General features: G+C 35.7%; 112 protein-coding genes and 1 pseudogene (2 of these 113 running past the window's edge). 75 read left to right on the top strand and 38 right to left on the bottom strand.

All coding sequences use genetic code 11. From position 1 onward, the window contains the following. From CHSO_RS14915 to CHSO_RS14860, 12 genes are all read left to right on the top strand, one after another. On the top strand, positions 1 to 1,689 hold the 3' portion of the coding sequence (locus CHSO_RS14915) for a TraG family conjugative transposon ATPase (RefSeq protein ID WP_045497556.1). 816 nt of this gene lie to the left of the window's left edge; only the last 1,689 of its 2,505 coding nucleotides appear in the window; the start codon falls outside the window, past its left edge; the stop codon is at positions 1,687 to 1,689. Positions 1,690 to 1,717: 28 nt separating this feature from the next. Next, on the top strand, positions 1,718 to 2,350 hold the full coding sequence (locus CHSO_RS14910; protein ID WP_045497553.1) for a DUF4141 domain-containing protein: 633 nt from the start codon (positions 1,718 to 1,720) through the stop codon (positions 2,348 to 2,350). Positions 2,351 to 2,352: 2 nt separating this feature from the next. Next, entirely contained in the window at positions 2,353 to 3,348 is a 996-nt protein-coding gene (traJ, locus tag CHSO_RS14905) for a conjugative transposon protein TraJ (RefSeq protein ID WP_045497550.1), read from the top strand. A 20-nt stretch (positions 3,349 to 3,368) separates the two neighbouring features. Further along, a complete protein-coding gene (gene traK, locus CHSO_RS14900) occupies positions 3,369 to 3,992 on the top strand; it encodes a conjugative transposon protein TraK (protein WP_045497547.1) in 624 nt (207 codons plus the stop codon). 10 nt (positions 3,993 to 4,002) lie between these two features. Next, positions 4,003 to 4,431: a hypothetical protein gene (locus CHSO_RS14895; RefSeq protein ID WP_045497544.1), complete on the top strand. Its 429-nt coding sequence runs from the start codon at positions 4,003 to 4,005 to the stop codon at positions 4,429 to 4,431. Between the two features lie 18 nt (positions 4,432 to 4,449). Then, positions 4,450 to 4,734 carry a hypothetical protein gene (locus tag CHSO_RS14890; RefSeq protein WP_045497540.1) on the top strand — a complete coding sequence of 95 codons (285 nt, stop codon included), beginning with the start codon at positions 4,450 to 4,452 and terminating at the stop codon, positions 4,732 to 4,734. Continuing rightward, positions 4,724 to 6,058 carry a conjugative transposon protein TraM gene (gene traM, locus CHSO_RS14885; protein ID WP_045497537.1) on the top strand — a complete coding sequence of 445 codons (1,335 nt, stop codon included), beginning with the start codon at positions 4,724 to 4,726 and terminating at the stop codon, positions 6,056 to 6,058. The genes CHSO_RS14890 and traM overlap by 11 nt, the downstream gene beginning before the upstream one ends. A 24-nt stretch (positions 6,059 to 6,082) precedes the next feature. Further along, a complete protein-coding gene (traN, locus tag CHSO_RS14880; protein WP_045497534.1) occupies positions 6,083 to 6,976 on the top strand; it encodes a conjugative transposon protein TraN in 894 nt (297 codons plus the stop codon). A gap of 26 nt (positions 6,977 to 7,002) precedes the next feature. After that, complete coding sequence (locus tag CHSO_RS14875; RefSeq protein ID WP_045497531.1) at positions 7,003 to 7,563, top strand: conjugal transfer protein TraO; 561 nt, start codon at positions 7,003 to 7,005, stop codon at positions 7,561 to 7,563. A 12-nt stretch (positions 7,564 to 7,575) separates the two neighbouring features. Continuing rightward, entirely contained in the window at positions 7,576 to 8,025 is a 450-nt protein-coding gene (locus CHSO_RS14870; protein WP_045502625.1) for a DUF3872 domain-containing protein, read from the top strand. 126 nt (positions 8,026 to 8,151) lie between these two features. After that, positions 8,152 to 8,424 (top strand): hypothetical protein, encoded by a 273-nt coding sequence (locus CHSO_RS14865; protein WP_045497528.1) that lies wholly within the window; start codon positions 8,152 to 8,154, stop codon positions 8,422 to 8,424. 26 nt (positions 8,425 to 8,450) lie between these two features. Next, the gene (locus CHSO_RS14860) at positions 8,451 to 9,251 is read left to right on the top strand and encodes a TIGR02391 family protein (protein ID WP_045497525.1); all 801 of its coding nucleotides are present in this window, start codon (positions 8,451 to 8,453) and stop codon (positions 9,249 to 9,251) included. Between the two features lie 35 nt (positions 9,252 to 9,286). Here the strand turns inward: CHSO_RS14860 and CHSO_RS14855 are convergent, their stop codons facing one another. The 3 genes from CHSO_RS14855 to CHSO_RS14845 form a co-directional block, all read right to left on the bottom strand. Continuing rightward, positions 9,287 to 9,640, bottom strand: a complete 354-nt coding sequence (locus CHSO_RS14855; RefSeq protein WP_052480606.1) for a toxin-antitoxin system YwqK family antitoxin — start codon at positions 9,638 to 9,640, stop codon at positions 9,287 to 9,289. A gap of 59 nt (positions 9,641 to 9,699) precedes the next feature. After that, on the bottom strand, positions 9,700 to 10,266 hold the full coding sequence (locus tag CHSO_RS14850) for a dihydrofolate reductase family protein (RefSeq protein ID WP_045497523.1): 567 nt from the start codon (positions 10,264 to 10,266) through the stop codon (positions 9,700 to 9,702). 183 nt (positions 10,267 to 10,449) lie between these two features. Continuing rightward, positions 10,450 to 11,484, bottom strand: a complete 1,035-nt coding sequence (locus tag CHSO_RS14845) for a hypothetical protein (RefSeq protein ID WP_045497521.1) — start codon at positions 11,482 to 11,484, stop codon at positions 10,450 to 10,452. Positions 11,485 to 11,697: 213 nt separating this feature from the next. On the opposite strand from CHSO_RS14845, the gene CHSO_RS14840 reads away from it, so the two are divergent. The 3 genes from CHSO_RS14840 to CHSO_RS14830 all read left to right on the top strand — a co-directional run bounded on the left by CHSO_RS14840 (position 11,698) and on the right by CHSO_RS14830 (position 12,948). Then, a complete protein-coding gene (locus tag CHSO_RS14840; RefSeq protein ID WP_045497519.1) occupies positions 11,698 to 12,009 on the top strand; it encodes a helix-turn-helix domain-containing protein in 312 nt (103 codons plus the stop codon). After that, positions 11,990 to 12,274, top strand: coding sequence for a helix-turn-helix domain-containing protein (locus CHSO_RS14835; RefSeq protein WP_045497517.1), 285 nt, complete (start codon positions 11,990 to 11,992; stop codon positions 12,272 to 12,274). Before CHSO_RS14840 ends, CHSO_RS14835 begins: the two co-directional genes overlap by 20 nt. 164 nt (positions 12,275 to 12,438) lie before the next feature. After that, a complete protein-coding gene (locus CHSO_RS14830; protein WP_232509076.1) occupies positions 12,439 to 12,948 on the top strand; it encodes a DNA-binding response regulator in 510 nt (169 codons plus the stop codon). Between the two features lie 18 nt (positions 12,949 to 12,966). Here CHSO_RS14830 and CHSO_RS14825 read toward each other — a convergent pair whose 3' ends face one another. The 5 genes from CHSO_RS14825 to CHSO_RS14800 form a co-directional block, all read right to left on the bottom strand. Then, positions 12,967 to 13,959 carry a hypothetical protein gene (locus CHSO_RS14825; protein WP_045497514.1) on the bottom strand — a complete coding sequence of 331 codons (993 nt, stop codon included), beginning with the start codon at positions 13,957 to 13,959 and terminating at the stop codon, positions 12,967 to 12,969. A gap of 340 nt (positions 13,960 to 14,299) precedes the next feature. After that, positions 14,300 to 14,785 (bottom strand): hypothetical protein, encoded by a 486-nt coding sequence (locus CHSO_RS14815; protein WP_045497508.1) that lies wholly within the window; start codon positions 14,783 to 14,785, stop codon positions 14,300 to 14,302. Between the two features lie 53 nt (positions 14,786 to 14,838). Then, positions 14,839 to 15,912, bottom strand: coding sequence for a DUF932 domain-containing protein (locus CHSO_RS14810; protein WP_045497505.1), 1,074 nt, complete (start codon positions 15,910 to 15,912; stop codon positions 14,839 to 14,841). 44 nt (positions 15,913 to 15,956) lie between these two features. Next, the gene (locus tag CHSO_RS14805; protein ID WP_045497503.1) at positions 15,957 to 16,349 is read right to left on the bottom strand and encodes a single-stranded DNA-binding protein; all 393 of its coding nucleotides are present in this window, start codon (positions 16,347 to 16,349) and stop codon (positions 15,957 to 15,959) included. 563 nt (positions 16,350 to 16,912) lie between these two features. Further along, positions 16,913 to 18,163 carry a site-specific integrase gene (locus tag CHSO_RS14800; RefSeq protein WP_045497500.1) on the bottom strand — a complete coding sequence of 417 codons (1,251 nt, stop codon included), beginning with the start codon at positions 18,161 to 18,163 and terminating at the stop codon, positions 16,913 to 16,915. Positions 18,164 to 18,660: 497 nt separating this feature from the next. On the opposite strand from CHSO_RS14800, the gene CHSO_RS14795 reads away from it, so the two are divergent. The 6 genes from CHSO_RS14795 to CHSO_RS14765 all read left to right on the top strand — a co-directional run bounded on the left by CHSO_RS14795 (position 18,661) and on the right by CHSO_RS14765 (position 23,431). After that, positions 18,661 to 19,539, top strand: coding sequence for a PH domain-containing protein (locus tag CHSO_RS14795; RefSeq protein WP_084221083.1), 879 nt, complete (start codon positions 18,661 to 18,663; stop codon positions 19,537 to 19,539). A 145-nt stretch (positions 19,540 to 19,684) separates the two neighbouring features. Then, entirely contained in the window at positions 19,685 to 20,572 is an 888-nt protein-coding gene (locus CHSO_RS26290) for a PH domain-containing protein (RefSeq protein WP_084221082.1), read from the top strand. 11 nt (positions 20,573 to 20,583) lie between these two features. Next, positions 20,584 to 21,450: an SHOCT domain-containing protein gene (locus CHSO_RS26135; RefSeq protein ID WP_084221081.1), complete on the top strand. Its 867-nt coding sequence runs from the start codon at positions 20,584 to 20,586 to the stop codon at positions 21,448 to 21,450. A gap of 22 nt (positions 21,451 to 21,472) precedes the next feature. Beyond that, complete coding sequence (locus tag CHSO_RS14780; protein ID WP_045497489.1) at positions 21,473 to 22,108, top strand: GNAT family N-acetyltransferase; 636 nt, start codon at positions 21,473 to 21,475, stop codon at positions 22,106 to 22,108. A gap of 58 nt (positions 22,109 to 22,166) precedes the next feature. Further along, positions 22,167 to 22,697 carry a PH domain-containing protein gene (locus CHSO_RS14775; RefSeq protein ID WP_045497478.1) on the top strand — a complete coding sequence of 177 codons (531 nt, stop codon included), beginning with the start codon at positions 22,167 to 22,169 and terminating at the stop codon, positions 22,695 to 22,697. After that, on the top strand, positions 22,694 to 23,431 hold the full coding sequence (locus CHSO_RS14765; protein WP_144428930.1) for a hypothetical protein: 738 nt from the start codon (positions 22,694 to 22,696) through the stop codon (positions 23,429 to 23,431). The genes CHSO_RS14775 and CHSO_RS14765 overlap by 4 nt, the downstream gene beginning before the upstream one ends. A gap of 97 nt (positions 23,432 to 23,528) precedes the next feature. Here the strand turns inward: CHSO_RS14765 and CHSO_RS14760 are convergent, their stop codons facing one another. The 3 genes from CHSO_RS14760 to CHSO_RS14750 form a co-directional block, all read right to left on the bottom strand. Further along, positions 23,529 to 23,765: a YtxH domain-containing protein gene (locus CHSO_RS14760; protein ID WP_045497469.1), complete on the bottom strand. Its 237-nt coding sequence runs from the start codon at positions 23,763 to 23,765 to the stop codon at positions 23,529 to 23,531. A 101-nt stretch (positions 23,766 to 23,866) separates the two neighbouring features. Then, the gene (locus CHSO_RS14755; RefSeq protein WP_045497458.1) at positions 23,867 to 24,709 is read right to left on the bottom strand and encodes an isoaspartyl peptidase/L-asparaginase; all 843 of its coding nucleotides are present in this window, start codon (positions 24,707 to 24,709) and stop codon (positions 23,867 to 23,869) included. Between the two features lie 342 nt (positions 24,710 to 25,051). Next, a complete protein-coding gene (locus tag CHSO_RS14750) occupies positions 25,052 to 25,942 on the bottom strand; it encodes a cyanophycinase (RefSeq protein ID WP_045497456.1) in 891 nt (296 codons plus the stop codon). 197 nt (positions 25,943 to 26,139) lie between these two features. Here CHSO_RS14750 and cphA point away from each other — a divergent pair, with 197 nt between their 5' ends. Continuing rightward, positions 26,140 to 28,770, top strand: a complete 2,631-nt coding sequence (gene cphA, locus CHSO_RS14745; RefSeq protein ID WP_045497453.1) for a cyanophycin synthetase — start codon at positions 26,140 to 26,142, stop codon at positions 28,768 to 28,770. Positions 28,771 to 28,805: 35 nt separating this feature from the next. On the opposite strand, the gene CHSO_RS14740 is transcribed toward cphA, so the two are convergent. From CHSO_RS14740 to CHSO_RS14700, 9 genes are all read right to left on the bottom strand, one after another. Next, positions 28,806 to 29,267, bottom strand: coding sequence for a hypothetical protein (locus CHSO_RS14740; RefSeq protein WP_045497450.1), 462 nt, complete (start codon positions 29,265 to 29,267; stop codon positions 28,806 to 28,808). Positions 29,268 to 29,290: 23 nt separating this feature from the next. Continuing rightward, complete coding sequence (locus CHSO_RS14735) at positions 29,291 to 30,469, bottom strand: hypothetical protein (protein ID WP_045497447.1); 1,179 nt, start codon at positions 30,467 to 30,469, stop codon at positions 29,291 to 29,293. A gap of 247 nt (positions 30,470 to 30,716) precedes the next feature. Continuing rightward, complete coding sequence (locus CHSO_RS14730; protein ID WP_045497444.1) at positions 30,717 to 31,550, bottom strand: type 1 glutamine amidotransferase; 834 nt, start codon at positions 31,548 to 31,550, stop codon at positions 30,717 to 30,719. Between the two features lie 33 nt (positions 31,551 to 31,583). Further along, on the bottom strand, positions 31,584 to 32,705 hold the full coding sequence (locus tag CHSO_RS14725; protein WP_045497441.1) for a carboxylate-amine ligase: 1,122 nt from the start codon (positions 32,703 to 32,705) through the stop codon (positions 31,584 to 31,586). A gap of 30 nt (positions 32,706 to 32,735) precedes the next feature. After that, positions 32,736 to 33,689, bottom strand: a complete 954-nt coding sequence (locus CHSO_RS14720) for a RimK family alpha-L-glutamate ligase (RefSeq protein WP_045497438.1) — start codon at positions 33,687 to 33,689, stop codon at positions 32,736 to 32,738. A gap of 165 nt (positions 33,690 to 33,854) precedes the next feature. Beyond that, positions 33,855 to 34,568, bottom strand: a complete 714-nt coding sequence (locus CHSO_RS14715; RefSeq protein WP_045497436.1) for an alpha/beta hydrolase-fold protein — start codon at positions 34,566 to 34,568, stop codon at positions 33,855 to 33,857. 30 nt (positions 34,569 to 34,598) lie between these two features. Next, positions 34,599 to 35,813, bottom strand: coding sequence for an acetyl-CoA carboxylase biotin carboxylase subunit family protein (locus tag CHSO_RS14710; RefSeq protein WP_045497434.1), 1,215 nt, complete (start codon positions 35,811 to 35,813; stop codon positions 34,599 to 34,601). Between the two features lie 140 nt (positions 35,814 to 35,953). Next, positions 35,954 to 37,369, bottom strand: a complete 1,416-nt coding sequence (locus CHSO_RS14705) for a M17 family metallopeptidase (RefSeq protein WP_045497431.1) — start codon at positions 37,367 to 37,369, stop codon at positions 35,954 to 35,956. 5 nt (positions 37,370 to 37,374) lie between these two features. Beyond that, positions 37,375 to 38,496 carry an alpha/beta hydrolase-fold protein gene (locus tag CHSO_RS14700; RefSeq protein WP_045497428.1) on the bottom strand — a complete coding sequence of 374 codons (1,122 nt, stop codon included), beginning with the start codon at positions 38,494 to 38,496 and terminating at the stop codon, positions 37,375 to 37,377. A gap of 203 nt (positions 38,497 to 38,699) precedes the next feature. On the opposite strand from CHSO_RS14700, the gene glgB reads away from it, so the two are divergent. The 8 genes from glgB to apaG all read left to right on the top strand — a co-directional run bounded on the left by glgB (position 38,700) and on the right by apaG (position 49,846). Beyond that, the gene (gene glgB / locus CHSO_RS14695) at positions 38,700 to 40,646 is read left to right on the top strand and encodes a 1,4-alpha-glucan branching protein GlgB (protein ID WP_045497425.1); all 1,947 of its coding nucleotides are present in this window, start codon (positions 38,700 to 38,702) and stop codon (positions 40,644 to 40,646) included. Positions 40,647 to 40,648: 2 nt separating this feature from the next. Then, the gene (locus CHSO_RS14690) at positions 40,649 to 42,055 is read left to right on the top strand and encodes a glycogen synthase (RefSeq protein WP_045497416.1); all 1,407 of its coding nucleotides are present in this window, start codon (positions 40,649 to 40,651) and stop codon (positions 42,053 to 42,055) included. 1 nt (position 42,056) lies between these two features. Further along, entirely contained in the window at positions 42,057 to 42,416 is a 360-nt protein-coding gene (locus CHSO_RS14685; RefSeq protein ID WP_045497414.1) for a hypothetical protein, read from the top strand. Positions 42,417 to 42,598: 182 nt separating this feature from the next. Next, the gene (locus CHSO_RS14680; RefSeq protein WP_045497411.1) at positions 42,599 to 43,867 is read left to right on the top strand and encodes a glucose-1-phosphate adenylyltransferase; all 1,269 of its coding nucleotides are present in this window, start codon (positions 42,599 to 42,601) and stop codon (positions 43,865 to 43,867) included. A 237-nt stretch (positions 43,868 to 44,104) separates the two neighbouring features. Next, positions 44,105 to 45,145 carry an SRPBCC domain-containing protein gene (locus tag CHSO_RS14675; RefSeq protein WP_045497408.1) on the top strand — a complete coding sequence of 347 codons (1,041 nt, stop codon included), beginning with the start codon at positions 44,105 to 44,107 and terminating at the stop codon, positions 45,143 to 45,145. 125 nt (positions 45,146 to 45,270) lie between these two features. Further along, the gene (locus CHSO_RS14670; protein ID WP_045497405.1) at positions 45,271 to 48,084 is read left to right on the top strand and encodes a 2-oxoglutarate dehydrogenase E1 component; all 2,814 of its coding nucleotides are present in this window, start codon (positions 45,271 to 45,273) and stop codon (positions 48,082 to 48,084) included. Positions 48,085 to 48,122: 38 nt separating this feature from the next. Then, on the top strand, positions 48,123 to 49,376 hold the full coding sequence (gene odhB, locus CHSO_RS14665; protein ID WP_045497402.1) for a 2-oxoglutarate dehydrogenase complex dihydrolipoyllysine-residue succinyltransferase: 1,254 nt from the start codon (positions 48,123 to 48,125) through the stop codon (positions 49,374 to 49,376). An 80-nt stretch (positions 49,377 to 49,456) separates the two neighbouring features. Then, complete coding sequence (gene apaG, locus CHSO_RS14660) at positions 49,457 to 49,846, top strand: Co2+/Mg2+ efflux protein ApaG (protein ID WP_045497399.1); 390 nt, start codon at positions 49,457 to 49,459, stop codon at positions 49,844 to 49,846. A 285-nt stretch (positions 49,847 to 50,131) separates the two neighbouring features. Here apaG and CHSO_RS14655 read toward each other — a convergent pair whose 3' ends face one another. From CHSO_RS14655 to CHSO_RS14645, 3 genes are all read right to left on the bottom strand, one after another. Then, positions 50,132 to 50,686 carry a 3'-5' exonuclease gene (locus CHSO_RS14655; RefSeq protein ID WP_045497397.1) on the bottom strand — a complete coding sequence of 185 codons (555 nt, stop codon included), beginning with the start codon at positions 50,684 to 50,686 and terminating at the stop codon, positions 50,132 to 50,134. A gap of 119 nt (positions 50,687 to 50,805) precedes the next feature. Continuing rightward, a complete protein-coding gene (locus CHSO_RS14650) occupies positions 50,806 to 51,789 on the bottom strand; it encodes a glycosyltransferase family 2 protein (RefSeq protein ID WP_045502616.1) in 984 nt (327 codons plus the stop codon). Positions 51,790 to 51,795: 6 nt separating this feature from the next. Continuing rightward, positions 51,796 to 52,680, bottom strand: a complete 885-nt coding sequence (locus tag CHSO_RS14645) for a lysophospholipid acyltransferase family protein (protein WP_045497394.1) — start codon at positions 52,678 to 52,680, stop codon at positions 51,796 to 51,798. A gap of 80 nt (positions 52,681 to 52,760) precedes the next feature. Here CHSO_RS14645 and CHSO_RS14640 point away from each other — a divergent pair, with 80 nt between their 5' ends. Then, entirely contained in the window at positions 52,761 to 53,330 is a 570-nt protein-coding gene (locus tag CHSO_RS14640; protein ID WP_045497391.1) for a thioredoxin family protein, read from the top strand. A gap of 116 nt (positions 53,331 to 53,446) precedes the next feature. On the opposite strand, the gene CHSO_RS14635 is transcribed toward CHSO_RS14640, so the two are convergent. The 4 genes from CHSO_RS14635 to CHSO_RS14620 form a co-directional block, all read right to left on the bottom strand. Next, positions 53,447 to 54,808: an aldehyde dehydrogenase gene (locus CHSO_RS14635; RefSeq protein WP_045497388.1), complete on the bottom strand. Its 1,362-nt coding sequence runs from the start codon at positions 54,806 to 54,808 to the stop codon at positions 53,447 to 53,449. Between the two features lie 423 nt (positions 54,809 to 55,231). Continuing rightward, positions 55,232 to 56,794, bottom strand: coding sequence for a hypothetical protein (locus tag CHSO_RS14630; RefSeq protein ID WP_045497386.1), 1,563 nt, complete (start codon positions 56,792 to 56,794; stop codon positions 55,232 to 55,234). Positions 56,795 to 57,084: 290 nt separating this feature from the next. Continuing rightward, entirely contained in the window at positions 57,085 to 58,131 is a 1,047-nt protein-coding gene (locus tag CHSO_RS14625; protein ID WP_045497384.1) for an HlyD family secretion protein, read from the bottom strand. A gap of 5 nt (positions 58,132 to 58,136) precedes the next feature. Continuing rightward, positions 58,137 to 59,393, bottom strand: a complete 1,257-nt coding sequence (locus CHSO_RS14620) for a TolC family protein (RefSeq protein WP_045497381.1) — start codon at positions 59,391 to 59,393, stop codon at positions 58,137 to 58,139. A gap of 214 nt (positions 59,394 to 59,607) precedes the next feature. Here CHSO_RS14620 and CHSO_RS14615 point away from each other — a divergent pair, with 214 nt between their 5' ends. After that, entirely contained in the window at positions 59,608 to 60,411 is an 804-nt protein-coding gene (locus tag CHSO_RS14615) for a helix-turn-helix domain-containing protein (RefSeq protein ID WP_045497380.1), read from the top strand. Positions 60,412 to 60,692: 281 nt separating this feature from the next. Here the strand turns inward: CHSO_RS14615 and rplI are convergent, their stop codons facing one another. The 3 genes from rplI to rpsF form a co-directional block, all read right to left on the bottom strand. After that, a complete protein-coding gene (gene rplI, locus CHSO_RS14610) occupies positions 60,693 to 61,196 on the bottom strand; it encodes a 50S ribosomal protein L9 (RefSeq protein WP_045497378.1) in 504 nt (167 codons plus the stop codon). Between the two features lie 111 nt (positions 61,197 to 61,307). Continuing rightward, a complete protein-coding gene (gene rpsR / locus CHSO_RS14605; RefSeq protein WP_034706728.1) occupies positions 61,308 to 61,610 on the bottom strand; it encodes a 30S ribosomal protein S18 in 303 nt (100 codons plus the stop codon). A 33-nt stretch (positions 61,611 to 61,643) separates the two neighbouring features. Then, positions 61,644 to 61,985 carry a 30S ribosomal protein S6 gene (rpsF, locus tag CHSO_RS14600; protein WP_045497373.1) on the bottom strand — a complete coding sequence of 114 codons (342 nt, stop codon included), beginning with the start codon at positions 61,983 to 61,985 and terminating at the stop codon, positions 61,644 to 61,646. A gap of 154 nt (positions 61,986 to 62,139) precedes the next feature. Between rpsF and CHSO_RS14595 the strand changes: the two genes are divergently transcribed. After that, positions 62,140 to 62,742, top strand: a complete 603-nt coding sequence (locus tag CHSO_RS14595) for a hypothetical protein (protein ID WP_144428928.1) — start codon at positions 62,140 to 62,142, stop codon at positions 62,740 to 62,742. Positions 62,743 to 62,770: 28 nt separating this feature from the next. Here CHSO_RS14595 and CHSO_RS14590 read toward each other — a convergent pair whose 3' ends face one another. The 5 genes from CHSO_RS14590 to CHSO_RS14570 all read right to left on the bottom strand — a co-directional run bounded on the left by CHSO_RS14590 (position 62,771) and on the right by CHSO_RS14570 (position 68,697). Continuing rightward, on the bottom strand, positions 62,771 to 64,120 hold the full coding sequence (locus CHSO_RS14590; protein WP_045497367.1) for a chloride channel protein: 1,350 nt from the start codon (positions 64,118 to 64,120) through the stop codon (positions 62,771 to 62,773). Positions 64,121 to 64,163: 43 nt separating this feature from the next. Further along, complete coding sequence (locus CHSO_RS14585; RefSeq protein WP_045497364.1) at positions 64,164 to 64,790, bottom strand: hypothetical protein; 627 nt, start codon at positions 64,788 to 64,790, stop codon at positions 64,164 to 64,166. 111 nt (positions 64,791 to 64,901) lie between these two features. After that, positions 64,902 to 66,332, bottom strand: coding sequence for a serine hydrolase (locus CHSO_RS14580; protein WP_045497361.1), 1,431 nt, complete (start codon positions 66,330 to 66,332; stop codon positions 64,902 to 64,904). 169 nt (positions 66,333 to 66,501) lie between these two features. Continuing rightward, positions 66,502 to 67,806 (bottom strand): dihydrolipoamide acetyltransferase family protein, encoded by a 1,305-nt coding sequence (locus tag CHSO_RS14575; protein ID WP_045497358.1) that lies wholly within the window; start codon positions 67,804 to 67,806, stop codon positions 66,502 to 66,504. Between the two features lie 63 nt (positions 67,807 to 67,869). Then, positions 67,870 to 68,697, bottom strand: coding sequence for an S-adenosyl-l-methionine hydroxide adenosyltransferase family protein (locus CHSO_RS14570; protein WP_045497356.1), 828 nt, complete (start codon positions 68,695 to 68,697; stop codon positions 67,870 to 67,872). Between the two features lie 132 nt (positions 68,698 to 68,829). On the opposite strand from CHSO_RS14570, the gene CHSO_RS14565 reads away from it, so the two are divergent. The 6 genes from CHSO_RS14565 (at position 68,830) to CHSO_RS14540 (ending at position 73,733) form a co-directional block, all read left to right on the top strand. Continuing rightward, positions 68,830 to 69,789, top strand: coding sequence for a PhoH family protein (locus CHSO_RS14565; protein WP_045497354.1), 960 nt, complete (start codon positions 68,830 to 68,832; stop codon positions 69,787 to 69,789). Between the two features lie 116 nt (positions 69,790 to 69,905). Further along, a complete protein-coding gene (locus CHSO_RS14560; RefSeq protein ID WP_045497351.1) occupies positions 69,906 to 70,583 on the top strand; it encodes a porin family protein in 678 nt (225 codons plus the stop codon). A gap of 146 nt (positions 70,584 to 70,729) precedes the next feature. After that, the gene (locus CHSO_RS14555; RefSeq protein WP_045497348.1) at positions 70,730 to 71,227 is read left to right on the top strand and encodes a hypothetical protein; all 498 of its coding nucleotides are present in this window, start codon (positions 70,730 to 70,732) and stop codon (positions 71,225 to 71,227) included. A 453-nt stretch (positions 71,228 to 71,680) separates the two neighbouring features. After that, positions 71,681 to 72,331, top strand: coding sequence for an outer membrane beta-barrel protein (locus CHSO_RS14550; protein ID WP_045497345.1), 651 nt, complete (start codon positions 71,681 to 71,683; stop codon positions 72,329 to 72,331). A gap of 74 nt (positions 72,332 to 72,405) precedes the next feature. Further along, complete coding sequence (locus CHSO_RS14545) at positions 72,406 to 73,056, top strand: porin family protein (protein ID WP_045497342.1); 651 nt, start codon at positions 72,406 to 72,408, stop codon at positions 73,054 to 73,056. Positions 73,057 to 73,073: 17 nt separating this feature from the next. Next, complete coding sequence (locus tag CHSO_RS14540; protein ID WP_045497339.1) at positions 73,074 to 73,733, top strand: OmpW family outer membrane protein; 660 nt, start codon at positions 73,074 to 73,076, stop codon at positions 73,731 to 73,733. Between the two features lie 77 nt (positions 73,734 to 73,810). On the opposite strand, the gene ffh is transcribed toward CHSO_RS14540, so the two are convergent. Then, the gene (gene ffh / locus CHSO_RS14535; RefSeq protein ID WP_045497337.1) at positions 73,811 to 75,172 is read right to left on the bottom strand and encodes a signal recognition particle protein; all 1,362 of its coding nucleotides are present in this window, start codon (positions 75,170 to 75,172) and stop codon (positions 73,811 to 73,813) included. Positions 75,173 to 75,937: 765 nt separating this feature from the next. On the opposite strand from ffh, the gene atpB reads away from it, so the two are divergent. The 29 genes and pseudogenes from atpB to CHSO_RS14385 all read left to right on the top strand — a co-directional run bounded on the left by atpB (position 75,938) and on the right by CHSO_RS14385 (position 103,543). Further along, positions 75,938 to 77,065 carry a F0F1 ATP synthase subunit A gene (gene atpB / locus CHSO_RS14525; RefSeq protein ID WP_045497331.1) on the top strand — a complete coding sequence of 376 codons (1,128 nt, stop codon included), beginning with the start codon at positions 75,938 to 75,940 and terminating at the stop codon, positions 77,063 to 77,065. Positions 77,066 to 77,116: 51 nt separating this feature from the next. Then, entirely contained in the window at positions 77,117 to 77,335 is a 219-nt protein-coding gene (locus tag CHSO_RS14520) for an ATP synthase F0 subunit C (protein WP_007844726.1), read from the top strand. Positions 77,336 to 77,439: 104 nt separating this feature from the next. Next, a complete protein-coding gene (locus tag CHSO_RS14515; RefSeq protein WP_045497327.1) occupies positions 77,440 to 77,934 on the top strand; it encodes a F0F1 ATP synthase subunit B in 495 nt (164 codons plus the stop codon). Positions 77,935 to 77,936: 2 nt separating this feature from the next. Continuing rightward, a complete protein-coding gene (gene atpH / locus CHSO_RS14510; RefSeq protein WP_045497324.1) occupies positions 77,937 to 78,476 on the top strand; it encodes an ATP synthase F1 subunit delta in 540 nt (179 codons plus the stop codon). A gap of 16 nt (positions 78,477 to 78,492) precedes the next feature. Then, positions 78,493 to 80,070: a F0F1 ATP synthase subunit alpha gene (gene atpA / locus CHSO_RS14505; RefSeq protein ID WP_045497321.1), complete on the top strand. Its 1,578-nt coding sequence runs from the start codon at positions 78,493 to 78,495 to the stop codon at positions 80,068 to 80,070. Between the two features lie 77 nt (positions 80,071 to 80,147). Continuing rightward, complete coding sequence (atpG, locus tag CHSO_RS14500; protein ID WP_045497318.1) at positions 80,148 to 81,011, top strand: ATP synthase F1 subunit gamma; 864 nt, start codon at positions 80,148 to 80,150, stop codon at positions 81,009 to 81,011. A 269-nt stretch (positions 81,012 to 81,280) separates the two neighbouring features. Beyond that, on the top strand, positions 81,281 to 82,639 hold the full coding sequence (locus tag CHSO_RS14495) for a hemolysin family protein (protein WP_045497315.1): 1,359 nt from the start codon (positions 81,281 to 81,283) through the stop codon (positions 82,637 to 82,639). 11 nt (positions 82,640 to 82,650) lie between these two features. After that, positions 82,651 to 82,956, top strand: a complete 306-nt coding sequence (locus CHSO_RS14490; protein ID WP_045497312.1) for an ATP-dependent Clp protease adaptor ClpS — start codon at positions 82,651 to 82,653, stop codon at positions 82,954 to 82,956. 521 nt (positions 82,957 to 83,477) lie between these two features. Next, positions 83,478 to 84,092, top strand: coding sequence for a uridine kinase (udk, locus tag CHSO_RS14485; protein ID WP_045497309.1), 615 nt, complete (start codon positions 83,478 to 83,480; stop codon positions 84,090 to 84,092). Positions 84,093 to 84,096: 4 nt separating this feature from the next. After that, complete coding sequence (locus CHSO_RS14480; protein WP_045497306.1) at positions 84,097 to 84,453, top strand: FtsB family cell division protein; 357 nt, start codon at positions 84,097 to 84,099, stop codon at positions 84,451 to 84,453. A 69-nt stretch (positions 84,454 to 84,522) separates the two neighbouring features. Next, positions 84,523 to 85,686, top strand: a complete 1,164-nt coding sequence (locus tag CHSO_RS14475; RefSeq protein ID WP_045497303.1) for a methylmalonyl-CoA mutase family protein — start codon at positions 84,523 to 84,525, stop codon at positions 85,684 to 85,686. Between the two features lie 77 nt (positions 85,687 to 85,763). Beyond that, positions 85,764 to 86,147: pseudogene (locus tag CHSO_RS14470) on the top strand (GxxExxY protein). Positions 86,148 to 86,181: 34 nt separating this feature from the next. Continuing rightward, the gene (locus CHSO_RS14465) at positions 86,182 to 87,330 is read left to right on the top strand and encodes a class I SAM-dependent methyltransferase (protein WP_084220998.1); all 1,149 of its coding nucleotides are present in this window, start codon (positions 86,182 to 86,184) and stop codon (positions 87,328 to 87,330) included. Between the two features lie 137 nt (positions 87,331 to 87,467). Beyond that, positions 87,468 to 87,737, top strand: a complete 270-nt coding sequence (locus tag CHSO_RS14460) for a hypothetical protein (RefSeq protein ID WP_045497300.1) — start codon at positions 87,468 to 87,470, stop codon at positions 87,735 to 87,737. A 170-nt stretch (positions 87,738 to 87,907) separates the two neighbouring features. Next, on the top strand, positions 87,908 to 89,287 hold the full coding sequence (locus tag CHSO_RS14455) for a dipeptidase (RefSeq protein WP_045497297.1): 1,380 nt from the start codon (positions 87,908 to 87,910) through the stop codon (positions 89,285 to 89,287). A gap of 269 nt (positions 89,288 to 89,556) precedes the next feature. Continuing rightward, on the top strand, positions 89,557 to 90,375 hold the full coding sequence (locus CHSO_RS14450) for a T9SS-dependent choice-of-anchor J family protein (RefSeq protein WP_045497286.1): 819 nt from the start codon (positions 89,557 to 89,559) through the stop codon (positions 90,373 to 90,375). Between the two features lie 183 nt (positions 90,376 to 90,558). Next, positions 90,559 to 91,476: a T9SS type A sorting domain-containing protein gene (locus CHSO_RS14445; protein ID WP_045497283.1), complete on the top strand. Its 918-nt coding sequence runs from the start codon at positions 90,559 to 90,561 to the stop codon at positions 91,474 to 91,476. Positions 91,477 to 91,555: 79 nt separating this feature from the next. Continuing rightward, positions 91,556 to 92,263: an SDR family oxidoreductase gene (locus CHSO_RS14440; protein WP_045497281.1), complete on the top strand. Its 708-nt coding sequence runs from the start codon at positions 91,556 to 91,558 to the stop codon at positions 92,261 to 92,263. A gap of 149 nt (positions 92,264 to 92,412) precedes the next feature. Further along, positions 92,413 to 93,159, top strand: coding sequence for an electron transfer flavoprotein subunit beta/FixA family protein (locus tag CHSO_RS14435; RefSeq protein ID WP_045497278.1), 747 nt, complete (start codon positions 92,413 to 92,415; stop codon positions 93,157 to 93,159). A 41-nt stretch (positions 93,160 to 93,200) separates the two neighbouring features. Further along, positions 93,201 to 94,148 (top strand): electron transfer flavoprotein subunit alpha/FixB family protein, encoded by a 948-nt coding sequence (locus tag CHSO_RS14430; protein WP_045497275.1) that lies wholly within the window; start codon positions 93,201 to 93,203, stop codon positions 94,146 to 94,148. A gap of 179 nt (positions 94,149 to 94,327) precedes the next feature. Then, entirely contained in the window at positions 94,328 to 94,927 is a 600-nt protein-coding gene (locus CHSO_RS14425) for a bifunctional nuclease family protein (RefSeq protein ID WP_045497273.1), read from the top strand. A gap of 23 nt (positions 94,928 to 94,950) precedes the next feature. Beyond that, entirely contained in the window at positions 94,951 to 96,231 is a 1,281-nt protein-coding gene (locus tag CHSO_RS14420) for an MFS transporter (RefSeq protein ID WP_045497271.1), read from the top strand. Positions 96,232 to 96,528: 297 nt separating this feature from the next. Further along, the gene (locus CHSO_RS14415; RefSeq protein WP_045497269.1) at positions 96,529 to 96,933 is read left to right on the top strand and encodes a hypothetical protein; all 405 of its coding nucleotides are present in this window, start codon (positions 96,529 to 96,531) and stop codon (positions 96,931 to 96,933) included. A 1-nt stretch (position 96,934) separates the two neighbouring features. Beyond that, entirely contained in the window at positions 96,935 to 97,345 is a 411-nt protein-coding gene (locus CHSO_RS14410; protein WP_144428927.1) for a hypothetical protein, read from the top strand. A gap of 57 nt (positions 97,346 to 97,402) precedes the next feature. Next, positions 97,403 to 98,581: an acetyl-CoA C-acyltransferase gene (locus CHSO_RS14405; RefSeq protein WP_045497262.1), complete on the top strand. Its 1,179-nt coding sequence runs from the start codon at positions 97,403 to 97,405 to the stop codon at positions 98,579 to 98,581. Positions 98,582 to 98,687: 106 nt separating this feature from the next. After that, positions 98,688 to 100,178 (top strand): MFS transporter, encoded by a 1,491-nt coding sequence (locus tag CHSO_RS14400; RefSeq protein ID WP_045497259.1) that lies wholly within the window; start codon positions 98,688 to 98,690, stop codon positions 100,176 to 100,178. Between the two features lie 263 nt (positions 100,179 to 100,441). Next, on the top strand, positions 100,442 to 101,368 hold the full coding sequence (locus tag CHSO_RS14395; protein WP_045497256.1) for a mevalonate kinase: 927 nt from the start codon (positions 100,442 to 100,444) through the stop codon (positions 101,366 to 101,368). 11 nt (positions 101,369 to 101,379) lie between these two features. Then, the gene (locus CHSO_RS14390; protein ID WP_045497253.1) at positions 101,380 to 102,309 is read left to right on the top strand and encodes a UbiA family prenyltransferase; all 930 of its coding nucleotides are present in this window, start codon (positions 101,380 to 101,382) and stop codon (positions 102,307 to 102,309) included. A gap of 64 nt (positions 102,310 to 102,373) precedes the next feature. Continuing rightward, positions 102,374 to 103,543 carry a proline dehydrogenase family protein gene (locus CHSO_RS14385; protein WP_045497250.1) on the top strand — a complete coding sequence of 390 codons (1,170 nt, stop codon included), beginning with the start codon at positions 102,374 to 102,376 and terminating at the stop codon, positions 103,541 to 103,543. A gap of 943 nt (positions 103,544 to 104,486) precedes the next feature. Here the strand turns inward: CHSO_RS14385 and CHSO_RS14380 are convergent. Then, complete coding sequence (locus CHSO_RS14380) at positions 104,487 to 105,023, bottom strand: helix-turn-helix domain-containing protein (protein WP_045497248.1); 537 nt, start codon at positions 105,021 to 105,023, stop codon at positions 104,487 to 104,489. 971 nt (positions 105,024 to 105,994) lie between these two features. Here CHSO_RS14380 and CHSO_RS14375 point away from each other — a divergent pair. Beyond that, positions 105,995 to 107,104: a M14 family zinc carboxypeptidase gene (locus CHSO_RS14375; protein ID WP_045497246.1), complete on the top strand. Its 1,110-nt coding sequence runs from the start codon at positions 105,995 to 105,997 to the stop codon at positions 107,102 to 107,104. A 192-nt stretch (positions 107,105 to 107,296) separates the two neighbouring features. On the opposite strand, the gene CHSO_RS14370 is transcribed toward CHSO_RS14375, so the two are convergent. Then, positions 107,297 to 107,812: a DUF4920 domain-containing protein gene (locus CHSO_RS14370; RefSeq protein WP_084220997.1), complete on the bottom strand. Its 516-nt coding sequence runs from the start codon at positions 107,810 to 107,812 to the stop codon at positions 107,297 to 107,299. 142 nt (positions 107,813 to 107,954) lie between these two features. On the opposite strand from CHSO_RS14370, the gene CHSO_RS14365 reads away from it, so the two are divergent. The 6 genes from CHSO_RS14365 to uvrA form a co-directional block, all read left to right on the top strand. After that, positions 107,955 to 109,367 carry an APC family permease gene (locus CHSO_RS14365; RefSeq protein ID WP_045497244.1) on the top strand — a complete coding sequence of 471 codons (1,413 nt, stop codon included), beginning with the start codon at positions 107,955 to 107,957 and terminating at the stop codon, positions 109,365 to 109,367. Positions 109,368 to 109,538: 171 nt separating this feature from the next. Then, a complete protein-coding gene (locus CHSO_RS14360; protein ID WP_045497241.1) occupies positions 109,539 to 109,979 on the top strand; it encodes a GPW/gp25 family protein in 441 nt (146 codons plus the stop codon). A gap of 23 nt (positions 109,980 to 110,002) precedes the next feature. After that, positions 110,003 to 111,886, top strand: a complete 1,884-nt coding sequence (locus tag CHSO_RS14355; RefSeq protein ID WP_045497238.1) for a type VI secretion system baseplate subunit TssF — start codon at positions 110,003 to 110,005, stop codon at positions 111,884 to 111,886. A 23-nt stretch (positions 111,887 to 111,909) separates the two neighbouring features. Then, on the top strand, positions 111,910 to 112,839 hold the full coding sequence (locus tag CHSO_RS14350; RefSeq protein WP_045497235.1) for a DUF3829 domain-containing protein: 930 nt from the start codon (positions 111,910 to 111,912) through the stop codon (positions 112,837 to 112,839). Between the two features lie 118 nt (positions 112,840 to 112,957). Continuing rightward, positions 112,958 to 113,848 (top strand): class A beta-lactamase, subclass A2, encoded by an 891-nt coding sequence (gene bla / locus CHSO_RS14345; protein WP_045497232.1) that lies wholly within the window; start codon positions 112,958 to 112,960, stop codon positions 113,846 to 113,848. Positions 113,849 to 114,173: 325 nt separating this feature from the next. Further along, a protein-coding gene (uvrA, locus tag CHSO_RS14340) for an excinuclease ABC subunit UvrA (RefSeq protein ID WP_045497229.1) crosses the window boundary here: on the top strand, positions 114,174 to 115,343 show its 5' portion. Its footprint extends 1,662 nt past the window's final position; the window shows 1,170 of its 2,832 coding nt (coding positions 1-1,170); the start codon lies at positions 114,174 to 114,176; its stop codon lies off the right edge, out of view.

The following is a 115,343-nucleotide window of genomic DNA, read 5'->3' as shown; positions in this document are numbered from 1 at the left end:
TTTTTAGACAACAGCGAAGACAACCTGCAAAAGTTTGAGAAATCCGCAAGGAATATGCACTCATTGGCAAGGTACAGCCGTGCCAACCAAATCAACAAAGAGTGGATAGAAAAGTACCTGAATGAAGCCCATAGCTTCGGATTGTCCTCCATCCGTGCACACTTCAATATTATGGCGTGGTCGGAAGACCCTTCGGAACTGAAACAGCTAAAAAACGATTGCGGTAGTGCATTGGCACTAATGGAATGTAAGCCTCGTCATAACACCACGGACGTAGCCACTTTGTATTGGGCAGGAATGCCAGGAAATGCTGGCGACTTCCCGAGTGAGGAAAGTTTTTACACGTTTATTGAACCCGCTTTGTGCTTCTTTGCGGAAGAAACCAACTACCACAATTCACCTTCACCATTCGGGATAAAAATGGCTGACAGGCTTACAGGAAAACCTATCCATTTGGATATTTCCGACCTGCCGATGAAACGAGGTATTATCACGAACCGGAACAAGTTTATCTTGGGGCCATCAGGTTCGGGAAAATCATTCTTCACTAACCACATGGTACGTCAATATTACGAACAGGGCGCACACGTATTGTTGGTAGATACGGGTAATTCTTATCAGGGCTTATGTGAACTCATCAAAGGAAAAACCAAAGGCGAAGACGGTGTTTACTTTACTTATACTGAAGATAACCCAATTGCCTTTAACCCTTTCTATACCGATGATGGAGTGTTCGATATTGAGAAGCGTGAAAGTGTCAAAACTCTGATACTTACCCTATGGAAAAGAGATGATGAGCCGCCAACCCGTTCAGAAGAAGTAGCATTATCGAATGCCGTATCGGGATACATCGAGTGCATCAAACAAGAAGATGTTTTTCCGTCATTCAACGGTTTTTATGAGTACGTAAAAGGTGACTACCGTAAGGTATTGGAAGGAAAACAGGTAAGAGAAAAAGACTTTGACATTGCTAATTTCCTAAACGTACTCGAACCTTATTACAAGGGTGGCGAATATGATTACCTGTTGAACTCTAATAAGCAATTAGATCTCTTATCCAGACGCTTTATCGTGTTTGAGATTGATGCGATTAAAGACCACAAAATCCTCTTTCCCATAGTGACCATCATCATTATGGAAGTTTTCATCAATAAGATGCGAAGGCTCAAAGGTATTCGCAAACTCATCTTAATTGAAGAGGCTTGGAAAGCGATTGCCAAAGAGGGAATGGCAGAATACATCAAGTATTTATTTAAGACCGTCCGCAAATTCTTCGGAGAAGCTATTGTCGTAACGCAAGAGGTGGATGACATTATCCAATCCCCCATTGTAAAGGAAAGTATCATCAATAACTCTGACTGTAAAATCCTCTTAGACCAACGTAAGTATATGAACAAGTTCGATGACATACAGTCGATGTTAGGACTTACGGACAAAGAAAAAGGACAGGTACTTTCTATCAATATGAACAATGATGCAAGCCGACTTTACAAAGAGGTTTGGATTGGTTTAGGTGGTACACATTCGGCAGTCTATGCCACCGAAGTTAGTTTGGAGGAATACCTCGCTTACACGACCGAAGAAACCGAAAAAATGGAAGTGATGCAGCTTGCTGCTGAACTGGACGGCAACGTAGAACTCGCCATCAAGCATATCGCAATGCAAAGGCGTGACAAAGTAAATCAATAGTCATTAACAATTTAAAATTTCAAGAACAATGAAAAAAGTAATGTATCTGGTGTGTACGGCATTAATGCTCGCCGTTGCACCGTCAGCAAAAGCCCAGTTTGTGGTTACTGATCCTGCAAACCTGGCTTCAGGAATTATCAACTCTGCGAACGAAATCATACAGACTTCTTCGACCGTGAGCAATGTGATAAAGAACTTCAACGAAGTGAAGAAAGTGTACGACCAAGGCAAGGAATATTATGACAAGCTGAAAGCTATCAACAACCTTGTGAAAGATGCCCGTAAGGTACAACAAACAGTATTGCTTGTAGGCGATGTGTCCGAAATGTACGTGCAGAATTTTGGCAAGATGATGAACGACCCAAATTTCACACCGCAAGAATTGGTCGCTATCGGCAATGGTTATTCGGCACTGCTTAATGAAAGTACCGAACTGCTGAAAGAATTGAAGCAGATTATAACCTCTTCAAGCCTTTCGCTGAATGACAAGGAGCGTATGGATATTATTGACCGTGTGTACAAAGAGGTAAAGGATTACCACAGCCTTGTACGCTACTACACCAATAAGAACATTTCTGTAAGCTATCTGAGAGCGAAAAAGAAAAATGATGCCAAAAGAGTGCTTGAACTCTATGGAACTGCTAACCAAAAATACTGGTAAAAATGGAATGGGATAATCTTCACGAACTCCTGCGTTCGCTTTATGACGATATGATGCCGCTTGCAGGCGATATGGCGGCAGTGGCTAAGGGATTAGCGGGATTGGGGGCGTTGTTCTATGTGGCATTAAAGGTTTGGCAGGCTTTAAGCCGTGCCGAACCTATTGATATGTTCCCGTTGCTGCGCCCGTTTGCTTTGGGACTTTGTATAATGTTCTTCCCAACTATTGTTTTGGGAACCATCAATGCAGTACTAAGCCCGGTTGTAACTGGAACCCACGCCATACTCGAAGATCAGGTACTTGACCTGAACAAGCTGCAACAGCAGAAAGACCAATTGGAATACGAAGCAATGGTCAGAAATCCTGAAACTTCCTATATGGTATCAGACGAAGAGTTTGATAAGAAACTGGACGAATTGGGTTGGTCGCCATCTGATGTTGGTACAATGGCGGGTATGTATATGGACAGACAAGCCTACAAGATTGAAAAGGCGATAAAGGACTGGTTTCGCAATTTGCTGGAAATACTCTTTCAGGCGGCGGCTTTGGTTATTGATACCATACGGACGTTTTTTCTAATCGTCTTGTCCATACTCGGGCCAATAGCCTTTGCGATAAGTGTATGGGATGGTTTTCAAGCTACGCTCACGCAATGGCTCACGAGGTACATTAGCGTATATCTGTGGCTTCCTGTTTCGGATTTATTCAGCTCCATGCTGGCAAGAATACAATCCCTCATATTGGAAAGGGATATAGCAATGTTAGCTGACCCAACCTTTATCCCTGATACTTCCAATACAGTGTATATCATCTTTATGATCATCGGTATCGTGGGTTACTTCACTATTCCAACGGTAACTGGCTGGATTATTCAGGCAGGCGGTGCAGGAAACTTTACTCGTAACGTAAACCAAGCGGCAATGAAAACCGGAAACATTGCTGGAGCAGGTGCAGGTTCAACGGTTGGAAATATTGGCGGTAAGCTGATGAATAAATAAACAATTAATCATTAAAGAAAATGGAATTTAAAACGCTAAGAAATATAGAAAACAGCTTTCGGCAGATACGTTTGTATGCCATTGTGTTTGCTGTTCTCTGCATTGGCGTGGTGGGATATGCCGTATGGCAGTCCTACCACTTTGCAGAAGAACAACGCCAAAAAATCTATGTATTAGATAATGGCAAATCTCTAATGCTTGCCCTGTCGCAGGATGCAAGCATCAATCGTCCCGTAGAAGCAAGGGAACACGTTAGACGTTTCCACGAGCTTTTCTTCACGCTTGCACCTGATAAGAATGCTATCGAAAGCAATATGAGCAGAGCATTTAACCTTGCGGATAAAAGTGCTTTCGATTATTACAAAGACTTATCGGAAAAGGGGTATTACAGCAGGATTATTTCGGGTAACGTACAACAACGCATAGAGGTAGATAGTGTTGTCTGCAAATTCGATACTTATCCGTATGCAGTGCGTACCTACGCTAAACAGTTTATCATCCGTTCGAGCAACGTAACCAAACGCAACCTTATTACTTCCTGCTATCTCGTGAACTCCGTTCGTTCAGACAACAATCCGCAAGGCTTCAATATCGAAAAATTTGCGGTTATGGAAAACAGGGACATCGAAGTCATCGAACGCTAAAATCAATCTTATGGAAGCATTATCAGATTTAAACACATTCACAAAAATCCTGACTGATAAAGGATATAGTGGATATTTTCATACGCAAGGTGCGTATGCCGGAAAGCTGAAAGACAGTATCAGCGAGTACCTCGAAAGCTGCCAAAAAGGTGCAGACAGTTTACCTAAACAAGATTTATTGTTGACAGGCTACCTACAATGGTCGGGCGATGACAAGCCCTATATAGAATGTAGTATGTGGGTAAAGTATTTGAATGGTAAATACTCGCTTAGCCGAATGGAAATAGCCAAGAAAGACAGCTTTGGGCAATTGCTCAAAAAAACGGAACTGGCAAACCTGTCTGTAATAACCGCACCTAAATTAACAGAAGCGGTTGCATTAGTCAATGATGAGCCGAAGCAAAAGGTGGGTAAAAGCCCTAAACGTTTCAAGTTATAACACAGAAATAGTAAGGTTATGAAAAAATTAAGAGCAAATATGGATAGGTATTTTGATAAGCTCGAAGAACGTTGGCAGGCATTACCAGTTCGTAAACAGCATCAATACATGCTGTACTTTTTTGTAGGATATCTCTTGCTGACTGCTGGGGTTATTGGCAAAGTAGTGTACGATACAGGTAAGTCCGATGATGAAATCAACATCAGACATATCAAAAACCCTATCCTTAAAGAAAATGAAAGTCCTGCAAGACTTCAGGACACAGTATCAACAATTTTAAAAAGTAGGATTTATGAAAGATAATGAGAACAAAAAATCGGTTGTTCGGGTAACTGAGGGAAACCCGAAAGAAACCGCTGATGTGCTGCAGAACGGCACACAGAATAATAAGGAAAAGCTCAAAAAGCCCTTAATTTTTGGCTTAATGGCGATTGTCTTCGTGGGTTGTATGTACCTTATATTTAAACCATCCGAAGAAAAAAAGACAATCGAAAACGTCGGGTTAAACGATGCAGTACCAGAAGCTACGGGTGCAGGAATGCCTGCCGATAAAGGCAAGGCTTACGAGCAGGAAATGCTCGAACGCAAAGAGCAAGAAAAGCGCAATGCTCTTGCAACGCTTTCCGACTACTGGAATATTGAAGACAAGAAAGATCCGACCGATGAGCAGTTTCCTAAAGATGAGGAAAACAACAGTTTTGGTAGCAGAAATTCAGGAAGCAACGGCAATCCTGCATTGAACAGTTACCATAATGCACAAAGTACATTGGGTTCATTTTATCAGAATGATAATTCAGAAACAATGGAACTCCGCAAGCAAATTGACGAGATGAAAGAAAAGCTGGCAGAAAAAGATGTACCACCTGTAGCTACCGTTGACGACCAACTCAAATTAATGGAGAAATCTTATGAGATGGTGGCTAAGTATCTTCCGCAAAATGCCAATACCGGAAATGTTGCTCACACCAACGGTGCAACGCCTGCTGCTTCGGGTGCTAATCAAAAGGAGCAATTTGTATCGTTCACACCAACAAGAAAGAACATTGTATCAGCCTTGTACCGTGAACCGTCGGACAGTGCATTTGCAGCCGATTGGAGTCAAACAAAGAACCGTGGTTTTTATACGGCAGGTACTACAGAACAGGCAATACAGCCTAAAAACAGTATCAAAGCCTGTGTACACGAAGCCCAAACGGTAGTTGGTGAAACAGGTGTGCGTTTACGACTGTTAGAACCTGCTAAAACACCTCAGCGTACCATTCCAAAAGGAACGATTGTAACGGCAAATGCCAAATTTCAGAACGGCAGGTTACAGTTAAAAATAAGCTCGGTAGAACTGGAGGGTAATATCATTCCGGTAGATATTACCATTTATGATTTGGATGGACAGCAAGGTTTGTTTGTTCCATACTCACCTGAAAGAAATGCGGTTACAGACATTGTAGCCAATATGGGGAATGCCACGGGATCGAGCTTCAGTATGAGTTCTACTCCTGGACAGCAGATCACTTCTGACCTCAGTAAAAGTGCGGTGCAAGGTATTTCAGGTTATTTCGCCAAAAAGGTAAGAACGCCAAAGGTTACGCTGAAAGTAGGGCATCAGGTCTTCCTTGTATCTAAAAAATAATGTTGAACCCAAATAAATAAAACAATGAAAAATCATTTAAAAACCTTTTGGGCTATAGCCCTGATATTCGGCTTTGCCGTACAATCTTATGCACAAGATAGCATCAAAACACCGCTTACATTGGGCAAGATAGAACCTTACAAATTGGAAGTTACCTACGATAAAACTTCGCACCTGATTTTTCCGACTGCCATTCGTTACGTGGACTTGGGTAGTGAGTACCTGATTGCAGGGAAAGCCGAAGATGCGGAAAACGTTTTACGTGTAAAAGCATCGGTAAGGGATTTTGAGCCTGAAACCAATTTTTCTGTTATCACGAATGACGGACGCTTTTATAGCTTCAACGTGTATTACAGTTCCTATCCCGAAGCATTGAGCTACAATTTACAAACGATGCAGAAAGCGGTGGATAAAGCCAATGGAAACGAGGTGCTCTTTGAAGAACTGGGCAACAATTCTCCATCATTGGCAGGCTTGTTATTAGAAACCATTTACAAGAAAGACAAACGTGTTGTAAAGCATATCGGGGCTAAAAGTTTCGGCATCCAGTTTATCCTCAAGGGGGTTTACATACACAACGGCAAATACTATTTCCATACGGAATTGAGAAACCGTACCAATGTGCCTTTCGAGATTGATTTTATCAATTTTAAAATAGTGGATAAAAAAGTAGCCAAACGCACTGTAGTACAAGAACGCTCTTTAATTCCTTTGAGAACTTACAAACCATTGGACGGCATTGCTGGAAAATCGACAGAACAAAACGTATTCCTGTTAGACCAGTTTACCATTGCCGATGACAAGGTACTACTGATTGAAATTTTCGAGAAAAATGGTGGTAGGCATCAAACGCTGCAAATCGAAAATTCAGATTTAATCAAAGCCAGTTTGATTAACGATATGCACCTGAAATTTTAATAACCCTTTAAATCAGCAATAGAAAAATGAAAAAGTATATCTATACCGTGATGCTCGTTTTAATGGGTATCACTTCAAGCCAGGCACAACGAATGTTGCCTAAGCAAAAAGGATTAGAAATAAATGTTGGTGTATTATCCGATGATAAAATCGGGAATGATTATTACATCAGTGTAGCAATGACCGTAAACGGTAAGAACGGTAATTATCAGCTTTGGGCGTTAGAATATACCCACCAGTATCACGATTATAAAGACCTACGCATACCGCAAGAAATCTATTCCGCAGAGGGCGGTTACAGCTTCTTTTTGTTGGGTGACGCCCGAAGAAATGTCATGCTAAATTTAGGAATAACAGGTGTGCTAGGTTATGAAACCATCAATCGTGGCGAAGCAATGCTATATGACGGTGCGAAGATACTGAGCGAGGATAATTTTATTTACGGAGCAGGTGGTCGCCTCACTTTTGAAACGTATCTATCCAATCGTTTTGTATTAGTCCTGCAAGGGCGTACAAAAGTGCTTTTGGGTACGGATTTACAACAGTTCCGACCGTCGGCAGGTGTGGGATTAAGGTTTAACTTTTAAAACGTAAAAATGATGATAGCAATATTCAATAAATTCAGAACAGGGCTACTGCCATTCTATGTATTTCTGGCGATCCTCACAGCATCGGTTACTTTGGTATCTTGTAGCAAAGATGATGAACTTGAAATACAGAACAATTTTCCTTTCGAAGTCAATGTAATGCCAGTACCTAAAGATGTTGCCAATGGGCAGTCGGTAGAAATACGCATCACCATAAAGCGTACAGGTAATTACAACAATACACAGTATTTCCTCCGCTACTTCCAGTTTGACGGTCAGGGAACGTTGCAATACTACAATGAACCGCCGTATCTGCCGAATGATTTGTATTCGTTACCAACTGAGCAGTTCCGGTTGTATTACACCTCAACGTCCACCGTTTCACAATCCTTTGATGTTTGGATTTCGGACAGCTTCGGGAACGAAAAGAAGATAGTTTTTCAGTTTAACAGTAGTGATTAAAGAAATAGAAGTCCTGTCCAATGTGGCAGGACTTCTTATTTTACTCCGTCGGCATTTTGTGTTTTTGTAATGTAGTGAAACGATATTTTTCGTAAATTCAAACAGTGGAAATAAAGTGTTTTTATTATGGTTTCATCATTGGTTATTGGGATACTATTTTTGGTTTTAGGCTTGGGACTTCGTTACTGGATTAACCGGAGAAAGTTCTACAGACGAAGCCCTATGGGAGCTGAAGGCTTTTCCTCCTATGAAAAGTTGGTTGGTATTAAGTTTATTGAAAAGGTTGGTAAATGGATAGCTTATGCATTGATTATCTTTGGACTATTGTCATTATGGGTTTATTCCCGTGAGAAAAATGAAAAGGAAAAACAAAACGTAGAGATACAAAAACCAATATAAGTAGTTTAAAAAAGAAAAATTATAGAATGACAAAATCCTTTGATGACATAACCCTACGAAACATATCTGATATTATTTCAAATATGCTCACACATACCAAAATTACAGAACATTTATCTAGTGCTGGTATTTCTCAATCTCAATATGGCACAAACAAAACAGACAGACTATTTTATGCTTTAAAAGAAAGACAAGTACAAGACAGATGTGGAAATAATATATTGGCATTTGTCGTTAGGTTATTAAATCCAAAAAGATACAATTCCGAAGACGAATTTGAAAAAGATAGAACAACTATCAATGAAAAACTTGTTTACGAAGGGATAGAAATTGATATAAGTGGACAACCCCGAAAAGTTGACAAGGCTAAAACCATTTCAGAAGCTAAAGGTAGGTCACTTAAAATCAAAGAAAAAGTACACGGCATTGGAGTTCATTCAGAAATCTTACCTTACTGTGAAGCTGAATGGTTAAAGGAAAATTATTTTCACGCTATACTCGAAATTACAAAAAGTGTCGCAGAAAGGCTTAGACAAAAAAGTGGCTATACTTCAGACGGAGCTGATCTAGTTGATGATTGTTTTGCGTTGGGAAAAGAAAAAAAACCTATGCTTGCTTTTAATACTTTAAATAATCAAAGTGAGGAAAGTGAACATAAGGGCTTTGGAAACTTCTGTAAAGGATTTTTTTCTATGTACAGAAATCCAAAAGCGCACAATCCAAAAATATTTGAGGATACGCAACTCTCACAAATGACAGAAGTTTTGGTTGTAGCAACAATAATTCACAATAAACTTGATAACACTTATAGAACAGGACTTAAATAATAAATAAAATTTGATAGGGAGTGTAAAGTGAGAGACTAATATTTGTTGACTTTACCTTTTTTACCGTTAATAAATACTGTTTCATCCATTAGAGTTCCGTCCACTCGAAATCTCGTCCAAACTCCTGTTTTTATGTCGTTGTCAAGCGAACCTACTTGCAGAAGTTTTCCATTTTCACGATACCATTTCCATTCTCCTGTCATTTTCCCTTTTACATATTTACCAATAGCTTTTAATCGTCCATTTGCAAGAAAGTATCTCCATTCTCCGTTTTTTTCTCCGTCCTCAATATTACCTTCACTGGAAAGAGAACCATTCTTGAAATATTCCTGGTGAACCCCTTGTTTAAGTTTTCCGTCTTTGTCAAACTTACTATTGTCCATTTTCATATTTACAACTGTTTTGTTTACAATCTGAAATTTAATAATGTCTCATTACAATGTCCTTATCAGCGATTTGTTGTTTGCTCTCGCATCGGTTCATAATAAAATACAGTTGCACCTGAATTTAGCGATTTTATCTTAATAAGTTTCAACATAATTCTATCCGTGATTTGGTCAAAAAGCAATAGCCCTTTCCCTTCAATAATAGGGTGGATACAAATTTGTAATTCGTCAATAAGATTACTGTTTAAAAGCTGAGTAATCAAGCTCCTGCTTCCAATAAGAATGTTTTTGCCTGCTTGTTGCTTGAGTTCCAAAACTTCTTCATCAAGAGGTCTTTTTGCAAGTTCTGCACTTTTCCAATCGGTGTCTTTTAATTTGCTGGAAAAAATAAGTTTTTGAATTTTGTCTATTGAAATTGCAAAGTCGTCCATTGATTTTTTACCTGAAGGATTTTGCATTAGTGTTTGCCAAAACTGCATAAGTTGGTAAGTTGTCCGTCCATATAAAATTACTCCCGCATTATTTAATAGGTCAGAATAATGTTGGTGCAGTTCTTCGCTAGCAACTCCTGTCGTGTGGTCGCAAACACCATCAAGTGTCATATTGAATGCTGCAATTACTTTTCTCATATTTTCTTTTTTGACAGTATGTTTCGTCCGTTGCCCTATAATAATTACATCAGTCGGGGCTTTGTGTTTGGGTGGTTTAGAAGTGCAAAGCTGTCAATAAGCATTGAACTTGAATAAGCACAAGGCTTCAAGTTTGTACGTCACCCCACTGGCGTAAAACACATTTTATAGCCAGTACCTCTATTAATCATTCTCGTTAAACAAGTAAATCCCTTTATTTTTTTCCAAGTTGTCTTTTACGAACCATGATATTCTCATACTGTCTTTAACATATGTTGGCGCGTCACCTGGAACAGAATAACTACACAAGTCCCAGGTGTAATGTGGAAATATGTCCAAAAAATTCTTAATCGCTTTTTCTTTTTGCAATCGTCTAAATGGATTGCTAAATGCAAGATTAAAACCTTTCTCTAATGTCCACGACTTACTTACTTTTTTAGAATAATATTCGTTGTGTTTGAAATATTGATTTGTAAAAATTACTAAATCAACATTATTGTATTTACTTCTGTCCGCATAACTTTCAGGTGTAAAAAGTCCTTGGTCGGCAAATAAATAATAATGCCATTTTTGAATGTCTCTCTCATCGTCACAACCGACAAGCAAAATGTTTACTTCATTCTCATTCGGTGTTGGATTGAATTTTTCGTGTGCAAGTTCAAGAAACCCTTTTAGGTTATTGTCCATATTTTTAGCATCTAAATGAGGCTTGGTTTGCTCGCCCTTTTTTTCCATTCCTTCATCTAATGCCTTTGATATAACTTCTTTCGTTTCTTGTCGGTCGGGAATTCTGCCAATTGTTTCATACTTAAAAGCGTCCTGATTGTCAACTGTCTCTTTTGCTACAAAGTCAGAACATTTTACCTCGATATTGTATAAATAGGATTTGTCTGTAAACTGAACGTCAACGTCCTTGTCATTGTTAGGATTTATTTTAGCTTCAACTTTTAGATTTTCATTATGCTTTTCAGCAAAATATCTGACAGTTGCAGTTTCAACAGCATACTGAATAAATGTCTTTGGCAAAAATGCTTGTTGTTTGACAAGCATTTTTTCAACTAACCAAAACTTGAACTCCTTCTCAGTCATTACACTTTTTAAAATTGTTGCTGCTTCTAAAAACTCATCGTAATAATGGCTTTCGTCCTGTCGAGACTTAACAAGGTAATGGTCTGCTAAATTTAAAATTGTGTCAAGCTGTTTATTTATTTCTTCCATTGGTCTGTTTTTTTTAGTATTGGCTATAACTCTTAAATATACACATTACGAATATCCTTCAGTAACGTTTATCTTTTTCAAATTTACAGAATAATTCCTCTCGTAATTAAAATCATACGCCAAATGTCGCCTTTCAAAGCCAATGACTACATCATAAACTAAACCCCTTAAAGTCCGTCGTAAATTCAACTTCCACAGCAAAACAGAGCAAAAATGGAAGTTATCGCAATACAGAAATCCGCATTGGATGAAATGAAGAATGAGCTAAAGGAACTTTTGGAAATGACCGAAAGTACCACAAGAAAATACGTCCCGATTTTCAAAGAAGAAAAATGGCTCGATAATCAGGAAGTATGTTTGATGATGAATATTACCAAGCGGACTTTGCAGACCTATAAGGACAAAGGGCTATTGCCATATTCCAAACTAAACCGTAAGAATTATTATAAACGCTCGGATGTACAGACTTTGCTCGAAGCTGGACAACCGTACAATACTGTCGAAAATGGATTTATTCACGAATGACAATGAAGAAATCATTGCCCATCAGGAAATGATAACGGAGCTAAGAAACCGTATCGAAAGTATATTGAAGAACTATCGTCCTGTTATGAACGGAGAAATCTATTTGTCGGGGCAAGATGTATGTGACCTATTGCACATTAGCAAGCGTACTCTGCAACAATATAGAGATGATAAAATCCTGCCTTTTATTCAAATTGGCGGCAAAATCATTTTTAAACAGTCGGATATACTTTCTGCACTGGAACTGAATTACATATCTATATAATTCAAACTGTAAACTAACTTTTGCTCTGTATTGTCATTAAGTATTGGAACGACTTTAGTATATTTGTAACAACATATAGAAAAATCTTAAAGTGTTTTTGCTTTAAGTCCCACATTGAAAACTGGTAATTTTTAAGACTACGGGACAAATAAGGAAGAACGCTCATGCCAAAAGGCGTGGGCGCTCGCTTATTCGTAGTCGGGTATACCAGTGCCTCAATGTCGGTAAGTGTGGTTGCCTGCGCTTTGTTTTTTGCAGTCCTCCATAATTTAAAAAACGATGGTATGGATACTGAAAGAAAAACCCAGCACACTAGCATTGCATTTATCAACGATAAAAACCCGGTTATAGATGTTATTAGTAAAGATCTCCTAACTTTTGGATTTGAAATATTATTCAAATCAGAGAATATTGAAGATGGATTAGCTCATCTATGTTCTTTAAAATCGCCTCCCCAGTTTTGCATTATCGACCTTGATTTCTACGATAAAAGTGTATTAGCACAGCTTCTAGATTTAAAAAGCCAATTTCCAACATTAAAGCTGATTCCTCATAGTGATATTGATGAGGAAGAAACAGTAAATGCACTTTTGAAAATTGGTTTTGCAGCCTATTTACTTATTGGTAGCGATGCAGATGATTTTAGAAAAGCCATTGAAGTAGCGGTCATGTAACTCTTAGCAAGGATTTTACTAAACTTCATATATAATACTGGTTATTTTGTTATTATCTAAAGTAATCGTCATTTGTTCATATTTAAGATTGAATTTATTTCCTTTATCAACTGAAGGTGGAAAATATTTTATACCAATGGTGACATTGGGCAAATTAAAATTCCATGATGATCTAATTTTAAAATCTTTACCATATAGTTCTTGTTCTGAAGAACTAAGGTATTCTTTGAATTTTGAAATTCCTTCGACCTCAAAAATGGTTTTCCAATTCTTACGTTTCTCAAAAATTGTATGTTCGTCAAGATGTTTCAGAATATTACTTTCATCGGAGCTATTACAAGCTTTTATAAAATCACGGATAATTTTTCGAGGTAGCTTTTGAATTTCTCTAACTTCTTTCTTTTTGTTTTCAAGATAGATGCTAAAATCACTTTCTACAACTTCGGACATTTTACTATATCCCCATTGGAAAGCTTCTATATGAGATTTGTAAAGTTTATCTTTTAAAATCTCTGCCTTATTAGCCTCATTATTAGTTTTGAAATCATCTAACAATAAGAAACCTTTTTCATCAGTGGCTTTGTTGATGCCATCCACAATATTGATAAAGTAATATTGTTCTTTGTCTTCAAATAAAACTTTGATTTTAGGACTGAACTTTTCAGGTTTACTTGCAGAAGTTTTTACAAGATACTTTGTTTCATTTAATGGGTTTTCAATCCGTCTTCCCCAACCATCAGTGGATAATTCAGATTGGTATCGAATTATTTGAATTCTTATTTCTTTTCGCCCTTTTTCAAGATCTGTAGTAAATTCATATCCTGGGAAACTATCGAGAATTGCTGTATCCAGTTCCCATTCTTCATAATCACTCGTAAAATTTATTTGATAACTAAATTCATATTCCCGTATGTAAATCGGAAATTGAAATTTGTTTTCGACAATTTTTTGTTTTATTAAATCAATATCAGACTTTCTGTTTACTGTTATTGAAATTTCAGTTTCTATCATTACTTTGATTTAGCGATTTGGAATTATTGACAAATTTCAAATTTAATCAATTAGAAATTGTTTGATAGCTTACAAAAAAAACAAAAGTCAAAATTAACCAAGCGACGTTCTTTTGCTTCTTTTCTTTGGTCGCAGATGTGAAAAGAAAAGAAGTTCTTGCCAAAAGCAAAGAAAGGGATAGTGAATATCCCTCATAAAAATCGCAACCTGTTTGATAAAATGGCGAAGCATACATTTTAACCAAAGTGGTTGCGTCAATTTAAAATGCAAAAAGATGGTTCCGACCATCGGAAGGATCTGTCTTTTTGCTGCCAGCCCTATACTTTAGGGCTGGTAAATTTTAAAAAGAATTTATGTTTACAATTTTGCGTTCAAGTAGGGTTTCCAATATTTCGCTATCGCTTTCATGTTCTTCGCCCTCAAAATGATAGATGTCTGTTTCTTCGTCATAATGATATTGTTCAAAATCCTCGTCTTCCAAATAAATATCCATGAGTAGCTTGTTAGAAAATGTTGCCCTGCCATATACAAGATTGCTTATTTCCTCATAGTCCTGTACAAAATCCACTTGGTAGTATTCTGCTATCTTTTGGACAATTTCAATATTGGGTGACCATTTGGTTTCGTACTGAAAAATCCCTTCATCACCCTCGTTCCAATAGATATTGAAGAAATAACCGCCGTTGTCATTGGGAACAAATTCGGGTAATTGTCCTTGTTCTTCACTTTCTTCCTTATTTTTCATTGCTTGAAAAAGTTCCTGTATTCCTGTGATTGCTTCGGGATTTCCCTCGAAAACAATCGTATTACTGCACCAATTTGCCATAATGATTTGTTTTTAGTAGGCTACCACCGATTAAGGCGGTAGCCTGTTGTTATTTAATTAAGGTTTAGGATTTCCGTACCGTCCAAAGCAAATGCAGTACACAATTCAAATGCTTTCTGTGATTTGAGTTGGGCAGTCCCACCCAATACAATGCTCTGCAACTTGGCTTCATCGTTCTTGTAATTTCTTACGTTTTGATAGTAGCCTGTAACAGCGTTGTACGCTCCGAACAAAGTACCTTTGGTGGTATCCATTTGCTGGGTGTCACTTATCATAGCATAAGCAAAAGCATCTTCAACGGTATTTTTAAACAAAGTGGAAATTTCGTCTTCCGCACCTTTTTTGATAAGGTCAAGCGTTTCTTTGTTCGGGCAAAGTGCTAATTGGATTAGCTTTTTAACCTCTCGGTCTGATACTTTTACCTTTGTCCATTCGTTGAAAATGCCCTCCAATTGGTTGCTCAATGTATTTGCCAGTCCCATAATCTTGTGAGCATTCTCAATACGCTGTTTTGCCCCCGAAGTGTGTTTGATACGGACTACATTGGTCATACTGCGTAACGAAGCATTCAGCGTATTTTGGCATACGATGCGGATAGGTGTAAATGCGGCTGTGATACTTCCGCTACCATCGTGCGAGGTGGTTAAGAAAATGTATTTTTCTGTTACATCATCGCCATTACCTACACGTATATAATCGGGCAGTTTGGCTGTGATAAAAATGCGTTCTCCGTTGCCTAATGCTCCTGCGGTTTCATAGAAAATACCTTCGCCACCGCCTACAATAGCATCAAAGAAATTGAAGGCTTCACGGTTTTGTACAATGTGATAATCTTTACCCACTACGCCCAATACCGCATTGTTATCGGTGCGTATATTGGCGAAATAGTTAGGTACTTCCAATTCACTACTGCCTATCTCTATACCGTTAGGCGTTTCGATAATACCCGAACCTTTGGTAAATAGTGGGGACTTTACGACTTCGTAGTCTAAGCCTGCGTGCTTGATAGCTTCCTCACTTGTTGGGTATTGCTCCACAATTTGCCCTAAACCGTGCCACGCTTTTTGTTGTACGCTAAAGAATGAATAACGTCCTGTTCTCTCGTTGAAATTGATATTATGTGCCATTTTGATAAAATTTTGATGTTTGAAAAATGATTGAATACTCGTTGTTAGAATGGGAGGTCGTCTTCTGTTCCCTGTGCTGTAAACTTGTTGTTCTTGGCTTGTGCAGTAGCTTGTACGGTTTCGGCTTTCCTACTACCTCCGTGTAGTTTGATATTTGAAGTATGGAAATTCAGCCCTGCTCTTGGCTCTCCGTCTTTGCCTGTCCACGCCCTTGTGCTTACCCTGCCTGTGAGTTCTACCAAAGTACCTTTTGTGAGCAATCTTGCCACATTTGCAGTTAGCCAATAGGCACAATCGAAATAGGTTGTTTGCTCTATGCGTTCGCCTTGTTTGTTTTTGTAGCTGTCGTTGGTGGCTACTGAAAAGTTTACTACCTGTTTTTCGTTCGACAATGTGCGTACTTCCGCATCTTTTGTCAGTCTTCCGATGATGTTCATAATCGTCCTGTTTTAAAAGTTTTACATTTTGTTACGTTCGCTTTTCTCGTTCCTGCTTCCTGTTGTGGCTTGCTTCGTTTCGTAAATTTTTCCAAAAGAAAAACCGGAAAAAAGAAAGCAGATAATCCAAGCGGGCTATGCGGAAAAACCAAAAGGAAACGGAATAAGTCCCAGAGGGTGGCAAGGCAATACAAACAACTCGGCGAAGCCATCATTTTGCCTTGCCATTATGCCGTAGTCTTTTGGTTGGGCAGGTGCGGTGGCAGCCCGCTATAACTTAGCTGCCTTTTTACCGGTTGATTGTGGAAAATTATTCCCTAATAAACTTTATGGGATAAATAACCAGGCTATGAAAGCCTGTGATAGAGATTTGAAAAATGTAAGATCAAGGGATAGCAGGGTGGCTACTTTTTTCAAATTTCTATCTATTAAGTAGCATATAAGCTCTTTTACAGTATGGGTATTGTGTGGAGGAATGTAAATGTGCTTTGGCTACAAAAAATAAGGGCATAAAAAAAGCAGAACCGTTAAGTTCTGCTCTATTGTGAGGTAATAAAAATCAATCAGATTACCGCTAAAAATGCTTCTTCCATAGCCTGAAATTTTGGGGCAACTAAATCCATATCCTTACTAATTTTTTGGCTGGTGATTTTGGCATAAATCTGTGTGGTCGAAATATTTTTATGCCCCATCATTTTACTAAGGCTTTCAAGCGGTACACCCTCTGTCAAAAACATGGTTCCGAAAGTATGTCTTGCTGTATGAAATGTTACTTTTTGTTCTGTAACAATCTCTAATTCTTTAATAAGTTTATCTATATGACTATTGCAAATTTTGTTTGTGGGAACGGGAAAAAGAGCCTCATTTCGGGTAACACCTTTGTATTTTTCAATAATCCTTTTGGGTATTTCCATCAATCGTACATTTGAAGCAACATCAGATTTCTGTCTTCGACTTATAATCCATTCGTGACCATCAAAAAAGGATTGGATATTACTTATTTTAAGATTTTTAATATCTATATAGGATAAGCCAGTGAAGCAACTGAATACAAAAAGGTCTTTTACAAGTTCATACGTTTGTTTTGAGGGGGTATGCATCAAAAGGAATTCGACGTGTTCTTTAAGTAAATAACTGCGGTCATTTTCCTTCATAGAGATTTCATAATCTTCAAAAGGATTTTTCCTGATAAGACCGCTTTTTACGGCGATTTCTGCAACACGGTAAAGGGGCATCGTATATACCCAAACAGTATTATGGGAGCATTCTTTATCTATTCTAAGGAAGAAATCAAATTCTCTGATAAAATCACAGGTCAATTCCCGAAACGCCATATCATCACGATGATACCTACTTTTTATAAATTCTTCGACATGGTTATAGACAATCTTGTATTTATAGTACGTGCTGTCCGCTCGTTCTCCTTTTGCCACCATTTTTCCAAAGTCTTCATTGTTCTTTTTAAATACTTTCAGCAAAGAGTCTTCCATAACACCAACACCGAAGAAGGCAAGCTTTAACTTTTGTGCTGTAACAAATCCCTCGTGTTTGAGCATATCTTCATATAGAGTATCAATACGCCCCCGTATATTATCCAGTTTTTGGTTAACGCTCAAAGCAATGGCGCTCTTGCCCTCAACTCTTCCATATTTTAAATCCCAATTTTTGGGATTGATTTCTAACTTTGTTCCCAAAGTTTTAGCTATTCCATCAATCGTAATACGTGCCATAATTGGTGCATTACCATTCTTTTTTAGTTCGTTCTTTTTCAGGTAGAAAAGCAGTTTGAACGTGGACTTTTTTGTCTGTTCCATAACTCAAATGTTTAATGTTTAAAATTAAATTATATTGAGTTACAAGGGAATATGAAAAAGAATGCAAAACATTGAAATATAGTCAGTTAAAACATATAATCACCTTTGTTAATCGGTAACGAATTAGTAACCTAACATTGTATTTTCAAGTCTAAAACGTATCAGACATGGAGTTCCAAACTAAGACTACTCTTTTATAAAGCATTGTTTAGCAACGGTTTTAATCGTTTTGCTTATTTTTGCTTTTTACTAATCTTTTTAGTGGAAAAAAATCAGTTTCAACAAAAATTATAGAATTCATTTTTCAATCAGAATAGAAGTAAATTACGTGTTAAGATGGATTAATTTTAAGAGAGGAGGAAAAAAATACCTGAAAAACGAGAAGTTTTAAATATTTTTGAGGGTAAATATAGAATCAGAATTTGTAATTTGGGCTCAGAGAATAAAAAACAGACTCAAACTGTTTTAGTCCATATCATTTAAAAATTAAAAACCAGATGAATACTATTTGTGCATTATGTGGAACTCCGCTAACGTCTACCGACATGCTCGTTGGGAAAAATAAACTTGCAGATGGCGGTTACTTGTGTGCTGAATGTTTTAATAAAGCAATTACGATCAATAGAGACCTCACCAATAATCTACACCAGTTCTATTTTGCTGAAATAACAGGGATGTTCCTTAAAAGTAAAATTGATGCAAGTCAGAATCCGGGAAGTTCTCCTTACTCAGGAGCGAGTAATTATGAATATGATGCTCCCACCAGATTAGATGAAATAAAAGATCAGATTGTAGCCCTTAAAGCCAGATTGAGCGTTTTGGCCAATGAAGAAGTAAATGAACTGGATAAAGTTCTGGATCAAAATGAAAAATTGATGGCCATTGCAGAATGTATAAATCTTCATAATAACAGAGAAGGAATTATTTTTTCAACCCAATGGAGAGTGATTTTCATGGATAAAAAATTCCTGGGTGGCGTTGTGAAAAATGAATATACCCATAAAGATATTACTTCTCTGGATCAGGTTGAAAACCTTTTGTACTCCGTATTAAGAGTTAATACAAGAGGAGGTACTGTTGAGTTTAAACTGCATAATAAAAGTGATGGAAGATCATTCTGTGATATAGTAAACGGACAGATCAGAGAACCGGAAAGACCATCCCATCAACAAGCAGCACAGCCACAGTCATTCTTTCAAAATGCTCAGAACACGGCACCTCAAAGTATATCCAACCAAAGTGCATCTAATACACCAAAAAGTTCCTCAGAAGATATTTTCGAGCAACTGGAAAAACTTGGGAAACTAAGGCAGATGGGTGTTTTAAGTGAAGAAGAGTTCTCAATTCAGAAAGCGAAATTATTGGAAAGACTTTAAAAATGTAACAATATAGGCTACATTTTAATGATGATTTAAAATAAGTTAAATATAAACAGCTCATAATTGAGAATATAGGTTGATACAAAACAGAACGGTAGTTGTTATCTATTCTGATTAAAAAACTTTTAAACATAAAACTGGAATGAACACAAGTTGTGCTCTTTGTGGAATACCTTTAACACCTATGGATACCGTTTTGGGAGAGAATAAACTTTCAGATGGTGGAATCTTATGCAACAAATGCCTGAATAAAGCAACCGTTATGAATAAAGATTTGGTGAATAATCTTATCAATTATTGCTTAACAGAGATAAGGGATTTAGTATGGAGGGAAAGTATTGAGAAAGCTGAAGAAATTGAAGAAGAACCTGTAGTAGAGACTTCGGTATCCCGTACCACTATAACATTCTCTCATACGGTTCGGTTTTCCATTGATAAGGCAAAACCTAGGAGATCAGAAGAAATTAAAGAACAGATTCTTGCTTTAAACGCTATACTCAGTGCATCTGTGAACAATGAAGTGGATGAACTGGTGAATATTCTAAATACAGATGAAAAGCTTATTGCGATAGCAGATACAAAGTATTTACATAACAAGATGAACGGACTTCTGCTAGCAACACAGCATAGAGTGGTTTTTCTTAACAAAGGCTTTTTTGGAAATCTATATCAAAATGAATTTCAATATCAGGATATTAATTCTATTTTATATGACCCGGAAGAAAGTTCGAACCAGGTAAAAATGCTTATCAATGGATCTCAGGCTGATTTCATATTTAAAAATAAAAATAATGCCCAACTATTTTGTGAAGCGATAGAAGATTATGCAAACAGTTCCAAAAACCAATTAAAACCAAGCGCAACACATCCGGAACCAAAATCTCCTATATTTAAACCAGAGCCACCACAAAAAGAAGACCCTTCAACAGTTTTTGATAAGCTCGAAAAATTAGGAAGATTGAAAGAAAGCGGAATCTTAACCGATGAAGAATTTGCAGAGCAGAAGAAAAAACTTCTGAATAAATTATAAAAAAATAAAAAATGAATAATAGTTGTTCATTGTGTAGTACCGAATTAACCTCTATGGATAAGCTTCTGGGCGAAAATAAGCTTTCAGATGATGGTGTATTATGCAATAAATGTTTAGATAAAATAAGTTACATCAATCAGGAAGTACTGTATAATCTTAATCAGTTCAATATTGATGATATTCATCGTATCGTTCAGAATAAAGATACAGAACAAAACTCCCTTGCAGTAACAACGCAGGAAAACCTTCCTATGGCTGTAGCTGAAGAACCTCAACATATTTCTAAGGAAGAATTTAAAAGGAGAAAACAAAAGATAAAAGCTGAACTGGAAAAACTGAATGCCAACCTTTCCGTATTTACAAAAGGAGAGGTTAAAGAATTGCCTTCTCTGATTCCCGAAGATGAGAAGATTTTAGGCATTACAGATGCTCAGTTTGTCAATACACTGGCTGCAGGAATACTGGTGGCAACCTCTAAAAGAATGATCTCTATTTCAAAAGCAATGTTTGGAGCAGCTAAAATCAATGATTATTCTAATGAAATGATCAAGTCGGTAAGTTTTGTAACCAATCCGAGATCTCCAATCATTAAGCTACATCTTGACGAAAGAGTGGTAGAATTTGAGTGTTTTATGGATAAAGAAGATGCAGAAAAATTCTACGATATCATAAGACCTATCTATAATAATCCGGTACAACAACCTCAGCAACAAACAGATCCTGTAAATACCAGTACTAGTGCCAATATCAATACAAGTACAAACGTAACCCTCTCTCTTGAGATTCTTGAACAGCTGGAAAAACTTGGAAAACTGAGAGAAAACGGAATCCTGACAGATGCGGAATTTACGGCGCAAAAAAAGAAACTGCTGGGATAATTAAAATAAAACCTTTAAAATCATGAAGGATAAAACGGAAATCGTAAAAAACTGGCTTAGAGGATGGTGCTTATCAAGAGAAGTATCCTTTCCTGTTCAGTATAAATCTGGATTTAATGTATTCGTGGGGGATGAAAAACAAAAAGAACGATATATGTTTCCTGAACTTAACGAAGATTTTTTTCAGCTTGCCCGGTCAATTAATGAACCCTGGGTTCATCTGAAAGTAAGCACCTCTCCCGATCAGTTTATGGGAAGTATTCCTGAAAAATGGCAACTACAGGCCCAAGGATACCTGATGACCTGTTTTCGTCCTATGACTTTCCCGGAAATTAGTCTGGCAGAAGGATATCATTTGGAATTTTCAGAATACAATACAACTTTTGTGGTAAGAATTGTAGCAGAAAATGGTGAGCAGGCTTCCATTGGTCGTGTATCTTTGATAGATGATGTTGCCGTTTATGATAGGATTGTTACCGAAATAAACCATCAAAGGAAAGGACTGGCCTCTTTTTTATTGAAAGAGCTGGAGAAAATAGCTTTATCGAAAGGGTTTGCTAATAATATTTTAGTCGCTACAGAAGAAGGGAAGCTATTATATGAAAATTTAGGCTGGAAAGTGTATGCTTTGCATTCCTCTATTGTCATTCCTGCTTAAGGTGAATGTTTTTATTAAATTGAAAATAAATAGTAATGTAAGCTCATAAACTATAATAATGGGATCAAGACTTAAAGAAATAAAAGAAGAACTCGAAAAACTGGATATTAATCCTACCATTTTTGCCAGAAAAGAGATTCATGCTCTGCCAGATATTCTTTCAGTGGATGAAAGAATCGTTTACCTTGTGGAAGGCAGAAATAAGACAACACAACATCATATTATCTTAGTGGCTACCGACAGAAGGCTGATGTTTGTAGATAAAGAATTCATGTATGGATTAACGGTGGAGGATTATTCTTACACCAAAATAAGCTCAATACAATATGAAACAGCAATGATGCTGGCTTCTATAGATGTTCAGGTGTCTGATGATTTGGTTGAGATTGATGGAGTGGGAAAGTATGAAGCCAAACTCTTTTGCGAAAAAGTAAGAGATTTCATGTCCCGTCCTGAAGAATACACTAAACATACACCTGAGCCCAGTCATTTAGACCAGCTGGAGCAATTGGGAAGATTAAAAGAGAGCGGAATTTTAAGTGAAGAAGAATTCAATGAACAGAAGAAAAAAATTATAGACAAATTATGATAAAAGAAGTCGTTTTTAGAGCCTTAAACTGGAGGTGGTATTTTACCTCTTTAATTACATTATTTATAGGAATTTTTTGTTGGCTTCTGATCCTTATTTTACCAATTAGTAAGTTTACATGGAACTTTTTCTCGGTTACGCCATTTTTGGTGGCAGGTCTAAGTTTTATATTAGGAATTTCAAGACTGTTTAAAAAAGATGAGTTTAAAAATGGTCTTTGGCAATGTCTTTTAAGCTTTATTATGTTTACCATCATTGGTGTACTGTTTGCTTTTTACCCGCCTAAAAGTCCTTATAAACCATATAATAATGATATTAAAAACCCAAAGAATGCAAAGTTTTCAATGCCTTTGAAGCAGTTTGTAGATGAGAAAGAACTTGTAGAGGTTACCCAGCCTGATATTCTTATTTATGATTATTTGCAGCCGGGATCTTATAAATACGATGTTTTCCTGAATAAAACAGAAAAAGGTAAGGTCTATTTAAAAGTCTATGATTTTAATACCAACAGGATTCTTTCTGAAAATGAGATTAAAAAAGAATCGATGAGAAAGGTTTTTAACCCTAGTGATGAACTGAAAGAATTTTCAAGTGACAATGATGGTTTTACAGTGACAGAAGGAGATTGGGGTGATTACTATGGAAGCAGGGTTGAAGTTTGGTTCCAGCCGGATAATTCCAATGAACCTGAAAGAAAATTAATAGAAAAAAATTATATTATTCAGGGAAATTAAAGGACACTATTTTCTGATTGATAAAACAAAAAGTCATCGCAAACTACTACGATGACTTTTTCTATATATGAATGTTAAAAAAAACTACTGTCTGTTTTTAGTTTAAAGAATCTTCGGCCTTTGTTTTTACCTCATCTACTTTACTTTGAACTTGGGAAGCAACATCGTTGGCTTTAGTCTTAATATCATTTCCCCATTTGTTAAGATTATCTTTTGCTGTATTAAGTTTATCCTTTACGGCTTGTTGATCTTCAGGACTTGAATTCTTGTATTTCCAGTAAGCCAAAGCACCTAATCCTAGTAAAGCTAATAAGCCTTTTGTTTTGTTTCCCATGATTTCTATTTTTTAAAAGATATTAATATTAAAATTTGTTATTAATACATATGTAAAATACGTGCCAAAAAATTAGGCAGAATTATAAAATAATGTTAAAATTAAGAAAAGATATCGAAATTTTCACCGTCAAAACTGGCGAAAACCATAGTAGGATAGGAGTCCTGATGATAAATATTCCCGTCTTTATCAATAGCAATGGCACCTGCAAATCCGTCAATCGTTTTAAGTTCATCAAAAGTTTTGGTGAAAGCCGTTTCAAGGCTCATTCCATCTGTTACGCGGGTTACAATTTTTGTAGCAGTAGCATTGCTTACAATATCTTCTCCTACACCTGTACAGCTTACTGCACAAAAGGTGTTGGCATAATTTCCAGCCACTGTGGCAGAGTCTGAGATTCTTCCCGGGATTTCAAAACCCTTTCCTCCTGTAGAAGTGCCAACAGCCAGTTTTCCATTCTTATCGATGGCTACACAGCCTACCGTACCTTTACCTCCATTACCAAGTTTAGCTTCATATTCCTTTCTTCTCTGTGGGATTTCAGTGGAGAAGTTCTCAAATCCATGTTCGGTAGCATAATTTTTTGCCCCTTGTCCACCTAAAACCCGATCATCCTCTCCAATAAGATCTTTTGCAACAAAAATGGGATTTTTTACATCCTGAATATTGATAACACCACTTAATTTCTGAGTTTCACCATTCATAATAGCGGCGCTCATCCGGATGACACCATCACTCTGAATCTGCGAGCCTATTCCGGCATTGTACAAAGGATCATCTTCCAGCAAAGAAACGGCATAAGCCACCGAATCAAAAGCGGAATGAGTCTGAAGATAATGAAATGCCTTTTCAGCAATTGCTTTTAAAGAGTTTTGTTTTGCTGTTTTTACTTCATGGCTTTGGTCACTTTCCGAGAAAAAGCCTCCGTGAATGATGATTTTCATAGAATAAGAGTTGATGAATAATTTTTATGAAGGTAATTTATAGATAAAAGATAAAAGATAAAAGATAAAAGATAAAAGATCTTGTCGTTAAACAACTATTATTTATTATCCATTTACCCATCCGGATATCAACATCAATAGGGGCGGGTTATAATCCTGAGCATAAACTGAAGGTTTACGAACGAAGTTCACGAAGGAAGCCCGGCCGGTCAATAAACAAATAAATCATAACTCCATTGGCTTTAGCCCAAACTTATTGTATTGTCTGCTATGATCAAAGGGGTGAATTCAAAAACAAAAAAACGGAACCGAGGTTCCGTTTGTATAGTTGTATTTTTTGGTCTATTTATCTTGTGGAATAGGATTGAATTGTGAGTTTTCAATGGTAAGAGTTTTAGTTGTAAGATCATAATGATCGTTCATAGACATCACATGCACCGTTAGATTATCAATAGAAATAGGTTCTCCAAGATTAATATTAGTTAGGTTGGTATCTTTAATAAATCTTCCGTCTACCAGAATCACAAGTCCGGAACCTACAGCCGTCATCACATCATTATGAATGAAAAGTCCTGTATCTTCCCCAAGTCCGATTCCCAGAGTTCTTGGGTTATTCACTACTGCCTGGAAAAGACGTCCGATTCTGCCTCTTTGTACAAAATGCGTATCAATGATAACGTTATCGATTAAACCTAGCCCTTGTGTTGTTTTAATTTCCCCCTTCAATAGAGCCTCAGAACTGCTTCCCTGATAGATCATATTTTCAGAGGCAGCAGCAGCACCGGCGGAAGTTCCGGAATAGATAAAATCCTGTTCCTGGTATTTTAATAGAATGGTATCGTGAAATCTTGTTCCACCCAGAATAGATGTTAGCCTTAGCTGGTCTCCACCGGTAAACATCATCACGTCTGCAGCGTTTGCTCTTGCTACCATTGCATCAGAGTTAGCCTCTTCACGGTTGTGAATATCAAGAATATTTACATTTTTCGCCCCTAGGAATTCGAAGGCTTTTTTATATTCTGTACCTACGATCTGAGGAATTTGAGAGGCCGTTGTTACGATTTCAATAACAGAATCTTCCTTATGCTTTGATTCGCTGATGATCTTTCGCAAGATTCCACGTTCAAAAAAATTAAGATTCTTTTCAATATTCTGATCATAGTCGGTTTCTGCAAAGCTTCCTTTATTTACAGCTCCTCCGATAACTATTAATTTTCCTACAGGTTTAGTCATGGTACAAAATTAAAAAATAATTAACATACTTGGCGAAATTCGTGCCATCTTTGGTTGGTTTTTAATGTTTTAAAAATGTTAATTAAATGTAATTCTTTTTTGATAAATCTTCATGCTTGCTATGGTTTTGTTTAGGGTTTTATATTATATTTGATTGTAAAATAAGTTATTGTTAACTGTTAAAATGCCAATAGACTATGAAAATCGAAAAGATTCAGGCACTGCGTGGTCCTAACATCTGGAGTATCAGGAGAAAAAAGCTGATACAGATGAGGTTAGACCTTGAAGAAATGGAGAATTATCCTACCAATAAAATTGATGGATTCAGAGAAAGAATTGAGAAACTGATCCCGTCACTGATTACCCATAGGTGTTCAGAAGGAGTGGAAGGAGGCTTTTTCCATAGAGTGGAAACAGGAACCTGGATGGGGCATGTCATTGAGCATATTGCCTTGGAAATACAGACCTTAGCGGGGATGGATGTTGGCTTTGGAAGAACCCGGGAAACAAAAAGTCCGGGAGTGTATAATGTGGTATTCAATTATTTGGAAGAAAATGTAGGAATCTATGCTGCTGAAGAAGCGGTAAAGATCGCAGAAGCTTTAATTGAAGACAAAGATTATAATCTGAATGCCTGTATTCAGAAACTGAAAGAGATCAGAGAGCGTGTTCGTCTGGGACCATCTACCGGAAGTATTGTGGAAGAAGCTGTTTCCAGAAAAATACCATGGATCAGATTAGGAACAAATTCACTGGTACAGCTTGGATATGGGGTAAATCAACAACGTTTTCAAGCTACGATTACCGGAAAAACCAGCTCTATTGCTGTAGATATTGCCTGTAATAAAGAATTAACCAAAAGAATGCTTCACGATGCGGCTATTCCTGTACCTATAGGAGACCTGGTTGTTGATGAAGAGGATTTAGATAGGGTAATCAAAAAAATAGGGTACCCCATCGTTCTAAAACCTTTGGATGGAAATCATGGAAAAGGTTCTTCCATCAATGTTACTGATTGGGAAGCTGCCAAAATAGGATTGGAACATGCTCAGAAATACTCCAGAAAGGTAATTGTTGAAAAATATATTACAGGATATGATTTCAGAGTATTGGTGATTGATAATAAGATGGTTGCGGCAGCAAGAAGAGTTCCTGCTCACATCGTTGGAGATGGCGAACTAAATATTCAGCAGCTTATTGATAAAGAAAATAAAGATCCGCGAAGAGGGTATGGTCATGAGAATGTTCTTACCGAAATTGAAGTGGATAAGGATACTTTGGAACTGCTTGAAAAACTTCAGTATACGCTGGAAACAATTCCACAAAGAGGAGAAATAGTGTACCTGAAATCAACAGCCAATCTTTCTACAGGAGGTACATCGATAGATGTTACCGATATGGTACATCCGGAAAATATTACCATGGCAGAAAGAATTTCCAAAATTATAGGGCTGGATGTTTGCGGGATTGATATTATGGCGGAAAATCTTACACAACCCTTAAAAGAAAGTGGTGGAGCTATTATTGAGGTAAATGCAGCACCAGGATTTAGAATGCACCTTGCTCCAAGTGAAGGACTTCCAAGGAATGTTGCGGCACCTGTTGTAGATATGTTGTATCCACAAGGAAAACCTTTTACCATTCCAATTATTGCCGTAACAGGTACCAACGGAAAGACAACCACCACAAGATTGATTTCCCATATTGTAAAAAGCAATGGCTATAGAGTAGGCTTTACCACATCTGACGGGATTTATATTCAAAATACAATGCTGTCAAAAGGAGATACTACCGGACCGATTTCAGCAGAATTTATTTTAAAAGATCCTACGGTAGAATTTGCTGTTCTTGAAACGGCAAGAGGCGGAATTCTCCGTTCCGGATTAGGATTTTCACAATGTGATATCGGGGTTCTCACCAATATTGAGGAAGATCATTTGGGAATGAATGATATTCACAATTTAAAGGATCTTACCAAAGTAAAGCGCGTTGTATTAGACAGTGTCAAGAAAACCGGCTGGAGCGTTTTGAATGCAGACAATGAATATTCCATGAAAATTGTAAAAGATCTAGACTCTAATGTGGCTATTTTCAGTATGGATGAGAATAATCCTCATATTGTAAAGTTTGCAAAAGAGGGAAGAATTACCTGTGTTTATGAAGAAGGTTTTGTAACCATTAAAAAAGGAGACTGGAAGATCAGAATCGGTAAGGCGAAAGACTTCCCGATTACGATGGAAGGGAAAGCCAGATTCATGATCGAAAATGTATTGGCAGCCAGCTTGGCAAGTTATCTTTATGGATTTGGAATTGAGGATATTTCCAATTCACTGAGAACCTTTATTCCAAGTGCACAGCTTACTCCGGGAAGATTAAATGTCTTTAAGTTTAAAAATTTTAAAGTATTGATTGATTTCGCTCACAATCCGTCCGGATATGAAGCTATTGAAGATTATCTGAAAAATATTGAAGCTACAAAGAAAATAGGTATTATTTCCGGTGTTGGAGACAGAAGAGATAATGATATCAGGGAATGTGGAAAAATTGCAGGAAGAATGTTTGATCATATTATCATCCGTAATGAAAAACATCTTCGGGGAAGAACCGAGGAAGAGATCAACGGATTGATTATTGAAGGAATGCAGGCTTCAGGAAAAGATGTAAGCTACGAGATTATTCCTAAAGAAATAGAAGCGTTAAAACATGCGATGGGTATGGCAGAAGAAGGAACATTCATCACTGCTTTAAGTGATGTAATTTCTAATGCTATTGATCTTGTTCAGGAATATCAGGCAAGAGAATTGATGGAAGATGATAAAAATTTATAAAACAAAACCTCCGAAAAATCGGAGGTTTTGTTTTTTTATATATTTTCCCAAACTTTCTTTATGTTTCGCATTTTCACGAGATAGAAATATAAAGGAATAAGTTCCAGCCTAATTGTAAAATTAATTTTTGGTGAAGTAAAAGGGATTACTGCCATCATAATGATGCAAACAGCAATTCCTATAATAGCATCAACTATTGCAGCCTGTGGTGCCCATTTTTGCTCAAACCAGAGCCCGTAGGCAACAATACCTTTGAATAAAAACAACAATGAAATCAAAAGCCCAGTCATTGAATAAGGATGATCAGCATTTATTCCATATATTGATAAAGAAACATGAGTCATAAAAGAGCCTGCCATCAATAAAATAAGAGATACTGTACCACCAATTAAAAAGATCCATAAGAAAATTTTAATCCAAACGGGTAATAGATTTCGTCTTCGTGTTAAACTGTTATAGTTATCAAACTCATCAAAAGCTGTTGACTTTTCTTCCATGTATTATTAGTTTTATAAGTTATTTATCCAAAAAACGCATTAGAACTTCCAATCCAAATCGCATCTTTTTTATTGAAATCCACGTTTACCATTGCTGCTTTTGTCATTCTTCCCAGATTTTCCAGTAGAATAGGACGTTCATCATTTTCCCGCCAAATATACAACAAACGGATTTCTGCTTTAGAAAACTCTCCATTAATATCTTCAAAAATAGGTTCATAGCTTACCTTTTTCTGTAAGATATAGTTTTCTTTGTCTTCTATAGCATCCGTGATTTCTTTCGTTGGACTTAAATTGACACCACTTCCTGCAAATGAAAATAATGGCTTCAATACGAAGTTTTCAAGACTCTCATTTTCCGGAAACTCATGAAGAAAATAACTTTGAGGTACAAACTGATGTTTTAATAACGGCAAAAGGAATTTAGAAATTTTAAAGAACCAGTTCGGGTGGGTAATCCATTTTACATCTACTTCTTCACGGAAATCAAACTCTGTTGTAAGACCCGGAATTCTGTCGAGTTCATCAAATATGACACGATTGTAGATCCTTTTGATCTCAATGAGTTTTCCATTGTTTTCGTAATAAAGCTTTTTACCTTCCTTTTTTACCTTTGTTAAACACACTGTTTTAATACCCAGTAATTGCTCGGTTAAAGCAAAGTCAATAGCTGTTTTTTGTTTTTCAGGGAAAATTTCAAGAAGAATTACGTTTTCCGGATTTTCCTCACCCACTATCAAATCTTTTAAATACTGTTTAAAATCTTCGTGAGGCATAGTGTTTCGGATGTCCGAAAGGAAAGGATACACTTCACAGAATGTTTCTTCATAAATCTTTTGGAAGGCATATAGTGAAGGAAAGGCTTGAAGTTCAATTAATTGTGGTTCAATGTCTCCGCTTTCATTTTTACAGATTCCAAAATCAATGGTGAAAAAATGAGGCTGGTTTGTATCATTGGGGACTCTGCAGTTATCAGGAATTGCTTTCTGAAGGGTTTCAGCCGGAAGAGCCTTGATTTGGCTAATGATACTTTCACTCGCGTCAAGCAATTTAGCTTCAAATGCTTTGGTAAGGAAAATAGGGCTTTCTGAAATTCTGAAACCAGGTTCTATACCCCCTTTTTGTTTTAAAATTTCATTAAGTTGTATGTATTTTTCATCTGAAAACTCCTGATTGAACTGTTTTCTGTATTTTGGGATCATATTTTTTCTTTTGTGATGTTAAAAAAATCGAGCAGCAGCGCCCGATTTGATATTGTAAATGAATTTAACCACAAAAGTCACAAAAGCCTTTATTTTTTAAAATATAAAAGGATATATGATAAGTTCCATAAGATGAAAATCAAAGATTTTCAAAACACTTAAGTGTACTTTTAAAACAGTTAGTAGTAACTTAAAAACAACTTAAGTGTTAAAGCTTTTGTGACTTTTGTGGTTTATTTTTAATGAGTTAAGCCAAAGATTCAGCTTCCTTCAAAATGTTTTTTTTTGCGAACTGAAGAAATCTCGGAAGAATCTGGTTTCTGGTCAGGATGATTTTATCTTCATCATCTATTCTGTCCATGGTTTCAAGATACTTTTCCATTCCGAAATTTTCAATCATGGCTTCTCTGTTCTTATCATCTTTAAGATTCTCTATCAAAGCCTCAGGACTTGCTTCCGGATGAAACTGAGTTCCGAATATCTCATCAGAAAAACGAACCGCCATTACAGCTCTTTCCAGATTAATGTGTGGACGGAACTTTTCAATAGCCATAACAGTCATTCCCAATTCCTCGAAACGGTCATGATCCGGCTCAATAAACTGATAAGCTCTGGAATCTACTGCATAAAAAGGATTCTGAAGGTTTTTGAATAAAAATTCTTCTTTGCCTTCATCGGTTTTGTGTATCGGCATTACTCCAAAAGAATAGGATTTTCTTTTACAGATATTTCCTAATTTCCAGTGAATACTTGCCAATTGAAATGAATGGCAGATCAGGAAAAGATACTTTTTATCTTCGTTGTATTTATTATGTTCAAAAATGGAATCTAAAAAATGAGCAAACCTTTCTTCCCACTCAAAACCTTCGCGGTGTGGAGTACCTGGTCCGCCTGAAGAAATAAAAATATCAAAGTCTCCAATCTCCGGCATTTCATCTTTAAACCTCACATCAAACGTTTTGATGATTACATTTTCTTCAGAGTTCTGCTGAAATGTTTCAGAAATTTCTTTAATGTTTCTAAAGCCTTGATTGACATGGTTGTTGTTCATGTCCAGCAGAGCAATTCGAATATCTTTCATTACATCATATTTTTTGTAAAGTTACCAAAAATATTATGAAGCGGTTTCGCCATGTGTTATGCCGTACTCAGTTTCTGAGATCATATAATCTACAACCTTAGTAAGATCACCGGTTTCCTTAAAGATCTGAAGCTGTCTATCGGCACCCGTTCCGTTTTCAAGAATTTTCCAGGCATATTCAACCTCTTCTCGGCAGCCTAGATCATCTACCACATCATCAATAAATTCTAAAAGTTCTTTTAATAAAAGAGGATAGGGAACAGATTCTTCTTTTCCAAAATCAATCAGCTGAGCTTCAATTCCGCTTTTGGAAGCGCGCCATTTATTTTCGTTTAATAACAGCCTTCTATAGCTTCTGAAACTAAGGTTTTGTTGGTGAAGTTTATAAATTTTAGCCACTAAACTCTGCATAATGGCCGCAAGACATACCGTTTCATCAATTCTTAATGGCATATCGCAAATCCTGAACTCAATAGTAGGGTAGAATGGATGAACCCTTAAATCCCACCATATTTTTTTAGCATTGTCGATGGTTCCTGTTTTTACCAAGAGATCAACATAACTGTCAAATTCTGCTAATGAGTTGAAATAGCTTGGGATACCGGTTCTCGGAAATTTAACGAAAATTTCCTGTCTGTACGATTTAAAACCTGTATACCTTCCGATCCAGAAAGGAGAATTGGTAGAGAGTGCATAAACATGAGGCAGGAAATAACGCATTACATTCTGAATTCTTACGCCTTCTTCCCGGTTAGGAATTCCAATATGTACGTGAAGTCCGAAAATAAGGTTTTCACGGGCAACATCGCCCATATCATCTACAATTTTGATGTATCTTTCCCCTTGGGTGATACTATTGTCCGACCAATGTGAGAAAGGGTGGGTTCCGCCTCCGGAAACACGAAGCCCCTGTTCATGGGCTGTGTTGATAAGATGCCTTCTTAAATTGGTTAATTCTGCTCTGGCTTCCTGAATGTTCTGGCAGATTCCGGTTTCCATTTCAATCATGGATTCGTGCATTTCGTGTTTTAGATTTTCACTTAATACTGCTTTCCCGCCTTCAATGATTTTTGATACATGAGAAATCAAATCTCTGCTTTCAACATCAATGATCTGATATTCTTCTTCGATTCCAATAGTAAACTGATGATGCATTGTCTTGTGTTTTTTTATTCTTTTTCAATATTATTTTATGGAATCTTTCACAAAGGTTCCCCAAGTGATATTGGGTTTTCCAGGAACATATTCCTTGGCTTTTTCAATCGCCAGTTTAGCAGCATGCTCTATAATCCATGCAAAATTCTCTTCTCCCACTGAATTTCTGTCTGCATCCGGAGCAGGATTACAGAAATCGATAGCATAAGGAATTCCGTCTCTTACAGCAAATTCTACGGTATTGAAATCGTATCCTAATGCTTCATTCATTTTGATTGTATAATCATGAATGGTTTTCAATAATTTTTCAAGCTCTTTGCCTTGTGTCTGATGAGTAGTGGCATACCTCAGGTGATGCGGGTTTCTAGGCTCATACGGCATGATGTGAACATATTTTCTACCCAGGCAATATACCCTGTAATAATCATCGAAGACAATTTCCTCCTGAACCATCATCACCAGTTGTTCCGTTTCTCCAAGTTTGTTCCAAAGATCATCCGGATTTTCAACTCTGTAAACACTCTTCCAGCCACCACCATCGTGAGGTTTCATATAGGCCGGGAATCCAACATAATTAAAAATATATTCCCAGTCATGTGGAAATTTCAGGTTTCTGAATGAAGTTTCCGAAGTATCGGTTGGTCTTTCATGTGATGGAAGCAGTACGGTTTTCGGTAACGGAATTCCGAGCTTGCTCATCAGAGCATTGTTGAAAAATTTTTCGTCTGCACTCCACCAAAAGGGGTTATTGATAACGTAGGTGCCGTTAAGCGCAGCGTTTTTCAGATAGGCTCTGTAAAAGGGAACATCCTGCGAAATTCTGTCGATGATTACTGCATAACCATAATCTGCCCCTTGTTCTAATTTGTCAATAGTAACAGGTTCAGCCACGATATCTCCACCTCCCAATTCATTTACTTTGTCTATAAATGCCCAGGGAAATGTGTCTTCCATACCGAATAGAATTCCTACTTTTTTTGTCATAATTTTTGTTTTTAAATGGGTATATTTTATTTTTCAACAGAATCTGTGATTCTTCATATTTTTTAAAACTTAAGCGTTAAAACATTGATTCTCTTTTTAATTTAAAAATCTTTATTTTAAACACTTAAGCTATTTTATCAACTAATTTTTTTATTTGGATGTTTTTTAAGAAAAATAAGTTCCAATAAAGGTTGGGAAAACCATTCTCCACAATGGCCAGTCGTGACCAATCCATTTTCTTTCATCATACCAGAAATCAATGCCTTTTACCCTTAAGATTTCAGCCATTTCAATATTCTTGTCTTTACAGATATCCTGGTCAGAAGTACTCAACACAATATGCATATGTTTATATTTCCAGGATTCATCATTTCTTATAAATTCCCTTGGACAGTTGAAATATACGAGATCATCAGAATAGCCGTCCATAAAATTTCTTATGCTAAAAGCTCCAGACAGACAAAATAAATGAGAAACTACGTCCGGAAACCTAAAAGCAAAATTGGCTGCATGATAACCTCCAAAACTGGCTCCGGCTACTGCTACACGATGGGTTTTATGGAGCTTTTGGATGTAGGGAACGAATTCCAATATCAAAAACTGTACATAGCGCTCATAGTTTTTAATTCTCTGCTGCGGAGATATTTTCTCATCATAAAAACTCCAGCTGTCAATGGTCTGAATATTATAAAGCTTTACTTTTCCCTGTTCTATAAACCAATTGATACTTCCGTTAAGATGAAAATCATGGTTTTGGGTATATTGTCCTTGGGAGGTCGGAAACATAATGATAGGATGGCCGTAATGTCCGGTCACTTCTACTTTAAGGCTTGTTCCCAAAATGTTGGAATAGTAATCTGTATGTTCTATATGAGGCATGTAGACTTTTACTTTAATGGTTATATATAATTAACTGCTTAATTTGCTGATTTTAGGAGGAAGAATGTTAAGCATTTCTGCATTAATCTTTTCTGCGGCATCGTCTAGTCTTTCTTCTACTACAGCAGCATCAGTGGATTTGTAAACAATCCCCACATGGTAATCTATAGGAAGGAATTTTACTGCTTCCTCACATTCAAATTTGCTGTAATCAGGTTCTTTATCCTTGATAAGAGCAACAATAAGCCCTGAGTAATATCCTGTTGGAGCGGAAACGCTATAGTTTTTTTTCCTTAACAGAGCATCCTCAATCTTAGCCCATTCTCGCCAGATATTGATGCCGCTTGAGGCTTCCACCAAATCAGGAATGTGGGCACCGCCTACTCTTGAGGAAGTTTCAAGAAAATACCATTTTCCATCTTCTTTTCCGCGGATGAATTCTGTATGGGTAGCTCCGTTCAAAAGTCCGAAGTTGGAAAGTACTCTGGAATTGATCTCCTCCAATGCTTTGAATTCATCAGAATATCTTCCTAATGTTTTGGATCTGAAAACACCACCTTCATGAGAAACCTGCATTGGAGGAGCAAGATACTTTGATGCAGAGGTAAAGACAATTTCCTTATTGAAGGTAAGGCTGTCCACATGATACACATCTCCCGGTTTAAAGCTTTCCAGCAGGAAAAGATGACGTTCTTCACCAAGCACTTCTAATGCTTCATGAAGCTGTTCTTTGGCTAATATTTTTTTAATTCCTGATGCAGAGGCTTCTGAGCGTGGTTTCAGTACCCAAGGTGCAGGAACTTTTTCTACAAATTCATTCACGGTATCGTCATTGAAAACAGCTGTGAATTCCGGAACATTAATGCCTGAATCCTTAGCTTTTTGACGCATTGCCAGTTTATCTCTAAAATAACGGTGGGTAGTTTGTCCCATTCCTGGAATACGGAAGGTTTCCCGGATCAGGGCAGCCTTTTCTACGTCGTAGTCATCAAGAGCGACTACAGCGTCTACTTTTCTGGTTTTCATCAGGTGTGAAAATCCTTGGATCAGGTGTTCAAGATTCCACACAGATGGTTTAATCTCGGGCATATAAAATACCTCATCAATGGCATGCCAGGGCCAGTTTTTTTCTTTAAGATTTTCTGATGTTACTAAGATGATTTTATTACTGAGCCGCTTCATTTCGTCCATGAAATCATAGCCCTTGTAATAGCACGAAATACATACTATAATTTTCTCCTCCATATAATGTTTTTTAGTTTTTAGTGAATTATCAAAAATAAAAGCAATTCTTTATTATTTGATTAATATCAAAAATTGAAATATGATATACTTTTATAAATCACTAATCAAGTATACAGAGAATTTTTCTAATAAACTAATTTTTAGTGATAATTTTCGATTAAATCCGTGAGCAATTGAACCCCATAACCGGTAGCTGCTTTTTCTTTGGCATACCCTACATTTCCAAAAGCTACTCCAGCGATATCCAAATGGGCCCATCTAGGATGATTATCAATGAAATGCTCTAAGAATTTGGCGGCAATAATACAGTCGCCAATGGGTTTTAGAGACATGTTTTTTAAGTCGGCTACATCAGATTGTATATCGTCTTTCCAGATATCCCATAACGGTAGATTCCAGAGTCTTTGGTTGGTGTGATCTCCGGTTTTTATCAAAAGGTTTTTCAGCTCTTCATTATTGGAAAATAGGGCCCCGCAGGTATCTCCAAACATTCTTACTGAGCTTCCTGTCAAAGTAGCCAGATCAATCAGGAAATCTGTTTTGTAGTTTTTGGCTAAATAGGAAAGTCCGTCGGCAAGAATCAGTCTGCCTTCTGCATCAGTGTCCATCACTTCAATGGTTTTTCCGTTATAAGCAGTAATGACATCACTTGGAAGCAAAGCTTTTTCAGAAATAGCATTGTCTGTAATGGGAAGAACAGCGACGATATTAACCGGTAATTTCATCTCTGCTGCATAAATTAAACTTCCTACAACAGCTGTTGCCCCACCCATGTCAGATTTCATATAATGCATATTGGTAAAGGGTTTCAGAGAAATTCCTCCAGTATCAAAAAGAACACATTTCCCTACCAATCCAAAGGTTTTGGCATTTTTAGCCGTTGTTTTATATTCTAAAATGGTGAAAGCTGCATCATGGGCACTTCCCTGATTAACGGCAAGGTAAGCTCCCAGACCAAGTTCTTCGCATTTCTTTCGGTTAAAAACGGTGTACTTTAACTCATGTTTTTTAGCTAGATTTTTAAGGTATAAACTGAAAGTATCTGGTCTTTTTAGATTGGCAGGTTTATTTATCCATTCCTGACAGGCGATTTGTCCGTTGCTTAAAGCTTCAGCTTTCCGACTGATTTCATCCAGTTTTTTCTGACTTAAGCTCTCAAAATGAAGTTCAAATTTTGTGTTCCAGAAAGGATGATTTTTTTCAAAAGGATAATTGTAGGTCCCGATGAGCAACCCCTTCAAAAACTCTTCAAACTGTTTTTCATTGAGGAAATCTGCAAGTAATAAAGTAGGAACGCCTTGTAGCTTTTCTTTTTGAGTTTGTGAAAACCTTACGGCAACCTGCTGTAGCTCGAAATTCTGTAAAGTGGATTTTCCTAATCCAATAAAGTAAGTGATTCCTTCTTCATGAGCATTGATGAAAACCTCATACTTTTTTCCCGTGAAGAATGTAGCAATATTTTTATTGAAATTTTTACTTGTTTTGGTCCATTCTTCTTCCGTGAATAAATGGAAAACCTGGGTATAGTTTTTATTTTTTTTGTTGATTAGTTTCATAAAATTTAGTTCTTAATGCTTTGTTGTTGTGGTTTTACTTCAACAGGATTTTCGGTATTGTCATAGAACAGCCATTCAATAGCTCTGGGGAATTCCTGTGACCAGTAAAATTCACTGTGGGTTCCGTCAGGATTGATATTGGTTCTGAATTCAAAATCGAAAAGGTTCTTTTTCTCCCATCTTTTCAGATACTCCTCAAAAATATGAATTCTTTTAACCATTTTAGAGCCTTCCTGACCGCCGCCATATAAGTATATTTTTGTTTTAAACGGAACCCGGAAACTCATCATAGGAAAGTTATTATTCGGTTCTACCCAAAGAGAAGGGGAGAAGATCAACAGCTTGGAATAAACTTCTGGATAAAGAAATCCGCTGTAGATACTGATTAATGCTCCCAATGAGCTGCCACCTATCCCGGTATTGTCACGGTCTTTTTTAGTTCTGTAATTTTCATCTACATAAGGTTTTAAGGTGTCCGTAATAAAACGGATGTATTTCTTGCCTTCCGAGCCATTGGCTACATTGTCATTATCAAAAATATATTCCTTGATTCTATCCTCACTTCCATGTTCTATAGCCACAATGATAATATCTCCTCTTCCGTATTCCGCAAGGATAGACAGTTTTTTGTCAATTTCCCAGTTTCCGAAACCACTTCCTTCATTGAATAGGTTTTGAGCATCCTGAAGATATAAAACAGGGTAGCTCTTATCCGAAGTTTGATAATCATAAGGAAGTAGTGCCCAGATTTTGCGGTAACGATCCAGTTGCGGGATATAAAATTTTTCAGAAATAACTTCGGCAATGGGAAAGAACTCTTCCTTGAAAGGTCCCCAGTTTAACCTCCACTTTTCGATGGTATCAGATGTTTTCCGAAGTGATTTTTTTACTTTCCGGTTAGGAGTGATATTGCCGTATTTATCCAATTCTACATTTTCCCAGCCTCCTTTGGTGAACTTGTATTCAATTTCATCAGCTAGTTTTTCATCTTCAATTTCTATGAAATAATGATGGGAATCTGATTGCTGGAGCTGGTAATAGTAGTCTTTGGGATTCCAATTGTTGAAATTCCCGGTGATAAATACTGGTCTATCATCTTTTTCATCAGTATAAAGTTCGAACCTCATCCTAAATGTTTAATAAATTGTTATGTTGCTAAATTTATAAAAAAAGATTGTTTGGGAATCATAAAAAAGTGAATTAAAAAAATGATATATTTGATAGGAAACGAAAGAAGGAAACTAACTTGATAATTATTTGACGAATAATTAATCGCTAATGTCTGTATTTTTCGTAGTTTCAGGCAAAATATAAATACAAACTGATCTTGATGAATTCTGTTAAAACCTATACGCTTTTTACCGATCATGATGTGTATCTTTTTAAAGAAGGTAGGCATTATAAGCTGTATGGTAAATTTGGAGCACATTCTGTAGAAAAGGATGGCGTAAAGGGAGTTTATTTTTCAGTTTGGGCTCCTCATGCTAAAAAAGTTTCTGTGATAGGAGACTTTAATAACTGGAATCATAGAGATCATATTTTGTTTCCAAGATGGGACGAATCCGGGATCTGGGAAGGTTTTATAGAAGACTTACCCTGGGGAACTTTATATAAATATGCTATTGAAACTTCAAGAGGAGAGATTCTGGAAAAGAGTGACCCTTATGCCTTAAGCTGGGAACAGAACATTCAGGCAGCATCACTGGTTTCTACAACCTGGTATGAATGGAATGATAAGGATTGGATGGAAAACCGTCGGGAGAAAAATAGCTTAGATGCACCCATGTCCGTTTATGAATTACATTTAGGTTCATGGGTAAGGGATGGTGATAATCCTGCTCAATTTTTGAACTATCGTGATATTGCAAAGAAACTCGTTCCTTATATAAAAGAAATGGAGTTTACGCATGTAGAATTTATGCCGGTGATGGAATATCCTTATGATCCAAGCTGGGGATATCAGATTACAGGATTCTATGCGGCTACTTCACGTTTTGGGTCACCACAGGATCTTATGTTTCTGATTGATGAGCTTCACCAAAATAATATAGGCGTTATCCTGGATTGGGTACCTTCCCATTTTCCAGGAGATGCTAATGGACTTCACCGCTTTGATGGTTCCTATTTATATGAACATGAAGATCCGAGAAAAGGGTTTCATCCCGATTGGAAATCACATATCTTCAATTACGGCCGAAATGAAGTGAAATCTTTCCTTATTTCCAATGCGATGTTCTGGCTGGATCGTTATCATGCGGACGGACTTCGTGTAGATGCCGTTACCTCAATGCTGCATCTGGATTATTCAAGGAATGAAGGGGAATGGGAACCTAATATATATGGTGAAAACGTCAATCTTGAAGCCAAAGCCTTTTTGCAGGAGTTTAATACTGCTGTTTACAAAGAATTTGGGAATAGTATTATAACGATCGCTGAAGAAAGTTCAGATTTTCCAATGCTTACCAAACCTGTTCATGACGGAGGTGTAGGCTTTGGAATGAAATGGATGATGGGCTGGATGCATGATACGTTGGATTATTTCAAAGAAGATTTTGTCAACAGAAAGTTCCATCATCATAAACTTACATTTGCTTCCATGTACATGTATAATGAAAATTATATGATGCCTTTGTCTCATGATGAAGTGGTGCACGGAAAAGCAAGTCTGATCTATAAAATGAAGGGTGATGAATGGCAGAAATTTGCCAATCTTCGTACCTTGTATGTATATATGTATACCCATCCGGGAGCCAAGTTGCTTTTTATGGGAGATGAATTTGGGCAAACCAGCGAATGGAATTTTACCCGAAGTCTGGATTGGCACCTGTTGGAATATCCGGTTCACAAAGGATTGCAAGATCTGGTGAAAAAGCTGAATCATTTATACAGAACTGAATCCGCTTTATATGAAAACCAGTTTGATAAACATGGATTTGAATGGATAGAGGCAGATGATCTTGAAAACTCTGTGTATGTTTATCTCAGGAAAGGAAAAAGAAAAGATGATGTCCTGATGACAATCTTAAATCTGGCTCCAAAAGTATTGGATTACAAAATAAAGATTCCCAACGGAACCCATTGGGAAGTAGTTTTTAACTCCGATGATGAAATATACAGCGGAAGTGGAATGATATCCGAAGTATTGGAGGAAAAATATGAAGACGGAAGAGAACAGCAACAGTTTATGACCATTAAATTACCGCCTTTGGCAGGAATTATTTTGAGGCAGCAAAAAGATAAAAAGTATAAATTACACAGAATTAAACACAGAAGATAAAAATGGTTATTTATCATTTAAGCACAGAATGTTATCCTATAGCAAAAGTGGGTGGGCTGGCAGACGTTGTCGGGGCACTTCCAAAATATCAGAATAAAGTAAAAGGAATAGATGCCAAGGTGGTAATGCCTTGGTATAACAAACCATTTGTTCATGAACATGAATTTGAGGTGGTATTTGACGGGTTTATTCATCAGAGATCCAATATGCTGCAGGTTCAGGTTATGAAGGAAAAGACCAATGTGTTGGGGTTTGAACTTTACATGGTGAGAATTCCCGGGCTGTTGGATAGAGATAATCCTTATGGCTATCAGGATGAAAGTTTTCAGTTTTTGGCCTTTCAACAAGGTATTCTGCATTGGTTATGCGCCATGGAATTAAGGCCAGATGTTCTTCATTGTCATGATTACCATACAGGATTGGTCCCTTTTATGGTAGAACATTGCCCGGAATTCAGCTTTCTGCAGGGAGTAAAAACCATTGGAACTATTCATAATGGAGAATATCAGGGAATGATGAACTGGAATATGGCGAACTATATGCCTTCATTTGATGCCTATAAATGGGGATTAATGGATTGGAATGGTTTTATGAACCCCTTGGCAAGTATGATTAAATGTTCACATGCTTTTACCACAGTATCTGAAGGATATCTGGAAGAACTTTTCATTAGTTTCCGTGGACTTGAAAGTCTGGTTCGCCAGGAATTTGGGAAAGCGTATGGAATCATCAACGGAATTGATGCCGAAGTCTGGAACCCGGAAACCGATCCGATGCTGGATTTTAACTTTAACAGTAAAAATGCTGTAGCCCAAAAGAAGAAAAATAAACAAAAGCTTTGTAAAGAATATGGACTGAATCCGAAACTTCCCCTGTTTGCATTCATCGGAAGGTTTGCTACGGAAAAAGGAGCAGATTTGTTACCGGATGTAGTATGGAAAAGCATCAAACAAAGCTACGGAGCTTTAAATATTATGATTCTTGGCTCAGGAAATACTTATATTGAGAATAAACTTAAGGAATACGATTATACCTATACCAACTTTGCTTTGGATTTAGGATATAAAGAACATCTTTCTCATAAGATTTATGCCTCGGCAGACTTTCTGTTGATGCCATCAAGAGTAGAACCATGTGGTTTAAATCAGATGTACTCTATGAGGTATGGAACCGTTCCGGTAGTAAGGTATACCGGTGGATTAAAAGATACTGTAGAAGATATTTCAACCGGTGGAGCAGGACTGAATTTTACATATCCCGGTGTAGATGATATTGTACATGCGATGAACAGAGCGCTTGGGATCTATAATCAGAAAGGAATAATGGAAGAACTTATTCATGCCAACATGAATTTTGATTTTGCATGGGAGAAATCTGCAGAAAAATATTTAGCTTTATATAATAGCTGATATGACACGAGTTTTTTCTTTTTTATCAATCATTATCATATTGTCTTCCTGTAAAAAAGAAGATGATGGACTTCGTAATGGCTATTTTTGGTTGTATGGAGCAGGTCTTAAAGATATATATGGAGAAGAAGCAACGAATGGCGTCTCTGAAAAGTGGAAAATAAAATGGGTAGATGCCGGAGGCTGTACGATTGATTATGAAACACTCAAAAAGATAACGGCAACCAATAAAAAAACTCGCGCAGCCATTGAAAATAAATATGGCAAAGATTGGGATGTGAGATATAATAAGGACGTGGAGGACTTTAGAATGAAACGGGTGGATGTAATGGATGTACTTATTGTAAACAAACTCTTTTAGAGATCATAATATTCCCATTGATGATGTAGATAAAGAAGTAAAAGTACTGAATGACCATGGACAATATGAAGTAGCTTTAATTAATCCGAAACTGAAATATGAAAATAAAATATGTTTCAGAGTGAATGTAGACACCAAAAGAAGAACAGTAAGCTTAATAAAATAAAAAACGCAATATATTTATGAACCGAAATGTAATCTCTATTGTACTGGGCGGTGGAAGAGGAACAAGATTATTCCCTTTAACGTATTCCAGGTCAAAACCGGCAGTCCCTATTGCTGGAAAATATAGACTCGTGGATATTCCTATCTCAAATTGTTTAAACTCAGGATTGAATAAAATTCTGGTGTTGACTCAGTTTAATTCAGCATCCCTAAACTCGCATATCAAGAACTCATATCATTTTGATATCTTCAGCAAAGGCTTTGTAGATATTCTTGCTGCTGAACAGAATGTGGAAAATGACAGCTGGTACCAAGGAACTGCAGATGCAGTGCGTCAATCTATGAAGCACCTTGAAAAATATGACTATGATTATATCTTAATTCTCTCCGGAGATCAGCTGTATCAGATGGATTTCCGAGAAATGCTCGATTTTCACATTGAAAACGGCGGGGATCTTACTATTGCTACGATCCCGGTAAATGCTAAGGATGCCACCGGTTTCGGGATCTTAAAATCAGATGATGAGGGAAATGTCACGTCTTTCTACGAAAAGCCGAATTATGATATGTTGGAAGGTCTGCAATCTGAAGTTTCAGAAGAGAATAAACACAGAGGTAAGGAATATCTGGCTTCCATGGGAATCTATATCTTCACCAAGACCATTCTTAAGAAAATGTTTGATGAAGGGGCGGGTGATGATTTCGGAAAAGATATTATTCCAAGCTCTATCGGAAAATATAAAACATTAAGTTATCAATATGAAGGGTATTGGACGGATATCGGAACGATAGAGTCCTTCTACGAGGCCAATTTGGACCTTTGTCTGGATCTTCCTCAATTTAACCTGTTTTCCTCTTCACCCATTTATACAAGAGCAAGAATGCTTCCGCCATCAAAAATCAACGGTTCTTATGTAAGTAAGGCTGTTTTTGGAGATGGATGCATCATTATGGCAGATAAAATTGAAAATTCCGTGATCGGAAACAGAACCAGAATAGATAAAGGCAGTACCATTGTCAATTCTTACGTAATGGGAGCCGATTTCTATCAAAATACCACGGAAATCGTATTGAACGACAGAGCTGGCCGCCCAAATATGGGAATCGGGAAATACTGCTATATTGAAAAAGCGATCCTTGATAAAAACTGCTACATTGGAGATAATGTAAAGATTATCGGTGGCAAGTATCTTCCGGATGGTGACTATGGAACCTATTCGGTACAGGATGGTATCGTAGTTGTGAAGAAAGGAGCAGTTCTTACGCCTGGAACACATATTGGGTAATAAGGAAGTGGGAAGCTGGAAGTTATTGCAGCCGAAGTGGTAAATATGCTTTTTCTTTATGGAAAGATCTATAAATAATAATTTCAATCAAAGGACTATCAGTAATCGTTGGATTAACAGTAAATTCCAGCTTCCCTCACCCGGCTTCCGGCCTTTAACTAGGTTAATTATTGTTAAACATACAACTAGAGTGATCGGCATATTGGTCACTTTTTTTATTTGTATTACTTTTGTGCGATGCGTATTTTTAAATATCTAATTGTACTTATTGTTCTTTTTGGGGGCGCTTATGCCGCTTCCATGTATTATTTTGTGGATGAAAGCAAGAACTTTACCGTTGAAAAAGAGATTGATTATCCGATAGATAAAGTTTTTGCCCAGTTCAATAATCTCCAGAGTTTTACGAGATGGAACAACTTTTTTACCAGTTCACAGTCTATGGACATAGATTATTATACGCCTTATGAAGGACAGGGAAGTGCGATTAGCTATGTAGACAAACAAAATGATACCGACGGGGAAATGTTCATCCGTTATGAGAATCTTAATAAGACTTTAAAATATCAGCTTTTTGAGGATGAAAATGAAAATCCGACATTAGTTGACGTTAAATTTAAACCTATTTCTGCAGAAAAGACCAAAATTACGTGGTATGTACATACTCCGAAACTTTCCGTTTGGAGAAGGGTTGAAAACTTTTGGACAGAAGACCGTTTTGCTGAAAATATCAACAAAAGTATGGTCAATCTTAAAAATTCGTTAGGAAATAAGGTTGAAAAAGACAATCAGATGGCAGCCATCAAGTATGACAGTCTGATGGTGGAAAATGAAGAAGATAAACTGCTATTGGGAATCAACGTAAGTACAGCAAATAAAAAAGATGCTCTTTACAAAAATATCGTGATGAATTATAACAAAGTGTATAATTTCGTATTGATGGATCTTGGTAAAAAAGATGATGAATTTGGCTATCCGGTTCTGATGACGGATGCAGATAATTATAAAGACAAAGAAGTTTCCTACTTCCTGGGAATTCCCCTTTCCAAGAAAATCGGAGTATCTGACAATAACTTTAATTTTAGGTCGGTAAATCCATCACAAAACTATGTAATGTACTACAAAGGGAGCTATGAAGGCCGAATTAAGGCTATTCAGCAGCTGATTCTGAAAGCCAAAAAAGATGAGATGCGCTTCGGAGATATCCGTCAGACCTTTATTGAACGTCCGATGGAAGGTCAGGACGTGAACGTTAAGCTCTCATTATCAGTGTATAAGTGATTTTTTCAGAATATTTTTTTTCTTAAGTTTTTTTAACGGTTTCAGACTGTTCTAACTCGGTTTTTTTTATTAAATTTGAAGATTAATTCTACAAATAAATTTTAATAAATAGATAAACTGTAATAATGGACAGATTTTCATTCCTAAACGCAGCTCATTCTCAGTTAATTGAGGATTTATACCAACAATACTTAAAATTCCCGGATTCTTTAGAACCATCATGGAAAGCTTTCTTTCAAGGCTTCGATTTTGCTTTAGAGAACTACGGAGATGACGATAACATTCAATTTATTCAGGCTTCGGCCAGCGCTGCTCCTGCAGTACAACAAATTTCTCAGGCGGTAACCAACGGAGAAGTTCCTGAACACATCAAGAAAGAATTTAAAGTAGTAAATCTTATTGAGGCTTACAGAACAAGAGGGCACTTGTTTACAAAGACAAACCCAGTTAGAGAAAGAAGACACTATACGCCTACTTTAGACATCGAGAACTTCGGTCTTTCTAAAGAAGATTTAAATACAAAATTCAACTGTGCGGTTGAAACAGGGATGAAAGAGCCTGCTACTTTGGCAGACCTTATCAAGCATCTTGAAAATATCTACTGTGATTCTATTGGGGTAGAGTATACATACATCAACAACGTTGAAGAAAAAGATTTCATTAAAAAATGGCTTCAGGTAAACGAGAACCACCCAAGCCTTTCTGCAAATGAAAAAACAGAAATTTTATTAAAATTAAATCAGGCTGTAGCCTTTGAAAACTATCTTCATACAAAATTTGTAGGTCAGAAAAGATTCTCTCTGGAAGGTGGAGAAACATTAATCCCGGCTTTAGATCAGTTGATCTCAAGATCTTCTCAGTTAGGAGTAGATGAAGTTGTTCTGGGAATGGCTCACAGAGGAAGATTAAACGTATTGTCAAACATCTTCGGGAAATCTTACAAGCAGATCTTCTCAGAATTTGAAGGAAAAGAATTCGAAGAAGATGTATTCTCTGGTGACGTTAAATATCACTTAGGATCATCTAAAAAGATTAAAACAGCTTCAGGAGAAGAAGTTTGCATCAACCTGACGCCAAACCCGTCTCACCTTGAAACTGTTGCTGCTCTAGTAGAAGGAATCTGCCGTGCAAAAGTAGACGATAAGTATAAAGACTATTCTAAAGTATTACCAATCATCATCCACGGTGATGGCGCTATTGCAGGACAGGGTATTGCTTATGAAGTTGCTCAGATGATGACGCTTGAAGGATACAGAACAGGGGGTACTGTTCACATCGTTGTAAACAACCAGGTATCTTTCACCACAAACTTCCTTGATGCAAGATCTTCAACATACTGTACAGACATCGCAAAAGTTACAGAATCTCCTGTAATGCACGTAAATGCTGACGATGCTGAAGCAGTAGTTCATGCAATCCATTTTGCTGCTGATTTCAGAGCGAAATTCGGAAAAGATGTTTACATTGATCTATTAGGATACAGAAAGTATGGTCACAACGAAGGGGACGAGCCAAGATTTACTCAGCCTAACCTTTATAAGGCAATTTCTAAACACCCGAACCCAAGAGAAATCTATAAAGATAAATTAATCAACGACAGCGTTATTTCTAACGATATCATCAAAAAGATGGAGGTTGACTTTAAAGCACTTCTTGATAAAGATTTTGATGCCTCTAAAGAAATTGAGAAAAACGTAATGGATCTCTTCATGGCTGAAGATTGGGTAAACTATCCAATTGGAAAAAGAGGAGCAGTTCAGTTACCGGTTGATACAAAATACGACTTAGCTAAATTGAAAGAGCTGGCGCTTAAAATGTCAACACTTCCAGCTGATAAAAAATTCATCAACAAGATTACAAGACTTTTCGATAACCGTGTTAAAGCTGTTGAAGGAAACTCATTAGACTGGGCATTAGGAGAGTGGCTAGCTTATGCTACGCTACTTGTAGAAGGGCACAATGTAAGAATCTCTGGAGAAGATGTAGAAAGAGGTACATTCTCTCACAGACATGCTGTGGTAAAGACTGAAGATACAGAAGAAGAATATATCCCGTTAAGACATGTATCAGAAAGCAGATTTGATGTATTTAACTCTCACCTTTCAGAATATGGTGTTCTAGGTTTTGACTACGGATATGCAATGGCTTCTCCCAATACATTAACTATCTGGGAAGCTCAGTTCGGCGATTTCGTGAACGGTGCCCAGATTATTGTTGACCAATATTTAGCTGCTGCAGAAGAAAAATGGAAAATTCAGGATGGATTGGTCATGTTATTGCCTCACGGTTCAGAAGGTCAGGGTGCGGAACACTCTTCAGCAAGATTGGAGAGATTCTTAACGCTTTGTGCTAATGAAAATATGGTAGTAGCCAATATTACTTCACCTGCCAACTACTTCCACTTATTAAGAAGACAATTGAAGTGGGCATTCAGAAAGCCATTGATTGTAATGAGCCCTAAATCTTTATTGAGACACCCTAAAGTAGTTTCTCCACTTGAAGATTTCGCAACAGGTTCATTCCAGCCAATCTTAGACGATCCAACTGCAGATCCTAAAAAAGTAGAAAAATTAGTTCTTTGTTCAGGTAAACTGTACTTCGAATTATTAGCGAAGAAAGAAGAATTAAATTGTGAAAATATAGCATTAGTAAGATTCGAACAGCTATATCCACTTCAGGCAGATGCTATTGAAGCAATTTTCAACAAATACGAAAACAGAAAACAATTAGTGTGGGCTCAGGAAGAACCTGAAAACATGGGGGCTTGGTCTTATATTCTGAGAAATTTCAGAGATACAGGAATTCAGGTGGTAGCTCCGGTACCAAGTGGTGCTCCAGCTCCAGGTAGTCACAAAATGTTTGAGAAAAACCAAAATGCAGTGATCAACAGAGTTTTCGACAGAGACGATGCTCCTGCAAAAAGACCCGTTACAGCTTAATTAAATAATAATCAATTAAAAAATAAAAAATACTCGATATGTCAGTTTTAGAAATGAAAGTTCCTTCACCGGGCGAATCAATCACAGAAGTTGAAATTGCAACTTGGCTTGTAAAAGATGGTGATTATGTAGAAAAAGATCAACCTATCGCTGAAGTAGACTCAGACAAAGCAACTCTTGAATTGCCGGCAGAACAAAGTGGTATTATCACTTTAAAAGCAGAAGAAGGTGATGTAGTTCAAGTAGGTCAGGTAGTTTGTTTAATTGATATGGATGCTGCGAGACCAGAAGGTGCTGCACCTTCTGCAGAGGCTCCAAAACAGGAAGAAGCTCCAAAGGCTGCTGAACCTGCTAAACAAGAAGCTCCAAAACCAGCTGCTCCGGTTGCTGCTCCACAAACTTATGCAACAGGAGCTCCATCTCCGGCTGCTAAGAAAATCCTTGATGAAAAAGGGATGGATGCTGCACAGGTTTCCGGTACAGGAAGAGATGGAAGAATCACTAAAACTGATGCTGAATTAGCTGCAGTTCCTGCATTAGGAGGAAGCCCTCTTACTGCTACAGGTTCTAGATCTACAACAACAACTAAACTTTCAGTTTTAAGAAGAAAAATCGCTCAGCGATTAGTTTCTGTGAAGAATGAAACAGCGATGTTAACAACTTTCAACGAAGTTGACATGTCTGAAATCTTCAGATTAAGAAAATTATATAAAGAAGAATTCGCTCAAAAGCATGGAGTTGGACTTGGTTTCATGTCTTTCTTTACAAAAGCAGTGACAAGAGCATTAGAAATGTATCCTGATGTAAATGCCTCTATTGACGGAGACTTCAAAGTAAACTACGATTTCTGCGATATTTCAATTGCAGTTTCAGGTCCTAAAGGATTAATGGTTCCTGTATTGAGAAATGCAGAAAACATGTCTTTCAGCGCTGTTGAAGCAAACATCAAAGATCTTGCTACCAAAGTAAGAGACGGTAAAATTACTGTTGATGAAATGACAGGCGGTACATTCACTATTACCAACGGTGGTACTTTCGGATCTATGTTATCTACACCAATCATTAATCCACCTCAATCTGCAATCTTAGGAATGCACAACATCATCCAAAGACCAGTTGCTGTTGATGGACAAGTAGTAATCAGACCAATGATGTATGTGGCTATGTCTTATGACCACAGAATTATCGACGGAAAAGAATCTGTAGGATTCCTTGTAGCGGTAAAAGAAGGTATTGATAATCCTGTTCAGGTATTGATGGGAGGTGATGAAAGAAAAGGCCTTGGATTATAGTTTTAATAAAATTATAATGTAAATATATAATCTCGCCTTAAAAAAGGCGAGATTTTTGTATCTATTAAGGAAATACTACAATGATGTTTTCAAAAATGACTTCCAATATCAAAGTTTCAGTTATACCTGAATATGATAGTAAGAATAGTTATCCATCCGAAAACCGTTATGTTTTCAAGTACAATATCACCATAGAAAATGACGGAAGCTTTCCTATAAAAGTACTGAAAAGAAAATGGCTTATCTTTGATGTAGGATTTGGATACACAGAAATTATAGGCGATGGAATCATCGGCTTAACTCCAGAGATAGAAACTGGTGAAAATTTCGGTTATTTCTCCAATGTAATGCTCCGTTCCGGAGTAGGAAATATGAGTGGAAAATACCTTGTTAAAAACCTGGTGACGCAGGAGACTTTTGAGATTGATATCCCAAAATTCAACCTGTTATCTGAAGTTTTAAGTAATTAAATAACCTGAGTTCTGGATAAGACATTTCTGTTTTTAGTAAGTAAGGAAGCCTGGAACTGGGAGATGGAAGTGAGTTGAGCTTAAAAAACACACTTACAACCCTGTAATGTATTATTCCTTTAAAGATAGCTTTATCAAATTTTACGGCAACGTCAGAAATTGTAGCTCCGATAGTAACTTCCAGCCTATTATCCTTAATTTTATGATCCCGAACTCGGGTTAAATAGTATTGTTATAAAAAATGATTGATGCAGATATCGGAACCCGGGTCTGTTAGCTGTATTGTTAAAGCTTTTTTATTTTTGCTTTCATATATTCATTCACTTCATCATTACTGGTGAGGAAGAGCTTCTCAAAAGCCAGTAAAGAGATCTTGGCACATACTTCAGCATCAGCTCCGGCTCTGTGGTGATTAAATTTAATGTTGTGATACTCAGCCAGTGGTTTTAACCCATATTTTGGAAGATAATTCCATGATTTTTTAGCAAGTTGTATACTGCACAAGTAGTTTAACTTGGGAGTAAACATTCCGTAATGCTCAAGACAACCTCTTAAAACTGAAGCATCAAAACCTGCATTGTGAGCAATCATTAATGATCCGTACATTAATTCTTCTGCTTCATGCCAGATCTCATCAAAAGTAGGGGCATCCTGTACATCCTCAGGTTGTATCCCGTGCACTGCCATATTAAATTTGCTGAAGTAAGGGAAACTTGGTGGCTTTATGAGCCATGTTTTGGTCTCTACAATCTTGGAGTCTTGTACCACACAAATTCCCATCTCACAAGCAGAGCTTTTTTCATGAGTGGCTGTTTCAAAATCTATTGCACAGAAATCCATTGAGATAATTTGATATTTAAAATTTGAAGTTTGATATTAGGGAAGTGATCACTTTTTCTGATTTAAAGCTACTCTTAATGCTGCAAATAAGAGTACTTTCATAGTTTTCAAGCTTTTTATTACTTTTTATTTCCTCCCAGAAAATGTTTGAAAATTAACCATTCGGATTGATAGAATTGAACTTTCTGATGTTTCTGACGAAGTTTCCATGTTTCCGGAAGCTGTCCGTAAAAACCAAAATGTGCTCTAACGACTGCCCAAAGGTGAGGAAACCCATGTTTTAATCCAAAATAAATCCCAGCAACACCATCCAGACAAAGTCTGAAAAAAATCAGCCAGATAAGCTTTGGAAATGGTAGATTTTTAAGCATCATAGACAGGTTGTTTCTGATGTTTAAATAGGTCTTTTGAGCGCTTTGTTTATTCAAAGTTCCACCACCTACATGATATACTTTGGATTTCCCGGTATAAAATATCTTTTTTCCTGAATTGATAAGTCTCCAGCAAAGATCAATCTCTTCCTGGTGGGCAAAAAATCGTTTATCAAAACCATTTTGTTCCCAAAAATCTTTGGAACGAATAAAAAAGCTGCATCCCGATGCCCAGAAAATCTCTGTTTCATCATCATATTGTCCTTTATCTTCTTCGAGATCATCAAAAATACGCCCTCTACAGTAAGGGTAACCAAGATTATCAATCAGACCGCCTCCAGCTCCGGCAAATTCAAAGAAGTTTTTATTGTTGTAGGATAAAACCTTAGGCTGAATTGCGGAAATTGCAGTATCTTTTTCAAACAGATGTAACACTGGTTCTATCCAGTTTTCCGTAACCTCTACATCAGAATTAAGAAGGCAGTAATATTCATTATTAATCTTCTTTAATCCTTCATTATAACCTCCTGCAAATCCGTAGTTTTTATCGTTTTTAATGATTTTTACAGTAGGGAAATGGGTGTTCAGAAATGCTATAGAATCATCCGTAGAAAGATTATCAATAACATAAATATCTGTATTTTGAGAAAACTGAACTACACTCGGAAGAAATTTTTCCAGCCAGTTTTTCCCATTCCAGTTTAAGATGGCAACAGCCAGTTTATTCTGCATGTACATCTAATTTTTTTCAGAATCAAAATTTTTGATGGAATCCTGATATTTCCACTTTCTGTGGGACCAAAGATAATTGTCAGGCCGTTTGCGTAAGGTATTTTCCAACATTTTATGGAACTTCCTTACCACTTCATGTTCTACGAATTTTTCATTGTCCGGATAGATTCTGTAGTAATTGACTTGGTAGTACCCTCGCTTTACTTTTTTCATTTCACAATAAATAAAAGCAAGATCCATTCGGGTAGCTAGCTTGTCATAGCCTATAAAAACAGGAGTCCTTTGGTTCAAAAATTCCAATCCATAAGTGACATGTGAAAAATGTGGGGTCTGATCTGCCACAAACATGTAGATAGAATCTCCGTCATTTTTATTTCGGAAAATATTAAGAATTACTTCATTAGCTTCCAGAGCCTCATTTCCAAATTTGTTCCGGACTTTTTTCATCTGGTTTTCCCAAAAATCACTGTTTACCTTTCTATACACAGGGTGGCAGTGCTTTTGAGGAACAATTCTTGCCAAAGCATTGATCCATTCCCAGTTAAAAACATGACCGGCAAGAAGAATAATATTTTTACCTTCTTTTTGCACTTCATGAAATACATCCTGATTAATGTGCTGCATTCTTACTCTGGATTCTGTTTCCGAAATACTGAATGATTTTATCGTTTCTACCAGATAATCGGAGAAATTACGGTAGAATTTTTTTCGAATTTTTTTAATCTCCTCTTCAGATTTCTCAGGGAAGGAATTTTTAAGATTTTGAGTAATTACCTCTTTTCTATAGCCTACCAGATAATAATTTAGGAAGAACATAACGTCCGAAAAAATATATAATATTCTAAGCGGAAGTTTTGAGATGAAATATAATATTTTAATTAAGAAGCTCATAAAACAGGCAAATTTAGTGATAATAAAATTATGGTTCTATTTTTGTAGGGAGATAAGTATTATTTTTTTATTTTTATGTTATGAAAAAATTGACATTGATCGCAGTTCTAGGATTAAGTACATTGGCTTTCTCACAGGAAGTAAAGAACTTACCGGACAAAGGAAAGCAAAAAACGGCTCTTATTGTGCCCACTGAACAAAAAGAATTGGATGCAAAGAAGAAAGCAGCTGAAGAGAAAGCAAAACTTCCTAAGCCTTACAATCCGAAAGCTGATGCTCAGGCTGATATTAATAAATTAGTAGCACAGGCTAAAAAGGAAGGAAAGAATATTATGATTCAGGCTGGTGGAAACTGGTGTATCTGGTGTCTAAGATTTAATAATTTTGTACAGGAAACTCCTGAATTGAAAGAACTGGTAGACAAAAACTACTTGTATTATCACTTGAATTATTCTCCGGATAATAAAAATGAAAAAGTTTTTGCTCAATATGATAATCCTGGTGAAAAGTTTGGATATCCTGTATTTATCGTTTTGGATAAAACCGGTAAAATGATTAAAGTTCAGCAGAGTGATGTATTGGAAGAAGGAAAAGGATACAGCAAAGACAAGGTAAAAGAGTTCTTTAATGCTTGGAAGCCTAAAGCATAAAAATTAAAAGGTTGTTTCTACTGGAAGCAACCTTTTTTATTAATATTTCGTTGATTCTGCAGATGCTTGTTCCGAATCTGCGAGAGAAATTTATCAAATGTCTCTATTACAAATTTTCAGAGCAATTTTTTTATCCAGTTTAATTTCTTTTCAGAATAAGGCGGATATTTAATATTCGGTTCACCCCATGTTGCCTTTTCCAGAATAGATTTCTGATGAGAGAACGCTTCAAAACCGAATTTTCCATGATAATTTCCTATTCCTGAATTTCCAACCCCTCCAAATGGTAGGTTATCATTGCTTAAATGCATCACAACATCATTAATGCACCCGCCACCAAAAGACAATTTTTGTGTAAAGTTTTCTTTCTCTTCAGCATTATTGGTGAAAAGATAAGCAGCCAGAGGTTTTTCCTGTTCCAATACTGCATTCAGGGCCATATTGTAATTTTTAAAACTGATAACAGGTAAGAGAGGACCAAAGATTTCTTCCTGCATGATCTCATCATTCCAGTCTATAGTATGAAGGATAGTAGGTTCTATATATCGTTTTTCTTCATCAAAATTTCCACCGAAATATATTTTTTCTTTATCAATAAGGTTGACCAATCTTTGAAAATTTCGTTGATTGATAATCTTTGTATACTGTTCCGAATCTGGATAATATTTAAACTCTTTAATATAATTTCTCAGCATTTCCAGAAACTGTTCCTGTATGGATTCTTCTACCAATAAGTAATCCGGAGCAACACAGGTTTGCCCGGCATTCAGAAATTTCCCCCAAACAATTCTTTTGGCGGCAATTTCAAGATTAGCATTTTTAGTAACAATGAGAGGAGATTTTCCGCCCAATTCAAGAACTACAGGTGTTAAATGTTCGGCAGCAGCTTTGTATACAATTTTTCCCACTTTGGTACTTCCTGTAAAGAATATTTTATCAAACTTCAACTTCAGAAGCTCCGTAGTTTCTTCAATTCCGCCTTCATATACATACAGGTATTCAGGTGGAAAGTTTTTATTGATGATGAAAGACATTGCTTTCATGGTATTTTCAGCAATTTCACTGGGCTTCAGAATACAACAGTTTCCGGCAGCAATAGCAGCAATAATAGGTGAAAGAGATAATTGATAAGGATAGTTCCAGGCTCCGATTACCAGAATATTACCTAATGGTTCAGAATAAATTTTACTTTTTCCAAGCTGATTCACCAGATTGGTGCCTACTTTTTTAGGTTGGGCAAGAGATTTTAAATGTTTCAGATAATACTCTATATCATTCAGGATAAAAGAGATCTCTGTGGTGAAGGTATCAAATTTAGATTTTCCAAAATCTTTATCAATGGCTTCGTAAAGGATGTTTTCATTGGAAATGATAAGACTTCTGAGCTTTTCAAGATATATTTTTCTGAAAGCAAGACTTTTGGTCTGCTGCGTTTTAAAAAAATCCCTCTGACTCTGTAAAATTTTTTCAATTTCCATACGGTTGTTTTTCTGTTAAACGTAAGTGCTGATGCGATATTGTAATGAAAAACAAGCAACAATAAGCTGGCCAAAGTGGGCAAGGAGGGAAGATGGAAGCTGGAGGTTACTTGTTGACGTTTGTGAGATGTTGGGTATTTAAGAATTATTTTAATTTAAGCTATATATTAAAAACGTTATGATCGCTAAGATAATTTCAATGCCGCTTATTTCCCGTTCGCAAAGGCACTTCGTTCAGCGAGTGCTTTGGATTTCAGCCTTTGCTGAGTGAAACGCCTTAGCGAACGGTTATAAAGTATATGATTTTAATTCTTTGCGAGCATTGCGTTAAGAATAAAGAAATTGCCTTAAACTGAACCGAAGTCACTAGTTATTTAAGACTTCAATAACTTCCATTCTCCGGCCCCCATCTTCCTTTCTTCTCTACATAATATTCCTTACTGCTATTTTCACCGGATGATAAAGCAGTAAAAGGAGTGCTGTAATCAGGGCCAGCCAAAATAAACCTGTAAAGATTTCCATATTAGAAAGGAGAATGGACTGAGCGGTTATTTTTGCTTTAAAAGCTCCGGCAGTCATAGATAATGATTCATTAACCTGAAGTTTTGAGATATTGGCTCCAAAAATCCGATTCCATTGACTGTAGAAAACAGGATTGGTATCTGTAAGGTTGAAGCTTAAAGTGTCAGCATGTTTTAAGGTTAAAAATAACATCAGATTCTGCATTAAAGCATACCCGATAGCGGTTGTCCAGAAACGGGTGGTTGTTCCAAGCGCTGTAGCATTGGAAACATATTCCTCCGGTGTTGCTGAAATAAGAAAGAAAACCAACGGGGTAAACAGTAATCCCTGTGCCACACCCTGTAAAAATAAAGGTGGACATATCGTGGAAAGGGTAGTGTCCGGATAAAAGGTATAGGTAAACCACGCGCAATCTATAGCCAGTAAAAGAAACCCTGTAAAGAAAACTACTCTGGAAGAAACACCTTTTACTAGACATATTCCTGATAAAAAGACCCCCAGAATTGTTCCGGCAACATTCCAATACTGGATATTGACAATATAATCCCAAGGCCATTTCCATACGGTTGCCATGATGCTGTACACATTATTCAGCCCTGAACGGATCAGGTAAAAAATGAAAAAGAGAATCATTCCCACAATGACATTTTTGGAACTGAAAACTTCAAAATGAAATAATGGTCTTTTGGAATTTCTCTGTTTAAGCATGAACAAACCTCCGGAAAGCAGGAATATAAACAAACACATAATGATGATGTCTGATTCAAACCACATCAGTCTTTTTCCATAAATAATGGCGTAACCTCCAGCCTGTAAGCATACCCAAAGTAAAAACCAACTTGAAATATCCAGTTGATATAGTGGTTTTTTAGGAAAAAATCTATTTCGGTTGAAAATAGCAATGCCAATGATGAGTACAAAAACATGAAAATAAACCATCATTAAAACCATGTGCTGAAAATCATAGTCTTCAATACTTGATTTCAGCAGGGAAGTGGTTATGGTTCCGCCAGTGAGCATAATAGAATACATAAAAAGATAGGCAAGAACCTTGGCGTGCTTTGTTTTCAGTTCAGCAATAATCAGAGGAAGGAAAATAGCACCTTCCAACAACCCGAAAATTCCTTCCAAGAAACGGATCACCAGAATCACATGATAATCATTGGTAACCGATAAAACGTAGAGAATAATGACTGAAATGGATGCCATCAGCAGAACATAATATTTCACACTGAAGTAAGCCATAAATCGTTGTAAAACTAAAAGGGTAACCACAAATGTCCCATACATCAAAATCATTAGGTATTGGATGTCATCTGAATCAACATCCATAAAAGAAGAGGTGAAGGCACTGTTGGAATGTAACAGTGACAACAGCATCAGGTGGGGAAACAATGCCAATATAAGAAGTGGCAGTTTCAGCCATTGTGGTACCCATTTATGATAAACTGTATTGTGTTGCATAGTTGTTTTGAAAGCTGAAAATCGAATATTTGAAAATTTATTAATCTGCTTTCAGCTGTTTATTTGAATCTAAAAATGCGAAAAGACAAAAGGGCAAAGGGGTAAAAGTAAAAGGTAAAATAACAAATATGCTTAAAGAAAAAATGATAGCAGATCTGTATTTTGCGGTTTTGCCTTTTCGCAGAAAAAAATAATTTAATTTGAAGATTTGGAAATGAGTTAATTTGAAAATGATAATAAATCCGGATATTTTTGTCCTCTAGCACTCTCAAAAACTCCCACTCTCAAACCTAAATTTTCCTAGCACTCACCAGAACATTCATTCCGGAAAGCAGCTTTTCGTTGTCTTTATTATTGTCAAGAATAATTTTTACGGGAAATCTCTGTTCGATCTTTACAAAGTTTCCGGTTGCATTGTCCGGTTTTACCAACGAAAATTGAGACCCTGAAGCAGGTGAAACAGAAAGGATTTTTCCTTTGAATTCAACATCTGGATAAGCATCTGCTGTGATGATGACTTCCTTAGTCTGATCGATCTGGCCAAGTTGTGTTTCTTTGTAATTAGCAATGATCCATTTTTCTTTGCTTACGATTTGTACCAATGCCTGTCCTTCTTTAATCAGTTGTCCTTCCTGAATTGTTTTTTTTCCTACCCAGCCCTCGTAAGGAGCTGTAATTACCGTATAAGAAAGGAAAAGCTTCGCATTGTTTAAACTGGCTGAACTTTGTTGAATCTGGCTCTTGGCTGGAGCCACTTTAGTCTGTTGTTCGCTGGCCCCTGCTTTTACTGCATTTTTTTGTTGTTCCAGGGCTAAAAGATTCGCTTTTGACTGTTCATAAGATGCTTTTACGTTTTCAAATTCCTGTTCTGTGGCGGCATCTTCAGCCAGAAGGTTTTTATATCTTTTATAATCCTGTTCTGTTCTCCAGATATCAATTCTTGCAGAAGCAATTTTAGCATCAATAATTTTGGTATCGCTTGCCTTTGTATTAACACTACTTTCAATGGTGGTAATATTTTCTGTATTGGCATTAAGACTGGCTTCAGCCATATGAACCTGATTAACAAATTCTCTGTTGTCAATAACAATTAATGTGTCACCTTTATGCACAAACTGGTTTTCATTAAACTTTATGGTTTTAATAAACCCTGAAACCTTACTGGATACTGGCGTAATATATTGTTCAATCTGCGCATCGTTGGTGGTAACATTTTTTCTCGAAAAAAGATAGAAACTTACCATTCCCGTGACCCCGCTGATGATAAGAATCCAGGCCAATAAAGTGATCGTCTTGTTGATTCTTTTTTCTTTTTGTGTCAGTTGTTTCTGTGCCATAGTTTTTATAAGTTTCCTATCGTATACTGGAGTTGATAATATTTGAGTTGTCTGTTAATTTTTACGGAAATAAGATTAGATTCTGCTTCCAGATAAGTATTGTCTGCATCAATCAGCTCAGTGATAAGGCTTAGCTTATTCGCATATTTAGTTCTCACAATACGATAATTTTCCTTAGCCTGATCAATGGCTTCTTCTGCTATTTTTACCTTCTGATTGGTTTCTTCAAACTTTTTGTACGCTTCATATACATTATGTCTTATCTTTTCTTCGTTTTCTTCAATCTGAAGTTTGGCCAAATCAATATTTTCTTTGGCTTCCTGCATTTTGTATTTGTTTTTGTACAGGTTTTCTATAGGATAAGTAAGATTCAGCCCTATCATTCCCAAACGGTAAGCATAAGGTTCGGGCGGAAAGAACATCATATTCGGATATTTTAAGAAATATTCTCCACCGGCAGTTACTTTGGGTAAATAATTAGCCTTAGTGAGTTTCTGATCCAATTCTTTTAATGAAAGATTCTTATGAGTAATTTCAACAGATTCATTCTTGATTAAGGCGGTTTCTGTTAACTCGTCAATATAAGGAATGGATGCTTTGTCAGAGATCAGATCTTCTGTATCCACATGCATTTCCTGCTGTTCAGGAAGAGAGAGAATGGTTTTCAGCTTATGCTCTGCGATCTGTATGTCGTTATCCAGTTCTGTCCAGCTCATTTTGTGGTTGGAAAGCTGTAGTGAAGTTCTCAGCACCTCATTCACGGTCACCACGCCATTAGCTTTCAAAGCTTTTACCTGTTTGATGTTCACAGAATCCTCTTTCATCTTATCATTAATAAGAGACTGTTGTTCTTTTAAATGATGGATTTGAAGAAAAGCAGTAATCACTTCCATTTTAAGCTGTCTTTCATCCAGATGCGTTCTTAAAGCTGAAATATCAGTATCAATGGCTGCTTTTTTCTCAGTATTTTTTATTTTCCCACCCATATAGACAGGGATGGAAGCTGATAGCGTAAAATCATACATTCCGTTGATAACATCATATTTCGTAGGTTTGCTAAATACTCCATCCTGGTATTGAAAAAGATTGGTAACCTGATTATAGCTGGTATGAAACTCAATATCCGGCAATTTTTCCATTTTCAGGTCTTTTTCCTTTGTTACGGACATCTCCTGTTTTAAATGGCTGATCTGGATGTTTTTGTTATTTTTTAAACCAATTTCTATAGCCTGTTGCAGGCCAAGATGCTGGTAATCTATCATCTGTGAATGTAAAAGGTTGCTCAATAATAGGCACAACGCTATGCACTGATATCGGCATGCGTTAAATATCATATTCATAAATTAATTAAAGGATTTTTGCTAAAATGATTTTGATACCGCAAATTTACGACGTCAGGTGTCCGACACTATTTGTGAAAACAGAAAAAGATTTGTTCATTTACGCCATTTTGAAAATTATACCTATCTTTATTTCATGAATGATAGTCATTTTAAAGCCGTAGAGGATGACGATGCTGAATTTTACGTGTATCATGTCCTTACCGGAAACATTACAACAGATATCCATTATCACAGTTCTGCTCAGTTGGTTTATGCAGAAGGCGGTATTGTGCATGTTTTTACAGATTTAAAACATTGGTATCTTCCGGCAAGATGTTTTATGTGGATTCCCGCCGGAACGCCGCATTATCTTTTTTCTACCAGCCCCAAAGTAGATTTGTATAATTTTTACTTCAAAAAGGAAGTAAACGAAAATGGCTTTTTTGATGAAATTAATATTTATTCAGTCAATGAGTTACTCAGAGAGATGATTTTATACACCAAGGACTGGAATGGGAAAATCACAAAAAATGATGTCCCAAAATATTATTTTCTCAAAGCTTTAAAAGGGGTTTTACCGGAAAAAAGAGATAAAAAACTGGCTTTTCCTGTTCAGCATCCGTTTCCCAAAGATGAAACCCTCCTGAAGATCGCAAGATACATTCATGCTAATCTGGAGAAGCCTCTAACGATTGAATCTACGGCCAAAGAGTTCGGAATGAGCACAAGAACCCTTTCCAGAAAATTTAAAGAGATTTTGGGTATGAATTACGTCCGTTTTCTGAGAGCTTTAAGAATTACCCGTTCTTTGGAGTTGATGCTGGAAGGAAAGTATAATATGTATGAGATTGCGATGATGGTAGGCTACAATAGTTTGTCTTCTTTCAGCAATATCTTCAAGAAAATAATTGGAGTAGCTCCAACTGAATATCAGCAGAAATTGAGAGGGGATAGGTAGTGAGTTTTAGAGTCTTTAATGCGCGTTTCGGAATACGTGTTGATGTATTGACGGGATGTTAAATGTAATTTTTTTGCTTATAAAGAACTACTATATACAAATTAGAAATATATTTGGATTCTTATTTCTTAGAATGCGCTACATTCCCCTTCTCTGATGGGTTGGCTTTTTGACCTGCAAAAAGACGGGGTAGTTTAAACTTAAACAAATTTCAACACAAAAAAAAACCACCTCAAAAAATTGAAGTGGTTCTTATATTGTGAGAAATTCTCAGTCGCTTATTAAGCTTCTTCAGATTTAGCCTCTTCCTTCTTAGCAGCAGGAGCAGCTACAACTGGAGCATCAGAAACGATGTCGAATTCGTAGTTGTACTCAACATTTCTGTGAAGTCTGATAAGAGCAGCAAATTTACCAGTTCTCTTGATTGTGTTACCAGGAATTTTGATATATTTTTTCTCTACAGAAACACCAGCTTTTTCTAAAGCAGCAGATAGATCAGCATTGTTAATAGATCCGAATAACTTATCACCAGTACCTACTTTTGCAGGAATAGTAATAGTAGTCTTCTTCAATTGCTCAACTACAGCGTTAGCAGTAGCGATTAATTTAGCTTCTTCTTCTTTTCTAGCCTCTAATGTAGCTTCTAAAGCAGCTTTGTTTTTAGGTGTAGCTAAAAGAGCAATTCCTTGAGGAATTAAGAAGTTTCTAGCATAACCTGGCTTTACGTTTACTGTATCAAACTCAAGTCCTAAGTTTTCTACGTCTTTTTTTAGGATAATTTCCATTGTTGTTGTCCTTTTTGAGATTTTAGTTTATGATCTAAAATCAAGTTAGAATTAATGATGTATTCAGCAACAAAAGAAGAGATTGCTCTCTTCTTTTATTTATTTTTTGTCTTATTTTAATAAGTCAGCTACGTAAGGTAGTAAAGAAAGGTGTCTTGCTCTTTTGATAGCAGCAGAAACTTTTCTTTGGTATTTTAAAGAAGTTCCAGTGTATCTTCTTGGTAAGATTTTACCTTGCTCGTTTACAAATTGTAATAAGAAGTCAGCATCTTTGTAATCAACGTGCTTAATTCCGTATTTTTTGAATCTACAATATTTCTTTTCAGATTTTGTATTGATATCAAGTGGAGTAAGGAATTTTACTTCTGATTCTCCTCCAGCTGAGGCTTGTTTAGCCATTTCATCTATTGCCATGTCTTGTCTTTTTTAAAAAATAGGGTTAATTAATTAAGCTTTAGCTGATTTTACTTTAGCTCTTCTAGTTACAGCGTACTCAACAGCGTGCTTGTCAAGTTTTGTAGTAAGGTAACGGATTACTCTCTCGTCACGTTTGAATGCTAATTCTAAGTCAGCTACTACAGAACCTTCTCCTTTAAATTCGATTAAAGTATAGAACCCATTCTTTTTCAATTGGATTGGGTAAGCTAATTTTTTTAATCCCCAGTTTTCTTTAGCAACGATTTCGCAGTTCTTTTCTTTGATAAGATCTACATACTTGTTCACTGCTTCCTCTACCTGTGACTCAGATAGAACGGGAGTTAAAATGAAAACAGTTTCGTAATTGTTCATAATGTTAAATGAATTTGTTAATTATTTCGAGGTGCAAAATTAGAAATTATATTTGTAATATGCAAGTGTAGTGATGAAATAATGGAGTGCTGATCGTTGGATTTTGAGTATTGATGGTGTTTTTTATACCTTTACCGAAAGATTTTTTTATTTCATGAAAACTAAAATTTATACGTTGCCATTGTTGTTGATGGGAATTGTCTGTTATTCACAGGATAAAATTTCCAAGAAGAACGGAACCTCTTTTGAGGCTAAAATTATCGAAGTTGGGGCTTCAAATATTACTTACAAAGAGTTGGATTACCTGGATGGACCTAGCCATTCATTAAACAAATCAGAAATTTACAAAATCACTTATGCTAACGGAAAGGAAGATCTTCTGGGGAAATATCATAATGTGGATGAAGTGAAGGCTTTTATTGCTGATAAAATCAGAGAATTTGGGGCAGACCGGGATAATGGAATGCTAAGACTTGCTGCTGAATTTGAAGGAAATAATATTAGAGTAAATTCGGTAGATAAAAATGGAAAACTTTATTACGAAGGAGATCTTTGGGATTTGAGCAACGTTGTAGAGTTTCATAAAGTATCCAAAAGAAAAAATGGTGATGCATTTTTAAATATAGTAACCTACAAAGTGAAAAGATCAAGTGAGAAACTGGATAAGTTGGTTATTAGAATTATTAATTATGGTATAGCTGAAGAACTGTCGGAAGCCTTTAAAGATCTAAATATAATGCTAAAAAAAGACTTGTAAACAACAGGTCTTTTTTATTATAGGAAGTTTAGTCTTTTCTGAGTTCCGTTAAAAAATTCACTTTTAATACATCATACAAAGAATGTCTGCTTACTAAGATAGAAGATATGGAAGAAACCATGCCGGCAAGCATCAGATGAAAAATCAATGAATGCCTGTCGGTCATTTCCAGCACAATAATAGCTGATGTAAATGGAGCTCTGGTTATCCCGGTAAGAAAAGCGACCATTCCGCCCAAAACAACTACATTGGTCTCATTGGGAGTTAAATGAATGACTCCTGAAATAACAGATCCAATACTTGCTCCTGCGGATAAAGCCGGTGCGAAAATACCGCCGGCACCTCCGGAAGTAAAGGATAGGGCAGGACCAAGCATTCTTAAAATAGGAACATACCAATCTTCATGTTTATCCTTTGTAAAAAGTACCCGTTCCATTATTTCCTTTCCTGAACCCAAAATTTCACGATTGATGAAATAGGCGATACAAGCAATGACTAAAGCACATACAACCAGAAATACAACGTTTGCTCTATCTGTTTTTAGTGTTTTCTTTTTCCAACCATTGATCTTAAGCATAATTACGGAAAGCTGACTCGCCATAATTCCGGCAGTAGCTGCTACCAGCACGATTGGAAACATCACCATCAGAGAAACGTCATTGGTTTTTGGATAGCCTAAATACAAATAAGATCCGGCTAAAGTTTGGGCTGTAAGACCAGCAATGATAACAGCCGTAAATAAAGCTGTTTTAAAGTAGTTGATATGTGTTTTTGATAATTCCTCTACTGCAAACACAATTCCGCCAAGAGGCGTGTTAAAGGCTGCTGCAAGACCTGCCGCCGCACCGGTCATAATCATGTTCTTTTTAGAAATTTTGGGCCACCAATCCGGAAGATATTCATTTACTTTTCTGAAAACAGAGCCTGCAATCTGAATAGTAGGACCTTCACGACCTACAGCCCCACCTCCAATTACTAGTATGACAGATGAAACAATTTTAAAGATGATAATTTTAAGACTTAAAAGGCTTCTGATCTTTTTATGTTCTTTCGGATTAGCCAGTTCTACGGCTGCCATCACTTGGGGAATGCCGCTTCCTTTAGCATTGGGTGCAAATTCCTTTACCAGCCACCATGAAAGTACAAATCCTATGGGAGCAATAATGAAAATCATCCATGCATGCCAGTCAAAAATGAAATTCATTAGATGTTCACCCCAGGCAAATACCTGTGCATACAATACAGCAAAAAAACCGGTAATCACAGACCCAATCCAAAAGGGAATGGCTTGCAAAAGATTGTGCTTCAGCTGCTCATTCCGGATGTTGTCAAAGGATTTCTTTATGGACTGGCGAATAAGGATGAGGATTTTCAGCATTTGTTATTTTTGAGAGATGAAATTACGGCAAAAAAACTGAAATTTATATTTCTTTTAAAAATTTTGAGACTATTGAAACATTGTCAATGCTCAATGCCTTCGGTATTCTCAAACCTGCAATATTGTTTTTAACCTCTATTTTGAAATCGTCATCAGAAATAGATTTTATGATTTCCTTTCTTTTAGAATTTAAAAATGTCATTGTTTTGTATGAATCGCTCCCCAGAACATAAAAATCTTTGAAATCTTTGTTTTCCTTAAAATTGATATTAAAATTACTGAATATTCCGGCGATCCTGTCTGCCAGGTTTTTCCTGTTGATAGAAATAAAGCCAAAATCTTCCTTCATCTCCTTTAATCCCCAAATCTCCAATGAATCATATTTATCCGTGGTACGGGCTCCTCTGATTGAAGTTCCTATCAGATTAACGATGAAAAGATAAAAAGTGTTTGTTTTACTTTTGGAGGTAATATGATAACAGAGCTTGGGTTCTTCTAAAAAATCTATATTTTGCGATTTGAATTGACTGTATGGAGGATCATCAATATCTACTACTGAAACATTATAAATTGCAGATAATTGGTCATAAATTTCAAAGATTAACTCTTCATCTTCCTTTGAAAAGTCAAATAATTTGGTCACATATAATTTTCTGAAATCAAGTTCCATTTCTAATAGTTTCTTTAAAAGATAAAACTATTTGATGAATAATGAACTTCTCAAATAATTAAAGATATACAAAGAAAATCATCATGGAAGAACATTTAAAGAATGCTCTGATTATTTCTTTTTCGTTAGATCTTCTATCTTCTGAATCATTTTTGCAGCATTAGTGTTTTCCGGATTTAGTACTAATGATTTTTTATAATTTTCTAAAGCTAAGATATAATTTTTAGCATAGAAATAAGCTTCACCCAGACTGTCAAAAGCATTTGCCGACTGTGGGGTTTCTTTCGCATTTAAAGAAAAAATTTTGATGGCTTCATCAATTCGAGCGTTTCTCAATAAAATATAACCTATATCGTTCAGTGTATTTTCAAAATTCCATTTTGGATTTTTAGCCTTTATGGAATAATAGATTTTCTCAGCATTGGGATTGTTTTTTTTAGAAAATTCAGAGATGATGGTTTCTTCTGCTGAGGAATAGTCGTCTGTTAAAGTTTTATCAATCATAGCAGCAATATGATTAATAATGCGATATTGGATAGGGAATAGGCTATATCCGTTAGACATCATTACAATGGCCATATTATTCTGTGGGTAAATTTTATAGGCACTTACATTTCCGCCGGAAAAATTATAAGACGGGATATCATTAACTTTTGTGATGTCCCATCCGTATGAAAAAATATCTTTTTTATTACCGAAATCAAATGGCTGCCACATCATTTCTTTCGTCTTTTGATCTAATAAATCATTTTTACTAAGATGAATGCTCCATTTCAAAAATGCAGGGAGTGTGATGGCTACTCCGTTGGCAGAATGTGCCCTTGTTCCGCTAACATCCGTAGATTTTTCATATTGCTTTTTTCCCGGGTTGTAATTATATTTTATCACACGGTTTGGGATTTTTTCTAGAGCATTTGAGGAAAAAACAACCTGGTTTTTAGAATCTGAAAACTGATTGTTCATAATGAAGTTTTCAAAAGACTGTCCTGTGATCTTTTCAATAATCATGGTGAGAAGAAAATAATTCGTTTGATTGTAACTGAATTGATTTCCTGTTTTAAAATCCATTTTTTCCTTAGCCAGCCGTTCAATAACCTTGGTATTAGAATCATCTATGGAGATATCATTAAAGGCGATAAGGTTTGGAATTCCGGAAGAATGGGTTAACAGGTTTTTTACTTTAACCTCCTGCCATTCTTTAGGTAGGTTTTCAATATATTTTGAAATATTGTCTTCCAAAGACAATTGACCTTTTTCAATCAGTTGAAAAGCGCCAATATTTGACATTAATTTTGAGGTTGAATAGATCCTGAACATTGAATTGGAATCAACCTTTTTATCATTTTCCAGAGTTTCCTTACCATAATACTGTTGAAAAATGACTTGGTCATCTTTGATAATTCCAATAGCCAAACCTGGGATCTGATTGATTGTCATCACTTCTTTTACGTACCGATCAATTAATTCTGATTGTTCGTTTTTCTGTGTATACGCCATCATTGAAATGCTTAAAGCAAATGTGGTTAAAATGAATTGTTTCATATATAATTGGTTCTGTTTTATAAAAGACAATTTGAACCCGGGTTATATTACCTCGAAATTCAAATATACACAGATTGATCCACAAAAAAACCTCCGATTAAAAATCGAAGGTTTTATATTTGTTATAGAATCAGCAGCAAAAAATATTCATTGCTGATTACTCATTTACTTATATTTCTGTGTTCAGATCCCAGTTTTCTAGGTAGTCATGAACATGTTTCAGCATCATTCCACCTAGAGAACCGTCTACCACTCTGTGGTCATAAGAGTGAGACATGAACATTAGGTTTCTGATTGCAATTACATCTCCATCAGCTGTTTCAAGAACTGCAGGCTTCTTAACGATGGCTCCGATGGCAAGAATTGCAACCTGTGGCTGAGGAATAATTGGTGTCCCCATAAGGTTCCCAAAGCTTCCAACGTTAGAGATCGTATAAGTAGCTCCTTGAGTATCTTCCGGTCTTAATTTCTTGTTTCTTGCTCTGTAAGCTAAATCATTAATTGCTTTAGCAAGACCTGAAAGAGATAACTGGTCTGCATTTTTAATTACAGGAACAATAAGGTTTCCGTCTGGTAGAGCGGTCGCCATACCGATGTTGATGTTTTTCTTTTTAATGATGTTTTCACCACTTATCGAAACATTAATCATTGGGAAATCCTGAATTGCTTTTACTACAGCTTTCACAAAAATAGGCATGAAAGTAAGTTTTTCTCCTTCACGTTTTTCGAAGGCTGCTTTGTTTTTGTTTCTCCATTTTACAACGTTGGTAACGTCTGTTTCGATGAAAGAAGTTACGTGTGGAGCAATTTGTTTTGCTTTCACCATGTTCTCAGCGATGATTTTTCTCATTCTGTCCATAGGAATGATTTCGTCACCTGCAGCGGCAGTAATGGTTGCTGCCGGAGCCGAAACTGCTGATTTAGGACTAGACGCTACAGGGGCCGCAGCAGGTTGTGCAGGCTGGTTTCCTCTGTTAGCAACGTAAGCTAAAATATCTTCTTTAGTAATTCTTCCTTCTAAACCGCTTCCTTTAATGGATTTAAGTTCAGCTTCAGAAATATTTTCCTGTTGTGCAATTGATTTTACAAGTGGAGATAAGTAAAGGTCTCCTGAGAATTCTACATTAGATGCAGCTACAGTTTGTAAAGGCTGCTCAATAGTTTTTAAAGTTTCAGTATCCGGAGCAGCTGCTGGTGTTTCAGAGGTTACTTCCTCAGAAGCAGAACCTTCTCCTTCAATTTCTAAAATAGCAATGGCCTCACCTACTTTTGCAACTTCATCTTTTTGCTTTAAAATTTTTACGATTTTTCCCGAAACTGGTGTCGGAACGTCTGAATCTACTTTATCTGTTGCAATTTCTACTACAGAGTCATCCTCTTTTACGTTATCACCTTCATTGAATAACCAAGTGATAATTGTCGCTTCCATAACCCCTTCTCCCATGGAAGGAAGCAATAATTTGTATTCTGCCATTTTTGATTTTTAGATTTTGACAAATATATAAAAAAAATCGGTTTTTTTATGAAATATATAATTTTACGCGAATTCAATGTAGATATTTTCTCCTACATTCAGTCCAAACAGGCTTTTAGCTCCGTTTTTCTTGCTGCCTTTATAGATAGTAAGCTCCAATAACTGACTGTCATTGAAGATTGCTGCGGACTGCCCATGGAATTCCGTCTCCCTTTCCCAGTCTGAAACTACTTCCGTGTGGCTGGAAAAGACCCTTGAAAGACTCAGGTTTCTGAATTTTATGGTAAATCCATTGTATCCTTTGCTGATATTTTCAAAGAAATCTTGATTGATATTTGAGATTATATTTCCGAAATTATCAATATAAGTAACTTCACCAATAATCATTCCTTCAGACTCATTATAAACAGCTCTTGGGAACATGAGTTGCTTAACTGAGTCTATTTTTCTTCCGATTACTTCCGGAAGGCCTCCATTAGCTAGATGTACTGCTGCAGGAACAAAAATATCTGTAGAAGTGAAATTGATGACATCATCAAAACGATTGTTGAGTGTGATCTCATAGATTGCTTCCGGTTTAATATCGAAGAAGATTAGGCTTAAAAGACCATTGTCTGCCGCCAGAAAGTAAGAACCATCCGCTTTATAAAGGATATTTTTTCTCGATTTATGGTAAAAACTGTCCACAGAAATAATGTGGATGCTCCCTTTTGGAAAATATTTATAAGCGTTCCTTACAATATAAGACGTTTGTATAAGATTGAATGCTTGGATGTCGTGGGTTATATCAATAATATTAACCTCAGGATTTAGAGACAGAATTTTGCCTTTCACAGCGGCAACTCTGTAATCTAAATTTCCGAAATCCGAAGTAAGGGTAATAATTGACATGAGCAATTTATAGAATAGTGTAGTCTTGCAAAGTTATTTAAAATAAAAAGAAAGCCCGAAAGATTGTTGAAAAGAATTTGATATAAATTTGAAAAAAAGCTTTAATTTTAAAATCTAAAATAAAAATACTGCATGTTTGAATTGACCTATGATCTGGAAGATATCGATGCGAAAATCTTCTATGGAGTTAATAACCAATATTTCAACTTAATAAAATCAAGCTTTCCTACTATTAAAATTACTGGAAGAGACCATTATATTTTTGCAATGGGAAATCAGGAAGCTTTAGATATACTGAAACAAAAACTGAATGATATTGTAAAATTTATCTCAAAAAACAATTCGATAGCTCTTAAAGACGTTGAAAATATCCTGAATATTAAAGATGAAAATGAAAAACAATTGATTTTTGATCAGGACATCATCGTAAAAGGAGTAAATGGAAAAGTTATTAAGGCTAAAACCACCAATCTTAAAAAGCTGGTAAAGGAAACCGAGAAAAAAGATATGGTATTTGCCATTGGTCCTGCAGGAACCGGAAAAACATATACCAGTGTTGCATTGGCCGCAAGAGCTTTAAGAGATAAGGAGGTGAAAAGGATTGTTCTGACAAGACCAGCTGTAGAAGCAGGAGAGAGTCTTGGATTTTTACCGGGAGATCTTAAAGAAAAGCTTGATCCGTACTTACAGCCATTGTATGACGCGCTTCGTGATATGATCCCACATGAAAAATTGGAAGGCTTTATGGAAAAAAAGGTCATTGAAGTGGCTCCGTTAGCTTTTATGAGAGGGCGTACTCTTGATGATGCTTTTGTCATTCTTGATGAAGCACAGAATACAACCCATGCTCAGATGAAAATGTTCCTGACAAGGATGGGAATGAATGCAAAATTTATTATTACAGGAGATCCAAGTCAGATTGACCTTCCGAAAAACCAGCAATCCGGATTGAAAGAAGCTATGAGAATATTGAATGGAGTGAAGGAAATTGGGTTTGTGCATCTTACAGAGGAGGATGTAGTGAGACACCCTGTTGTAAGAAAAATTATCTTAGCTTATAATGATGAAGAAAAACGACAGAGAAACGAATAATCCTGAATAGGTAAAAGTTCCATTAACCTTTTGTTAACTTTAAATTTTCTCTTAAAATTTGTTAATTTGAAAAAAATAATTAGTTTTGCAATCCTTAAATGTATAACTAATTAACAATGAAAAATTTTTTACTTATTGCAGCTGTAGCTGTATTGGGAATCAACGCAAACGCTCAGGAATTTAAATTTGGACCTAAAGCTGGTTACTCTTTATCTATGCTTAAGGCAACAGGTGAAGGAACTACTTACAAATTTGATGCAAAATCTACTTTCTATGCTGGGGCAATGGCTGAATATAAGTTGAGTGATAAATTTGCGGTACAAGGGGAGGTTTTATATTCTCCACTTGGAGGTAAGCAAGAAGAAGCTGTTGCTTTTACCGAAGCAGGAGTAAATGTAACGGGTACTGAAAAAACAGATTGGAAACTGGGAACTGTCCAAATTCCTATCAGTGCTAAATATTATGCTACTGAGAATTTAGCTTTCGGAGTAGGTCTTAATGTAGGCATTATTATTTCTGCAAAAATTAAATCAACAACAGAATTATCAGGATCAGCTCTAGGACAAGCATTTTCTGAATCAGAAACTACAACTACAGATGTGAAAGAGCACATGAATAAACTAAATTTAGCTCCATTTGTTGGTGCTGAATATACACTTGAAAACGGATTGTTTTTTGATGCCAGATATAATTTAGGGGTCTCTAACCTTGCTAAAAAAGAAGACGGGGAAAATGGAACATTAAAAAATAGCTTCATTCAAGTAGGTGTAGGTTTCAAATTCGGAGGGAAATAATCCTAAAGATTTAAGAAATACGATCATAACAAAAACAGGACAAATTTGTCCTGTTTTTTTTTGTTTTGAAGAATAGGAATCATATAAATATACTCCTGTGATAAAAATAATTAGTACTTTTGAACCGTAAAATTTAAACTTAAAAAATGAAAAAGCTATTATTAGTAGGTGCTTTTGCACTTTTAGGAGGTGCTGCTCAAGCGCAGGAAGGTTTAAAATTAGGTGGACACATTGGTGTTCCTGTATCTGATGCAAGCAATGTATCTTCGTTTACACTTGGAGTAGATGGAGCTTATATGTGGAATATTGCTAAAGGTTTTGACCTTGGGGTAGCAACAGGATATTCTCATTTCTTTGGAAAAGACCACTTTGATGATTTTGGATTTATTCCTGTAGCGGTTTCCGGAAAATATAAATTTAAGGGAGCTCCTATCTTTGTTGGATTAGACCTAGGATATGGAATTTCTACGAAAGATGGCGTAGATGGTGGTTTCTATGCGCAACCTAAATTCGGATACCAGATGTCTAAAGGAGAATTGTACATAGGATATCAGTCTATCAGTAACAGACGTGACCATGGTTGGTACAGAGAAGACTGGAATGTAGGTGCTGTTAACTTAGGATACAACTTCTATATTAAATAAGCACATATTGCAATTAATATAAGAAACTCCGGTCAAAAGCCGGAGTTTCTTATTAGAATATGCTACAGTAGGTATCATAGAATTTAGCTATGTAGCTCTGTTGTACTACTTTGAGACGGTGGTTTAAACTTTAATTATAAACATTTGTTTGATTTTTTTTAGTTAATTCCTTAAAAATTAACATTTTAACAAGACTGTTTTTGCTGCATTTTGCCAATTTAAGCTGATTTCACTAAAGTTTATAAATTTTAAAAATCAAACATATTGGGCTCTGGGTGTCAAATTAAGATTTTTTTATTCATAAAATTGTGAAAAACTCAAAAGACTCTCGTTAATATGATTTATTTTTATAATGTCTTAAATTTTAACAATGATATTAATCACATTAACAAATTTTAATATTAGTGGAGACCACTGTAAATTTGCCTCCAGAAAGTATTAAAAATTTTTAAAATGAAAAAAGTATTATTAGCGGGTGCTGTTGCACTTTTTGGTTTATCAAACGCTCAGATTGCTAAAGGAACTACATATTTATCAGGACAAGTTAGCTATTCTCAAACAGAAGATAACAATGATAACAGTAAAGTAGAAAGCATTAAAGTTCTTCCAACTGTAGGATATTTCGTAAACACTAACTTAGCAGTAGGTTTAGGTTTAGGTTACAAAAATGGTAAAAATACTGAAACTCTTACAAGTGGAAATACTGTAACTGAGATTGAAAAATCTAAGCCAGCATTTGTTGTAGCTCCTTTCGTAAGAAAGTACTGGACTTTAGCTGACAAACTATATATCTTCGGTCAATTAGAAGTTCCTATGGAATTCGGTCAAAATAAAGTAGAAGGGACTGCTACAACTACAAACGGAGGAAACACAACTGTTACTTCTGCTTCTACTAAAAATAACTACACTTCAATCGGTGTTAACGTTAAGCCAGGTTTAGATTATTTCTTAAACAAAAACTGGACTATCGAAGCTACTATCGGAGAATTCGGATACAATACTTCTAAAGTAGATGTTGACGGAGCTAAGAGAGTTAACGATTACAACTTCGGTTTAAACTTAAAGGCTGTAACTTTCGGAGTTAAGTATGTATTTGCAAAATAATAAACAAAGCATATAGCAATAAAGCCCTAAGATTTTCTTGGGGCTTTTTTCACATAAAAAAACAATTAATAATCATGAAAAAATTCTTATTAGCATCTGCAATCGCTCTGTTTGCAGGGCTTAATGCACAAACTAAATTTGGTGTAAAAGCAGGTTATGCTTTATCAACCTTAAACTCTAATGATGATAGTTTTGAAATTGGAGGAATAAAAGCCGGTATGGAGTCAAAATCAGGCTTCTATATTGGAGGATTGGTTGAGCATAAATTCAACAATAAATTTGCATTACAGGGAGAATTGGAATATGCAAATCTGGGAGGTAAGGCTGTTGTAAGCGCTTATGGTGTTACAGTAACAGAAAAACTTAATTTTAACAGACTTGTGATTCCTGTATCAGCAAGATATTATGCAACGCCGGAACTGGGGCTTTATGCAGGGCCATATGTGAGCTTTAGAACCAATACAAAAGTTAAGATGGAGGTTAGTGGAGCGGCTTCTAATCAGGCAGCTTTAAATGAAGGTGAAAAATACCTTGAAAAAACCTTTGATGACGGTCTTAAGTCTACAGAGTTCGGTTTGTTTCTAGGAGCGGATTATACCATTTATAAAGGTCTATTTTTAGATGCTCGTTATAGTTTTGGTCTTACGAATATGATTAAGGATCCTGTAGATGGAGAAAAACTAAAAATGAACTTTTTACAACTTGGAATAGGATATAAATTTTAATCATTCAATTAATAATCATGAAAAAACTATTATTAGCGGGTGCAGTAGCACTTTTCGGGCTTTCTAATGCCCAAATGACTAAAGGAGACTGGGTGATCAGCGGAAACACAGGAATGGGTTTTAACAACACTACAACGACTGTAAAAGTAGGAAGTAACTCTACTGATGGCCCAAAAGTAAACACATTTTCAATTACTCCTTCCGTAGGGTACTTTGTCATAGACAAATTAGCGGTTGGTATTGATTTAGGATATGTTAACACTACAACTAAATATCAAGGTCTTAAATCTACAAATTCTACTTTTTCTGTAATGCCTACGGCTACTTATTATTTTACTAATTCCAGTAAGTTTGTACCATTCTTAGGGGCAGGGATTGGATATGCTTCCAATAAGACAAAGTATTCTGCTTACCAAGATATCAATAATGAAGGGGTTGATCTTTCATTAATGCGAGATACAGAGACTACTACAGACGGTTTGGCATGGAAAGTGAAGGGAGGTGTCACTTATATGGCTACTTCATCTTTAGGAATCAATTTAGGCGTTTCTTATGACCAGTTTTCAAATAAGGAAACTATTATGAATACAGATGTTAAAACGAATATTAAAACTTTCGGGGTTAATGTTGGTTTTTCTTACTTTATCAAGGGGAAAGCTCAGAAATCTGATAAATAATAAGCCTATTTAAAGATAAAAAAACAAAAAATCCGACTCAGTTTTGAGTCGGATTTTATATTTTGATTGATTTTGAATTATTTACCAAACATTCCACCCATTCCTGGCATATTCGGCATTTTGCTCATCATCTGCATCATCTGCTTTCCTTGAGGTCCCTGCATCATTTTCATCATTTTACCCATCTGATCAAATTGTTTCATCAATTGGTTTACATCCTCAATCTTTCTTCCTGCCCCTCTTGCAATTCTGTTTTTTCTCTGAGTATTGATAATAGAAGGTTTTCTTCTCTCTTCCGGCGTCATAGAGTAGATAATCGCTTCAATGTGCTTAAATGCATCATCACTGATTTCTACATCCTTGATGGCTTTTCCAACCCCAGGAATCATTCCCATCAGGTCTTTCATATTACCCATCTTTTTAATCTGGTTGATCTGTTTTAAGAAATCGTCAAAACCAAACTCGTTTTTAGCGATTTTCTTATGAAGTTTTTTAGCTTCTTCTTCGTCAAACTGCTCCTGAGCTCTTTCTACTAAGGAAACAACGTCTCCCATTCCTAAGATTCTGTCGGCCATCCTTTCCGGATAGAAAACATCAAGGGCTTCCATTTTTTCTCCAGTAGAGATAAATTTGATTGGTTTTTCAACTACAGAACGGATCGTTAAAGCAGCACCTCCTCTTGTATCACCATCTAGTTTGGTAAGAACAACTCCGTCAAAATTCAATGCATCGTTGAAGGCCTTAGCAGTATTCACAGCATCCTGACCAGTCATAGAGTCTACTACGAAAAGAGTTTCCTGTGGTTTGATGAAATAATGTACGGATTTGATCTCGTTCATCATCTGCTCATCAATTGCTAAACGACCTGCGGTATCCACGATTACTACATCGTGGTTGTTAGCCTTTGCAAAATTGATTGCATTTTCTGCAATAGTAGAAGGGTTTGTAGCTCCTTCTTCAGTATAAACAGGAACATTAATTTGCCCTCCTAATACTTTCAGCTGGTCAATCGCGGCAGGACGGTAAACGTCACATGCCACTAATAAAGGCTTTTTATTTCTTTTTGTCTGTAAATAATTAGCAAGCTTTCCGGAGAAAGTAGTCTTACCTGAACCCTGAAGACCTGCGATAAGAATAACAGATGGCTTTCCGGAAAGATTGATTCCTTCCTGAGAACCTCCCATCAAGTCTACTAACTCATCGTGAACGATTTTCGTCATCAATTGTCCCGGAGTAAGGGACGTAAGAACGTTTTCGCCTAATGCCTTATCCTGAACTCTTTTTGTAAGATCCTTTGCTACTTTATAGTTAACGTCAGCATCTACCAGTGCTCTACGGATTTCCTTTACGGTTTCCGCTACATTGATTTCAGTAATTTTTCCACGTCCGGAAATATTATGTAATGCCTTGTCTAATTTATCCTGTAAACTATTAAACATATTTATTGTAAATTATAGGTTTGCAAAAATAAGGAATTTTTAAGAAACCTGAGTATGATAGACTTAATATTATATGGATTTGATTAAAGTTGGAAGATGGAAGCGGGGAGAAGGGAGGTTTTATTAGCCAATAAAATGAAATGTGTTTGTTTTAAGTATTGTTTTGGAGGGTTTCTAAAGTGTTTTTATAATAGTTGGAAGCAGGGAGGTTTTTTGAAGCAGATAATAGTAAATAAGATTCTTTTATGACATATTTTTTCTAAATTTAAAAATTGAGTATTTTTAATAAAACGATTTGAACAGCGGTTTTGTGGAATAGTAACTTCCATCATCCAGCTCCCAGCTTCCATCCTTATAATATAGAAGAATTCACAATTCTTTTGTTTCAAAAATTATAATCCTATTTTTGCAGCATGAATTTTCTTGATAGTTTTATTATTGTATTATTAATAGTATTCCTTAATATAATAGTATATACAATATTTAAAAAATATTTGTACGGCAAACAGGATGCAGGAATGAAATTTCTGGTCATTAACCTCTCTAAGGATTTGATATGGCTTATTATCTCTTTAATTATAATAGAAAAGACGAAAGCTAATTTTCTCTTTATAGTGATCTGTTTTCTTATCGCATCATTCCTTATTTATTTACCCATAATAAAACTCATTAATAAGTCTTGATTTTTTTGATGATAAAAATCAATTTTTAGTATTGGTAAAGTTTAATAAAATCGATATATTTGCACACGATTAAAAAAGAGATATGAACAGAAAAATTTCTTCATTATTTTTCGCATTTTTATTTGTGTTTATAAGCAGTTTAGCTTCTGCTCAACACGAATCTGAAGGAGAGAAATCAGCGGAAAAAGTAGAGAACAAAGAAGTGAAAGACGGCTTCAATGCGACCACGATGATCATGGAACACATTGGTGATTCTAATGAATGGCATTTATGGACTACAAAAGATGACAGTGGTGAAGAACATCACGTTTCTATCCCTTTGCCTGTTATCATCAAAGATAATGAAGGCTGGCATACTTTTCTTTCTAGTAGTATTGCTCACGGACACGAACATGATGGATATACTTTAGAACACGGGCAGGTAGTTTCTACTAAAGGTGTTGAGAAAGCTACATTATTTTCAATCATCAGTGGGAAGCAAAAATCAAACGAAGTGTTTTTTGATCTTTCAGTAACAAAAAACGCGGCTTCAATGTTCTTGTCAGTACTTTTTATGGCAGTAGTGTTCATAGGAATGGCAAGAAACTATAAAAAATCACAACTTCCAAAAGGTATCGGGAAATTTATGGAGCCAGTGATTGTGTTTATCAGAGACGAGGTGGCTATTCCAAACATCGGGTCTGTTAAATATAAAAGATATATGCCTTATTTATTAACTGCATTTTTCTTTATCTGGATTAACAACCTTTTTGGATTGATTCCTTTCTTCCCTTTTGGAGCAAACCTTACTGGTAACATTGCAATCACAGCAGTATTAGCAATCATTACCTTATTAATTACATTATTCAGTGCAAATAAAGATTACTGGAAACACATCTTTATGCCGCCGGTTCCAATCTTATTGTACCCAATTATGGTTCCAATCGAGATTATCGGAATCTTTACAAAGCCTTTCGCTTTAATGATGCGACTTTTCGCTAACGTTACAGCGGGACACATTATGATCTTGGCGATCGTTTCATTGATCTTCATTTTCAAAACTCCGTTATTAGGATTTGCATCTGTACCATTAGCACTATTCGTTTCAGTATTGGAATTATTGGTAGCAGCATTGCAAGCATATATCTTCACTGTATTATCCGCACTATTTATCGGAATCGCAGTGGCAGAACACGAACATGAGCACGGTCACGAAGAGCACGCTCACTAATTAAAAGAAAGAATTTAAAAATAATTTTTTAACTAATATAATTTATTTATTATGGATTTATCAACAGGAGCAGGATTAATTTACGTAGGTATCGGTTTGGCAGTACTAGGTGTAGGTCTAGGTATCGGTAAAATCGGTGGTCACGCAATGGACGCTATCGCTAGACAACCAGAACAAGCTGGTAAGATTCAAGGAGCAATGCTTATTGCTGCTGGTCTTATTGAAGGAGCTGGTCTTATCGCGATCATCTTTGGTGCTTTCATCAAGTAATCTATCCTCAAAAAAACATTCTTAGCAGTAAAGCGGTTGGCTGCTGCTAAGAATTTTAAAAAAAACAATCCATAAAATAACATTTAAAAAAAGAATTTACAGATATGGGAATTATTGAACCTGGAATTGGACTTTTGTTTTGGATGACCCTTACTTTTGTTATCCTATTATTTCTTCTAGCTAAATTCGCTTGGAAACCAATTGTAAATGCTGTTAATGAGAGAGAAACTTCTATCGTTGATGCATTAAACCAAGCTAAATTGGCTAAAAAAGAGATGGAAGATCTTAAAGCTGACAACGAAAGAATCATTCGTGAAGCTAAAATCGAAAGAGACGCTATCCTTAAAGAAGCTAGAGAAATTAAAGACAGAATCGTAGGTGAAGCTAAAGATGTTGCTAAAGCGGAAGGAGATAAACTTATTGAAGCTGCTAAGCAAACAATCAATGCTGAGAAAAATGCTGCAATGGCAGACATCAAAACTCAGATCGGTGCTTTATCTGTAAACATTGCAGAATCTATCTTGAAACAAAAGTTAGATAACACGGAAGCTCAAAACGAATTAGTTCAAAATTATATCAACAAATCTAACCTTAACTAAGAATGCTTACATCTAAAGTAGCGAAAAGATACGCACAGGGTTTACTTGATTTCACTAATGAATCAGGTCAGACAGCTGCCGTATTTTCTGAAATGAAAGATGTAGCGAAGATCATGATTGAATCTAAGGATTTGAACAAATTCTTCCTTACACCTTACATTGATGCAAAAAAGAAAATAGAGGTAGCAAACGAAATTTTCAAAGGATTATCAGCATCTTCCCAGAATTTGATCAAATTGGTTATTAAACACGGACGTGAAAGCCAATTAAAAAATATTGCTCAGGAATTCATCAAGAAAGTTGAAGATATCAACGGAGTACAGAGAGTAACTCTTACCACGGCTACTCAGCTTTCTAAAGAGAATATTGATCAGATTCTAAGATCTACCAACTTGGTGAATGCCAATTCAAACTTCGATTTGAAACTCATCATCAACCAAGATATTTTAGGTGGATATATCCTAAGAGTAGGAGACCAGCAGGTAGACGCGTCTGTGAAGACCAAATTGAACCAAGTTAAAAAAGATTTCCAATTAAATTAAGAAAAACAACCATACAATGGCAGAAATAAATCCGGCAGAAGTATCTGCGATCTTAAAACAGCAATTGGCCAACTTCGATACTCAATCAAATGTTGAGGAAGTAGGTACAGTTTTAACCATCGGTGATGGTATTGCTCGTGTATACGGGTTAGAAAACGTACAATACGGAGAGTTGGTGAAATTTTCTAGTGATGTAGAAGGTATTGTACTTAACCTTGAAGAAGACAACGTGGGTGTTGCTTTATTAGGTGAAAGTAAATTAGTAAAAGAAGGGGATACAGTAAGAAGAACAAACAGAATCTCTTCTATTAAAGTAGGAGAAGGTATGTTAGGAAGAGTAGTTGATACTCTTGGTAACCCTATCGATGGTAAAGGTCCTATCACAGGAGATTTATACGAAATGCCATTAGAAAGAAAAGCTCCTGGAGTTATCTTCAGACAACCGGTAACTGAACCTTTACAGTCTGGTATCGTTGCAATTGATGCGATGATTCCTGTAGGAAGAGGTCAGAGAGAGCTTATCATTGGTGACAGACAAACAGGTAAAACTACTGTTGCGATCGATACGATCATCAACCAAAAAGAATTCTTTGATGCTGGTAAGCCAGTATATTGTATATATGTTGCTATCGGTCAGAAAGCTTCTACTGTAGCACAAATCGTTAAAACCCTTTCTGATAAAGGAGCTTTAGCTTATACGGTAATCGTTGCAGCTAACGCATCAGATCCAGTTCCAATGCAGGTATATTCTGCAATGGCAGGAGCTTCTATCGGTGAATTCTTCAGAGACACTGGTAGACCAGCACTTATCGTTTATGATGATTTATCTAAACAAGCTGTTGCTTACCGTGAGCTTTCTCTACTATTAAGAAGACCACCGGGCCGTGAAGCTTACCCTGGAGACGTTTTCTATCTTCACTCAAGACTATTGGAAAGAGCTGCAAAAGTAATTGCTGATGATAACATCGCTAAGCAAATGAACGATTTGCCAGAATCTCTTAAACCAATCGTGAAAGGAGGTGGTTCATTAACGGCTCTTCCAATCATTGAAACTCAGGCTGGTGACGTTTCTGCATATATCCCTACAAACGTAATCTCTATTACTGACGGACAGATCTTCTTGGAGTCTGATCTATTCAACTCAGGGGTTCGTCCTGCAATCAACGTAGGTATCTCTGTATCGAGAGTAGGAGGTAACGCTCAGATCAAATCAATGAAAAAAGTTTCTGGTACTCTTAAATTAGACCAGGCTCAATATAAAGAACTAGAAGCGTTTGCTAAATTCGGTTCTGATCTTGATGCTTCTACTTTAGCAGTGATCTCTAAAGGAGAAAGAAACGTAGAGATCCTTAAGCAGCCAGTAAATGCACCACTTCCTGTAGAAAGTCAGGTAGCGATCGTATATGCTGGAACAGAAAACTTAATGAGAAACGTTCCATTGAACAAGATTAAAGAATTCCAACACGAATATATCGAGTTCCTAAAATCTAAGCACCCAGATACAATGGCTGCTATCAAAGCTGGAAAAATCGATAACGATATTACCGGTGTTCTTAAGCAGGCAGCTAATGATTTAGCTTCTAAATACAACTAAAAAAATTCAATGTTTAAGGTTTAAAATATAACGTTTTAAGCCTTAAACTTTAGACCTTAAACTTTGAACCCAAATTAATGGCAAACTTAAAAGAAATACGAGGCAGAATTACGTCAATTTCATCTACGATGCAGATTACACGTGCTATGAAGATGGTTTCCGCTGCGAAACTTAAAAAAGCACAGGACGCAATCGTAATGTTAAGACCTTATTCTGAAAAATTACAGGAGCTTATCCAGAATGTAAATTCTAGTTCTGATCCTGACCAGGTTTCTGTATATGCTCAGAAAAGAGAGGTTAAAAGAATACTTTTCATCGCTGTTACTTCAAACAGAGGTCTTGCGGGAGCTTTTAACTCTTCAATTGTAAAAGAGCTTAACCTTCAGTTTCAGAAGAACTCTCAGTATGAGATTGAAGTTCTTCCTGTAGGAAAAAAAGTATATGATGCTGTAAGAAGAAATCGTTCAGTATATGCTAATGGAAGTTCTGTGTATGATAATTTGAACTTTGATACTGTTGCTCATATTACAGAAGGAGTAATGGCTAGCTTCAAAGAAGGTAAATTTGACGAAGTTTATGTTATTTATAACAAATTCGTTAATGCAGCAACTCAGGAAGTAACTACAGAGCAGCTTCTTCCCATCTCAATGCCTGAAACTACAGAACCACAGGTTGAAACAGATTACATCTTTGAACCTAACAAAACTGAGATCTTAGATAACTTAATTCCAAAGTCTATCAAAACTCAGGTTTTCAAATCAATCTTAGATTCAGTAGCATCTGAGCACGGAGCTAGAATGACTGCAATGCACAAAGCAACAGATAATGCAGAAGCTTTGAGAAATGATCTTAAGATCTTCTATAACAAAGCAAGACAGGCTGCAATTACCAACGAAATCTTGGAAATTGTTTCCGGAGCAGAAGCTTTGAAAAATTCGTAAAGAATTATTTTAACATACAATAAAAAGCATCGATTTTATCGGTGCTTTTTTATTTATAAAGGTTAAAAAACGTAATTAAGCATTCAAAAACACCTCTTTTTATATGGAAATGAAAAGTATATACAATTATTTTTTTTATTGCAAAATAGGCAGGTTTTAGGAAGTTGTTTTTCTTCTCAAAAATTACTCTATTGAAATAATCTATCCCGGATTCAGGTTATTTTTATTTTGCATATCTTTGTACCTAATAAAATTTATACAACTTCTAAATGGACTCGGACATAGTCAGGCTTTTGCTGGCCTTATTTCTTGTATTACTAAATGGCTTCTTCGTAGCCGCAGAATTTTCAATTGTTAAAGTTCGTTACTCTCAAATTCAATTAAAAGCCGCAGAAGGGGATTCTATGGCAAAACAGGCAGAACATATTATCAAACACTTGGATGAATATCTTTCTGCTACACAATTAGGAATTACATTGGCGTCCCTTGCCCTTGGTTGGGTAGGAGAGAGTGCCCTGCATCATATTGTTGAAAATATTTTTCATTCTTTAAATGTAGAATTAACCCAAACAACCATTACTACCATTTCAGTGGTCACTAGCTTTGTGTTGATTACCATTATGCATATTGTATTTGGTGAACTTATCCCAAAATCAATAGCCATCAGAAAATCAGAAGCTACAACAATGGCTACAGCTGTACCATTGAGAGTTTTCTACACAATTTTTAAACCGTTTATCTGGTTGATGAATTCCATGTCTAATGGTTTCTTAAGACTGATAAAAATTCACCCCGCTTCAGAGCAGGAAATCCACTCTACGGAAGAGCTTCAGCTTTTGGTAAAACAAAGTGCAGACAGTGGTGAAATTGAAGAAGAGAACTACGAAATCATTAAAAATGCATTTGATTTTACAGATCACTCTGCAAAACAAATCATGGTTCCAAGACAGAATATTACTTCCATCGACTTTGAAGAAGAGGTGAATGATATTATCAATACCATTATGGATAGCGGTTATTCCCGTATTCCTGTATATCTTGATTCTATTGACAATATAATCGGTATCTTCTATACAAAGGAAATTATAAGAGAATTTGTTAAAAGAAAAGGAGCTTTAGACCATGAGGATCTTAAAGATCTGATGCGTGATGCTTTTTTCGTAGTGGAAAGCAAGAAAGTTTCAGACTTATTGAAAATTTTCCAACAAAAAAAACAACACCTTGCCATTGTTATTGACGAATTTGGTGGAACAGAAGGTATTATTACCCTTGAAGATATTCTGGAAGAATTGGTAGGAGAAATTCAGGATGAAGAGGATGAAGAAGAGAAAATTGTTGATAAAATTGCTGACAATACCTACTGGGTAAAGGCCACACAGCCTCTGGATGAAATCAATGAATTCTTACCTAAAAGGCTGCCTCTTTCTGAAGAAAGTGAATACAACTCATTAGCAGGATTTATTCTTTATGAATTGGAAGATATTCCGGAAGAAAATCAGGAATTTGATTTGGATGAATATCATTTTAAAATTCTGAAGATGAACAATAAGAGTGTGGAACTGGTTGAGTTGATATATCAGGAACCCAATGCCATTGATAGTTTAGCAGAAAAAATTGGTGAAGTTTAAAACAACTAAGAATGAATTTTTATAATACGATAAAAGACTATGAAGATCCGAAACGTCAGTATGAAGAAGACGTTCTGGTACTGGACGATACGGATGATGTCTACAAGTTGGTTTTGCATAATGATGATATTCACACCTTCGATTATGTTATCGATAGCCTGATTGAAATATGCAAACATACATGGGAACAGGCAGAACAATGTACAATGCTTGTCCATTATAAGGGCAAATGTACCGTAAAAACAGGCTCATTAGATCTTTTGAAGCCTATGCACGAAAAATTACTTTCACGCGAATTAACAAGTGAAATCCTATAAAATTAGAACCGGCCAATACATTGGTCGGTTTTTTTTGTGAAAATCTTTTATGAATATTCAACGATAAGTCGCTGTCATTTCGACGTACAAAGAATCTCATGATCTAAATATTCTAAATTTAATACCCAGTTTTATGGTTCCTGTAAATTATTTTAACGCGGCGTTCGCAGGGTTCTTCATTAAAAGAATGAAAAATTCCGTTCGCAAAGGCGTTAACACTTAACGAGGCCCGTTATTAGATCCATTGCCGAATGAAATGCCTTTGCGAGCGAAAAATAACCATACAATTTTATAAATCCTTCGCGTATTCCTGGCGTTAAGAAAATAAGACTGTAGTTTTTAAAGATAAAAGCAATTTTTTCTCACCAAATCAACCAATTTTCAGTATTCTAACTATTTTTGAGACTAATTACTTTAACCTCAGGATATAAGAATTTCTTAATTACTCAATTTCGCTCTCTGCATTGCCACATTTTATCTAAAATAGTATATTTGTACCAACTATAAAGAAACAAAAAACAATGCTTGTAATAGGAATTGCCGGTGGGACAGGATCCGGCAAAACTACAGTTGTTGATAAGATACTTCAGCAGCTTGATATCGAAGGAATGAATATCCTTTCACAGGATAATTATTATCACGACAACCAAGGTCTTACACTGACAGAAAGAGAGGCTTTAAATTATGACCATCCGAAGTCAATAGATTTTGAACTATTGATAAAACACGTAAAAGCTTTAAAAAATAATGAGCCGATAGAACAGCCGATTTATAGCTTTGTAACGCATTCCAGAACAGGAGATCACGTAACTGTAGAACCTAAGAATGTATTGGTAGTAGAAGGAATTCTGGTTCTTACCAACAAAGAATTACTGAAAGAATTTGATCTGAAAGTATTTGTTCATGCAGATTCTGATGAAAGGCTGATAAGGAGAATCAGGAGAGATACCCAGGAAAGAGGAAGGGATCTGAGCGAAGTATTACACCGTTATCAGACAACCTTAAAACCAATGCACCAGGAATTCATTGAGCCATCTAAAAATGATGCTGATCTTATTATCCCAAATATGAAACAGAATTCCGTAGCCATTGATTTTTTAACTACTGTTATTAAAAACTCGTTGAAAAAACATTAAAAAAATGGAAGAAAATAACCTTATCAAAGACATTCAGCCGAAATCTGAAACATTCAAACTTATCCAAAAATATGTGTTGAATAAGTATACCATTACGATCTGTCTGTTTTTGGTATGGATGGTTTTCTTCGACAAAACCTCATTTCTTGTAATTAACGAACTGAATGGTGAGATTCATAAATATGAAGATCAATTGGAGTATTATAAAAAAGAATACGAAAAGAACGATGCCTTCTATAAAAAGTTGATGAACAACAAATCAGAAAAGGAAAAATACGCAAGAGAAAATTATTTTATGAAGAAACCCAATGAAGAAATCTTCATTTTGGTAGTCGACAGTACAAAAGTCGCTAAGAAATAATAATAGGATACGTCAATAGGGAAGAGTTCATCAATTCGCCATTGCCCACCCACAATTTAAATAAAACTAATGTCAAATACAGCTACACTTCCAAATTGGGAAAATTTAGTAAAAAAACAGCTTAAAACAGAGGATATTTATCCTATTCTGGAAAAGGAAAACCTGGAAGGAATAGAAGTAAGACCTTTCTATACAGAGGTTAAAAAAACTTTGGTAAATCTGCCAAGAGTTGAAGAAAGTACCCATTTGGTGGCTAGATATCACGAAAGTCTGGAAGAAGAAGTATTTGCATTTTTACTCGATCAGAATGTAGAAAATCTGAGCGAGAAAACCCTCTTTGTCAACAATAAAGAACTTGCAGGACATATTACCCCTCAGGATGAAGATCAATATTTTTCTTTAATTGATGTCTTCAATGAAAAAGATGCCATGATTGACGATCAATTGGCAAAAGAATTATTGGCAAAAGGATTCAAAAGAAGTATTTGTGTAGATATCTCACTGCATCAGAATGCAGGAGCTGCTATTTATCAGCAATTAGGGATTGCCTTGGCAAAAACAAAAGAGCTGGTAGAAGTATATGGAGCTGAAATTCTCAATAAATTAATCTTCAGAATTGCCGTAGGAAGTAATTACTTCTTTGAAATGGCAAAACTAAGAGCCTTTAAAATGGTTTTTAACCAGCTTTCCAAAGAATATGGATTAGATGAGATTCCTTACATCTTTGTAGAAACTTCCCTTAGAAATAAGGCTGTTTCTGATAATGAAAACAACCTGATCCGTTCTACATTAGAATTAGCTTCAGCAATGATTGGTGGGGCAGATGCAGTGTTTACAAACAATTATCTTGTAAACAGAAGTACAGATAACTCCGAGGAAATTTCTTTCAAGCAGCAGATTGTTCTGGCGTATGAAAGCATCATCAATGTGTTTGAAGATGCCGGTAACGGAAGCTTTTATATTGAAGATGTTACTCAACAGATTGCAGACAAGGCTTGGGGGTTATTTGTTGAAATGGAAGATGCCGGAGGCTATCTTGAACTTTTAAAGCAGGGAGTTGTTCAGAAAAAGATCTACGACCATGCTATTGAAGAGCAACAATGGATTGAAGAAGGAAAAATCAAACTGATTGGGGTTAATTTATACCCAAAATTAGACGTTAAAAAGTCCATTAGTGACCTTTACAACGAAAAAGAAATAAAAGCCGTTCGTTGGGCAGAAATGTTTGAATAAGATGTAATTATTTCCCACAGATTTCCCAGATAACACAGATTTTATAGGTAAGACTGTAAAATTTAAACATAACACAAATGAATGAGAATGAGATTAGCTTTTATATCAGAAAATCTATATTTTCTGTCTATAATGAATTGGGACCAGGGTTGTTGGAAAAGGTATATTAAAGAGTTTTAGCATTTGAATTGGAAAATAATGGACTAAGTGTTAAAACACAAGTTCCTATTCCAATAAAATTTAAAGACATTATTATTGATTCAAGCTTTATTGCCGATATAATTGTAGAAAATAAGGTTATTATCGAAATAAAATCAATACCGGAAATAGTTAATGTTCACCACAAGCAACTGTTAACTTATTTAAAGCTAACAAATCTTAAAGTAGGAATTTTAGTAAATTTTAATACAGATTATATAGATAAGAGTATTATCAGAAAAATAAACGGAAATATTGATTAAATACAAAAAAGAATCTGTGTAATTCGTGAGATCTGTGGGAAATACAATATTAAAACAAGAAGTTCAAAACTATATCAATGCAAATCTAAAGGCAGATCTGCACTCATTACTATTAAAAAAATCTCCGTTTCCTGAAGTTTCTATGCAGGAAATTGTACAGCAGATCAAAGGAAAACAGGTCGCAGAGAAAAAGTTTCCTTTCTTATTGAAGGAGGGAGTTATTTTTCCACCGCAGCTTAATATGGAGCAATCATCATCCGAAAAGACGGCTCTTTATAAATCAGAAATTTTAAAAGGTAAAAAGTTTATTGACCTAACCAGCGGTTTTGGAATTGATGCTTATTATCTATCTCAAAATTTTGAAGATATTACTTTAATAGAGCAAAATACAGAGCTTTTAGAGATTGTTGCCCACAATTGGAATACTCTTGAGAAGAAAGCAAGATTTATCAATCAGAAATTGGAAGATTTTTTAAATGAAAATCAGGAAAATTTTGATACCATTTATCTTGATCCGGCCCGAAGGGATCAGAATAAAAACAAGGTTTTTCTTTTGGAGGATCTTTCACCGAACATCCTTGAAATCCAGGAAAAATTGATGTCAATATCAGATCAGGTGATTATTAAGCTTTCACCATTAATTGATCTGAAATATCTTGTTTCAGTAGTACCCAATATTTTCAGACTTGATATTATTGGGCTTAAAAATGATGTAAAAGAAGTGGTAGCCTTTTTATCTGGAGAAAAGAAGAAAAGGATTATTTGCAACTGTGTGAACCTTGAAAGTGGAGAATCTGACTTTGGTTTCACATTTGGGGATGAAGAAAGTGCACAATCGGAGTACTCTGAACCTGAAAAATTCATCTACATTCCTAATAATTCCATTTTAAAGGCCGGAACTTTTAATTTAATTTCAGAAAAATTCGGGGTTAAAAAATTACATCCCAATACTCATTTATATACTTCTTCTGAAAGGATTACCGAATTCCCCGGAAGAATTTTTGAGATGGAAGTTATTGATTCTAAAAAGATTAAAAAGAAAGAGCAATACAATATTATTTCAAAAAACTATCCTTTAAAACCTGAGGAAATCAAAAATAAATACGGATTGAAAGATGGTGGAAATAACTACCTTATTTTTACACAGTCCAAAAAAGGGAAAATTATTTTAAAATCAGTATAAAAATGTTGCCAAAAGAAGCAGGATTTCTTAATTTTGGGCAATCAAAAATTAGAGCATGAAATCGCTCGCTGTTTAGCTTAATAGAATAGACTAAAATAGTGCGATTCCATATGACATTTAAAAAATAAATTTTACATATGAAAAAATTAGTTATATGTTTAGCGATTGCAACGGTAGCTGTAAGCTGTAAAAAAGTACCGCAGGGTGGAAATAAAGGTACTTTGAAACTTGAAGAAGGAGTAGATAGATATTCTGACGATGCTCAGGGTGGAGAAGCTCATGCTACACATGAGGCTGCTGCTGAACACAAGGAAGAAGCTGCAAAACCTGAAGCTCCTAAAACAGATAGTACTGCTGCTGCAAAGCCTGCTGAAACAAAAGAAGAGGCTCCAAAAGCTGGACACTAATTAATTAGTATACCATATAAAAATGCTCTGTTTTATACAGGGCATTTTTTATTTTTGAAAATGACAAAGGGGGCAATCATCAGGAAATAATCTTTTTCTTTAGAAAATCCTGTGTTTTTACTTGGCCCAGCGGTGCATTTTTTTTAATTTTAACAAAATAAAATTTTACAATGCAAGAGACATTAAATTACATCAACGAAAACAAACAGCGTTTCGTTGATGAATTATTTGAGTTATTGAGAATCCCTTCTATTTCTGCAGATCCGGCATATAAAGATGATGTATTGAAGTGTGCGGATGTATGTGCAGAACACCTTAAGAACGCAGGAGCTGACAATGTTGAAATATGCAAAACTAAAGGTTACCCTATTGTTTTCGGAGAAAAAATTATAGATACAAACCTACCAACGGTATTAGTTTACGGGCACTATGACGTACAACCGGCTGATCCATTGGAGTTATGGAGAAAGCCACCTTTCGAGCCTTATATCGAGAAAACGGAACTTCATCCGGACGGAGCTATTTTTGCAAGAGGAGCTGCAGATGATAAAGGACAGTTCTTCATGCACCTGAAAGCGTTTGAAGCAATGATGAGAACCAATACGCTTCCTTGCAACGTTAAATTTATTCTGGAAGGAGAAGAAGAAGTAGGATCTGTAAGCTTAGGAGACTTTGTGAATGAAAACAAAGAAAAGCTATCTTGCGATTGTATTTTGATTTCAGATACCCATATCTATAGCAATGAACAGCCGACTGTTACAACAGGACTAAGAGGATTAAGCTATGTAGAAGTAGAAGTGGAGGGACCAAACAGAGACCTTCACTCAGGACTTTATGGCGGAGCGGTTCCAAACCCGATTCACGTGTTGTCTAGAATGATTGCTAACCTAATTGATGAAGACGGACATATCACTATTGACGGTTTCTATGATAATGTGGAGATTGTATCGGATGCAGACAGAACAGAAATGAATAAACTGAAGGATAACCCTGAAGAATTCAAAAAGTCAATCGGATTGAGCAATATTGAAGGGGAAAAAGGATATACAACCTTAGAAAGAGCCTCTATTCGCCCTACTTTAGACTGTAATGGTATTTGGGGTGGATACACTGGAGAAGGCGCTAAAACAGTAATTCCTTCCAAGGCTTTTGCTAAAATTTCAATGCGTTTGGTTCCTTATCAGACTCCTGAAGAAATTACAGAAAAATTCACGAAATATTTCGAAAAAATTGCTCCGGATACTGTAAAAGTAAAAGTAACCCCTCACCACGGAGGAATGCCTTACGTGTTACAAAGCGATACTAAAGAATTCTTAGCGGCTAAAAAAGCTATGGAGACTGCATTCAGTAAAGAAGTATTACCATACAGAAGTGGTGGAAGTATTCCTATTACAGCAATGTTTGAGAAGGTTTTAGGAGCTAAGTCAGTATTGATGGGCTTCGGGTTGGATTCTGATGCGATCCACTCTCCAAACGAGCACTATGGATTATTTAATTTCTATAAAGGAATTGAAAGTATTCCATTGTTTTTTGAAAATTATTCAAAATAAATATTGATTTTATATCATAGAATCTTATAAACGATGTGTTTCTTTACAGAAACACATCGTTTTTTTTGAAAATAATGAGAAGTAATGAAAAATAATCTTGATTGAGAGTGTATTTTATTGTTTTTAAGGACGATTATTATTTTTTATCATTAAAACTTTGTTTTCTCCCTTTTGAGAAATAATTTTGATTATAAAGTGTAGTGAATCAGCGTTTTATTTGAATCATTTTCCTTTGTCTTATTTTGATAATAATCTTTAATAAACATTCTATGAAAAAATCATTATTTTTTACTGTATTCGTATTACTGAGTCTAGTTTTCAGGTTTAATGCCCAAACTGTTATTCTGGAAGAAACATTTGATTCGTCAACAAACAGTGCGTTACCTGTGGGCTGGGAAGCAGTTGATAGAAGTGGAACCTATCTAACCTGGACGGTTGCAGATGAAGATCCGGAAGTAGATGCTATGGGGTTTTCAGGAAAAACAGCAATGGTGTTATCAAGTCCAATTTCTGATGAGCTTTTAGTTTCTCCGGTAACCAATCTGCCAACAGGGAATTCTTTTTCCTTAACATTTTTGATAGGTACATTTACAGGAGGTGGAATTTTTCTCTCTCAGCAGCATTATGCAGTGTATGTTTTACCAGAAGGAGATACATTTACAGGTTCAGAAACACCTATTCTTGAGGAAGATATAACCGTAGATGATGTTGCAGATTCTAAAACGGTTGACTTATCTGCGTATGCAGGACAGAGTGTTAAGATTTATTTCAGGCAATTTAATTCTACCGGAGATATAGGAATACTTCTTTTGGATACCATTCAATTGACTCAGCAGTCTCAACTTGGAACTTTAGAGGTGGGATTGGCACAAGAGTTAACAATCTATCCTAATCCTACCTGTGATTATGTAGTCATGAAAACAAAGTCTAAGATTTTAAAAGCAGAAGTTTTTGATCTGGCAGGAAAGAAAGTTCAGGTAGAAGTAACAGATAATAAAATTAATATGCAGCAACTTCCGCCAGGAGCTTATCTGCTGAAAATTACTACCGGAAATAAAATCTACTCCCGTAAAATAATTAAAAAATAGAAATTAGACATCAAAAAGTGCTTCAATAGAGGCACTTTTTCATGAAAAAATAGTGTTAAACAGTGCCATTTTTAAAGCGTTTAAAAATAAATTCATTGATAATAAAAGCTTTATTTTTTATTTGTAAATAGTTATTTCACTATTCAAGGAAAGTTTATATTTTTATTCCAAACTTGAAAACTAATGAAAAAAATTTACTTAATTGCGTGCTCTTTGTTAGCATTGTTTTCCTTTGCCCAGCAAGCGGTGTCCTTTGAAGATAACGAAGGATTTACGGCTGGAAATATTAATGGGCAAGGAGCTTGGATCAGTACTCCAACCGGAGGAAATCCTGAAAATGTGATGAATCAGATCATCTGTACGGATGTTGCAACCGATGGAAGCAGTGCTCTGAAGATTGTAAGAGAATCTATTTATGGGGTTCAGTCGGAGCCTATTATTGGTGGTTTTTATAACTTGATAATCCCCCTTACCAGTACCAATTTTTCTGCTTCATTTGATATTAATATGTCCCAACTTAACGGATCTGTGTTTGGGTTTCAGGGAGTAGATAATATTAATGAGAAGACTGTTGTAAGGGTGGATTTTGAAAAAACAGGGGCCATAAAAGTGTTAAATAAGGATCCCAATGTACAGAATATGGTTTCTACACCCGGAATTTGGTCTCCCAATGTATGGTATAGATTTAAAATAGTAGGCACAGCAATGGAGACCAGATATTATCTTAATGATACTTTAATTTATACCGAACCCATTTCAGGCACTCTTGCTATGGATCAACTGCGGTTTGTTCACAATAATGGGTTAGGTACGGCTTATGTTGATAATATTAAAATTAATGATGAATTGGTATTGTCTGTTAAAGAAACAAAGGTAAATGCTAAAACATTAACTTTATACCCTAATCCTGTAATGGATGTTCTTCATATCAAATCTAAAGAAAAAGCAAATAAAGTCGAAATCTATGACGGCAGTGGAAGAAAGATACCTGCTGACTTGGATGGAGACCAAATAAATGTTAAAAACCTGAATCCAGGAAACTATATTATTACCATTGAAACAAAAGAAGGTAAAACTACTGAGAAGGTTATCAAAAAATAATACCTGATAAATTTTAGTATCAGTAAAACGCTTCAATTGGAGCGTTTTTGTTATTTTAGAGAAATAAATTTTGAAGAGAATGTCAGAAAACAAAACAGCATATATAACGGGAGGAACCAAAGGAATAGGTTTCGGGATTGCGAAAATTTTGCTTGAAAATGGAATTTCAGTAGCATTTTCAGGAAGAAAGAGGGAAGATGTCTTGAAAGCTGAAGAAGATCTTAAGCAGTATTCTGACAACGTTTTGGGAATTGTTTCTGATGTAAGAAGTTTGGAGAGTGAAGCAGAAGCGGTAAAATACATTATTGAAAAATTCGGAAGACTGGATTATGTGATTGCCAATGCTGGTTTAGGGATATTCAAACCTGTAGATCAACTCACTGCTGAAGAATGGAATGATATGATAGAGACCAATCTTACCGGTGTTTTTTATACCTTAAAAGCTTCCGTAGAAGAACTTAAAAAGACAGAAGGCTATTATATTACCATTTCAAGTCTGGCGGGCGCTAATTTCTTTGAAAATGGAACAGGGTACAATGCTTCAAAATTCGGAGTTGTAGGATTTACACAGGCAGCTATGATTGATTTAAGAAAGTACAATATCAAATCTACCGTAATTATGCCGGGATCAGTAGCCACTTATTTTAATGGAAATGTACCTTCAGAAAAAGACAGTTGGAAGATCCAGCCTGAAGATATGGGGAATCTGATATTGGATATTTTAAAGATGAATTCCAGGGTTCTGCCTAGTAAAATAGAGTTTAGAGCAACAAAACCAGGTAAATAAGTACTTCTAATGTATTGAATAATAATTTAATAAGTATTATGCATGCATAATATATTTTTTATTTATATTAGCAAAAATTAATTCAAACAAAATCTCTGCATAAAGTGTCATGATTTTATGCCTAAAAGAGAAAAAATAAAATAGTACACATGAAAATATTAGTTTGTATTAGTAGTGTTCCGGATACTACTTCCAAAATTAACTTTACAGCAGATAAATCTGCTTTCGACAAAAACGGAATTCAGTGGGTTATCAATCCGCTAGATGAATTTGCGTTGACAAAAGCGGTTAAACTTCAGGAATCTCAGGGAGCAACTGTAACAGTAATCAATGTAGGAGATGCTGGTACAGAACCTGTAATCAGAAAAGCTTTAGCCATTGGTGCTAATGATGCAGTAAGAGTAAATCTTGATCCAAAGGATAGTTATTCTACAGCAAAAGAAATTGCGGCTGTAGCTCAAAGCGGAGGATATGATTTGATCCTTTGTGGTAAAGAATCTATCGATTATAACGGTGGTTCTGTACCGGGAATGGTAGCTCAATTATTGAACCAGCCTTTCGTAAACGCATCTGTAGGATTAGATGTAAATGGAAATGAAGCTACTGCAGTAAGAGAAATAGAAGGTGGAAAAGAAACTATTTCTGTTAAATTACCAGCAATTATCGCAGGTCAGAAAGGATTAGTAGACGAGAAAGACCTTATCATTCCAAACATGAGAGGAATTATGTCTGCAAGAACAAAACCTTTGCAGGTGGTAGAGCCGGCTTCTTCAGAAGTTAAAGTTCAGGGAGTATCTTATGACAGTGTTCCTCCAAGAGCTGCTGTGAAAATGGTTTCTCCGGACAATCTGGATGAATTGGTAAGATTACTTCACGAAGAAGCTAAAGTGATCTAATTCTTGTAATCCTTTAATTTTTAATCTTTAAATTTAAGAAAATGGCAGTATTCGTATACGCAGAAAATATAAATGGAGTTTACAAAAAAGCAGCTTTTGAAGCAGTTTCTTACGCTAAAGCTGTTGCAGATAAAGCAGGAGATACCGTTACAGCGATCTCTGTAAACCCTACAGATTCTTCAGATTTATTATACAAATATGGAGCATCAAATGTTATCAATATCAAAGACGAAGGTCTTAAAAATTTCTCAGCAAAAGCATTTGCACAGGCTGTAAATGAAGTAGCTAATGGAAATATCATCGTTTTTCCTCACACTACAGATGCTTCTTCGGTAGCTCCTATGCTAGCGATCATGAAGAATTATTCTTTAATTACTAACGCATTAGAGGCTCCTGAAAGCCTTTCGCCTTTCCAGGTGAAGAGAAGAGCTTTCTCAGGAAAAGGATTTATGCATGCGAAAGCAGAAGGAAACGGAGTAATCGTTACGGTTTCTCAAAATGCTTTCGGTGTTAAAGAGAATGCAGTGTCGGGTTCAGAAGAAGTGAAAAACTTATCTGTAGCTAATGATGATACTAAAGTAATTTCTCACGAACAAAGCTCAGGGAAATTAGACCTTAAAGAAGCTGAAGTAGTTGTTTCTGCAGGTAGAGGAATGAAAGGTCCTGAAAACTGGGGAATGGTTGAAGATTTAGCTAATGTTTTAGGAGCTGCTACAGCATGTTCTAAACCAGTTTCTGACATTGGTTGGAGACCTCACACAGAACACGTAGGGCAAACAGGTAAAGCAATTTCACCAAACCTTTATATTGCAATAGGGATTTCAGGAGCTATTCAGCATTTAGCCGGGGTTAACTCTTCCAAAACTATCGTAGTAATCAATAACGACGCTGAAGCACCTTTCTTCAAGTCTGCTGATTATGGAGTAGTAGGAGATGCTTTCCAAATTATTCCTGCTTTAACAGAGAAAATTAAAGCAATCAAAGGATAAAATATAATGGTGAATAGTCAATTTACTTTGCTTTTCAATTCTTAATAATTTACTTGCAAAGAAAATTCATGATTAGCCATTAATAATCATATACAATACAATAAAAGCTCGGCTTTCCGGGCTTTTATTTTTGTGTAAAAAAGTGAAATCACAATAAAAAATTAATCTATATTTGTGCTATGGATTATAAGCAGCTAATTATTCGCGGAATATCGTACAGTCAAACCCAATCGGGGGCGTACGCATTGTTACTGGAGCATGAGGAAACACACATAAAATTACCTGTTGTTATAGGAAATTTCGAAGCTCAATCTATCTCTCTTGGACTGGAAAAAGATATCCATCCACCGCGCCCACTTACCCACGACTTATTCTCAAAATTTATTGTTTCGACCAATTATGAGTTGGTTTCTGTAATCATTTACCAGATTGTAGATGGGGTATTTTTTTCAAATATCAACTTTAAAAATAAAGTCACTGAAGAAGAACTGATCCTTGATGCAAGAACTTCTGATGCCGTTGCTATGGCTGTAAGATTCGATGCACCTATCTTTACCACACAGCAGGTTCTGAATGAAGCCGGAATCTTATTGGAACTGGAAGATGTATCAAAAGAAGAGCAGACTTTTTCAGAAACAGTGCAGGCTGAAGACAACTTAAAATCCCTTTCTATGGAGGAGCTTCAGAAATTACTGGATGATGCCGTTAAAGAAGAAGATTATGATACCGCCCTTGAAATTCAGGAAGAAATCAAGAGGAGGAAAAAGAAAATTGACTAAAAAGAGATACTTTATATAAACTTATGAATTTAAAATTACGACTGACTGTTCTGAATTTTCTTCAGTTTGCAGTTTGGGGGGCTTATCTAACTTCCATGGGGAACTATTTAGGTTCTGTAGGCTTAGGCTCTAGAATTGGGCTTTTCTATGCCATGCAAGGGATTGTTTCTATTTTTATGCCTGCAATTATGGGGATCATTGCAGATCGATGGATTCAGGCTCAGAAATTACTTGGAATATGTCATTTACTTGCAGCAGTTTTTTTGGTGGCTGCAGGCTACTATGGAATGTCAGCAGGCAGTAATGTTGAGTTTTCCAAATTATTTACTTTATACAGTTTAAGTGTGATGTTTTACATGCCTTCCATAGCATTGTCGAACTCTGTAGCTTATAGTATTCTTGTTAATAATAATTTTGATACTATCAAAGCTTTTCCCCCTATCCGTACTTTCGGAACAATAGGCTTCATATGTGCAATGTTATTTGTTGACTTTACGGGTTTCCAGAATAACTATTCGCAGTTTTTTGTTTCTGGGGTACTAGGAATAATATTATTCATATATTCATTTACTTTACCAGAATGTCCGGTTAATAAAAGTGATGATAAAAGGAGCTTATATGATGCATTGGGATTAAAGGCATTTAGCTTGTTTAAAGACAAGAAAATGGCTACATTTTTTATATTTTCAATGTTGCTAGGGGTTTCACTTCAAATCACAAACGGCTATGCTAATCCTTTCATAACAAGTTTTAAAGATATTCCTTCTTTTAAAGATACTTGGGGAGCTAATCATGCGAATGCTTTGATCTCACTTTCTCAGGTTTCTGAAACAGCATGTATTCTATTGATTCCATTCTTTTTAAAGAGATTTGGAATTAAAAAAGTAATGCTAATGGCTATGTTCGCTTGGGTTTTAAGATTTGGTCTTTTCGGAGTAGGAAATCCCGGAGGAGGAGTTTGGATGTTTATACTATCAATGATTGTTTATGGTATAGCATTTGATTTTTTCAATGTTTCAGGTTCTCTTTTTGTTGATAAAGAAACTGATAAAAGTATTCGTTCAAGTGCACAAGGAGTATTTATGATGATGACTAATGGTTTTGGTGCTACAATTGGTATGCTAGCTGCTCAAGAGGTTGTAAATCATTATGTTTTTTCTCAGACAGATCCGATATTACAGCTTAAAGGATGGGAAATATCATGGTATATTTTTGCAGGTTATGCCCTAGTTGTTGCTGTTTTGTTTGCGTTTATATTTAAACATAAACATAATCCTGAAGACGTCTCTTCAGTGAAACACTAATTTAATTAATAGCAATACAATATAAAATTGCACTTTCGGTAAGGAAGTGCAATTTTTTTATTTTAAACCATATCATAATCATGCTAATGTGCTGATAAGGATAAAATGTGATTTAAAAATTAGTATAATGATAATTGGCTGTTTGTAATTCATCAAGATAATTGATATATTTTTGATAAATATTTAAAATTAAAAGAATTTTATTGTGGCTAATGACTGTTAGGTACTGAAAATATTTGTTTGATAACAGATGATTTGGAAATGTGTTTTTTTTCGTATTTTGGCACTTTAGTAAATATGAAAAATATTCAATTATTAGGATTGTTATTAGTGGTTGTAGGAAGTTTTCTGCCTTTAGTACATGTACCTATCATAGGAAACTGGAATTATTGGAAACTAGACCATTATTTGGCTATTGCATGCTGGATTCTTGCTGCATGTGCAGTCTTTGGAATTGTCAATAACAGTGCTAAAATCGTAAGGTTTTTTGGCATCCTGCTTATTCTTTTATTTGCATTCACTTTAGTGGCTGTTAAATTACAGTCTTTAGATTACTTCAGTTTTTTACCCTTTAAATCATGGAGAGAAACTTTTGCAGGAATTGTGAAACTGAAGTGGGGCTGGATAATAGAATTTTTAGGAGCCTTTCTTATGGTTTTTGCAGGAAATAATAAAAAAGTAAATCAACGAACTCAAATATAATATGAACCTTTTAAAAGTATCTTTAGCTGGGGTATTATTGTTGATGGCTGCACAGGCCAAATCTCAGAAAACAGAGCAGAAAAAACCGGATAATCCGACGAAATGTACCAATATAAAAGAAGGAAAGTTTCTAAGGGCTAATTACCCTGAATCTATCTGGCACATGACTATTAAAGATAATATTCAGACTGAATATTTTAACAATGGGAAAGATTACATAAAATCTACGTTGGTTTTTATTGATGATTGCAATTACAAGTCAATCGTTATAGAGAAGTCAGATAAGAATGATCCCGTACAGATTGGAGATGTTTTCAATAATCAAGTGGTAGCCACTCAGGACAATCTGTTGAAGGTTAGTACAAAGATTGAAGGCACTCAATTCAATATTGTGTACATAAAAGTAAAATAAATTGAATTATAAAGATGAAGCTCAGGCTTCGTTTTGGCTAAAATAAAAATTATATACATGAAAGAAGTATTCATTGTTTCCGCAGTAAGAACCCCTATGGGGAGTTTTATGGGAAGTTTGTCAACAGTTCCGGCTACTAAATTGGGAGCTACTGCTGTAAAAGGAGCATTAGATAAAATTGGTTTAGATCCTGTTAATGTACAGGAGATTTATATGGGGAATGTGCTACAGGCAGGAGAAGGCCAGGCGCCGGCTCGTCAGGCAGCTTTAGGAGCAGGTCTTTCTATCAATACCCCTTCCACTACAGTCAATAAAGTATGTGCTTCAGGAATGAAAGCTGTAACAATGGCTGCACAGGCTATCAAAGCTGGTGATGCAGAAGTAATTGTTGCCGGAGGTATGGAAAATATGTCTTTGGTTCCTCACTATTATAATGCAAGGGTAGCTACAAAGCTGGGAGATATCAAAATGTTGGATGGTATGGTACTGGATGGTCTTACAGACGTATACAACAAAGTACACATGGGAGTATGTGCAGAGAAATGCGCAGTTGATTATAACATTACAAGGGAAGATCAGGATAACTTTGCCATAGAATCTTATAAAAGATCTGCAAAAGCTTGGAGCGAAGGAAAATTCAACGACGAAATCGTACCGGTTTCTATTCCACAGAGAAAAGGAGAGCCTGTAATTTTTGCTGAAGATGAAGAGTATAAAGCAGTAAACTTCGACAGAATTACAACCCTTCCAACAGTTTTCAAGAAAGAAGAAGGAACTGTAACGGCGGCTAACGCATCGACATTAAATGATGGAGCATCTGCTTTAATCCTTGTTTCTAAAGAGAAAATGGAAGAACTAGGATTAAAACCATTAGCAAAGGTTGTTTCTTACGCTGATGCAGCACAGGAACCTGAGAACTTTACCACTGCTCCTGCTAAAGCTTTACCTATCGCTCTTAAAAAAGCAGGATTAGAAATATCAGATATCGATTTCTTCGAATTTAATGAAGCTTTCTCGGTTGTAGGGTTAGCTAATAACAAAATCTTAGGATTAGACGCTTCTAAAGTAAATGTAAACGGTGGAGCGGTAGCATTAGGACACCCACTAGGAAGTTCAGGTTCAAGAATCATTGTTACATTAATCAACGTATTGAAACAAAATAATGCCAAATACGGTGCTGCAGCTATCTGCAACGGAGGTGGAGGTGCTTCTGCAATCGTGATTGAAAATATCTAATATTCTGTTTTAGAATATATTACCATTAAGGAATCGATAATTTTTTTAAAAACTTATCCTTTTCTTAATGGTTTTTCTATTTTTGTGCTACTAATATTTATTTGAAATGTCTGAAACTGAGAATCGACAACCCAACAACATAAAAAATAATCCGAAGATTATGAAAGCTTGGGCTGTATATGACTGGGCAAACTCTGTGTATTCCCTGGTTATTACTTCCACCATTTTCCCCATTTATTACTCTATTCTTACTACTGCGTATGAGAAAAAAGAATTTGTGACGGAAACAAAAAAATGGATTGATGTCCCGGTGAGGCATTCGATCAAAATCTTCGGAAACCAATACCAGCCGGATGCCGTGTATGGATATTCATTAACCATCTCATTCTTTATCGTAGTATTATTGTCTCCGTTTTTATCTTCGTTGGCAGATACTATCGGAAATAAGAAATCATTTCTACAGTTTTTCTGTTACCTGGGAGCAACGTCCTGTATGGGATTAGCGATGTTCACAGGAATGCATAATGTATTTCTGGGGCTGTTATTCAGTATTACAGCAAGTGTCGGCTTCTGGGGAAGTTTGGTCTTTTACAACTCTTTCCTTCCCGATATTGCAACACCGGATAGACAGGATGCTCTTTCTGCAAGAGGGTACGTTTATGGATACCTCGGTTCGGTAGTGCTTGTTGTAATTTGTTTAGTATTAATTCAGATTTTTGCAAAAGGAGCAGCGCAACAGTTATTATTTACAAGAATAAGTTTCCTATTGACCGGCGCATGGTGGTTTGGGTTTTCTCAATATACCTTTAAGCACCTTCCTCAATTTGGAGATGTAAAAGAGAAGCTGCCTAAAGATCTTGTATTATTAAACTATAAAAATATCTTTAAAAAACATGAAGAACAAGGTGGATTCTTTGAAGTGTTAAAAGATAACATGAGCTTTTACAAGGATATTGCCAAAGAAAGTTTTCATGAATTGTATAAAGTAGGTGGAGAACTTTTTAAGGATAGAAACCTGAAGTTCTTCTTATCCAGCTTTTTCTTTTACAGTGTCGGGATGCAGACGATTTTCCTTATGGCTACCTTATTTGGAAAAAGTGAGATCAATTTAGCTCAGGATAAACTGATTGGAACGCTTTTAGTAATCCAGATTGAAGCTATTATAGGAGCGGTGATTTTCTCAAGATTATCAAAAAGAATAGGAAACAGAAACGTAATTTCAATCGCTATTTTCTTATGGATTATTGCTTGTATTTGGGCATATTTCCTGAACAAGGAAAATCCAACAGTAGAATATCAGTTCTATGGAGTAGCAGCCGTAGTAGGATTGGTAATGGGAGGTCTTCAGGCGATGTCCAGATCTACTTACTCTAAGTTGCTTCCGGAAAATTCTATGGAAAACACTACTTATTTCAGTTTCTATGATGTATTGGAAAAAATCGCGATCATTATTGGTACTTTCATTTTTGCTACATTAATTGAGCATTTTAATAATATGCGAATTGCAGCTTTGTCCATGACATTGTTCTTCGGCGCAGGATTGATATTAATCCGATTCCTGAAGGTGAAAATGAGACAAGACAGAGAAACATTATAAAAACAAAAAGGCGTTATTTTTAACGTCTTTTTTAATGGATAAAAAAGAATAGAGATTATACCCTTAAAGAGAAATATTACATTAAAATAATCCCATGTTGATAAGCAATGGATTTTATCTTTTAAATTATGTTTAATTATCATTTTTTTTTCGTAATTTTAATAGAAGAACTGAAGAAAGTAAAATAGAAGACAATTCGGCCTGAGTTTTGCTTATATTCAGCGGAATAATTTTTAACTTTGCAAAAAAGATTTATTGTCAATATGACCAACCCTTTATTTTATGCAAAAATAATCCTGTTTGGAGAATATGGAATGATTGAAGATTCCCAGGGGCTTGTAGTACCTTACAGCTTCTATAAAGGAGCCTTAAAATTTTCAGACCTGGCTTCAGAATTTGAGCTTAATTCTAACAGACATCTGCAGAAATATTCAAACTATCTTACTACGCTTGATCTTTCTGATGATTTTACGTTGGATATTGAAAGCTTCAAAAAAGATATTTCAAAGGGACTTTTCTTCGATTCCAATATTCCACAGGGCTATGGAGTAGGAAGCTCTGGAGCTTTGGTTGCTGCTATTTTTGAAAAATATTCAATTAGTAAACTGAATCCGGAAAATATCTCTAAGGAAAATCTTAAAAAATTAAAGGCAGTTTTCGGTGAAATGGAAAGCTATTTCCATGGAAAAAGTTCAGGAATGGACCCATTGATCTGCTACATGAACCTGCCTATACTTATCGAAAATAAAGAAAATTTAGACAGAGTATCCATTCCTGAAGGACAAGAAGGAAAAGGAGCTATTTTCCTGATTGATTCTGGAATTACAGGAGAAACAGGACCTATGATTCAGATCTTCTTTGAAAAAATGAAGACAGAAGGTTTCCGTAAAACGCTGAAAGAAGAATTTATCCGTTACAATAATGCTTGTATAGAAACTTTCCTTAAAAAAGATATGAATCCTTTCTTCAGAAACCTTAAAAAACTTTCTCATTGGGCGTATGAACATTTTCGTCCCATGATCCCTGAAAGTATTTTTAACATCTGGAAAAAAGGTCTGGATTCCAACGCTTATTACTTAAAACTCTGCGGAAGCGGTGGTGGAGGCTATATTTTAGGCTTTACCCAGGACTACGAAAAAGCAGAAAAAATGCTTGAAGGTTTCCAAAAAGAAGTGATTTATAGATTTTAAACAGGTTGGAAATGAATTCTGAAAAAGAAACTTTCCAATCCAAAAGATATATCTCAAAATCTCTATATTACAGATTTTCACAATTCGTGGGCTTTTTACTTGGAGCCCGTTTTTTTGTGGCTGCTCTCTTGACATTTGCCCTATATGTATCTACTTTTTTTCTGTTTAATCAGGAAGAATCTTTCAGAAACTTTGTCTTTGATTTTAAAGTGCACGGGATTATTTTCTGTACTGTTCTTACCATTTTAGCAGGCGGAATTATCAATCAGTTTTATGATCTGGAGAAAGACCATATTGTAAAACCTTTTAGAACCAGGATTCAAAGCTTCATCAAACAGAAGTATTTTTTATATGCTTATCTGGGATTAACTGCCATTTCATTAGGAATAGCCTGGATAATTTCCCATAACGTTTTCCTCTTTTTTGTGGTGTATCAGTTTTTTATGTGGCTGTACAGTCATAAATTAAGCAGGATATTAATACTGAATAACCTCACTTTTGTAAGCCTTACTCTGTATCCTTTCTTTGGAATGATGGTGTATTACGAAACTTTTTCCAAGAAGGTTTTTCTGATGGCTGTTTTTCTTTTTCTAATCCTTTTATGTATTGATATTGTAAAAGACACCCTTACCAGAAGTGTAGATAAAACGTTTGGGTATATCACTATTCCCAATTATTTTAAAAGTAGAAACACAAAGATCATACTTATATCTTTACTCCTGATAACAATGGGTGTTTCTATGAAAATTATTACTAAAACCGGAGTCACTGGATTTATGACTTACTATTTTGCGGGAACTCTATTTGTAATGATTATTTGTATCTATCTCTTTTTAAATTCCACCAGGAAAAGCAACTTTCTCACTCTTAGCATATTACGTTTATGGGTTTTTGTAGGAATTATAGCAATGCTTTTAAACGGAATTGAACATAAATTATAATAAAAATTCTTTAAATAAACTAAGGTTATTATTACCTTTGCGTAACTAAATTTAATAAATAGGAATGCCCATTTTTAATGATACTAAAGTTGCATTTGCAGATAAGACAGATGCACAGTTGAGAAAGGCTTACTGGATGTTTAAAATGATTGAACAGCCCGCTCTTACCAGCCTTGGAACATCCGTTCTTAATTTTACAGTACATAACAACTTTCCATTCGTTACCGGAATTGTAAAAAGCACTTTGTTTGAGCAATTCTGTGGTGGAGAAACCCGTGAGGAAAGTATGAAGGTTGTAAAACAGCTTTTCAAAAGAGGAGTTGGAAGTATTTTTGATTATTCCATTGAGGGGAAAGAAGATGAAGAAACTTTTGATGCAGTATGTAAAGAGATTAAAGATATCGTGAGGTTTTCTGTAGGGAATCCAGCGATCCCTTTTATCGTATTCAAGCCTACAGCATTTGGAAGTATAGATTTGTATGAAGCAGTTGGAAAAGGGGCAGAGCTTACAACCAGCCAGAAGGAAGAATGGGAGAGAGTAGTAAGAAGATTTGATGAAGTATGTGCTCTTTGCTATGAAAATGACAAAAAAGTAATGGTGGATGCCGAAGAAACCTGGATGCAGGATTCCGCAGACCAACTTTGTGAAGAAATGATGGAGAAATATAACCAAGAGAAACCTATCGTTTGGAACACCATTCAGATGTACAGAACGGGAAGGCTTGAATATATGGAAGCAAACCTTAAGAGAGCAAGAGAAAAGAACTATTTTATCGGTTATAAGATTGTTCGTGGAGCTTATATGGAGAAAGAAAGAGCCAGAGCAGCTGAAAAAGGATATGCAGATCCAATTCAGCCTACTAAAGAAGCTTCAGATAAGAACTATAATGCCGGAATTGACTTTGTGATGAACCATTTGGATAAAGTATCCGCGTTCTTTGGAACTCACAACGAAATCTCTTCTGAATTGATTATGGATAAAATGAAAGCCAAATCTTTGGAAAATGGTAATCCACACGTTTATTTTGGACAGCTTTACGGGATGAGTGATAATATTTCCTTCTACCTGTCTGATAAAGGTTATAATGTGGCTAAATATCTTCCGTATGGACCTGTAAAGGATGTTGTGCCGTATCTTACAAGAAGAGCCCAGGAAAACACCTCTGTAGCCGGACAGACCGGAAGAGAGCTTGGACTTATCAAAAAAGAACTGGAAAGAAGAAAAAAACAATAATAATTGTTATATAATTAAAGGAAAGACCCGCAGAAATGTGGGTCTTTTTATTTGAGTCATTTTAATAAAATTGCCGTATTTATTGTAAATTTTTCAATTTGTTTAAAATATGTAATATTAGTAATTAAAGATTAAATTTTGGTTAACGTTAATCATTTATTAAAATAATTTAATTTTTATTGTTGATTTAATTTTTAATTTCTATATTTGATAAAATTATAAAAAACTAATGCATGAGAAAAAATTATCTGCCACGGTTCTAGTTTAATGTGACAGAATTATCCGGTTCCGGAAGAGATTATATCCTCAGAATAGATTCGTTAAAATGGCTTCCATGTATTAGTCAATGCGTAATGAAAGAGGTTAAATGACCTCAGAATTTCCCTGAATTTTAAAAATAAATAAAGCAAATAGCTTTAGTTTTCTTCTTCAAATATTTTTTAGCCTGGCCACTTTCCTTGGTCAGGTTTTTTAATAATTTCACTTAGAAATAGTGCATTTATTTCGTCTTTGTTCTTTCAAAATATTAGAATTATTCTATGAAATTTTAGGTTCAAAAAACTCTTATTTATAATTTTTCAGAGCAATTATTCTCTCGCAGATCGAGGAGATTTACGCAGATTTTGAATCTACATAATTTGCAAAATCCGCGTGAGAAAATGTAAAGAAAAAGAGAGACTTTATTACTAAATAAGCTATAGGATCTTAGTAAGAATCGATGAAGTTAACTCCCTATTAGCACCCTTAAAACTACATCATTATTTTACTACTAATGCACGAATAAAAATCATTCGTGCATTAGTGGCGATTAAATATCTAGTATTCAATTTTACAATCAATAAGCGTTGTGGTAAATTAAAATTACCAATAGAAATTTTGGTTTTTAGTTTTAAATATATTCTCGGAATAATTTTTTTCAGCTATAAACTATGAGTGTTTTACCCTAAGGTTCAAAACTCTCGAATTTTCCATTTTCATAGAACAAAACAATACGTTTTATTTTATTAGTTTGATTTCCAATAACTTGACTTAATATTTCTTCAGGTGAAGTTTCTAATCGCTGAGAATCTAATATTTTTTCTGAAGCTTTATCTTGGGGCGGTATAACCGATTCTCCATAAGACGCCAGAGGAAGTTCTTTCTCTGTTTCATCCACTCCGAATTCATCATCTTCATTTATCATGGTGAAAAGATCGGGTAGAGGTGTCGTTCTTATCTGGTCCTCTTCAGCCTGTTCTTCCTGAATTTTTGTTTCCGATAATTCTGATCTTAGCATTTCACCTTCACCGGTAACCAGCCAATCCCAAAGAAGTTCTGGGAATCGAGATTTTATTTTTATGATAAACTCCAGTGACGGTTTATTTCTTCCGGATGTAATATGCGAAATGGAGGAACGCTGTACATCAATCTCATCTGCAAATTCAGAAGGGGTAAGTCGGGAGTACTCTATAACTTTTGAAATTCTTTCGTTTAAACTCATAAAAATAAGCTATTAATTATTTTACAAATGTAACTCATAAAATTTACAAAAGCAAAATACAAATGTAAATAACTAAAACTTTCTTTAATATACAAATGTAATCCGTCTATAATGTATTATTATATAAGCTTTTATGTGTAAATTACAAATGTACTTTATGATGATATAAATTAAATTGATTCAATAATAAAATTCAATAATGGGTTCATATTTTGGGTAAACAACCTTTAAGAAGAGATTATAAATGTAAATTAGGGCGGGTAAAAGTCTATTTTAGGCGAGTTATTTTTCCTCTTTAGCTATTTACAATGTTAATTCTGGATATATTTAAAAATAGATCACTAAATCTCTAAAACATGGGTTATATAAGCTTATAATAGCGGTTTTAATTAATGTACATAAGTAAATTACTTTTGTAAACATTCATTTTACAGTAATTTTCGCATTACTTACGGCTATATTTCTTCTGCTAAACAAAATTAATTTTCAGCTAAGTTTTAAAGCTCTTTGAAATATCAATTTGAATTCAGAATCTGGTAATTTTTTAAGTTTCTCTTTGTTTTACATTTGTATAAAAGCATAAACAACTGAGTTTTCCACAATGTATTTGTTTAAAAAATATATGCCCATTTGGCTTAAAACAAGCATTTATCTACTTCAAGTGTTCTTACAAATAGTATTGAGATGAATTCTGTAACTAACTGAATTTATGTTATTTAAATATTGTTAATTAAATTATTCGCAATCCACAATTTTATCAACAGACAATATGTCTATATGTATTGTTTAACAATGTTACGTATGTTAATCGTTTAATAATGGATAAAATTCTTTATTTAACTTTTGTAAATTATTTTTTGTTTACAAAAATCTCTTGACTTTTCTCTGTTTTTATATTATTTACAAATGTTAATATTTATTTTATGCCTTAAAATGGTTAAATTTGATTCCAGTAAATTATTTTTCCAGCAATGAACTTTGAACATATTTATTCTCCAGCCTCTGATTTCTCTAATCGCTATATTTCCCCTGAAAAATTATTTTCTTACCTACAAGCTAATCTCAGCGATTACATTCAGGAGATCGGAACATCTTATTTAGAGAAGCCTATTTATCAGTTAAGCATCGGAACCGGAAACATTCAGGTATTGGCCTGGTCACAAATGCACGGAAATGAATCCAATGCTACACACGCCATGCTTGATCTTTTAACAAGTCTTGATAAAGCTCCCGAAATGAAGGAAGATTTATTCAGTAAAATCAGACTGGACTTTATCTTTATGTTGAACCCTGACGGATCTGAAAAATGGACAAGATTAAATGCCGTAGATATTGATCTTAACCGCGACTTCCATAATGAGGCAAGCAAGGAGATTAAGTTTCTGAAAAAAGCAGCCGCTTCAAAGAAATATGATTATGCACTGAACCTTCATGAACAAAGAACCATTTTCACCACAGATGGTATTCATCCGGCTACTCTTTCCTTCTTAGCTCCTTCTGAAAATGTAGAACGTACCGTTACAGAAAACAGAAAAAAATGTATGGCTGTTATTGGGAGTGTTTATAACCATTTAAAGGAAATGATCCCTAACCAGATCGGGAGATATTCTGATGAATTTTATCCAACTTCTACAGGTGATAATTTCATCAAGGCAGGAATGCCTACCATTTTATTTGAAGGTGGACATTTTGTAGATGACTACACAAGAAAGGGAACCAGAAAATATTATACGATCGCTTTATATTATGCACTGAAAGCAATTAGTGAATTGAACTCTGAGATTACAGGATGGGAAACGTATCTGGATATTCCGGAAAACAAAGAAACCCATTATGATATTATCTATAGAAATGTAAGACTGAATACAGAGCATGAATGTATTTTAGATATTGCCGTTCAGTATAGAGAAATGAAAGAGGATGGGAAAGATGAAATTTCTTTTGTTCCTTATGTGATGGAAGCAGGAGATGTGAAGAAAAGAAAAGGCTGGCTGGAAGTAGACTGTACAGGGAAGAAATTTATTTCTACCCATAAATATCCGAAGCTGGATTCAGTAGTGGATTTTACAATAGAAGACTAATAATTTCGGCAACCCAACGGGTTGCCGAAATTATTTTTTATATATTTCTAAGAATAAAAATCAAATAGAAAATAGGAGCTAAATTTTTTCAAAAATGCGAAATATGAATTTATCTATTTCCTAATTTTTAAAATTTGCGTAATCTGCAAAATCTGCACGAAATTTTAATATTTAATTGAATCTTTAAAAACCTTAGTGTACGACCTTAATTCCACTTGCCAAAAATCTGATTTCTTCCTTAGGCTGTACAATAGCATCAATTTCAGATTGAGGTTTTTTAGCATCTTCAGCATAATGTTTCTGCTCATCCACGGAAATTACTTTTCTTTCAGCATTTCCTTCCAGAACTACATTTTTACCTTTTAAAGCTGTAGGAACAAAGAAGGCATAGTCTTTCATTTTTACAAAAAACTGTGAGTTATCATCAGTCTGAATAGTCAGCCAGCATCCCTTTTTCTCACAAACATCGGTCACCTTTCCTTTGATAGCTACATTTTCAAGTTTTTTATTTTCTTTTTTAAGCTTCTTGCCCAGCTTGTCTACTGTTATTGCTTTAGACTCTATGGTCGTTGCAACGCCTGCCCCATAAGTATCACCTACCAAAGCATTTCCTGCCGGTGGTGAAAATTTCTTTTGTGATGTCTCTTGGGCAAACGCCAGTGTAGAAGCACTTACAGCTGCTGCAAATAGAATAGCTTTAAATTTCATGTTTAATATTTTTTTCAAAAATACTAATTAATATTGAATCATAAGTCGATAAAATTTGATAATAAACAGGTGCTTGTGTGAATTTTTAATAAAATTCAAAATGAAAGGTAGATTTGTTTATATTTGATACCTATACTTGACTATGCATAAAAAACTGAAACTATGGGATGCCATTATGCTTGTAATGGGCTCTATGATCGGAAGTGGAATATTTATCGTAAGCGCTGATATGATGCGTAATCTGGGCTCCGGTTACTGGCTGATTGTTGTCTGGATCATCACAGGAATAATGACAGTAGCTGCAGCCATAAGCTATGGCGAACTTTCTGCCCTCTTTCCAAAGGCTGGCGGACAATACACCTACCTGAAAGAGATCTTCGGTAAAAGAATGGGATTTCTTTATGGTTGGGGGCTGTTCACTGTGATACAAACAGGAACAATTGCTGCCGTGGCAATGGCTTTCGGTAAATTTACAGCCTATCTGATACCATCACTTAATGATGCTGCTCCTATTTTCCAAAGTGGAGAATTTAAAATTACATGGATACAAATTTTAGCTATCGCAGTTATCCTTTTGCTTACTTATATTAATACAAGAGGCGTAGAAAGTGGAAAGTTTTTACAGAATATCTTTACAGGATCTAAAATTTTAGCTTTATTAGGATTGATTGCTGCAGGATTTATTCTGGTAGATTTTTCTCATTTATCTGAAAATTTCAACTTGGGAATGGATTCTTTTAGTAATCTGAAAAAGGATCTGAGTGGAAATTTTCTGAAAGAAGGCTGGGAGCCTATTGGGGGAATGACTTTGATGGGGGGGATTGCTGCTGCCATGGTAGGATCTGTTTTCAGCTCTGTAGCATGGGAAAGCGTAACGTTTGTTTCCGGGGAAATTGAAAACCCAAAGAAAAATGTAGTAAAATCAATGATCTACGGGACTTCTGCCGTGATGATTTTATATATAGCTGTTAATTTTGTGTATTTAAATGCTCTGGATAGAGACAGTATTGCCTTTGCTACTAATGACAGGGTCGCTGTAGCAGCGTCACAAAATATTTTTGGAAGTGCAGGAACCATTATTATTGCTGTGCTAGTAATGATTTCCACTTTCGGATGTGATAACGGATTGATCTTGGCTGGTGCAAGAGTTTTTCAAACAATGGCCAAAGATGGTATGTTCTTTAAATCTGCAGAAAAAAATAATAAAAATGAAGTGCCGGAAAATGCATTGTGGATGCAGGGAATCTGGGCTTCTTTACTATGTTTGAGCGGACAGTACGGAAACCTGTTGGATATGATTTCGTTTGTTATTGTTCTGTTCTATATGATTACAGTTTTTGGAGTTATTTATTTAAGAATTAAGCAACCTACTTTAGAAAGACCTTATAAAACATGGCTATATCCTGTGACTCCTATCATATATCTTATTATAGGAACTGTTTTCTGTATCCTATTATTAATATACAAACAGCAATACACCTGGCCGGGATTTTTACTGGTATTGCTAGGACTTCCGGTATACTATTTCATCAATCGGAGAAAAACAGATCAATAGAGTAACATAATGAATATAATACAGATAATGGTTTCAGGGCTTTCAATTCAGTTTGAAGGCCCTGGTTTTTGAATAATATTTTAATTTATTATAACAATTATTTAGTGAAAATGTGTATTTTGGTATTTCGTTTTTAAGTAAACGAAACCATGAAGTAAAAAACAATAAGTTATGGATACACCAAATTACAGAATGCCCTTTGTACCGTCTACATTAATGACAGAAGGGGGAAGTATCGATACCTGCGATATGGGAGAAAGTATTGCTCACAATATTATGCTGCTGATCACTACCAAAAAAGGGGAGAACAGATACGATGAAAATTATGGAAACGATGTTTGGAACCTGGAATTCGATAATGGAGTAACCAGTGCCATCTGGGAAAACGTTTTTGTAAAAAGTCTCAGAAGACAAATTCAGGAATATGAACCAAGAATTGTACAGCCACAGATAGATGCCAATATCCAATTTGTAGAACACAGTTACGATACCAAAGAACACACCGAAATCAAAAAGAAAGTAAGAATTGCCATCAATGCGAAGATGGAGGAAACAGGAGAACGTTTCAGTTTTTCAACAGAACTGTTCCTGAGCCCAATGTCCATTGATTAATATTTCTAACAGCGAAAAAAATTATGAACCTAGATCAAAATATTTATTCCAAAGAATCTGTAAAAGCAAGAATGCTTCAGAATGCAACTAAAGTATGGGGATTGAAAAGCCCGCAGTCTTTAGACCCATTTGTAAAACTATTAATTGATGCATTCAGTACAGAAGTTTTTAAAGCGAATAATGAAATACAAACAGTGAATGCCCGAATTCTTGAAAAACTGGCAAAGCTGTTAACTCCATCTATTTATACTCATCCTATTCCGGCTCATGCGGTTGCTTTTACGCAGCCTTATGATTCTACCGAAGTTTTATTGGAGCACACGGAGTTTTTCTTCCGTAAGCAAATGACTTCCACTGTGAAATCAGAATCGGATAAACAATTAAATATTCCTTTTACTCCCGTAGGGAATGTTAGGATTAATAAAATTCACACTTCAGTAATGTTTGTAGGGAATACCTGTTACAGTATTGATGATAGGTTTAATAAAATTCCTATTTCAAGATTTAACGGAAGGCCTGAAGATTACAGAAAGGTTACGGTAGGGATTGATGTCAGCAAATATGTGAGCGAATATTTTCCTAAATACATGAGCATATTCTGCTCCAATCCAGCTTTTGAGCATCTTGATTTTGTATATAAACTATTACCTTATATTAATGTTTCAAGTAATGGAAACCCTTTGTTTGTAAGAGAAGGGTTAAGCTATCTTTCAGAAAGTGCTCCGGATGGTTATGAGCAAATGTTTAAAGAACAGTCGATCCGAAGTAAGGTAATAGAAGATATCAAAAGTATCTACCGTCATAAATTTATCGAAATCACCGGACTTTCCAGCAGCTTGTTCTCAGAACCGGGGCAGCTTCCACAAAACCTTGATTTCCTTGCCGGAAAAGAAGAGATTGTAAAATATCTTGATAATAAGCGTTATTTATGGCTTACTTTTGAGTTTCCACCACAATTCTCAGCAGAAATTCTGGATAACTTCTCATTTGTACTGAATGCTTTCCCGATTTATAACAGAGGCTGGAAAAAAACAGAATACAGTCTTGATATTATGGGAAATAATATTCCTTTAGTAACAGACGAAGGAGAACACTTCTTATATGTAGATGAGGTGCAGGATGGAGACGGAAGAAAATATACTGAAATACCATTTACCCCTGCAGATGATCTTAAAAAAGGATTATACACTGTGAGAAAAGGAGGAATGGAACGTTTCACCAGCAGAAATGCTGTAGATATGATTGCTAACGTGTTGGAACTGACAAGAGATGAGATTGCCGCATTTTCCCTCTTAAACAGAGATAATGTAAAAGGAGTTCTCAGTGAAATGTCCGACAAGATGAAATCCATGGTGCAGAAAGTGAACAATGCCAAGAGAAACATCAGGCAGGAACTGAATTATGTCATTATGGAGCCTGTTGAAAAAACAGACCATACCTATGCTTCTTTCTGGATCACTCATTGCACATTAGCCAATCATATGCGTCCTGGGACAGAACTTTCCAATCAGTTGAAATCACAGACTGTTGTACTGCTTACGGAAACCTTGGGTGGTGCTGAGGAGCAGAAAGGAACCGACAGTATTCAGGCTTATAAATATGCTTTAACAACAAGAGACAAAATTATTTCCCTTGAAGATGTTAAAAACTATTGCCGAATGATCCTGAAAGATGAATTGAGAGAAGTAAGGGTGAGAAGAGGAACAATGATTAGCAACAAACCTAAAGAAGGTTTTGTAAGAACTGTTGAGGTAGAAATTGTTCCACAGAATTATTCTTTCTATGGAAGAGCATATTGGGAAAATATGGCTAATATCACCAGAAACCAGATCATTGCCAAAGCCATTGACGGTATTGAATATCTGGTGAAAGTAACCAATGAGGATGTCGAATTCCAGGATATGTAAATTAGAAAATTAAAATAAAAAATATGAAGAAGATTATTGTACTTGCAATGGCCCTGGCTTTAACTGTTACCGTCGTAAGCTGTAAAAAAGGTGCAGAAAAATTTGGGAATGCCGTTTTAAACCTTGGAGGCGAGACAGATGCGAATGATATTATTGATTTTAATAACAATTTTATAGATTCTTATAAAAGTACATCCAAGCATATTGAAAGAATTTTAAAATATGCAGATGCAATCGTGGCCAAATCAAAAGGCAAAAATGGATTGATCATACCAATTACATTAACCTCAATGGATTATTCATTTTCAAAGATTAAGGAAATTCCATCTGGATTTGATAAAGATAAAGCCGCTATTGAAAAAGAATTCAGTATTTATAAGGCTAAAAAAGAAAATATAGACAAAAAGGCTGAAGAGCTTAAGTCCTATATGACTTCGGAAAATTATAAGGATGATAAAGGAGCAAAAGCAGAAGCCATCAGAAAAGAAATTGAGGACGATGCGAATGCTTTATTTGCTGCAGGGGAGAATATTATGATTAAAATTAAGCCCGCTACAGATGCTGCAGAGGAAATTATTTTGAAAGATCACCCGATAAAAGAGTATATTATTTCTTCCAAAAATGTGATGAATTCAATGGATTCTGTAATCGATCTTTTAGGGAAACAATATTCCGGACAATTCAATGAAGCGGCGGCACAGAAAAAGTATGACGAATATGCCAAAGCAGTAGAGGCCAATGCCAAACTAAACTTTGATGTAAAAGATCAGCAGTATTCTTATAAAAAATCTCAGTTTGAGACCTTTAATAAAAATGCGTCTAACTTTTTAGATCTTTACAGGAAACTGATAAGGGATGCTAAAGAGAAAGGAAAGATTCAGGATAATGATATCCAGCAGATTGATTCATCTTATGAAAGTGTATTGAGTGCTTACAACATCTTTGTGAAATAAATTTTTTGATTCGTTGCTAGATCAACAGTCAATTTTAAAATATGAAATGCCGTAGGAAATACGGCATTTTTTATATGCATCTTACAAAATTTAATGTATTAAAAACTAAACTATTTAAATGAAAAGAGCATCCCTTTTTATATCAATTTGTCTTTTTAGTATTCAGTTAAAAAGCCAGACAATACAAGATCTGAGAAGTAAGATTAACACAATCATATCAACGAAAAATGCCACAGTTGGAGTTTCTTTAAAAGGAATCGAAGATAAAGATACGTTAAGCATCAACGGAAATAAAGCAATGCCGATGCTGAGTATTTTTAAATTCCATATTGCCTTAGCTGTTTTAAATCAGATAGATAAAGGAAAGCTAAAACTGGATCAGAAGTTTTTGATTAAAAAAGAAGAATTGCTCCCCGAAACATGGAGCCCGATCAGAGAAGAATATCCGGCAGGGAATATGGATCTTACATTAGATCAATTATTAAGATATACTGTCTCTCACAGCGATAATAATGGCTGTGATATTCTATTGAAGATGGTGGGAGGAGCTCCTGCTGTTCAGAAATTTATTAATCAGCAGGGCATTAAAGATTTCACTATCCGATTGAATGAGCAGCAAATGAATACCTTTGAATCCTATTTTGTCAATACATCAACCCCTTTAGCAACAACAGATCTTTTAGAAAAATTCTACAAAGGGAAAGTGCTGAAAAAGGAAACCACAAAATACTTATACCAGATCATGGTAGAAACTTCAAGAGGATTAACCTGGATGAAGGCGGGCTTTCCAGCAGGAACAGAATTGGCTCATCGTACAGGGATTTCAGGAAGAAACGAACAGAATATAAGAGCTGCAATGAATGATGTTGGAATTGTAAAGCTTCCCAATGGAAAGCATTTCATTCTATCCGTATACCTGAAAAATAGTAATGAAGAAATGAAAGATACAGAAAAAATCATTGCCGATATAGGAAATGCAGTTTGGGAATATTATATAAGTAAGTCATAATTGTAATTATAAATTATTAAAAATCTATTATTCAATAAATAAACTTGTCATTATAGTCAATACTCAAAAATTTAACATTAATATATCCACAAAAATCTGTGAAAATCTGTGGGCTAATAAATTCAATAGGAAACGGGCTTTAGCCCGTTTTATAATTTAAAGTCTATCCATTGGCTTTAGCCAAAACATAGTCATCAACAAGTACGCAATATTTCATATAAATAAACTTCTATTATAAAAATTTTAACCCTTTCAGATTCGAAAAAATTCCATAAAAATCCGTATTTTTGCACGTCGTGATTTTCAGGCAAAGTCACTCCAAATTATGAGCAAATCAACAGAATATATAGAAGTTTACGGAGCACGTGAACACAACCTGAAGAATATTAATGTTAAGATCCCGCGCAACGAACTGGTAGTAATTACCGGGCTTTCGGGGAGTGGAAAATCTTCACTGGCTTTTGATACCATTTTTGCAGAAGGCCAGCGTCGTTATATAGAAACATTCTCTGCCTATGCCCGCCAGTTTCTGGGTGGATTGGAGCGTCCGGATGTAGATAAAATTGAAGGACTTTCACCCGTTATTGCCATTGAGCAGAAAACAACCAATAAAAACCCGCGTTCTACTGTAGGAACCGTTACAGAACTGTACGACTTCCTTCGTCTATTGTATGCTAGGGTTTCAGATGCTTACTCATTGTCTACAGGACAGAAACTGGTAAGTTATACCGAAGATCAGATCCTTGATACCATTAAGAACAATTATAAAGGAGAAAAAATCATGTTATTGGCTCCTGTTGTGCGTTCCAGAAAAGGGCATTACCATGAACTTTTTGTGCAGATGGCTAAAAAAGGATATGGACAGGCAAGAATTGACGGGGAGTTACAAGATATTGAATACGATTTAAAACTTGACCGTTATAAAACCCACGATATTGATATTGTGATCGATCGTTGGATCATCGGAGAAAGCGCTTCTGAAGGCAGAATGGAAAAATCTCTGCGTACTGCCATGGAAATGGGCGAGGGGATCATCGGAATTCAGAAACTGGGAAGTACAGATATTGAATATTTCTCCAAAAACCTGATGGATGCTGAAACAGGACATTCCTTAGCATTACCGGAACCGAATACTTTCTCATTCAACTCTCCCAAAGGAAGCTGCCCGAACTGTAAAGGATTGGGAACAATTAAAAAGATCAATACAGATTATTTCATCGATAATCCGAAACTATCCATCAACCAAGGAGGGTTACTGCCACTGGAAGATATCAAGTCCAATAAATGGATTTTGGCACAAATCAAAAATATTCTTGAGATCTTCGGATTAGGCATGACAACGCCATTACAGGATATTCCGGAAGAAGCTTTGGACTATATCTATAACGGATGTCATAAAGAATTCAATAAAGACCTGAAATATGCAGGAATCACCAAGAAGATCAAGATCAGTTTTGATGGTTTGATTACCTTTATGGAGGAAATTATTGATGAA

The sequence above is a fragment of the Chryseobacterium sp. StRB126 genome, from assembly GCF_000829375.1.
In the GTDB taxonomy this organism is placed as follows: domain Bacteria; phylum Bacteroidota; class Bacteroidia; order Flavobacteriales; family Weeksellaceae; genus Chryseobacterium.
The sequence above is the reverse complement of the archived record's forward strand: the minus strand, read 5'-3'. Positions and strand labels throughout refer to the sequence as shown.

What these genes read in the sequence shown, in the direction of transcription:
- CHSO_RS14620 (WP_045497381.1), bottom strand. Translation starts at nt 59,393, where the DNA reads ATGATAGATTACCAGCATCTTGGCCTGCAACAGGCTATAGAAATTGGT.
- CHSO_RS14540 (WP_045497339.1), top strand. Translation starts at nt 73,074, where the DNA reads ATGAAAAAACTATTATTAGCGGGTGCAGTAGCACTTTTCGGGCTTTCT.
- CHSO_RS14895 (WP_045497544.1), top strand. Translation starts at nt 4,003, where the DNA reads ATGGAAGCATTATCAGATTTAAACACATTCACAAAAATCCTGACTGAT.
- atpB (WP_045497331.1), top strand. Translation starts at nt 75,938, where the DNA reads ATGAACAGAAAAATTTCTTCATTATTTTTCGCATTTTTATTTGTGTTT.
- CHSO_RS14715 (WP_045497436.1), bottom strand. Translation starts at nt 34,568, where the DNA reads ATGCCTCATATAGAACATACAGATTACTATTCCAACATTTTGGGAACA.
- atpA (WP_045497321.1), top strand. Translation starts at nt 78,493, where the DNA reads ATGGCAGAAATAAATCCGGCAGAAGTATCTGCGATCTTAAAACAGCAA.
- CHSO_RS14455 (WP_045497297.1), top strand. Translation starts at nt 87,908, where the DNA reads ATGCAAGAGACATTAAATTACATCAACGAAAACAAACAGCGTTTCGTT.
- CHSO_RS14480 (WP_045497306.1), top strand. Translation starts at nt 84,097, where the DNA reads ATGGAAGAAAATAACCTTATCAAAGACATTCAGCCGAAATCTGAAACA.
- atpH (WP_045497324.1), top strand. Translation starts at nt 77,937, where the DNA reads ATGCTTACATCTAAAGTAGCGAAAAGATACGCACAGGGTTTACTTGAT.
- CHSO_RS14830 (WP_232509076.1), top strand. Translation starts at nt 12,439, where the DNA reads ATGCCAAAAGGCGTGGGCGCTCGCTTATTCGTAGTCGGGTATACCAGT.
- CHSO_RS14580 (WP_045497361.1), bottom strand. Translation starts at nt 66,332, where the DNA reads ATGAAACAATTCATTTTAACCACATTTGCTTTAAGCATTTCAATGATG.
- CHSO_RS14690 (WP_045497416.1), top strand. Translation starts at nt 40,649, where the DNA reads ATGGTTATTTATCATTTAAGCACAGAATGTTATCCTATAGCAAAAGTG.
- CHSO_RS14805 (WP_045497503.1), bottom strand. Translation starts at nt 16,349, where the DNA reads ATGAACATCATCGGAAGACTGACAAAAGATGCGGAAGTACGCACATTG.
- CHSO_RS14675 (WP_045497408.1), top strand. Translation starts at nt 44,105, where the DNA reads ATGCGTATTTTTAAATATCTAATTGTACTTATTGTTCTTTTTGGGGGC.
- CHSO_RS14775 (WP_045497478.1), top strand. Translation starts at nt 22,167, where the DNA reads ATGGGATCAAGACTTAAAGAAATAAAAGAAGAACTCGAAAAACTGGAT.
- CHSO_RS14760 (WP_045497469.1), bottom strand. Translation starts at nt 23,765, where the DNA reads ATGGGAAACAAAACAAAAGGCTTATTAGCTTTACTAGGATTAGGTGCT.
- CHSO_RS14860 (WP_045497525.1), top strand. Translation starts at nt 8,451, where the DNA reads ATGACAAAATCCTTTGATGACATAACCCTACGAAACATATCTGATATT.
- CHSO_RS14625 (WP_045497384.1), bottom strand. Translation starts at nt 58,131, where the DNA reads ATGGCACAGAAACAACTGACACAAAAAGAAAAAAGAATCAACAAGACG.
- CHSO_RS14870 (WP_045502625.1), top strand. Translation starts at nt 7,576, where the DNA reads ATGATAGCAATATTCAATAAATTCAGAACAGGGCTACTGCCATTCTAT.
- CHSO_RS14730 (WP_045497444.1), bottom strand. Translation starts at nt 31,550, where the DNA reads ATGAAAGATATTCGAATTGCTCTGCTGGACATGAACAACAACCATGTC.
- CHSO_RS14560 (WP_045497351.1), top strand. Translation starts at nt 69,906, where the DNA reads ATGAAAAATTTTTTACTTATTGCAGCTGTAGCTGTATTGGGAATCAAC.
- CHSO_RS14405 (WP_045497262.1), top strand. Translation starts at nt 97,403, where the DNA reads ATGAAAGAAGTATTCATTGTTTCCGCAGTAAGAACCCCTATGGGGAGT.
- CHSO_RS14520 (WP_007844726.1), top strand. Translation starts at nt 77,117, where the DNA reads ATGGATTTATCAACAGGAGCAGGATTAATTTACGTAGGTATCGGTTTG.
- CHSO_RS14420 (WP_045497271.1), top strand. Translation starts at nt 94,951, where the DNA reads ATGAATTTAAAATTACGACTGACTGTTCTGAATTTTCTTCAGTTTGCA.
- CHSO_RS14575 (WP_045497358.1), bottom strand. Translation starts at nt 67,806, where the DNA reads ATGGCAGAATACAAATTATTGCTTCCTTCCATGGGAGAAGGGGTTATG.
- CHSO_RS14645 (WP_045497394.1), bottom strand. Translation starts at nt 52,680, where the DNA reads ATGAGCTTCTTAATTAAAATATTATATTTCATCTCAAAACTTCCGCTT.
- CHSO_RS26135 (WP_084221081.1), top strand. Translation starts at nt 20,584, where the DNA reads ATGAATAATAGTTGTTCATTGTGTAGTACCGAATTAACCTCTATGGAT.
- CHSO_RS14910 (WP_045497553.1), top strand. Translation starts at nt 1,718, where the DNA reads ATGAAAAAAGTAATGTATCTGGTGTGTACGGCATTAATGCTCGCCGTT.
- CHSO_RS14655 (WP_045497397.1), bottom strand. Translation starts at nt 50,686, where the DNA reads ATGGATTTCTGTGCAATAGATTTTGAAACAGCCACTCATGAAAAAAGC.
- CHSO_RS14385 (WP_045497250.1), top strand. Translation starts at nt 102,374, where the DNA reads ATGCCCATTTTTAATGATACTAAAGTTGCATTTGCAGATAAGACAGAT.
- CHSO_RS14720 (WP_045497438.1), bottom strand. Translation starts at nt 33,689, where the DNA reads ATGACAAAAAAAGTAGGAATTCTATTCGGTATGGAAGACACATTTCCC.
- CHSO_RS14370 (WP_084220997.1), bottom strand. Translation starts at nt 107,812, where the DNA reads ATGAAATTTAAAGCTATTCTATTTGCAGCAGCTGTAAGTGCTTCTACA.
- CHSO_RS14365 (WP_045497244.1), top strand. Translation starts at nt 107,955, where the DNA reads ATGCATAAAAAACTGAAACTATGGGATGCCATTATGCTTGTAATGGGC.
- CHSO_RS14440 (WP_045497281.1), top strand. Translation starts at nt 91,556, where the DNA reads ATGTCAGAAAACAAAACAGCATATATAACGGGAGGAACCAAAGGAATA.
- CHSO_RS14750 (WP_045497456.1), bottom strand. Translation starts at nt 25,942, where the DNA reads ATGACTAAACCTGTAGGAAAATTAATAGTTATCGGAGGAGCTGTAAAT.
- CHSO_RS14765 (WP_144428930.1), top strand. Translation starts at nt 22,694, where the DNA reads ATGATAAAAGAAGTCGTTTTTAGAGCCTTAAACTGGAGGTGGTATTTT.
- CHSO_RS14445 (WP_045497283.1), top strand. Translation starts at nt 90,559, where the DNA reads ATGAAAAAAATTTACTTAATTGCGTGCTCTTTGTTAGCATTGTTTTCC.
- ffh (WP_045497337.1), bottom strand. Translation starts at nt 75,172, where the DNA reads ATGTTTAATAGTTTACAGGATAAATTAGACAAGGCATTACATAATATT.
- rpsF (WP_045497373.1), bottom strand. Translation starts at nt 61,985, where the DNA reads ATGAACAATTACGAAACTGTTTTCATTTTAACTCCCGTTCTATCTGAG.
- apaG (WP_045497399.1), top strand. Translation starts at nt 49,457, where the DNA reads ATGATGTTTTCAAAAATGACTTCCAATATCAAAGTTTCAGTTATACCT.
- CHSO_RS14670 (WP_045497405.1), top strand. Translation starts at nt 45,271, where the DNA reads ATGGACAGATTTTCATTCCTAAACGCAGCTCATTCTCAGTTAATTGAG.
- CHSO_RS26290 (WP_084221082.1), top strand. Translation starts at nt 19,685, where the DNA reads ATGAACACAAGTTGTGCTCTTTGTGGAATACCTTTAACACCTATGGAT.
- CHSO_RS14475 (WP_045497303.1), top strand. Translation starts at nt 84,523, where the DNA reads ATGTCAAATACAGCTACACTTCCAAATTGGGAAAATTTAGTAAAAAAA.
- CHSO_RS14350 (WP_045497235.1), top strand. Translation starts at nt 111,910, where the DNA reads ATGAAGAAGATTATTGTACTTGCAATGGCCCTGGCTTTAACTGTTACC.
- CHSO_RS14555 (WP_045497348.1), top strand. Translation starts at nt 70,730, where the DNA reads ATGAAAAAGCTATTATTAGTAGGTGCTTTTGCACTTTTAGGAGGTGCT.
- CHSO_RS14415 (WP_045497269.1), top strand. Translation starts at nt 96,529, where the DNA reads ATGAAAAATATTCAATTATTAGGATTGTTATTAGTGGTTGTAGGAAGT.
- traN (WP_045497534.1), top strand. Translation starts at nt 6,083, where the DNA reads ATGAAAAATCATTTAAAAACCTTTTGGGCTATAGCCCTGATATTCGGC.
- CHSO_RS14875 (WP_045497531.1), top strand. Translation starts at nt 7,003, where the DNA reads ATGAAAAAGTATATCTATACCGTGATGCTCGTTTTAATGGGTATCACT.
- CHSO_RS14565 (WP_045497354.1), top strand. Translation starts at nt 68,830, where the DNA reads ATGTTTGAATTGACCTATGATCTGGAAGATATCGATGCGAAAATCTTC.
- CHSO_RS14650 (WP_045502616.1), bottom strand. Translation starts at nt 51,789, where the DNA reads ATGCAGAATAAACTGGCTGTTGCCATCTTAAACTGGAATGGGAAAAAC.
- CHSO_RS14635 (WP_045497388.1), bottom strand. Translation starts at nt 54,808, where the DNA reads ATGGAAATTGAAAAAATTTTACAGAGTCAGAGGGATTTTTTTAAAACG.
- CHSO_RS14515 (WP_045497327.1), top strand. Translation starts at nt 77,440, where the DNA reads ATGGGAATTATTGAACCTGGAATTGGACTTTTGTTTTGGATGACCCTT.
- CHSO_RS14585 (WP_045497364.1), bottom strand. Translation starts at nt 64,790, where the DNA reads ATGGAACTTGATTTCAGAAAATTATATGTGACCAAATTATTTGACTTT.
- CHSO_RS14570 (WP_045497356.1), bottom strand. Translation starts at nt 68,697, where the DNA reads ATGTCAATTATTACCCTTACTTCGGATTTCGGAAATTTAGATTACAGA.
- bla (WP_045497232.1), top strand. Translation starts at nt 112,958, where the DNA reads ATGAAAAGAGCATCCCTTTTTATATCAATTTGTCTTTTTAGTATTCAG.
- odhB (WP_045497402.1), top strand. Translation starts at nt 48,123, where the DNA reads ATGTCAGTTTTAGAAATGAAAGTTCCTTCACCGGGCGAATCAATCACA.
- CHSO_RS14815 (WP_045497508.1), bottom strand. Translation starts at nt 14,785, where the DNA reads ATGGCAAATTGGTGCAGTAATACGATTGTTTTCGAGGGAAATCCCGAA.
- rpsR (WP_034706728.1), bottom strand. Translation starts at nt 61,610, where the DNA reads ATGGCAATAGATGAAATGGCTAAACAAGCCTCAGCTGGAGGAGAATCA.
- CHSO_RS14755 (WP_045497458.1), bottom strand. Translation starts at nt 24,709, where the DNA reads ATGAAAATCATCATTCACGGAGGCTTTTTCTCGGAAAGTGACCAAAGC.
- CHSO_RS14845 (WP_045497521.1), bottom strand. Translation starts at nt 11,484, where the DNA reads ATGGAAGAAATAAATAAACAGCTTGACACAATTTTAAATTTAGCAGAC.
- CHSO_RS14355 (WP_045497238.1), top strand. Translation starts at nt 110,003, where the DNA reads ATGAACCTAGATCAAAATATTTATTCCAAAGAATCTGTAAAAGCAAGA.
- traJ (WP_045497550.1), top strand. Translation starts at nt 2,353, where the DNA reads ATGGAATGGGATAATCTTCACGAACTCCTGCGTTCGCTTTATGACGAT.
- CHSO_RS14800 (WP_045497500.1), bottom strand. Translation starts at nt 18,163, where the DNA reads ATGGAACAGACAAAAAAGTCCACGTTCAAACTGCTTTTCTACCTGAAA.
- CHSO_RS14865 (WP_045497528.1), top strand. Translation starts at nt 8,152, where the DNA reads ATGGTTTCATCATTGGTTATTGGGATACTATTTTTGGTTTTAGGCTTG.
- CHSO_RS14450 (WP_045497286.1), top strand. Translation starts at nt 89,557, where the DNA reads ATGAAAAAATCATTATTTTTTACTGTATTCGTATTACTGAGTCTAGTT.
- udk (WP_045497309.1), top strand. Translation starts at nt 83,478, where the DNA reads ATGCTTGTAATAGGAATTGCCGGTGGGACAGGATCCGGCAAAACTACA.
- CHSO_RS14460 (WP_045497300.1), top strand. Translation starts at nt 87,468, where the DNA reads ATGAAAAAATTAGTTATATGTTTAGCGATTGCAACGGTAGCTGTAAGC.
- CHSO_RS14545 (WP_045497342.1), top strand. Translation starts at nt 72,406, where the DNA reads ATGAAAAAATTCTTATTAGCATCTGCAATCGCTCTGTTTGCAGGGCTT.
- CHSO_RS14595 (WP_144428928.1), top strand. Translation starts at nt 62,140, where the DNA reads ATGAAAACTAAAATTTATACGTTGCCATTGTTGTTGATGGGAATTGTC.
- CHSO_RS14780 (WP_045497489.1), top strand. Translation starts at nt 21,473, where the DNA reads ATGAAGGATAAAACGGAAATCGTAAAAAACTGGCTTAGAGGATGGTGC.
- CHSO_RS14360 (WP_045497241.1), top strand. Translation starts at nt 109,539, where the DNA reads ATGGATACACCAAATTACAGAATGCCCTTTGTACCGTCTACATTAATG.
- CHSO_RS14590 (WP_045497367.1), bottom strand. Translation starts at nt 64,120, where the DNA reads ATGCTGAAAATCCTCATCCTTATTCGCCAGTCCATAAAGAAATCCTTT.
- CHSO_RS14495 (WP_045497315.1), top strand. Translation starts at nt 81,281, where the DNA reads ATGGACTCGGACATAGTCAGGCTTTTGCTGGCCTTATTTCTTGTATTA.
- traM (WP_045497537.1), top strand. Translation starts at nt 4,724, where the DNA reads ATGAAAGATAATGAGAACAAAAAATCGGTTGTTCGGGTAACTGAGGGA.
- CHSO_RS14400 (WP_045497259.1), top strand. Translation starts at nt 98,688, where the DNA reads ATGTCTGAAACTGAGAATCGACAACCCAACAACATAAAAAATAATCCG.
- CHSO_RS14740 (WP_045497450.1), bottom strand. Translation starts at nt 29,267, where the DNA reads ATGGAAGAAAAGTCAACAGCTTTTGATGAGTTTGATAACTATAACAGT.
- CHSO_RS14550 (WP_045497345.1), top strand. Translation starts at nt 71,681, where the DNA reads ATGAAAAAAGTATTATTAGCGGGTGCTGTTGCACTTTTTGGTTTATCA.
- CHSO_RS14825 (WP_045497514.1), bottom strand. Translation starts at nt 13,959, where the DNA reads ATGATAGAAACTGAAATTTCAATAACAGTAAACAGAAAGTCTGATATT.
- CHSO_RS14890 (WP_045497540.1), top strand. Translation starts at nt 4,450, where the DNA reads ATGAAAAAATTAAGAGCAAATATGGATAGGTATTTTGATAAGCTCGAA.
- CHSO_RS14630 (WP_045497386.1), bottom strand. Translation starts at nt 56,794, where the DNA reads ATGCAACACAATACAGTTTATCATAAATGGGTACCACAATGGCTGAAA.
- atpG (WP_045497318.1), top strand. Translation starts at nt 80,148, where the DNA reads ATGGCAAACTTAAAAGAAATACGAGGCAGAATTACGTCAATTTCATCT.
- CHSO_RS14840 (WP_045497519.1), top strand. Translation starts at nt 11,698, where the DNA reads ATGGAAGTTATCGCAATACAGAAATCCGCATTGGATGAAATGAAGAAT.
- CHSO_RS14705 (WP_045497431.1), bottom strand. Translation starts at nt 37,369, where the DNA reads ATGAAACTAATCAACAAAAAAAATAAAAACTATACCCAGGTTTTCCAT.
- CHSO_RS14490 (WP_045497312.1), top strand. Translation starts at nt 82,651, where the DNA reads ATGAATTTTTATAATACGATAAAAGACTATGAAGATCCGAAACGTCAG.
- glgB (WP_045497425.1), top strand. Translation starts at nt 38,700, where the DNA reads ATGAATTCTGTTAAAACCTATACGCTTTTTACCGATCATGATGTGTAT.
- CHSO_RS14395 (WP_045497256.1), top strand. Translation starts at nt 100,442, where the DNA reads ATGACCAACCCTTTATTTTATGCAAAAATAATCCTGTTTGGAGAATAT.
- traK (WP_045497547.1), top strand. Translation starts at nt 3,369, where the DNA reads ATGGAATTTAAAACGCTAAGAAATATAGAAAACAGCTTTCGGCAGATA.
- CHSO_RS14410 (WP_144428927.1), top strand. Translation starts at nt 96,935, where the DNA reads ATGAACCTTTTAAAAGTATCTTTAGCTGGGGTATTATTGTTGATGGCT.
- CHSO_RS14835 (WP_045497517.1), top strand. Translation starts at nt 11,990, where the DNA reads ATGGATTTATTCACGAATGACAATGAAGAAATCATTGCCCATCAGGAA.
- rplI (WP_045497378.1), bottom strand. Translation starts at nt 61,196, where the DNA reads ATGGAAATTATCCTAAAAAAAGACGTAGAAAACTTAGGACTTGAGTTT.
- CHSO_RS14855 (WP_052480606.1), bottom strand. Translation starts at nt 9,640, where the DNA reads ATGAAAATGGACAATAGTAAGTTTGACAAAGACGGAAAACTTAAACAA.
- CHSO_RS14435 (WP_045497278.1), top strand. Translation starts at nt 92,413, where the DNA reads ATGAAAATATTAGTTTGTATTAGTAGTGTTCCGGATACTACTTCCAAA.
- CHSO_RS14390 (WP_045497253.1), top strand. Translation starts at nt 101,380, where the DNA reads ATGAATTCTGAAAAAGAAACTTTCCAATCCAAAAGATATATCTCAAAA.
- CHSO_RS14680 (WP_045497411.1), top strand. Translation starts at nt 42,599, where the DNA reads ATGAACCGAAATGTAATCTCTATTGTACTGGGCGGTGGAAGAGGAACA.
- CHSO_RS14615 (WP_045497380.1), top strand. Translation starts at nt 59,608, where the DNA reads ATGAATGATAGTCATTTTAAAGCCGTAGAGGATGACGATGCTGAATTT.
- CHSO_RS14810 (WP_045497505.1), bottom strand. Translation starts at nt 15,912, where the DNA reads ATGGCACATAATATCAATTTCAACGAGAGAACAGGACGTTATTCATTC.
- CHSO_RS14685 (WP_045497414.1), top strand. Translation starts at nt 42,057, where the DNA reads ATGACACGAGTTTTTTCTTTTTTATCAATCATTATCATATTGTCTTCC.
- CHSO_RS14700 (WP_045497428.1), bottom strand. Translation starts at nt 38,496, where the DNA reads ATGAGGTTCGAACTTTATACTGATGAAAAAGATGATAGACCAGTATTT.
- CHSO_RS14430 (WP_045497275.1), top strand. Translation starts at nt 93,201, where the DNA reads ATGGCAGTATTCGTATACGCAGAAAATATAAATGGAGTTTACAAAAAA.
- CHSO_RS14735 (WP_045497447.1), bottom strand. Translation starts at nt 30,469, where the DNA reads ATGATCCCAAAATACAGAAAACAGTTCAATCAGGAGTTTTCAGATGAA.
- CHSO_RS14725 (WP_045497441.1), bottom strand. Translation starts at nt 32,705, where the DNA reads ATGCATCATCAGTTTACTATTGGAATCGAAGAAGAATATCAGATCATT.
- CHSO_RS14380 (WP_045497248.1), bottom strand. Translation starts at nt 105,023, where the DNA reads ATGAGTTTAAACGAAAGAATTTCAAAAGTTATAGAGTACTCCCGACTT.
- CHSO_RS14710 (WP_045497434.1), bottom strand. Translation starts at nt 35,813, where the DNA reads ATGGAGGAGAAAATTATAGTATGTATTTCGTGCTATTACAAGGGCTAT.
- CHSO_RS14375 (WP_045497246.1), top strand. Translation starts at nt 105,995, where the DNA reads ATGAACTTTGAACATATTTATTCTCCAGCCTCTGATTTCTCTAATCGC.
- CHSO_RS14850 (WP_045497523.1), bottom strand. Translation starts at nt 10,266, where the DNA reads ATGAGAAAAGTAATTGCAGCATTCAATATGACACTTGATGGTGTTTGC.
- CHSO_RS14425 (WP_045497273.1), top strand. Translation starts at nt 94,328, where the DNA reads ATGGATTATAAGCAGCTAATTATTCGCGGAATATCGTACAGTCAAACC.
- cphA (WP_045497453.1), top strand. Translation starts at nt 26,140, where the DNA reads ATGAAAATCGAAAAGATTCAGGCACTGCGTGGTCCTAACATCTGGAGT.
- CHSO_RS14640 (WP_045497391.1), top strand. Translation starts at nt 52,761, where the DNA reads ATGAAAAAATTGACATTGATCGCAGTTCTAGGATTAAGTACATTGGCT.
- CHSO_RS14795 (WP_084221083.1), top strand. Translation starts at nt 18,661, where the DNA reads ATGAATACTATTTGTGCATTATGTGGAACTCCGCTAACGTCTACCGAC.